Annotated in this window: 120 protein-coding genes and 1 pseudogene (1 of these 121 only partly in view); 20 read left to right on the forward strand and 101 right to left on the reverse strand. The window is 44.3% G+C overall.

Going from position 1 to position 115,343, the window contains the following annotated elements:
- Positions 1–212: 212 nt before the first annotated feature.
- The 9 genes from AC58QD_RS00855 to AC58QD_RS00895 form a co-directional block, all read right to left on the reverse strand.
- Positions 213–1,760: an FAD-dependent oxidoreductase gene (locus AC58QD_RS00855; RefSeq protein ID WP_497329025.1), complete on the reverse strand. Its 1,548-nt coding sequence runs from the start codon at positions 1,758–1,760 to the stop codon at positions 213–215.
- A gap of 3 nt (positions 1,761–1,763) precedes the next feature.
- Positions 1,764–2,861 (reverse strand): alpha/beta hydrolase family protein, encoded by a 1,098-nt coding sequence (locus AC58QD_RS00860; protein ID WP_497329027.1) that lies wholly within the window; start codon positions 2,859–2,861, stop codon positions 1,764–1,766.
- A 35-nt stretch (positions 2,862–2,896) separates the two neighbouring features.
- The gene (locus AC58QD_RS00865) at positions 2,897–4,867 is read right to left on the reverse strand and encodes a putative phage tail protein (protein WP_497329029.1); all 1,971 of its coding nucleotides are present in this window, start codon (positions 4,865–4,867) and stop codon (positions 2,897–2,899) included.
- 28 nt (positions 4,868–4,895) lie between these two features.
- Entirely contained in the window at positions 4,896–6,770 is a 1,875-nt protein-coding gene (locus AC58QD_RS00870) for a right-handed parallel beta-helix repeat-containing protein (protein ID WP_497329031.1), read from the reverse strand.
- Between the two features lie 182 nt (positions 6,771–6,952).
- Positions 6,953–7,783, reverse strand: a complete 831-nt coding sequence (locus tag AC58QD_RS00875; protein ID WP_497329033.1) for a carbohydrate ABC transporter permease — start codon at positions 7,781–7,783, stop codon at positions 6,953–6,955.
- On the reverse strand, positions 7,776–8,663 hold the full coding sequence (locus AC58QD_RS00880) for a carbohydrate ABC transporter permease (protein WP_497329035.1): 888 nt from the start codon (positions 8,661–8,663) through the stop codon (positions 7,776–7,778). Before AC58QD_RS00880 ends, AC58QD_RS00875 begins: the two co-directional genes overlap by 8 nt.
- A 36-nt stretch (positions 8,664–8,699) precedes the next feature.
- The gene (locus AC58QD_RS00885; RefSeq protein WP_497329037.1) at positions 8,700–10,013 is read right to left on the reverse strand and encodes an ABC transporter substrate-binding protein; all 1,314 of its coding nucleotides are present in this window, start codon (positions 10,011–10,013) and stop codon (positions 8,700–8,702) included.
- A gap of 110 nt (positions 10,014–10,123) precedes the next feature.
- Positions 10,124–11,116: a LacI family DNA-binding transcriptional regulator gene (locus AC58QD_RS00890; RefSeq protein WP_497329039.1), complete on the reverse strand. Its 993-nt coding sequence runs from the start codon at positions 11,114–11,116 to the stop codon at positions 10,124–10,126.
- Between the two features lie 132 nt (positions 11,117–11,248).
- Positions 11,249–12,535 (reverse strand): Gfo/Idh/MocA family oxidoreductase, encoded by a 1,287-nt coding sequence (locus AC58QD_RS00895; protein WP_497329041.1) that lies wholly within the window; start codon positions 12,533–12,535, stop codon positions 11,249–11,251.
- Between the two features lie 165 nt (positions 12,536–12,700).
- Between AC58QD_RS00895 and AC58QD_RS00900 the strand changes: the two genes are divergently transcribed.
- Both AC58QD_RS00900 and AC58QD_RS00905 read left to right on the forward strand, forming a co-directional pair.
- Positions 12,701–13,525, forward strand: a complete 825-nt coding sequence (locus AC58QD_RS00900) for a helix-turn-helix domain-containing protein (protein ID WP_497329043.1) — start codon at positions 12,701–12,703, stop codon at positions 13,523–13,525.
- A gap of 29 nt (positions 13,526–13,554) precedes the next feature.
- Positions 13,555–14,316, forward strand: coding sequence for a spermidine synthase (locus tag AC58QD_RS00905; RefSeq protein ID WP_497330032.1), 762 nt, complete (start codon positions 13,555–13,557; stop codon positions 14,314–14,316).
- 23 nt (positions 14,317–14,339) lie between these two features.
- Here the strand turns inward: AC58QD_RS00905 and AC58QD_RS00910 are convergent, their stop codons facing one another.
- From AC58QD_RS00910 to pdxR, 3 genes are all read right to left on the reverse strand, one after another.
- Complete coding sequence (locus AC58QD_RS00910; protein WP_497329045.1) at positions 14,340–14,741, reverse strand: hypothetical protein; 402 nt, start codon at positions 14,739–14,741, stop codon at positions 14,340–14,342.
- Between the two features lie 72 nt (positions 14,742–14,813).
- Complete coding sequence (locus tag AC58QD_RS00915; protein ID WP_497329047.1) at positions 14,814–15,554, reverse strand: WecB/TagA/CpsF family glycosyltransferase; 741 nt, start codon at positions 15,552–15,554, stop codon at positions 14,814–14,816.
- Positions 15,555–15,636: 82 nt separating this feature from the next.
- Positions 15,637–17,046 (reverse strand): MocR-like pyridoxine biosynthesis transcription factor PdxR, encoded by a 1,410-nt coding sequence (gene pdxR / locus AC58QD_RS00920; RefSeq protein WP_497329049.1) that lies wholly within the window; start codon positions 17,044–17,046, stop codon positions 15,637–15,639.
- A 128-nt stretch (positions 17,047–17,174) separates the two neighbouring features.
- On the opposite strand from pdxR, the gene AC58QD_RS00925 reads away from it, so the two are divergent.
- Positions 17,175–17,705, forward strand: coding sequence for a pyridoxamine 5'-phosphate oxidase family protein (locus tag AC58QD_RS00925; protein ID WP_497330034.1), 531 nt, complete (start codon positions 17,175–17,177; stop codon positions 17,703–17,705).
- Positions 17,706–17,709: 4 nt separating this feature from the next.
- Here the strand turns inward: AC58QD_RS00925 and AC58QD_RS00930 are convergent, their stop codons facing one another.
- The 5 genes from AC58QD_RS00930 to AC58QD_RS00950 are packed head-to-tail and all read right to left on the reverse strand — an operon-like array spanning position 17,710 to position 20,737.
- Entirely contained in the window at positions 17,710–18,537 is an 828-nt protein-coding gene (locus tag AC58QD_RS00930; RefSeq protein ID WP_497329051.1) for a hypothetical protein, read from the reverse strand.
- 17 nt (positions 18,538–18,554) lie between these two features.
- A complete protein-coding gene (locus AC58QD_RS00935; protein WP_497329053.1) occupies positions 18,555–18,932 on the reverse strand; it encodes an MmcQ/YjbR family DNA-binding protein in 378 nt (125 codons plus the stop codon).
- A 24-nt stretch (positions 18,933–18,956) separates the two neighbouring features.
- Positions 18,957–19,466: a DUF1572 family protein gene (locus AC58QD_RS00940; RefSeq protein WP_497329055.1), complete on the reverse strand. Its 510-nt coding sequence runs from the start codon at positions 19,464–19,466 to the stop codon at positions 18,957–18,959.
- A gap of 24 nt (positions 19,467–19,490) precedes the next feature.
- Complete coding sequence (locus AC58QD_RS00945) at positions 19,491–19,940, reverse strand: YdeI/OmpD-associated family protein (protein WP_497329057.1); 450 nt, start codon at positions 19,938–19,940, stop codon at positions 19,491–19,493.
- A 20-nt stretch (positions 19,941–19,960) separates the two neighbouring features.
- Positions 19,961–20,737, reverse strand: coding sequence for an alpha/beta fold hydrolase (locus AC58QD_RS00950; RefSeq protein WP_497329059.1), 777 nt, complete (start codon positions 20,735–20,737; stop codon positions 19,961–19,963).
- Between the two features lie 241 nt (positions 20,738–20,978).
- Between AC58QD_RS00950 and pepT the strand changes: the two genes are divergently transcribed.
- Positions 20,979–22,217: a peptidase T gene (pepT, locus tag AC58QD_RS00955; protein WP_497329061.1), complete on the forward strand. Its 1,239-nt coding sequence runs from the start codon at positions 20,979–20,981 to the stop codon at positions 22,215–22,217.
- 76 nt (positions 22,218–22,293) lie between these two features.
- Here the strand turns inward: pepT and AC58QD_RS00960 are convergent, their stop codons facing one another.
- Positions 22,294–22,749 carry an SgcJ/EcaC family oxidoreductase gene (locus tag AC58QD_RS00960; protein ID WP_497329063.1) on the reverse strand — a complete coding sequence of 152 codons (456 nt, stop codon included), beginning with the start codon at positions 22,747–22,749 and terminating at the stop codon, positions 22,294–22,296.
- 221 nt (positions 22,750–22,970) lie between these two features.
- On the opposite strand from AC58QD_RS00960, the gene AC58QD_RS00965 reads away from it, so the two are divergent.
- Both AC58QD_RS00965 and AC58QD_RS00970 read left to right on the forward strand, forming a co-directional pair.
- A complete protein-coding gene (locus tag AC58QD_RS00965) occupies positions 22,971–23,492 on the forward strand; it encodes a TraR/DksA C4-type zinc finger protein (protein ID WP_497329065.1) in 522 nt (173 codons plus the stop codon).
- A 71-nt stretch (positions 23,493–23,563) separates the two neighbouring features.
- A complete protein-coding gene (locus AC58QD_RS00970) occupies positions 23,564–24,223 on the forward strand; it encodes a type 1 glutamine amidotransferase domain-containing protein (RefSeq protein ID WP_497329067.1) in 660 nt (219 codons plus the stop codon).
- Between the two features lie 86 nt (positions 24,224–24,309).
- Here AC58QD_RS00970 and AC58QD_RS00975 read toward each other — a convergent pair whose 3' ends face one another.
- The 16 genes from AC58QD_RS00975 to AC58QD_RS01050 form a co-directional block, all read right to left on the reverse strand.
- The gene (locus AC58QD_RS00975; protein ID WP_497329069.1) at positions 24,310–25,209 is read right to left on the reverse strand and encodes a foldase protein PrsA; all 900 of its coding nucleotides are present in this window, start codon (positions 25,207–25,209) and stop codon (positions 24,310–24,312) included.
- 132 nt (positions 25,210–25,341) lie between these two features.
- A complete protein-coding gene (locus AC58QD_RS00980; RefSeq protein ID WP_497329071.1) occupies positions 25,342–26,109 on the reverse strand; it encodes a hypothetical protein in 768 nt (255 codons plus the stop codon).
- Between the two features lie 54 nt (positions 26,110–26,163).
- Entirely contained in the window at positions 26,164–27,327 is a 1,164-nt protein-coding gene (gene dgoD / locus AC58QD_RS00985; protein WP_497329073.1) for a galactonate dehydratase, read from the reverse strand.
- A 46-nt stretch (positions 27,328–27,373) separates the two neighbouring features.
- Entirely contained in the window at positions 27,374–28,768 is a 1,395-nt protein-coding gene (locus AC58QD_RS00990) for a hypothetical protein (RefSeq protein ID WP_497329075.1), read from the reverse strand.
- A gap of 42 nt (positions 28,769–28,810) precedes the next feature.
- Positions 28,811–29,782, reverse strand: coding sequence for an ABC transporter ATP-binding protein (locus tag AC58QD_RS00995; protein ID WP_497329077.1), 972 nt, complete (start codon positions 29,780–29,782; stop codon positions 28,811–28,813).
- On the reverse strand, positions 29,745–30,767 hold the full coding sequence (locus AC58QD_RS01000; protein WP_497329079.1) for an ABC transporter ATP-binding protein: 1,023 nt from the start codon (positions 30,765–30,767) through the stop codon (positions 29,745–29,747). Before AC58QD_RS01000 ends, AC58QD_RS00995 begins: the two co-directional genes overlap by 38 nt.
- 12 nt (positions 30,768–30,779) lie before the next feature.
- Positions 30,780–31,601, reverse strand: coding sequence for an ABC transporter permease (locus tag AC58QD_RS01005; protein WP_497329081.1), 822 nt, complete (start codon positions 31,599–31,601; stop codon positions 30,780–30,782).
- A gap of 17 nt (positions 31,602–31,618) precedes the next feature.
- On the reverse strand, positions 31,619–32,566 hold the full coding sequence (locus AC58QD_RS01010; protein WP_497329083.1) for an ABC transporter permease: 948 nt from the start codon (positions 32,564–32,566) through the stop codon (positions 31,619–31,621).
- Between the two features lie 89 nt (positions 32,567–32,655).
- Positions 32,656–34,176 (reverse strand): ABC transporter substrate-binding protein, encoded by a 1,521-nt coding sequence (locus AC58QD_RS01015; protein ID WP_497329085.1) that lies wholly within the window; start codon positions 34,174–34,176, stop codon positions 32,656–32,658.
- Between the two features lie 114 nt (positions 34,177–34,290).
- Positions 34,291–35,256, reverse strand: a complete 966-nt coding sequence (locus tag AC58QD_RS01020) for a C-terminal binding protein (protein ID WP_497329087.1) — start codon at positions 35,254–35,256, stop codon at positions 34,291–34,293.
- Positions 35,246–35,650: a RidA family protein gene (locus AC58QD_RS01025; RefSeq protein WP_497329089.1), complete on the reverse strand. Its 405-nt coding sequence runs from the start codon at positions 35,648–35,650 to the stop codon at positions 35,246–35,248. The genes AC58QD_RS01020 and AC58QD_RS01025 overlap by 11 nt, the downstream gene beginning before the upstream one ends.
- A 14-nt stretch (positions 35,651–35,664) precedes the next feature.
- Positions 35,665–36,438: an SDR family NAD(P)-dependent oxidoreductase gene (locus tag AC58QD_RS01030; protein WP_497329091.1), complete on the reverse strand. Its 774-nt coding sequence runs from the start codon at positions 36,436–36,438 to the stop codon at positions 35,665–35,667.
- Positions 36,439–36,451: 13 nt separating this feature from the next.
- Positions 36,452–37,549: a mandelate racemase/muconate lactonizing enzyme family protein gene (locus tag AC58QD_RS01035; protein WP_497329093.1), complete on the reverse strand. Its 1,098-nt coding sequence runs from the start codon at positions 37,547–37,549 to the stop codon at positions 36,452–36,454.
- A gap of 6 nt (positions 37,550–37,555) precedes the next feature.
- Entirely contained in the window at positions 37,556–38,308 is a 753-nt protein-coding gene (locus AC58QD_RS01040) for an acetoacetate decarboxylase family protein (protein WP_497329095.1), read from the reverse strand.
- The gene (locus tag AC58QD_RS01045) at positions 38,305–39,078 is read right to left on the reverse strand and encodes an SDR family oxidoreductase (RefSeq protein WP_497329097.1); all 774 of its coding nucleotides are present in this window, start codon (positions 39,076–39,078) and stop codon (positions 38,305–38,307) included. The genes AC58QD_RS01040 and AC58QD_RS01045 overlap by 4 nt, the downstream gene beginning before the upstream one ends.
- 72 nt (positions 39,079–39,150) lie before the next feature.
- On the reverse strand, positions 39,151–40,539 hold the full coding sequence (locus tag AC58QD_RS01050) for a hypothetical protein (RefSeq protein WP_497329099.1): 1,389 nt from the start codon (positions 40,537–40,539) through the stop codon (positions 39,151–39,153).
- 326 nt (positions 40,540–40,865) lie between these two features.
- On the opposite strand from AC58QD_RS01050, the gene AC58QD_RS01055 reads away from it, so the two are divergent.
- On the forward strand, positions 40,866–41,663 hold the full coding sequence (locus AC58QD_RS01055; protein WP_497329101.1) for an IclR family transcriptional regulator: 798 nt from the start codon (positions 40,866–40,868) through the stop codon (positions 41,661–41,663).
- A gap of 34 nt (positions 41,664–41,697) precedes the next feature.
- Here AC58QD_RS01055 and AC58QD_RS01060 read toward each other — a convergent pair whose 3' ends face one another.
- From AC58QD_RS01060 to AC58QD_RS01075, 4 genes are all read right to left on the reverse strand, one after another.
- The gene (locus AC58QD_RS01060) at positions 41,698–42,678 is read right to left on the reverse strand and encodes a YpdA family putative bacillithiol disulfide reductase (protein WP_497329103.1); all 981 of its coding nucleotides are present in this window, start codon (positions 42,676–42,678) and stop codon (positions 41,698–41,700) included.
- A gap of 34 nt (positions 42,679–42,712) precedes the next feature.
- Positions 42,713–43,219: a GNAT family N-acetyltransferase gene (locus AC58QD_RS01065; protein ID WP_497330036.1), complete on the reverse strand. Its 507-nt coding sequence runs from the start codon at positions 43,217–43,219 to the stop codon at positions 42,713–42,715.
- Between the two features lie 162 nt (positions 43,220–43,381).
- Positions 43,382–43,615, reverse strand: a complete 234-nt coding sequence (locus tag AC58QD_RS01070) for a hypothetical protein (protein WP_497329105.1) — start codon at positions 43,613–43,615, stop codon at positions 43,382–43,384.
- A gap of 78 nt (positions 43,616–43,693) precedes the next feature.
- Entirely contained in the window at positions 43,694–44,806 is a 1,113-nt protein-coding gene (locus tag AC58QD_RS01075) for a GIY-YIG nuclease family protein (RefSeq protein WP_497329106.1), read from the reverse strand.
- Between the two features lie 221 nt (positions 44,807–45,027).
- On the opposite strand from AC58QD_RS01075, the gene AC58QD_RS01080 reads away from it, so the two are divergent.
- Entirely contained in the window at positions 45,028–45,435 is a 408-nt protein-coding gene (locus AC58QD_RS01080; RefSeq protein WP_497329108.1) for a peptidase inhibitor family I36 protein, read from the forward strand.
- A 94-nt stretch (positions 45,436–45,529) separates the two neighbouring features.
- On the opposite strand, the gene AC58QD_RS01085 is transcribed toward AC58QD_RS01080, so the two are convergent.
- From AC58QD_RS01085 to AC58QD_RS01120, 8 genes are all read right to left on the reverse strand, one after another.
- A complete protein-coding gene (locus AC58QD_RS01085) occupies positions 45,530–46,435 on the reverse strand; it encodes an ATP-dependent DNA ligase (protein WP_497329110.1) in 906 nt (301 codons plus the stop codon).
- Positions 46,436–46,538: 103 nt separating this feature from the next.
- Positions 46,539–47,192, reverse strand: coding sequence for a C-terminal helicase domain-containing protein (locus tag AC58QD_RS01090; RefSeq protein ID WP_497329112.1), 654 nt, complete (start codon positions 47,190–47,192; stop codon positions 46,539–46,541).
- A gap of 258 nt (positions 47,193–47,450) precedes the next feature.
- The gene (locus tag AC58QD_RS01095) at positions 47,451–48,623 is read right to left on the reverse strand and encodes an MFS transporter (RefSeq protein WP_497329114.1); all 1,173 of its coding nucleotides are present in this window, start codon (positions 48,621–48,623) and stop codon (positions 47,451–47,453) included.
- Positions 48,624–49,139: 516 nt separating this feature from the next.
- On the reverse strand, positions 49,140–49,598 hold the full coding sequence (locus AC58QD_RS01100; protein WP_497329116.1) for a DUF4362 domain-containing protein: 459 nt from the start codon (positions 49,596–49,598) through the stop codon (positions 49,140–49,142).
- A 21-nt stretch (positions 49,599–49,619) separates the two neighbouring features.
- Complete coding sequence (locus tag AC58QD_RS01105; RefSeq protein WP_497329118.1) at positions 49,620–50,114, reverse strand: hypothetical protein; 495 nt, start codon at positions 50,112–50,114, stop codon at positions 49,620–49,622.
- Between the two features lie 50 nt (positions 50,115–50,164).
- Positions 50,165–50,662 (reverse strand): hypothetical protein, encoded by a 498-nt coding sequence (locus AC58QD_RS01110; RefSeq protein WP_497329120.1) that lies wholly within the window; start codon positions 50,660–50,662, stop codon positions 50,165–50,167.
- A 197-nt stretch (positions 50,663–50,859) separates the two neighbouring features.
- Positions 50,860–51,102 carry a hypothetical protein gene (locus tag AC58QD_RS01115; protein WP_497329122.1) on the reverse strand — a complete coding sequence of 81 codons (243 nt, stop codon included), beginning with the start codon at positions 51,100–51,102 and terminating at the stop codon, positions 50,860–50,862.
- Between the two features lie 80 nt (positions 51,103–51,182).
- Entirely contained in the window at positions 51,183–51,815 is a 633-nt protein-coding gene (locus AC58QD_RS01120; RefSeq protein ID WP_497329124.1) for a TraX family protein, read from the reverse strand.
- Between the two features lie 263 nt (positions 51,816–52,078).
- Between AC58QD_RS01120 and AC58QD_RS01125 the strand changes: the two genes are divergently transcribed.
- Positions 52,079–52,897 carry a DUF2935 domain-containing protein gene (locus AC58QD_RS01125; protein WP_497329126.1) on the forward strand — a complete coding sequence of 273 codons (819 nt, stop codon included), beginning with the start codon at positions 52,079–52,081 and terminating at the stop codon, positions 52,895–52,897.
- Between the two features lie 65 nt (positions 52,898–52,962).
- Here the strand turns inward: AC58QD_RS01125 and AC58QD_RS01130 are convergent, their stop codons facing one another.
- The 10 genes from AC58QD_RS01130 to ku all read right to left on the reverse strand — a co-directional run bounded on the left by AC58QD_RS01130 (position 52,963) and on the right by ku (position 62,415).
- Complete coding sequence (locus tag AC58QD_RS01130) at positions 52,963–53,358, reverse strand: divergent PAP2 family protein (protein ID WP_497329128.1); 396 nt, start codon at positions 53,356–53,358, stop codon at positions 52,963–52,965.
- A gap of 255 nt (positions 53,359–53,613) precedes the next feature.
- Complete coding sequence (locus tag AC58QD_RS01135) at positions 53,614–54,129, reverse strand: hypothetical protein (protein WP_497329130.1); 516 nt, start codon at positions 54,127–54,129, stop codon at positions 53,614–53,616.
- Complete coding sequence (locus tag AC58QD_RS01140) at positions 54,126–54,602, reverse strand: hypothetical protein (RefSeq protein ID WP_497329132.1); 477 nt, start codon at positions 54,600–54,602, stop codon at positions 54,126–54,128. The genes AC58QD_RS01135 and AC58QD_RS01140 overlap by 4 nt, the downstream gene beginning before the upstream one ends.
- 30 nt (positions 54,603–54,632) lie before the next feature.
- Positions 54,633–55,733 (reverse strand): GerAB/ArcD/ProY family transporter, encoded by a 1,101-nt coding sequence (locus tag AC58QD_RS01145; RefSeq protein WP_497329134.1) that lies wholly within the window; start codon positions 55,731–55,733, stop codon positions 54,633–54,635.
- 253 nt (positions 55,734–55,986) lie between these two features.
- Complete coding sequence (locus tag AC58QD_RS01150; protein ID WP_497329136.1) at positions 55,987–57,189, reverse strand: Ger(x)C family spore germination protein; 1,203 nt, start codon at positions 57,187–57,189, stop codon at positions 55,987–55,989.
- A 5-nt stretch (positions 57,190–57,194) separates the two neighbouring features.
- Positions 57,195–58,805, reverse strand: coding sequence for a spore germination protein (locus AC58QD_RS01155; RefSeq protein WP_497329138.1), 1,611 nt, complete (start codon positions 58,803–58,805; stop codon positions 57,195–57,197).
- A 4-nt stretch (positions 58,806–58,809) separates the two neighbouring features.
- Entirely contained in the window at positions 58,810–59,814 is a 1,005-nt protein-coding gene (locus AC58QD_RS01160; protein WP_497329140.1) for a DUF3231 family protein, read from the reverse strand.
- Between the two features lie 38 nt (positions 59,815–59,852).
- Positions 59,853–60,371, reverse strand: coding sequence for a CBO0543 family protein (locus AC58QD_RS01165; protein ID WP_497329142.1), 519 nt, complete (start codon positions 60,369–60,371; stop codon positions 59,853–59,855).
- Positions 60,372–60,574: 203 nt separating this feature from the next.
- Complete coding sequence (locus AC58QD_RS01170; protein ID WP_497329144.1) at positions 60,575–61,480, reverse strand: ATP-dependent DNA ligase; 906 nt, start codon at positions 61,478–61,480, stop codon at positions 60,575–60,577.
- 2 nt (positions 61,481–61,482) lie between these two features.
- Positions 61,483–62,415: a non-homologous end joining protein Ku gene (gene ku / locus AC58QD_RS01175; protein WP_497329146.1), complete on the reverse strand. Its 933-nt coding sequence runs from the start codon at positions 62,413–62,415 to the stop codon at positions 61,483–61,485.
- Between the two features lie 214 nt (positions 62,416–62,629).
- On the opposite strand from ku, the gene AC58QD_RS01180 reads away from it, so the two are divergent.
- Together AC58QD_RS01180 and AC58QD_RS01185 are read left to right on the forward strand one after the other, a co-directional pair.
- On the forward strand, positions 62,630–63,439 hold the full coding sequence (locus tag AC58QD_RS01180) for a hypothetical protein (RefSeq protein WP_497329148.1): 810 nt from the start codon (positions 62,630–62,632) through the stop codon (positions 63,437–63,439).
- Positions 63,440–63,441: 2 nt separating this feature from the next.
- Complete coding sequence (locus AC58QD_RS01185; protein WP_497329150.1) at positions 63,442–63,993, forward strand: hypothetical protein; 552 nt, start codon at positions 63,442–63,444, stop codon at positions 63,991–63,993.
- Positions 63,994–64,109: 116 nt separating this feature from the next.
- Here AC58QD_RS01185 and AC58QD_RS01190 read toward each other — a convergent pair whose 3' ends face one another.
- Positions 64,110–65,186, reverse strand: coding sequence for a YheC/YheD family protein (locus AC58QD_RS01190; protein WP_497329152.1), 1,077 nt, complete (start codon positions 65,184–65,186; stop codon positions 64,110–64,112).
- 184 nt (positions 65,187–65,370) lie between these two features.
- Between AC58QD_RS01190 and AC58QD_RS01195 the strand changes: the two genes are divergently transcribed.
- Complete coding sequence (locus AC58QD_RS01195; protein WP_497329154.1) at positions 65,371–66,471, forward strand: glycosyltransferase family 4 protein; 1,101 nt, start codon at positions 65,371–65,373, stop codon at positions 66,469–66,471.
- A gap of 233 nt (positions 66,472–66,704) precedes the next feature.
- Here AC58QD_RS01195 and murA read toward each other — a convergent pair whose 3' ends face one another.
- The 4 genes from murA to AC58QD_RS01215 all read right to left on the reverse strand — a co-directional run bounded on the left by murA (position 66,705) and on the right by AC58QD_RS01215 (position 70,713).
- Complete coding sequence (gene murA / locus AC58QD_RS01200) at positions 66,705–67,997, reverse strand: UDP-N-acetylglucosamine 1-carboxyvinyltransferase (protein WP_497329156.1); 1,293 nt, start codon at positions 67,995–67,997, stop codon at positions 66,705–66,707.
- A gap of 11 nt (positions 67,998–68,008) precedes the next feature.
- Positions 68,009–68,644, reverse strand: coding sequence for an FHA domain-containing protein (locus AC58QD_RS01205; protein WP_497329158.1), 636 nt, complete (start codon positions 68,642–68,644; stop codon positions 68,009–68,011).
- 216 nt (positions 68,645–68,860) lie between these two features.
- Positions 68,861–69,841, reverse strand: coding sequence for a DUF3895 domain-containing protein (locus tag AC58QD_RS01210; RefSeq protein WP_497329160.1), 981 nt, complete (start codon positions 69,839–69,841; stop codon positions 68,861–68,863).
- Positions 69,842–69,891: 50 nt separating this feature from the next.
- Positions 69,892–70,713: a TIM barrel protein gene (locus tag AC58QD_RS01215; RefSeq protein ID WP_497329162.1), complete on the reverse strand. Its 822-nt coding sequence runs from the start codon at positions 70,711–70,713 to the stop codon at positions 69,892–69,894.
- 148 nt (positions 70,714–70,861) lie between these two features.
- Here AC58QD_RS01215 and AC58QD_RS01220 point away from each other — a divergent pair, with 148 nt between their 5' ends.
- The gene (locus tag AC58QD_RS01220) at positions 70,862–71,143 is read left to right on the forward strand and encodes an ArsR/SmtB family transcription factor (RefSeq protein WP_497329164.1); all 282 of its coding nucleotides are present in this window, start codon (positions 70,862–70,864) and stop codon (positions 71,141–71,143) included.
- 69 nt (positions 71,144–71,212) lie between these two features.
- Complete coding sequence (locus AC58QD_RS01225) at positions 71,213–72,409, forward strand: MFS transporter (RefSeq protein WP_497329166.1); 1,197 nt, start codon at positions 71,213–71,215, stop codon at positions 72,407–72,409.
- Between the two features lie 69 nt (positions 72,410–72,478).
- On the opposite strand, the gene AC58QD_RS01230 is transcribed toward AC58QD_RS01225, so the two are convergent.
- The 33 genes and pseudogenes from AC58QD_RS01230 to AC58QD_RS01390 form a co-directional block, all read right to left on the reverse strand.
- On the reverse strand, positions 72,479–73,402 hold the full coding sequence (locus tag AC58QD_RS01230) for a methylenetetrahydrofolate reductase (RefSeq protein ID WP_497329168.1): 924 nt from the start codon (positions 73,400–73,402) through the stop codon (positions 72,479–72,481).
- A gap of 11 nt (positions 73,403–73,413) precedes the next feature.
- On the reverse strand, positions 73,414–73,932 hold the full coding sequence (locus AC58QD_RS01235; protein ID WP_497329170.1) for a DinB family protein: 519 nt from the start codon (positions 73,930–73,932) through the stop codon (positions 73,414–73,416).
- Between the two features lie 143 nt (positions 73,933–74,075).
- On the reverse strand, positions 74,076–75,245 hold the full coding sequence (locus AC58QD_RS01240; RefSeq protein ID WP_497329172.1) for a metallophosphoesterase: 1,170 nt from the start codon (positions 75,243–75,245) through the stop codon (positions 74,076–74,078).
- 42 nt (positions 75,246–75,287) lie between these two features.
- Positions 75,288–76,049: an endonuclease/exonuclease/phosphatase family protein gene (locus AC58QD_RS01245; RefSeq protein ID WP_497329174.1), complete on the reverse strand. Its 762-nt coding sequence runs from the start codon at positions 76,047–76,049 to the stop codon at positions 75,288–75,290.
- A gap of 19 nt (positions 76,050–76,068) precedes the next feature.
- On the reverse strand, positions 76,069–76,419 hold the full coding sequence (locus AC58QD_RS01250) for a VOC family protein (protein ID WP_497329176.1): 351 nt from the start codon (positions 76,417–76,419) through the stop codon (positions 76,069–76,071).
- A 40-nt stretch (positions 76,420–76,459) separates the two neighbouring features.
- Positions 76,460–76,912, reverse strand: a complete 453-nt coding sequence (locus tag AC58QD_RS01255; protein WP_497329178.1) for an NUDIX domain-containing protein — start codon at positions 76,910–76,912, stop codon at positions 76,460–76,462.
- Between the two features lie 298 nt (positions 76,913–77,210).
- Positions 77,211–78,014: an NAD-dependent epimerase/dehydratase family protein gene (locus AC58QD_RS01260; protein WP_497329180.1), complete on the reverse strand. Its 804-nt coding sequence runs from the start codon at positions 78,012–78,014 to the stop codon at positions 77,211–77,213.
- Between the two features lie 195 nt (positions 78,015–78,209).
- On the reverse strand, positions 78,210–78,347 hold the full coding sequence (locus AC58QD_RS01265) for a hypothetical protein (protein WP_497329182.1): 138 nt from the start codon (positions 78,345–78,347) through the stop codon (positions 78,210–78,212).
- A 196-nt stretch (positions 78,348–78,543) separates the two neighbouring features.
- A pseudogene (locus tag AC58QD_RS01270) lies at positions 78,544–78,780 on the reverse strand (aspartate-semialdehyde dehydrogenase); the annotation flags it as partial.
- 117 nt (positions 78,781–78,897) lie between these two features.
- Entirely contained in the window at positions 78,898–79,755 is an 858-nt protein-coding gene (locus AC58QD_RS01275; protein ID WP_497329184.1) for a phytanoyl-CoA dioxygenase family protein, read from the reverse strand.
- A 210-nt stretch (positions 79,756–79,965) separates the two neighbouring features.
- Positions 79,966–80,856: a helix-turn-helix transcriptional regulator gene (locus AC58QD_RS01280; protein ID WP_497329186.1), complete on the reverse strand. Its 891-nt coding sequence runs from the start codon at positions 80,854–80,856 to the stop codon at positions 79,966–79,968.
- A 346-nt stretch (positions 80,857–81,202) separates the two neighbouring features.
- On the reverse strand, positions 81,203–81,394 hold the full coding sequence (locus AC58QD_RS01285; protein WP_497329188.1) for a hypothetical protein: 192 nt from the start codon (positions 81,392–81,394) through the stop codon (positions 81,203–81,205).
- Positions 81,395–81,409: 15 nt separating this feature from the next.
- A complete protein-coding gene (locus AC58QD_RS01290; protein WP_497329190.1) occupies positions 81,410–82,399 on the reverse strand; it encodes a zinc-dependent alcohol dehydrogenase family protein in 990 nt (329 codons plus the stop codon).
- Between the two features lie 38 nt (positions 82,400–82,437).
- Complete coding sequence (locus AC58QD_RS01295) at positions 82,438–82,821, reverse strand: VOC family protein (RefSeq protein ID WP_497329192.1); 384 nt, start codon at positions 82,819–82,821, stop codon at positions 82,438–82,440.
- 91 nt (positions 82,822–82,912) lie between these two features.
- Positions 82,913–83,410, reverse strand: coding sequence for a nucleotidyltransferase family protein (locus AC58QD_RS01300; protein ID WP_497330038.1), 498 nt, complete (start codon positions 83,408–83,410; stop codon positions 82,913–82,915).
- Positions 83,411–83,511: 101 nt separating this feature from the next.
- The gene (locus AC58QD_RS01305) at positions 83,512–83,769 is read right to left on the reverse strand and encodes a PASTA domain-containing protein (protein ID WP_497329194.1); all 258 of its coding nucleotides are present in this window, start codon (positions 83,767–83,769) and stop codon (positions 83,512–83,514) included.
- 7 nt (positions 83,770–83,776) lie between these two features.
- The gene (locus AC58QD_RS01310) at positions 83,777–84,586 is read right to left on the reverse strand and encodes a sugar phosphate isomerase/epimerase family protein (RefSeq protein ID WP_497329196.1); all 810 of its coding nucleotides are present in this window, start codon (positions 84,584–84,586) and stop codon (positions 83,777–83,779) included.
- Between the two features lie 99 nt (positions 84,587–84,685).
- Complete coding sequence (locus AC58QD_RS01315) at positions 84,686–85,084, reverse strand: GNAT family N-acetyltransferase (RefSeq protein WP_497329198.1); 399 nt, start codon at positions 85,082–85,084, stop codon at positions 84,686–84,688.
- 3 nt (positions 85,085–85,087) lie between these two features.
- Complete coding sequence (locus AC58QD_RS01320; protein ID WP_497329200.1) at positions 85,088–85,549, reverse strand: NUDIX hydrolase; 462 nt, start codon at positions 85,547–85,549, stop codon at positions 85,088–85,090.
- 20 nt (positions 85,550–85,569) lie between these two features.
- Positions 85,570–86,046 carry an NUDIX domain-containing protein gene (locus AC58QD_RS01325; protein WP_497329202.1) on the reverse strand — a complete coding sequence of 159 codons (477 nt, stop codon included), beginning with the start codon at positions 86,044–86,046 and terminating at the stop codon, positions 85,570–85,572.
- A 32-nt stretch (positions 86,047–86,078) separates the two neighbouring features.
- Entirely contained in the window at positions 86,079–86,561 is a 483-nt protein-coding gene (locus tag AC58QD_RS01330; RefSeq protein WP_497329204.1) for a GyrI-like domain-containing protein, read from the reverse strand.
- Positions 86,562–86,843: 282 nt separating this feature from the next.
- Entirely contained in the window at positions 86,844–87,458 is a 615-nt protein-coding gene (locus AC58QD_RS01335; RefSeq protein ID WP_497329206.1) for an alpha/beta hydrolase, read from the reverse strand.
- Between the two features lie 33 nt (positions 87,459–87,491).
- On the reverse strand, positions 87,492–88,475 hold the full coding sequence (locus AC58QD_RS01340; RefSeq protein ID WP_497329208.1) for a ring-cleaving dioxygenase: 984 nt from the start codon (positions 88,473–88,475) through the stop codon (positions 87,492–87,494).
- A gap of 63 nt (positions 88,476–88,538) precedes the next feature.
- Positions 88,539–88,832 (reverse strand): Dabb family protein, encoded by a 294-nt coding sequence (locus tag AC58QD_RS01345; protein ID WP_497329210.1) that lies wholly within the window; start codon positions 88,830–88,832, stop codon positions 88,539–88,541.
- A 204-nt stretch (positions 88,833–89,036) separates the two neighbouring features.
- A complete protein-coding gene (locus AC58QD_RS01350) occupies positions 89,037–94,181 on the reverse strand; it encodes a polysaccharide lyase family 8 super-sandwich domain-containing protein (protein WP_497329212.1) in 5,145 nt (1,714 codons plus the stop codon).
- Between the two features lie 260 nt (positions 94,182–94,441).
- Positions 94,442–94,669 (reverse strand): hypothetical protein, encoded by a 228-nt coding sequence (locus AC58QD_RS01355; RefSeq protein WP_497329214.1) that lies wholly within the window; start codon positions 94,667–94,669, stop codon positions 94,442–94,444.
- Between the two features lie 59 nt (positions 94,670–94,728).
- Complete coding sequence (locus tag AC58QD_RS01360) at positions 94,729–95,346, reverse strand: TVP38/TMEM64 family protein (RefSeq protein ID WP_497329216.1); 618 nt, start codon at positions 95,344–95,346, stop codon at positions 94,729–94,731.
- Positions 95,347–95,467: 121 nt separating this feature from the next.
- Complete coding sequence (locus AC58QD_RS01365) at positions 95,468–97,018, reverse strand: extracellular solute-binding protein (RefSeq protein ID WP_497329218.1); 1,551 nt, start codon at positions 97,016–97,018, stop codon at positions 95,468–95,470.
- An 82-nt stretch (positions 97,019–97,100) separates the two neighbouring features.
- Positions 97,101–97,976 carry a carbohydrate ABC transporter permease gene (locus AC58QD_RS01370; protein ID WP_497329220.1) on the reverse strand — a complete coding sequence of 292 codons (876 nt, stop codon included), beginning with the start codon at positions 97,974–97,976 and terminating at the stop codon, positions 97,101–97,103.
- Positions 97,977–97,988: 12 nt separating this feature from the next.
- Positions 97,989–98,954: an ABC transporter permease gene (locus AC58QD_RS01375; protein WP_497329222.1), complete on the reverse strand. Its 966-nt coding sequence runs from the start codon at positions 98,952–98,954 to the stop codon at positions 97,989–97,991.
- Between the two features lie 151 nt (positions 98,955–99,105).
- A complete protein-coding gene (locus AC58QD_RS01380) occupies positions 99,106–100,899 on the reverse strand; it encodes a sensor histidine kinase (RefSeq protein ID WP_497329224.1) in 1,794 nt (597 codons plus the stop codon).
- Between the two features lie 54 nt (positions 100,900–100,953).
- A complete protein-coding gene (locus AC58QD_RS01385; protein ID WP_497329226.1) occupies positions 100,954–102,570 on the reverse strand; it encodes a response regulator in 1,617 nt (538 codons plus the stop codon).
- A gap of 120 nt (positions 102,571–102,690) precedes the next feature.
- Positions 102,691–104,094, reverse strand: coding sequence for an FAD-dependent oxidoreductase (locus AC58QD_RS01390; protein ID WP_497329228.1), 1,404 nt, complete (start codon positions 104,092–104,094; stop codon positions 102,691–102,693).
- A 428-nt stretch (positions 104,095–104,522) separates the two neighbouring features.
- Between AC58QD_RS01390 and AC58QD_RS01395 the strand changes: the two genes are divergently transcribed.
- Complete coding sequence (locus AC58QD_RS01395) at positions 104,523–104,684, forward strand: hypothetical protein (protein ID WP_497329230.1); 162 nt, start codon at positions 104,523–104,525, stop codon at positions 104,682–104,684.
- Positions 104,685–104,844: 160 nt separating this feature from the next.
- Here the strand turns inward: AC58QD_RS01395 and AC58QD_RS01400 are convergent, their stop codons facing one another.
- Entirely contained in the window at positions 104,845–105,519 is a 675-nt protein-coding gene (locus AC58QD_RS01400) for an MBL fold metallo-hydrolase (protein ID WP_497329232.1), read from the reverse strand.
- 231 nt (positions 105,520–105,750) lie between these two features.
- On the opposite strand from AC58QD_RS01400, the gene AC58QD_RS01405 reads away from it, so the two are divergent.
- Genes AC58QD_RS01405 through AC58QD_RS01415 form a run of 3 tightly spaced genes read left to right on the forward strand, consistent with a single transcriptional unit; the run spans position 105,751 to position 108,912 of the window.
- Complete coding sequence (locus AC58QD_RS01405; RefSeq protein WP_497330040.1) at positions 105,751–106,443, forward strand: ABC transporter ATP-binding protein; 693 nt, start codon at positions 105,751–105,753, stop codon at positions 106,441–106,443.
- Entirely contained in the window at positions 106,440–107,813 is a 1,374-nt protein-coding gene (locus tag AC58QD_RS01410) for an ABC transporter permease (RefSeq protein WP_497329234.1), read from the forward strand. Before AC58QD_RS01405 ends, AC58QD_RS01410 begins: the two co-directional genes overlap by 4 nt.
- 16 nt (positions 107,814–107,829) lie before the next feature.
- Positions 107,830–108,912, forward strand: coding sequence for an efflux RND transporter periplasmic adaptor subunit (locus tag AC58QD_RS01415; RefSeq protein WP_497329236.1), 1,083 nt, complete (start codon positions 107,830–107,832; stop codon positions 108,910–108,912).
- Between the two features lie 80 nt (positions 108,913–108,992).
- Here the strand turns inward: AC58QD_RS01415 and AC58QD_RS01420 are convergent, their stop codons facing one another.
- Together AC58QD_RS01420 and AC58QD_RS01425 are read right to left on the reverse strand one after the other, a co-directional pair.
- Complete coding sequence (locus AC58QD_RS01420) at positions 108,993–109,343, reverse strand: VOC family protein (RefSeq protein ID WP_497329238.1); 351 nt, start codon at positions 109,341–109,343, stop codon at positions 108,993–108,995.
- Between the two features lie 91 nt (positions 109,344–109,434).
- Positions 109,435–110,172: an RNA polymerase sigma factor gene (locus tag AC58QD_RS01425; RefSeq protein WP_497329240.1), complete on the reverse strand. Its 738-nt coding sequence runs from the start codon at positions 110,170–110,172 to the stop codon at positions 109,435–109,437.
- A 208-nt stretch (positions 110,173–110,380) separates the two neighbouring features.
- Here AC58QD_RS01425 and clpP point away from each other — a divergent pair, with 208 nt between their 5' ends.
- Positions 110,381–110,965: an ATP-dependent Clp endopeptidase proteolytic subunit ClpP gene (gene clpP / locus AC58QD_RS01430; RefSeq protein WP_497329242.1), complete on the forward strand. Its 585-nt coding sequence runs from the start codon at positions 110,381–110,383 to the stop codon at positions 110,963–110,965.
- A gap of 85 nt (positions 110,966–111,050) precedes the next feature.
- Here clpP and AC58QD_RS01435 read toward each other — a convergent pair whose 3' ends face one another.
- Complete coding sequence (locus AC58QD_RS01435) at positions 111,051–111,479, reverse strand: PH domain-containing protein (RefSeq protein WP_497329244.1); 429 nt, start codon at positions 111,477–111,479, stop codon at positions 111,051–111,053.
- 183 nt (positions 111,480–111,662) lie between these two features.
- Between AC58QD_RS01435 and AC58QD_RS01440 the strand changes: the two genes are divergently transcribed.
- On the forward strand, positions 111,663–112,409 hold the full coding sequence (locus AC58QD_RS01440) for a 3'-5' exonuclease (RefSeq protein WP_497329246.1): 747 nt from the start codon (positions 111,663–111,665) through the stop codon (positions 112,407–112,409).
- Positions 112,410–112,489: 80 nt separating this feature from the next.
- Here the strand turns inward: AC58QD_RS01440 and AC58QD_RS01445 are convergent, their stop codons facing one another.
- From AC58QD_RS01445 to AC58QD_RS01455, 3 genes are all read right to left on the reverse strand, one after another.
- Positions 112,490–113,062, reverse strand: coding sequence for a histidine phosphatase family protein (locus AC58QD_RS01445; RefSeq protein ID WP_497329248.1), 573 nt, complete (start codon positions 113,060–113,062; stop codon positions 112,490–112,492).
- A 41-nt stretch (positions 113,063–113,103) separates the two neighbouring features.
- Positions 113,104–114,654: a hypothetical protein gene (locus AC58QD_RS01450; protein WP_497329250.1), complete on the reverse strand. Its 1,551-nt coding sequence runs from the start codon at positions 114,652–114,654 to the stop codon at positions 113,104–113,106.
- 76 nt (positions 114,655–114,730) lie between these two features.
- Positions 114,731–115,343, reverse strand: the final stretch of a protein-coding gene (locus tag AC58QD_RS01455; protein ID WP_497329252.1) for a peptidoglycan DD-metalloendopeptidase family protein. It continues 782 nt past the right edge of the window; 613 of the gene's 1,395 nt are visible here — the last part of the coding sequence; the start codon falls outside the window, past its right edge — the gene reads right to left on this strand; its stop codon occupies positions 114,731–114,733.

Consider the following 115,343-nt stretch of genomic DNA (forward strand, 5'->3'; position numbering starts at 1 on the left):
CATATGTTCGGTTGTAAACAGAATCCGACAACTTTCTTATATTCTAGGAAGTTACTTGAACAAGCCCTTTTAAGAAAGAAACCCACAGCAGCAAGCTGTGGGTTCCAAGTATATTTAAAAAGGGGGTCGGGTTTCATTATAACCTTGTTTCATTAATGAAGGATGAAAATAACATTTCATTTCGATTACAAAATGAAGTCCAACCTAATATATTATGCGTTGAGAATCTGTCCGTCTAACAGAAGTCTCTTGCGAAGCTTCGAATAATCGATCTCCTGTACCGTAGATCCCGATTCAAGTGCGAGTGCTGCAGCAGTTGCCGCAGACTGGCCAAGAATCATAAATACCGGTTCCATACGAATGGAGCCGTAAGCGATATGAGAGGCAGACAAGCATACGGGCACTAGCAGATTCGTGCAATCCTCTTCCTTTGGAACAATTGAACGGTATGAAATCGGGTATGGACCCGTCGGTCTGATCTCAACGTTGCCTTCGTTGATACAGCGTCCGTCGAGTATGATCCGGCGACAATTATGCGAGTCCATCGTATAGGCGGCTAGACCGATCGAGTCTTCTTCTTTGACGTATTTCCGGCAATGATGTTCTGTCATGACTATATCTGCAATCATTCGTCTGCCTTCGCGGATATACAGCTGGTGTGGCCAACCATTCGTTCTCATGAACTCATCCGCGGGAAGCCCCCACTGTCGCGCCTCCGCTCTGATATGAATCGGCACGCGTTCGTCATTGGCAAGAAAGTACAAAAGGCCCAAGTCGTATTGAACATGATCTTGAAAAATCCGTTCACGAGTAGCGTAATCGCCCTCTGGCCATTCATAGTTCGCGCCGATATGATCTGTGCTGACCGCTCCCCGGTTATTAAGATCAGTTTTTCCCCGAGGCATTTTCACATTAAGCTGCATCGCATCCCAAACGCCAGCCCGCAAGTATCGAGCTAGAAGCTCGAATCGGTTGGGATCATAATTCGGTGGCTGCGGGAATGAGATCCGGTTATCCGACACATTCGTCAGGCAAATACGGAAATTGTACGCCTGTACACTTTTGTCCCCTTGTCCCTGATAACCGGGCTCTGCATCCATAACTCCCGGCAAAAGGCCGCTATCCGGATTGCCTTCAACAACATAAGGATCTATCCATGCATAAAAGTTGTGGCTCGGGTGCCCGAAGTGAATGCCGTTTAACGTCTCCTTATATGTTAGATTAGATTCGCGTCCAACATGATAAGACACACCGGCTTTGGCCAATAAATCCCCTTCGTACGTCGCGTCGATGAACATAGGAGCAGAGAACACATTCCCGTTTTCCATCTTAATCTTAATAATTTTTCCATTCTTCTTCTCTACATTTGCTAAATGTTGTTCAAAATAAACCGGTACACCCGCACTTTCCACCCAATCCTTAAATATTTGCTCTGCCACATGGGGCTCGAATCCCCAAGCAGCCCCATCTGGCTCGTCGCTTCCGTATATTTGGCCGATTTTCCGGTAAAATTCTCTTGAAATACCGCCGATTGCGTCTTTATTCCCGACATCTGTCCGACCGAGACCGCTTGTCGTCATTCCTCCAAGATGGCATCCGAATTCCACTATAACGGCTCGAAGTCCTGTTCGACTCGCTTGCAGAGCTGCTGAAATTCCGGCCGGTGTTCCTCCGTATATGCATAAATCGGCTTTTATGTACTCTGGCGTGTCACTTAAGGCTTGCGGTCTATAGTAGGTTAAATGACTGAAGTCGGCCATCTTCTACAGCTCCTTTTCACATAATATAAGCTCTGGTCCGTAATTCTCACATGCTTCATAAGAGGCTGTACCTTCAATGATCCGTCCGCTCTTCATCTTGATCTGGTATCGATAAGGCTCTTTGGCAACAACAGTAAAAGATGTTTCGTCCAGATCGTAATCCATGCGTGCAGTGTGATCGACACTATCCAGACTAACGACGAAATGCTTAGTGTACAAATAACCCCCTATGAGGAATGTACCTCTTCGCGGGATTTCAATTGATACATTATTCGACCTTTTATGAATCTTTTTAACCTCATTAAAATGCTGCAACATGTCATTCGACAATCGTTCCGTATGTCCTTCCCCACCAACTCCCGGCCATTCAACATAATGGAGAAGACTCGTTTTACAGGCCTGATCTGCTGCATTAAGGTACAGGCGGCTATGACAAACAGGGACACGCGCGTCGAATGTTCCATGAGCTAATAACAGAGGTGTTAACTGATTAGGAGCCAAAAACGCGCCGCTTCTAGCCTCGTAAGGCTCTATGGATTCCCAAGGAGGAACACCGATCCAAACGTCCATGTCATCTCTGAATTCTCCGATCCGATCACAGGCGTACCATTCTGCATAATCGGCGATTCCGTACATGGCCGTTGCCGCTGCGAATAGATCGGGAAACTTATTGATTGCCGCAAGCACATTCCCGCCTCCGCCGCTTCCTCCTTCAAGATACACAATATCACGATCCAGCAACAGCGAACTGTATTGCTCCCTAACGAACAGAATGGCATCATAAATGTCGATTAACTCAAGCCCGTTGCAATCGGGAGAGCCTTCCGAGAAAGCCCTCCCCCTCATATCGACTTGAATTACGACGTATGCATTGTCAGCAAAGGGTGTTTCCCGTTTCTGGGGTTCCGGTATACTCATGTGCCAACCATGCAATTGCACTAGCATATAAGAAGGCCGGTCAGGCTTGATTATGTTAGCTGCAAGCCGCAAGCCAGGCGTTATTGATGATTCATAGTATCGAAAATCCTGATAAGGCGATTGGAATTCCTGCTTCAATTTATTAGTGCCGAGACGAATCTGGTCTTCGTATTGCTCGAACATGTGTAATGTTCCTTTCCCTTTAAACTGTTGAATTACTATGATGTCTGCGGTGCGTTACCAAACCAGGAGCCGACGAAACAGGATATATCCCAATTGCCGTCCAAACGGCCTGTCAGTGTTATCGAGTCGCCAGGATTAGCTGATTCGATAACAGTCTTCGCTCCGAAAGGTGTCCGAACTGAAGCCCCCGATTGGGCAGCGATTGTGACTGATTTCGGAGATTCTACTGAGAACTTAAAAACGTTTCCTTCCTTCGCTTGCGGAAGTGATAGTGTAATAGCACCCTGGGCTTCAGCATTATTAATATGGTGTCCGGTCAAGCCCGAATCGATTGGACTTGAAGATGTTACAGGAAGCCCAGGCTGCGGTCGCAGCTCTGCAAAAACCTTTTCCGCCGAAGAATCGACGTAAAGCAGTCGTTGTCCGCCGCCTTTAACAAAACAATTGACGAAACGAACATTGCGGATCGCTTCGGTCTTATTCTTTTTCAAAGAAAATCCGCGAACGATCAAAGGGGTGCCCCTCTCCTCTATCGATTCGCACTCGAGAAATTCCACGTTACCGATCGCTGCTCTTGGAAACTGCGGTACAGTTGTTACGATAAATGAGGATCCATATCCGTATGGATCTTCCGGCGCGTTTACAGTATTGCAATTGACCGCTCTGCAGCGAACAAAGGACGACTTTACACTTTCCGGAGAGCTGGACAGAACCGAATATCCTGCATACTGCTCCTCTTCAGCCGAACAATCGATAAAGGTAACTTCACCCTTGACTGCTTTTGTACCTTCTGCACCATAATTGACCGAGCTGCCAAATGAATTTCTCTTTGTACGGCAACCTTGGAATGTAATGTCAACCCTTTCGTTAGCTGATGTCATCCGGTGAAGGCTGACAAGAAATCCGCGCCCGACATTTCCTTCCGCAATGCAATCAACAAATCGAATCCTCTTCAATACGTCTTTGCCGGAGTTGTTGTTCGGTTCAATATCGACACCGCTCTTAGGAGCGGTACCAGTCGTGTTGGTGAATCGGCAGCCTTCAACTAGCAACCCGTCCACACTGATTACGGACATCCCTTGCCTGCGGTTATTGTTCGCGACACACTGGCGCAATACAATGTCTTTACTATACACCTGTGATGATTCATAGTTGCCAATATAAAATCCGTCGCCGCCGCTGTCGTTGGCGTTAACCCGTTCAATAATGACGTTCTCCGAACCGCCGATGTCAAAGATATGCGCCTGTTCGCCCGAAGTATAAGCGGCCTTATTCATTTGCAAGGTTGCGCCGTTGCCGATGATATGCACATTTTTAACGTTTTTGATGCGGATCAATCGTTCGTAAGGTGCTTTCCGACTTAGAGTATCAACCGCCTGAATGACCGTTCCCGGCTCGAACTCGATGACAATATCGCTAGGCACGAAAAGTTGGCCTGTAAGATAGTGCCCACTTTTCTGCTTCGGGATAAACAGCTTTTGACCTGAAGCTGCATTCAATGCATTTTGCAACGAAACAGTGTCAATTGTTACCCCGTCTGCTTGCGGTTCGAACCAGGATGCAAGCACGGTCTCATTGAATACCCGTTTAAACCGTTTGCCCCCGGAGGTCACGATTACAGTACCCGTATTATCCGGTGATGAGAGATCCGACGGATCGAACAGGAAAAAACCTTCCTTACCTGAATCGGTTACATAATAAGCGTCTTCGGGTCGTGAATCCGACATGGTTCTGAGCTCAGCCAACGTCACTGCCACACACAAATCAAGGTCAATTAAATCCTTCCAATGGAATTGATCATCCGATTTGCCATATACACTTTCGGTAACAGTTGTTTTACCGTAAGCGATGATAGAACCACCGTTCAGGAGCCCGCCCGCCGCAAGGGCCGCACCAGCAGCACCAAGTGAAGCGAGCAGCTTTCTGCGACTAATGAATGATTCCCCTACTTGCTTTACAACTTCATCTTCTGAATTTCTCACTGATTGATTTGATTTATTCTCCATTACATAATCCCTCCCTATTTGTGTTTACTCAAGCGAGTGTTACAGTGAGTTCACCTGCATCGGTTACGCTAACGTTATAGATGGTTCCATTCGCTGATTTCAGCTTCAAGTTGGATGCCGTTACAGCCCCTGCATAACCGATCGAGTCCCATACACCTGGCGTGCCGTCAGACAAGCACACCCAACCAACAGGAGCTAAAGAGGACGGTTGAACATTCCACAGGATCGATCCACGTTTCCATATTCCCGAAGCAGGTGCAGAAGAGGCCCAACCAGCCGCAATACCTTTCGTCTGGATTTCAGGAGTTGTCCACGTTCTAATATTCGTCCCTCCGACTACCGGAGTTCCCGTACCGGCAAATACATTATCGGTAGTTATTCGCAAGTCGCTGCCATTCGCAGCAGCATCGATTTGGACGCATTTCCCAGCGCATTCGGAAACATTTCCATCGAAGAGCGAATCCGTCACAACTCCACCGAACCAATAACCGAGGTTCCCAATATTAACTAACTGGTTACCCGTGATCAGATGTCGGCCCGTCGGTTGTGGGCCCGCAAACCGGACGGCTCCATAAGAAGAGTTGATATCCTTGATCAGATTGCCGGAAAATTGTACGGAGGAGCAATTCGTAAACGATACAGCAATGGCTCGCACGGATTCGATCCGGTTATCCTTCACTACAGGTGCAGCTGAATTAGCGATATTCCAGCCGGACGCTCCAGTCGAGTAATCCCGATTGTTGCTGATTTCCAACCCTCTTACGACATTCGAACATTGGATCATCCGGGCATCAGAGATCGATCCATAGAATTCATTCCCACGGATCGTAACATCCTGCGTTATCGAGGGAGCCGCGTTGCAACGGAAAAAGAAACGAGATTTCCCTTTGTTACCCGCTATCGTAATCCGTCGGTTTGAATGTTGCACATTGGGATTGTAGGAGTTGATGAAATAGATTTCACTATAAAATTCGTTATCCTCGATCCATACGTCTTCAACCAAGTCAGAGTTTGTCGCTGTCGAATTCGGTTCCAGGTCGATCGTGGCCACATAGGGGTACGGATCACTGATCACGTTGCGGACGACCCACACTTTACGCCCTGACACGATAGCTACGGCACATCGTCGGGGGTTGCTCAGTATGTTTTCACGAATATGAACGTTCTCGCTTGGAGCAATGTAATCCGAGCCGACATAGACGCAATCTCCGTATGGGGCATGAAGCCAGTTATTGTGCACATAGACGTTTTTCGAATTCACGATGCGGACAAGGTGAGCTTGCTCCTCTAGTGTGCCGGAGCTGTACCCGCCGTTCAAATACAAGCCGTTAACCGTAAGCCCATTGCCATTGTAATTGATAATCAGAAACATCCGTTTACTTGCGGAGCCATCGGATTGATCCATTCGAATCTCTGGCATACCGACGCCGACAATCGAATTCGTCAGAGTCACTGATCCAGTAAGCTTGTAATAGGACACGGGGGCAGGTACAACTATAGGCTTACCGGAGGCGGCCGCCGATTGAAACGCGATCGTATCGTCCGTCAAACCATCTCCAACGGCTCCATAATCAACAACGTTGACCCACCCAGGATCTGTGAGGTATGTGGTGCTTTTCTTTTTAGATTGCTGCGTTCCGTAAACACTCTCTACTACGTTTTGGTCCTTCCCTTCAGCATGCGCGTCCGAGTTAAGCAAGTTCATGAATGCACCGCCAGCCGCGATTGCAATTCCTGTAGTACCAAGGGCCGTCAACAGTTTACGTCTTGTCCACTGCAAACCTTCCGCTGTGTTTTGCTCCAGAGCCGAGTACACTTCCAACTCTGCATCCTTTAGCTGCTCGAGCTTACCGCCTTCCTTCTGATTCATCCCGATGCTGAGCTTACGTTGCGAATCCGTCATTTTCATCCCTCCAGAGAGTTTGTGCGCAAGCATTGCTTCCGCCGTCAACATGAAAATATGCGGGTTGTCCTAAGCTGTTATGGCAATCACGAAAGCGGTTAGCCCCCGTGCGTTGCTGCGAATGGGTTACTGCCATACAAGAAGAGGGTCAAGCAACTCGCTAATGTATTTCAATCGGCTGTTCACCCTTTTAATCCTGATGTTGCTATGCCTTGTACGAAATACCTCTGTGCAAACAGAAACACAATAATGACCGGTAGTACCGTTATGACCGAACCCGCCATGATAAGTGTCATCTTGTTGTCTACTTCATTGCGCAAAAACAGAAGTCCGAGAGGAAGAGTGTACAACTTCTTATCTTGTAAATAGATGAGCGGCTCCAACGTATTGTTCCAGGAACTCATGAATGTGAACACAGCCAAAGCGGACAAAGCCGGAATTGTCAGCGGCAAATAAATTTGGTAAAAAATTTTCCAAGGATTCGCACCATCCACCCAAGCTGCGTCATAAAGTTCCTTAGGCAGCGTTTTGTAAAATTGATGGAGCAGGAAAATTCCAAACGCTCCTCCCAGGAAACTCCGCAAATAAAGAGGATGATACGTATTCAGCATGCCAAATTCCTTCCATATGAAATAGGTCGGAATCATCGTCACTTGTGACGGCAGCATCATGGTTCCAAGCATAGCCAAGAAGATCAGATTGCGTCCCCTGAACTGGAAAAAAGCTAGTCCGTAAGCGACAATCGCGCACGATGCAACCATCCCAATCACATCAAGTACAGTGATCAACAAGCTGTTCAGCGAATAGCGCAAAAAATTGACTTCGACCCAAACCTTATAATAGTTGCTCCATTCGATCGGATACGGAATTAACTTTGGCGGCAATGTCAATTCATCGCCAGGTTTCATGAGTGAGGTCGTAATCATCTGAAAAAATGGGACTAGCATCATCAGAGCACCGACTGTCAAGATGATGTAAGCAGCCCACTTCATTCCGCGCGACACATTATTCATAGTGAACCCACCTCTTCTCCATTTTTTTCTGGATTAGCGTGACTAACAATATGATAATGAACAGACCCCAAGCCCAAGCGGAAGCAGCACCCATCTTTGCATTCAAAAACGCATCACGGTAAATCACAATATTCGGTACCATATTGCGATCATGGACCGCGGTGATGCTCCCCTTCTCACTTAACATGACGAGAAATACATCGAATGCGTGAAACGCCGAAATAGTCGACAGGATCATAACCATATACACCATGGGTGAAACAATGGGAACGGTAATTTTCGTAAAGTAGGTCCAGCCATTGGCACCATCGATTTTCGCAGCTTCTAAGATGTCTTTGGAAATGTTCTGCATACCAGCAAGAATCAGCACCATCGAGTAACCGGCACCCTTCCATATGTTAACGACGGCTATTGCTCCGATTACGAGCCACCATTGATCGCTGCGCACCCAATTGACCCTGTCCAGTCCAATACTCTCCAGTACCCAGTTCAACAGGCCGAATTCGTTATTGTAAATCCACAACCAGATTAGACCGCCGGCCACCCAAGGAGTGATTACGGGCAAGAAGTAGATCACACGGAACAACGATTTCCCGCGGATTTGCTGGTTCAGCAAATAGGCAAGCACGAGGGAGACGAGCGTCTGACCTGGTACGAAAAGCAAAGCGAAATAAAACACATTGCGGATTGAAAGCCAAAACAGGTTGCTCTCAATCATTTGAAACCAATTTTTAAGCCCGATCCAATGCGGAGGGTTGAACAGATCCCATTTTGTAAAAGTTAAATAAAAAGAGAAAAGGAATGGAAAAACGAAGAAAACCGCTAGCTGCAAAAGAAAAGGGAGGGTGAAGCAAAAGCCCCACCAGCCTTGTTTACGCATCGAAACACCTCATCCGGCCCGACAAGCGGTCCGCTGTTATTTGTTCTCATCCAGAACAGCTTGCACTTTTTGTTGGATTTCTTTCGATCCGTCAGCGGGAGCCTTTTTGCCATCTAAGATATCATTCAAAATCGGAGTTGCCGCAGCGCGCCATTGGTTCCATGACGGATTTTCGTCTAGTGTGCCGCCTGCTTCCTCAATTCCCTTCGTGAACGCTTTCTTATTGACAGGCTTCGTTGTCAGCTTCTCGAGCTCTTCAAGCGATGATTTTTTTACAGGTAAGCTCGCTCCGCTTTCAGAAAGGAATTTTTGCGCTTCGTCGCTCAAATAATATTTGAGGAACGTCCAGGCCGCTTCCTTCGCCTCTGGCTTCGCCTTAGAGTATATAAGCCACTGATTCACGACCATTGGTACGAACCGTTTACCATTGAAGCCAATCGGCATTTTTACGACATCCCAATCCAGATCCGGCTTGTTCTTATTCAGACTGACTTGACCTGAATATTGGAGAAATGTCATCGCGGATTTTTCGTTTTGGAAATAGTTTTGATTAGACTGCATCTCTCTAGTTGGGCTGATTTTATCCTTATGGATCGTATCCGCCCAGCGGGTCAAGCCTTCAATGGTCTTCGGGTCATTGAACGCTGCCTTCGTCAAACTCGTATCAAGCGCTGAACCGCCGGACGACTTGATCCACGGGATCCAGCCTTGTGCGATAGAGCTTGCGGTTTGGAAGCCGTAAATGTCGGTTTTGCCGTCACCGTCTGTATCTTTTGTCAATTTCTTAGCGGTGTCTATCATATCTTGATAAGTCCAATTATCGGTCGGGAACGGGATATTATTGTCCTTGAAAATTTTCTTATTATAAGCGAGCGCATTCGGATTAATGCCGTGCGGAATGCCGAATACTTTGCCATCAGGGGTTTTTGCTGCTTGTAAGGCGTCAATATAATCCCCAGTTTTCAAATCACGTTTGATATAAGGTTCGAGATTTTCTGCGACCCCGCGTTCGCCATAGCCGAGAATGACCGCATTTTCCTGGAACCAAATATCAGGCGGGTTATTTCCAGCTATATTGGTGACGATTTTAGTCGTGAAATCAGCCCATGGCGCTTCTTCGATTTCCAGCTTGATATTGGGGTATTTTGCAATAAAACCGTCGATAATCTTTTTGTTCGTAATGTCGTAGCTGCCAGGCAGGCCAAGCTTCAACTTCACTTCCTTCGGCTGCTGAGAAGGAGATGGGCTACTGCTCGAAACGTTGGTAGTTGGACTTGTTTCTCCCGATGAACAAGCAGATAACGTAAGCGCTGTCATAACGGACACTATTAATATTTTTTTCGATTTCATGAATAGAAACCTCCCTTTCAATATTCAAGATTGTATTAACAATATGATGTCGCTCTTGAGTTGTAGGGTACTGGATTAAATTTGGTTACACGTGTTCGTAGTAGGCAAAATTATTCCGAATCGTTTGTGTTAATCGTTCTGACGGATTTCCGAATATGCATTTCACAGCCGATTTCGATGTTGGCCCATTTCTCGCCCCCTCGAGCATACGGCTCCGTAATAATATTCAGCGCTGACACTGCGAGAGCAGGAATCGACGGTCCTATAGTTGTCAAGGGAACTTCCATGTGTTCGATTTCTGGTATTTCATCGTATACGATAAGTGAAAAATGTTCCGGTATGGAAATATCCCTCTTGCGGAACAGCCTGAGCAGCTCGAAGGCGTACGTCTGGCTGTCCACAACAAATGCTGTAGGGCGATCTGGGTTTGCAAGCACTTCTGCAACCATTCGTTCAGGAAATGGCTCACCCTCCTTGGTTAAGATCACATAATCCTCATGGTATTCGAGTCGCTGCTCCAACACTCCTTTGGTAAATCCGTGCAACTTATCAGAGGAGTCTCCAACGAAAGTTATTTTGCGATGGCCGCAAGCTGCAAGATAGCATACTGCATCGAAAAGACCGCCCTTGCGATCCACGCTAATTCGATGTGTTCCCTCTAGACTGCCACCGCCCATTAGAAGCATCCGTCCGCGAAAGAGATCCTTTTGTATAACAAATTCAGTTCCAGGCGACCAATTCGGAGGACACCAAAAGATGATCTGATCAACAAAATGCTCATTAAACGTACGCAAGCCTCTGGGCGGGTCTGCAAGTGAAATCATGACATCAAGTCCGCGTTTGGCCGCTTCCTTCTGGATCTGCAAGCTTAGATGGTGAAAGAACAGTCCATCAGATTTCGGCCATATGAGTCCAATTGAATTCGTCTGCTTGTCGACAAGCCTCTTGGCGGCCAAGTTCGGGATATAGTTCATTTGAGCAGCAATGGATATTATTTTTTTTCTAATTTCCTCGCTGACACCAGGGGCGCCGTTCAACGCTTTTGATACTGTCGGATGACTGACCCCAACCGCACGCGCAATATCCTTAATGGTTACTTTCATTCTAACTACTTCCTTTCAAGCTGCACAATCGCACTATGAACACTAGTATATTACACGTGTTCGTGTTCAGCAATACAATTCGCAAAATACTTAAAAGGATTTCGAGCTCGTGTGCCTTGATTTCTTGTTGCCTTAAAACTTAATCAAATTGTTAATCTCCACTGGCTGCCCGGTTTGCATAGACTTGTTGCCCGCAATGCCTGTCAGAATGGAGACCGCTCCGTCAACATGAGTAGCCGCCCGATGGAAGCGATCGTCTTTGTGCTCACCGAACAAATCATTTAACAGTAGCGGATCACCTCCGCCATGCCCACCAGCCAAATCTTCGATCACTACTTCATAGGGCTTCTCGAACATTGGTTGAACAGTGAGCACCTTGTAAGAAAGCGCACCTTCGTCCTCTTTTTTTCCACCTGAGTTGACGTAGGCTCGCTCAACTACCTTCATTTCGATTCGGCCTTTGCTTCCGTTAAAGACGACATTAAACCCTTCCCACGGTAAGTATGCATTGAGTGAATACGTCAAAATCGCTTTGTTCTTATAGCGCACCATCACACCGAGAGTATCCTCGATGCTGATTCCATCGCCAAACACACTCTGGTCCCGTTGGTAGCCATCGTCTTTCTCTGCATCCAAATAGAGCGATTTCATATGTTCGTTCTTTTCCATATGAATGGCGAAAGGATCATTCTGGGCGTGTTCGTTCCCATGCGCACGTTGGTAAAACTTTGTGACTCCGCGCCGTTCGGCGTTTTCCCGGCCATAGAACATGAGACCGCCCATGGCAAATACCGTTTCTGGCGCAGACCCGAGCCAGAAGTTAACTAGGTCGAAGTGATGCGTCGATTTGTGCACGAGCAGTCCACCGCTGTTCCTTTTGTCTCGATGCCACCTTCGGAAATAATCGGCACCATGCAGCGTGTTGAGCAGCCATTCGAAATGTACGGAGTGTACGTCTCCAATAACGCCGTCCATAATGAGCTCTCTCACTTTCGTATTATGAGGTGCATAACGATAGTTGAAGCTGACACGTACGTTCCGTCCAGTTCGCTTGACAGCATCAAGAATCAACTGGCATTTCTCCTCATCAACTGTCATTGGTTTCTCGGTCACCACATCGCATCCAAGTTCCAACGCACGGATGATGTAAGAATGGTGTGTGCGGTCAACTGACGTTACGATGACTGTATCTGGCTGTTCAATTCGAATCATCTCGTCAAACTCATGTGCTTCGTATATTCGAACTTCCGGGTGGTCGTATTTCTCGCGGAGCACCTTATTGGCATAATTCAACCGAGTGCGATTGATGTCACAGAAAGCGACTAATTCGCACCTTTCTCTGAAATCTTTGGCCAGAGCTCCGTAAAAAAACTCTGCTCTGCCTCCCGTTCCGATTAATGCATATTTATTGCGCGACATGCGTCTCTCCCCTTATTAATTAATTAATTCGCTTTCATTTTAACGCAACATATCGAATAATTCTGCCGAAAAATTGCGAACTTTCATGTATTCTGCACATATATTGCTCACTTCTTCAAAATCGAATGGTATAATGAGTTCAAAAACGGGACGTGATATTGCCCAATGAAAGAACCTTTTTACATACATTTGAACAAAGTATCCGGGCACCATTCAATGCCCTTGAACCACTATCACGAACCTTACGAAATATACTACCTGTTATCTGGAGAGCGGTACTATTTCATCAAAGACAACACGTATCGAATTCGCAAAGGCGATATGGTGTTTATCGACAAGAATGAGTTGCACAAAACAAGCGACGCTGGAATTCCGAATCATGAACGTGTGTTGATAAATTTCAGCGATCGATTTCTGGAGAATTTCGATGAGCCGTTGCTTTATGAGTCATTTCACCGTAAAATACGGCGCTTATCTCTCAACTTGCCTGAGCGTGAATGGCTCGAGCGAATATTATTTGAAATGCTTCAAGAAGATTCGGAAGAGAGACCCGGGTTCCAAACCGTGCTGCAGGCAAAGCTGGCTACTCTTTTGTTATGGTGCGTCCGTAGGTTGGATGGAGAAGAAAAGGAACAACACGATTACATACATGAAAGTCCTGCTCACAAAAAAATCGCAGAGGTAGTCGAATATATTAATGCCAACTATGACCAGAGACTCTCTCTGGAATCGGTGGCCCAAGCGAAATATATAAGCCCGTACCATTTAAGCCGATTGTTTAAACGAGTAACTGGATTTTCTTTCGTAGAATACGTGAATATAATAAGAATCAAGGAAGCGCAGCGGCTATTACGAGAGACGAATTGGAAGGTTACGCGTATTGCAGAGAGTGTCGGATATGAGAATATTGGCCACTTCGGACGGGTGTTCAAGCTGCAAACGAAAACAAACCCGCTGGAATATAGAAAATCGATCAGGATACAGTTGTGATCCTATTCGAAGAAATTTAATATAAGGAGATCGATAACTTGTATTTACATAAAAAGGAGATTAGCAATAATCAAGAGATATCGGTGTATGATACTGCGGAGCTATATGGCGAAAAAGGAAACTTCCGAGTCATGCAATTCTCAAATGAGGCTATTCAAGGCGCAATGGATTTGAATAATCCTGAACGCATCGTGTTTGAATATCCGAGGGCGATGATCCATTTAATGGACTTTAACGAACCTACATTCGAAGACGTATTTGTTATAGGGCATGGGATTGGAACTATCGCCGGTCATTATTCGGAGAAACGATTCAAGGTAGCGGAGCTCGATGAGAAAGTAGTTGAGTTAAGCAGGAGCTGTTTTGGATACTGCAAGGATAATGTGATCATTGGTGATGGACGCCATATTCTCGATCGTGAACAACCTCATACATATGATTATATTATTTTGGACGCCTTCACCGAGAAGGGAACTCCTCGACATTTAATGTCCAAGGAATTTTTCAGAATGACCAGAGAAAAACTGGATTCAAGGGGATCTATCATTATGAATCTGATGGGGAAAGGTGAAAACGACAAGTTAATTAACGCCATTCATACGACTCTGAGCGAAGAATATTCCTATATCAAATCGTTCTTCCTACCGTCAGAAAGTGTCAGTTACTTACAACAAAATATAATCATTATGGGCAGCAACAAGCCAATCGGGTTTCAAGCACGTCATATGGCAGGCTTTATCGAAATCGAACTCGGACAAGGACATATTATTATGGACAACCCTGCACATTAATAAAGAATCCTGCAAACCATGCATTAATATATAATAGTTATCTCAAAAGCACCGATTAGATGATCGCTTAAAAAATGAGTCCATACTTCTACTTCTTGTCCATCCATTAAATCGTTAATGCTGGCGATTACCCGCTTGCCCTCACTAATCGACTTGTAAACGAGAGTATCGTTTGTGACCACAAAACCTTTGGGTGCTTCCAGATTTTTATCAATAGCACTACCCTCAAAACGTATTGACCCTTCAAACTTAATATGATCTACTTCGTTATTAGACATTTGCAATTCCGTTATCTTCCCAACTGACAACCAATGGTCATTATCAGGGGTTGGAGTTATTATTGGTTTGTAAAAGACGGACATACCCACTACAAGGGCGACTACGACTACAAACAATACCAGCCATATATTGAATCTTAGCCTCATTTCGTTTATACCTCCTGTTCGCACAAAAGGCTGCACACGGCAGCCTTGAAGTTCGGTATTTAGCAAACATTGCTATGGATTGCTTTCCTTAAAAAATAACGCTCTTACAGCGAAACGAGGAAGAAGCAATTGTCTTCGCCATCTTGATGGTTGATTAATTAATCGGAATAGCCACTCTACATTTAATTTCCGCCATAAGTATGGTGCCCGCTTAACTGTCCCTGCAATGACATCCAGACTCCCCCCGACACCAATACCAATTCTTGAATTAAGACTTTTCTTATACTTATGAATCCAACGTTCAGCGTATGGAGCCCCGAGTGCTACAACTAGAACGTCTGGTCCTAGGGAGTGAATTTCTTCAACTATCTCTACTTCTTCTTCCTGATTAAAGAAACCATGATGCCTACCCAGAATAGATAAATTCGGGTATGTTTGAGTAATGACCTCTGAAGCCTTTTTACTCGTCATCTCGTCTGCACCTAGAAAATAAAAGGACCAGTTCTTTTGATTCCCTGTTTCAAGCAACTTGATCAGGAGATCGCATCCCGTTACCCTCTCAGGAAGGTGGCCACCTTTGATTCGAGATACCATGACGATTCCAATACCATCAGCAGTGACAAGTCCGGCCTCATCAATAATGGAACGTATTTCTTGATCATGCTGACAGGACATTACGATTTCTGGATTCCCGGTTACAACATGGAAAAGTTCGGAATTTTGCTGTTCTATTACCTCACTGAGCACTTGTACGCTTTGGTCTAGAGTTATTTTAGGAAACGGAATCCCCATAATCTTCGCTACATTATCCATAACTGAAACTCCACCTTTGCTAAGATACCCATATGTTACCATGATACTAATTAAACGAGCAATCCATACCTTTCTGCATCACTCATGATCCGAACCAAGCAATACTTAACAGTCGGATCCCTTCCTCGATTGCATCTTCACTCATGCCTCCAAATCCAATTAATACAAAAGATGGCGGGCAAGTTGCAGGGTCAAACCAGTGACTTTTAGGGGAATATACTTTTACTCCACTATTAGCTCCCAGTTCAATTAACTGACTGCTGTCCCTTTGCTTGATATCTAACAATATATGCAGCCCTGATTTGTATCCAATTATAGTAACATGATCACCCATGTAGCGATGTATCGCGCTTATAAGTGCTTTATGCTTAGCTTGGTAGATTCTCCTCATTTTGCGTATATGTCCTGAAAAATGCCCTCGATTCATGAAAAGAAACACAGCCTGTTGAATAATCGGAGATACCACTTGATTATAAACCGAGAGCATTTCTTCCAACTGTGTCATCATCCTTGTGGGTAGAACCATGTAGCTTAATCGAGCAGCCGGTAAAAACGATTTTGAAAATGTCCCCAAATAAACGACACGTTCATCTGAATCTAACGCTTTTAGTGAAGGGATCGGTTGTCCTAAATAACGAAACTCACTATCGTAATCATCCTCTATTATAATGGCATCGTTCAAGTTGGCCCATTGCAGCAGCTTCATTCTTTTCTGTATAGACAACACCATGCCTAGCGGGAATTGATGAGACGGAGTCACATAAATCGCATTAACTTTAACGGTTGTAGCTTGCAGTTCTTCTATATTCAATCCGTCCTGTTCGATGGAAATGGGCATTATCTTACAGCCATGGTTTCTAAATACGGTTCTAACCCCATTATAACCCGGGTCTTCCATAGCTATGTTTTGTCCTCCTAGAGACAACAGCTGTATTAACATACTGATGGAATGCTGTGTTCCGGAACAAATGAGAATTTGATTAGGATTGCAGGAAACCCCGCGAGATTGAAACAAATATTTGGCAATTTCTACTCTAAGCTCCGGATCCCCTTGCGGATGGCCATATCCTAATAATTGATGCGGGTCCTTGTATAAGGAATCCGACAAACATCTTTTCCAAATGCTCATTGGAAAACGCACCAACTCAATATCACCATACTGAAAATTGTAGCGATATGTCTCCTCATGATGATTTTCAAGTGAAATTAATGCATTCGAAGCATTTGTTAAACTTCCTTCCTCTAATGAGAGTACTCTTAAGCCGTTCCGTTTTTTACTTTCAATGTACCCTTCTGCCAGTAACTGCTGATAAGCCGCCTCCACCGTGTTTTTACTAATATTCAGATAGTGTGATAATTGACGAATCGACGGCAGTTTGGAGCCATGAGCAATAGATCCGGATTCTATCTGCTCCTTGATGTAGATGTACAATTGAGTATATAAAGGCTTCCTACTACCTTGCTTATCCAGTAAAGGTGTTATCTCAAACACTTCCAGCACCTGACCCCATAAAAAAATTGAAATCTGTCCCTTTTCTTAGGGACATTTCTTCATTATTATGACTATATCACAAAAAACAGAGGTACTGAAAGGTGTGCATGAGCATGTTTCCCGTCAGAATGCAAAAGAGAGAATGTACGGACCAATTGAAAATAGAATCCTTTTTGTTAAACGCAAAAACGGGGTTCTTAGGTCTTTCCGTGAATGATCTCCCTTATGTGGTTCCGCTGAACTTCACATGGTTGAGAGAGTCTGTTTACTTTCATGGCGCCTCGGAGGGACGAAAAGTGTCTTATATTCAGCAAAATCAGGAAGCTTGTTTCACCGTGAGCGAAGAATTCGGTACATTAACCAGCCCCATTCCTGCTCATACCGATACGTCATATATGAGCGTTATGATTTTCGGACTAGTTGAGTTCGTTACAGATTCGGATGAGGCTGCGGAAGCCATGCAAAGTATGTTGGATAAATATGTACCTGGATACTATGAGCAGCCATTGCCCAAAACCCATCTGGAAAAATACAAATCGTCATTGGGGAGTAAGACACTCGTATTTAAACTAATAATGAAATCCATTTCAGCTAAAGAAAATGAAAGAATCGAGAGTGGAATCTTCTATGCAGGTAAAACCGTACAAAACGACCTGTAGTCTTCTAGCAATGACTCACGTTAAAACGGTTACCGTCTGAATCATAGAAATGAAACAAAACTCTTCCCTTTTCCAAGAAACCGCCAATGTCTCCGCAGTCTACTCCACTGTCACTCAAGAATTGATGATAAGAAAAAAAAGCAGCTCTACTCTTAACCAGGGTGAGCGGACGAATCATACCGTCAATCTTGCCTTTATACGAATCCATCGGGAGCTGTTCCAGTATCCAGATGGATTTGTTCGTCTCTGAGTAGTTCTCTCGTAGATGTAAGACTAGGTAGCCGTCTTCCATATGATCTTCCAGAACATTCATTCCAACGAACTCACCGTACCACTGCCTCGCTTGACGTAAATCGCTGACACCAATCCGTGTTACGGAGGGCTTAAAGCCTTTAGTCGTAAGTGTGTCGTCCTCTTCTGCCGTGAGCCGTGCTCCTTCCGCTGTTGCCCAAAAATCAAAGTATTGTTTTCCGTCGGGACCGCGGTAAATGTCAGTCACCCGTATCCTGTTTTCATTGAACAAGGTATGCGCTGTTTGTAAGTTTTTCGTTCTCCAACACCAACGTATGTGGGGATCGACGCTGCCACGATCAGCATAATGAAATGGAAGCTTTTGCGATGTTAGCACGGAGTTCAGCCAAGTACCATAGCCAAGATGCGTCATTCTGCCTCTTATTACGCGCTGATCAGGCGACCATAGTTCTTTTCGCTTCACTTCCCACCCCATAAAAGTCTCATACCATGCGATAGCCTGATCATGGTTATCCCAAAGCACGTCAATCTCTCCACCATCATAATACAATTTCGGAACTGGATTCGTTGTCATTGTCATGGACATACACTCCTTTATTACTGAAGTAGTTTCAGAACACTTTTGGGTGCAGCGAGGACATAGGCTTCCTTGAGAAGCGGCTTGAGCTCTTCCCAGCTTTCTGGTTGATTCGCCCAAGTCGATACCCATCCATACTGTCCAAAATAGGGCGTCTTCCAATACTGCTCCTGCTGCACAAGAAATTGTTGAGCTTCGGGGCTTGCCTTAAAGCATAAAAAATAGCCGTGCTGTTCATCTCCAGCAATTCTTACAAACGACTTATTTTTAACACGAAACAATGTTGAATTGAACCCATCAATTATTATAGATACTTCGGGATACCCGCCAACAATCTGATTGACAGCATCTTTTAACTCATGCTCGCGTATGGACATTTGTACGTTCTCTTCACTCATTCTTGGTTCCTCCCAACTAGTAACTTACCATTTTAATTGCCCTATTCTCATTTTGGCTATATAAGAAATCTGACCTGTATGAAAGGGTAAATGATTCATCATCTGCATCATAATGTCGAGAACGGTGGATTGATTGTTCAAAGAACTATATGTAAGCGGTGCCATATTTATATAAGGTTGTGAAAGTAACACCTCGGGTTTCGACTTCATATCTTCCAGAACTTGTATGATTACATCGAAAGATTTAGTAATTAGCTGTATTGCTTCGTCTTTCGACATTAAGAGCTCTTTATCAAATTCTTTATCCCTGTCTCGTGTATCGGGTACGTCAAAAAACAGGATCTCAACACGTTGATGCACCGTTCCCCAAATATGAGCAACAAGATTGGCTATACTGTTGCTTTCAGCAGTAGGTCTCCACACAATATCAGCTTCCGAACATTGTTTGATTGTTAGAGGCATCCATTTTCTCTCTCCCCTGAATTTCCACAAGAAGCTATCTATCAATTTAATAGACGGATCCAACCTGTACACACACCTTTCTATTGCAAGATGAGTTCAGGAATCGCTCATTTTGATGACGATACCTGAGATGCGTCGATCGCGGGTTTCTTGCGTTTTGGCCTCCTCCACCTGCCGGACGAATTCTTTGCGCTTAGAGTAGGACAAAGCATCGAACGCCTCATTGGCGCCTGTCTGGGCTGATAGCGCGATCCGGAGGTCATCCGGAACCTCAACGGTTCGAGGCTCCAAATCCAGCTCGAGCGTGACCTCCACTTGTTCCCCAGCCCCCACACCCGACGCTTCTCTATGGGCTGCACTCAAGGGAAGGAGGAATTCTCCACTGTAAAAACTAACCGTACTGCGATAAGTGAACCCGTTCAAGCTAACTACGACACTATACTTCTTTTGATTACCAAGCGCGGCCATTGCCTCGGGTGGTACCGGAATGCCGGTAGCGTTTTTGGATTGTGATTTCATAATGGTGGTCATAAATGTAACTCTCATGTATAACTCCTCCTTACATGTTAACCGCTAGTGAAGCCACCCAGTTGGTGGGCATGTTTACTCAAAAATTGAAGGATGGCATCATTTACAAAGATCGGACTTTCTCTAAGCATGTGTGGTCTGTGACTTCCCCCCGGTACAACCAAATATTCTGATCCTGCAACAAGGGAAGTTAATAATTTCAGTCGTTCTTCATTAACGAATGGATCATGTTCTCCCGCGATAAACAATGCAGGACAACTGATGCTGCTAATCTGATGTTGGGTGAGCTGAGGGAAAAGCCGCCAATCAATGGCACTCTGACGCATAAATTGTTGCCAATTACCTCGATGTGCATCCTCATGTCTTTCTATCATTTGATTGATGATCTCCTGTTTCCCATGCTCAATAAGCCATTCCGGTTCAAACTCCTCAACACCGGTAGGATCATTGAAACCACTATGACCGATCGTAGTTATCGTAGCAACCTTGGTTGGATTATTAACAGCTACATATTTGGCTACACTCGCTCCTAGGCTATAACCAATAAAGTGAGCTCTGGATATTTCCATTCGATCCATAAACACCACAATGTCATCTGCCAGCTGCAAGGTATTCCATGTCAGACTCTCACATCTGGTTCTACCGTGGCCTCGAAAATCGGGATAATAACAGGTGTAGCTTCTCTGAAAATCAAGCAATTGACTTGCAAAAGCCAATATCCCTCTAGAATAACCACTATGCAAAAAGAGCACGGGATCACCCACACCCATCTTCTCATAAAACATTTCCAAATCCTTAATCTCTATGTATGGCATCTTAGCCTCCTTTCTACCAGAACAACTGTTCTTCTTTATTTTACTCCCAACATCTGGAGATGTCACTATCAAAATATGTAGTTAAGACCAGAAACTATGCGGCATTGCTCATATATTGAATTATTTGTATATTCGAAAGAAATCTGCCAATTCCTCTTTTGGGTATAAATCCTTTTCATGTCTTGAATTTGTCTCCGCTTGGATTTGTTTTATAATATAGCTAAAGGAGATGAATGCCAAGATGAAAAATGACCTTATCCAACGGTTAACTACATATGTCCAAGTTGATACACAGTCCGACGACAGCAGCAACACCTGTCCTACCACAATAGGACAGCTGACTCTCGCTCGAATGCTCGTGGACGAACTGCAGCGTATCGGCATGCAAGAAGTAACCATAGATGCTAATGGCTATGTAATGGCTACCCTGCCTGCCAATACGGACAAGCAAGTACCGACAATCGGATTCATGTCGCATCTGGATACTGCAACAGATTTCACGGGTGCTGGAGTGAAACCGCGAATCATTGAGAACTATGACAGTACGGACATTGTCTTGAACGAAAGCTTGCAGGTCGTGCTGTCTCCTCGGGACTTTCCTGAGCTTGCGCAGTATGCAGGCCACACCATAATGACAACAGACGGTACGACGTTACTTGGCGCCGACAACAAGGCAGGGATCGCCGAGATTATGACCGCAATGGATACGCTAATCCGTCACCCAGAGATCAAACACGGCAAGGTGCGGGTTGCCTTCACTCCAGATGAAGAGATAGGCCGCGGCCCTCATCGTTTCGATGTTGCTGCCTTTGACGCTTCTTACGCCTATACAATGGACGGAGGACCTCTCGGCGAGCTGCAATACGAAAGCTTCAATGCGGCCCGAGTGCTGATTACATGTCATGGCAAAATCGTTCATCCAGGTACCGCGAAGGGAAAAATGATTAACTCTGCTAAAATAGCGATGGAGATCAATCAGAGGTTGCCCGTTAAGGAGGCCCCAGAGCATACTGAAGGCTACGAGGGCTTTTATCACCTGATCTCCATGCAGGGAGATGTGGAAGAAACGAAGCTGCATTACCTCATTCGTGATTTCGATAAAGACAACTTCAACGCAAGAAAGGCTACACTAACGAGGATTGTAGAAGAGTTGAAGGCGATTTACGGTGAATCAAGGATCACGCTCGAGATCAAAGATCAGTATTACAATATGAGGGAGAAAATCGAACCCGTTCGTCATATTGTAGACATCGCTCACAAGGCGATGACAAACCTGGGTATTGAACCGATCGTTCGCCCAATAAGAGGCGGAACGGACGGCTCTCAACTATCGTATATGGGCTTGCCTACCCCGAACATATTCACCGGAGGCGAGAACTATCACGGCCGCTTCGAATACATCTCCATAGATAACATGGAGAAAGCCACGAACACAATACTGGAGATCATCCAACTGTTCGAACAAACAGCTGAACGTTGACCAATATGACGACGAGCATTCAAAAGTGCTCGCTTGTGAAGCCCCTTAGAATAGTCATTCTAGGGGGCAGTTTGTTCTAGGATTCATTCATCCACTCACGGAGCTCATCTGTCATTTCCTGGACCAAATGCGGACGACCGTGAAACTGAGCGGGTGTGTTCTGAAAGAGAATAATGCGCCATTTATCATCACGCTTCGCAGCCACAAGTGTATGGTGTGTATTAACCTCTGGACGGAGGTCAGATTGACCGGACGGCACCATGCCTGCAATTGCTCTTAATACCGCAACATCTGGAGCCAAAAAGCGTATTTCTTTTGGTTTTGCTACAAACGCTCCAGTTGGGTGATGTGCAAAGATGGGTTGAAGATGTAAGACGATCTCCATTTTCCCGCTAACCTGACTCCCATCAAAGCCTATGAGTTCACCATCTTCAGCAAAAGGTTCGCACATGGCTTCTGCATCACGGTTGTTCCAACCCTCTAATAGCTGTTTATAAATATCACGAACCTTGTTTTCTTCATTTGTATTCATTATTAAAATCTCCTTTTCAGCCGAGTTTGTATCCCTTCATTTAATTATTAACTATATTAACTAATTAAGCAACTCCACCCTTCCTGGTGAGCAATTTGAAGGAGAGCACGGAATAGTGCAGTACCCCATTGCTTCGATTGCCGACAAAAAGGGTAAGTATAAATTATACCTCTTTACTCAACTAATCTATTTTCTTCTATACAAGAAAGGACGTGTGATCCATGAGCCATGTAACTAAGAAACAAATTCGAATTTTGAAGGATATGCTCCTAGAGGAGAAAGGCGTATTGGACAACCACTTTAATAGAGATGCTGATGAAGATGATTCGCTGCTTGTCTCTACTGGCGAATTGTCCGCTGTAGATAATCATCCGGCCGATGTGGCTACAGAAGTATTCGAAAGGAGTCGGGATCAAGCAATCGATGAGAATTTGAAGCATCAGTTATATGAGGTCAATGATGCCTTGTCGCGGATCGATAGCGGTGATTACGGGGTGTGCCAAGAGTGCGGCAAGTCGATTCCGTATGAACGGCTGCAGGCCATTCCGTACACGGCCTATTGTATCGAGCATGTGCCGCATCAAACCGTCTCGGACTATCGTCCTGTCGAGGAAGAGATTATGGAGCCTGGCCGGGGAGCAACGAGCCCTAACAGCCTAACCGAGCAGAATCGTTTGGATGACAACGACGCTTGGAAATCAGTGGAGGACTATGGAAATTCAGATTCTCCCGTTCATAAGTGAAATATAGGAAGATTGTCTTCTCTCCTTGAAGGGTATATATGAAGTAGGAACCATTATAAGGAGTGATTGAGATGAAGGATCCGAAACTATTAATCGTCGTAACGAACGGTCATGTGATGGATAATGGAAAGCTTGCGGGGATATGGCTGTCTGAATTCGTTGAGCCTTATGAGGTTTTTATCGAAGCGGGATACGAAATTACGATCGCAAGTCCGGAGGGCGGAGTCTCTCAGGTTGATCCTAACAGCGTAGCCAATGGAATTCCCGAGAGTTGGAATGAATATAAGCACCTGTTGAATGATACCAAACCTTTATCCGATATAACAGCCGCAGACTATGCGGGGATATTCCTTCCTGGTGGACATGGAGCCATGTTCGATCTCCCGAATAATCTGCATCTTCAGAATCTGCTTACGGACTTCTCCAAAGCCAACAAACCGATTGGCGCGGTCTGTCACGGCCCCGCAGGATTGATTGGAGCGCGGCTTGATACAGGAAATCCATTAATTGAGGGTAAAAGAGTAACGGCATTCACGGATGCGGAAGAATCGGAGACCAAGCTTGAATCATTCATGCCTTTTCTTCTAGAGACCAAGATGAGAGAGCTGCAAGCAGAATTTATTGCAAGCCCAAATGGTCAGGATCATGTGGAAGTGGACGGCAATTTGGTCACCGGTCAAAATCCCCAATCCTCCAGGAGTGTGGCTGTAGCACTTGTATCTCTATTTTAAGTTATACAAAATGGAGTGAAATACAAAAATCAAGAGGGCTCATTGAGTCCTCTTGATTTTTTGTTTAGGGAAAGGCAGTCCCGTATCTACAGGAAGGTTTCAATCGTTGCTCCAGACATCTTCTCCTGCATCCAAGAGGAAGACAATGTCGACAACTGTTCGTTTATTAAAGTCTCGCGGATTTCTTCCTTCTTCTCATCTAAAGTAGGAGTTCTCGCCTCTTTACGTTCTGCAACTTTTACAATGTGGTACCCGTGCGTTGTTTGAACCAAGTCACTCAAGGTGTTGATTTGTAATGTAAAGGCTGCATTATCAAAGGCTTCCTCCATCACCCCTTTCGGGAAAAAACCAAGATCTCCCCCGCTCTCTTTGGACTGAGTGTCAAGCGACTTTTCCTTGGCGAGTTTTACGAAATCGCCTCCGTTTTTCAACTCCGCCAATATGGACTCCGCTTCCTCTTTTGTCTGTACTAATATATGGGAAGCTTTCACCTGTTCCGGCTCTTTCAATTTCTCAAGATTGGTGTCGTAATAAGTCTGGATGTCGGCATTTGCGATATTCACTTGGGGTTCAAGTAACTTGCGAAGCTTGATCTGAGGCTCCATATCCTTCTTCAGAGCGTCTAACGTCATCCCATACGATGCAATAGCTTGTAAGAACTCTTCCTCTGAGGGGAAGTTTGCCTTTATGGTGCTCATTTCCTTCTCTAAGTCTGCGTCGGTGATGACAATCCCCCCCTTATCAGCCTCCTGACGAATCAGTTCCATAGTAATCAAATTTTGCAGCGCTGACTGTTCGCTGTCGCTTAATAGCAATGCTTGATATAGCCGTTCCTTTTCGATCGTAACCCCGTTAACTTTCGCCACAGCCACTTCCGTATCCCCCTTTGTAAAGGGAGGATATAAGATCACATACACAATAAATCCTACCAATAATACCATGGAAACAATCATCCACTTGCGATTCGACCCGATTGCCGTTCTCATACTCGTTATGGATCCTTTCTGTTTGAGGGATGATTGTATTATCGTCTATTAATCTGAAACTAAGATGATTTTAAGCTTAAAATTAGCTGAAAATGCAGAAAAAAAGACCCCATATACCAGGCGTCCCAAGTGTCAATAATTAAGTTCATGTCTCTTATGTTTATTAAAAATATGCCTACTGGATAGTAGTTTAAAGGTACCAAAACATAGGAGGAATAACACCCAACCTAACAGAAGCGAGTAGCCAAGTCCTAAATAGGGGTAAAGCAGATGAGTCGCGGCGACCATGGGAGTCATTGTCATCATAACAATAGTATTTTGTCTGCCCATCGTCCACAAGCTTTTGCGTGCTTCGTACGCGACGAACACTCCAACCATCGGGAAAAATGTAATGGCTCCGCCAAGCTGCTGCTTGAATAGGACGAGAAAGAAAACCAGCCCCACTGTCAAAAGAAATTTGGCCCAGATCGCCAGTGGGGTTCGATCGCCAGGTTCTAACTTTGAGGGTAACAATCGAAACAGCACAACAGCTAATATAAAAACGATGATCACACAAGACCAGAACAAACCTTCGCGGACCGGGACGATTAGAGCGGTCAACCACCCAAGCAGACAGTATCCTGTAGCGGCACAGATTATGGATATGAGAATGGGAACACGCATTTGATTATAAAGAATTCTTACAGCTTGCATAAATAAGAACATGAAGACCATTGAAATTACATTGACTACATGAACCTGCTCTCCTAAGGATAATGTTGCAAATGTAAATGGGAATGGCAGACTTAGCATCAGGGCTTTCCATTTCGGATCATATAGATAGGCGACCGCCAATACTTGCAATGAAACGGCCGCCACCAGGATAAGGTCCCATTTATGTAATCCATCGATTAGCTCCAAGTTTATTGATCCCATCCTCAATGTGATCTGTAGATCTATCTAATCAACTTCAGTCTACCAGTCAGCAACAGAGCCATCCTCGTGCCAATATCGGACAAGCAGTTCCTGTTGGAACGGGTATTTGGCTGCCTCGCGTTCATTGACCTCTACTCCAAGCCCTGGGCGTTCGCTTGGAACAACGTACCCGTTCTGAACGAGGACAGGATCGTTCACCACATCATTGCGCCACGGCACATCATTGCGGATCGACTCTTGGATCAGCCAGTTGGGTGTGCATGTTGCGAACTGGATCGATGCGGCTGTTGCAATAGGGCCTAAGGGATTATGGGGAGCCACGCCAACGTAATAGGTTTCGGCCATCGCTGCTATTTTACGAGCCTCCCAAAGTCCGCCACAGTGACACAGATCCGGCTGAATTACAGCGCATGCGCCTTTTTCCAAAAGCTCCCGAAACTGATAGCGGGACACTAATCTTTCTCCAGTTGCAATCGGCGTATCTACGGCATTTGCTACTTTTACCATTCCTAGAACATTCTCAGGTAAACAAGGCTCTTCAATAAAAAATGGTCGGTATGGGGCTAATGCCTTTGCATACTGGATGGCCATGTCTGGTGTAGTGCGCCCATGAAAATCGACCATAATATCTATATCATCCCCCACCGCCTGTCGGATCGCTTCCATCAGAGAAGCAGCGTGCTTTAATACTCGCAGACCCTCCAGTGGTTCCGTTCGCGGAACGACTAATACTTTCAATGCGGTGTATCCCTCATCTACAGACTGTCTGGCTTTTTCGGCCATGACCCGAGCATCATCAAGTGATTGGTACAGGCTATCCATATCTCCGCCGCCCAAATGGTCGTACATTCGAATTTTATTTCTTACCTTTCCGCCTAACAGTTTATACACCGGGAGTCCAAGCGATTTCCCGTATATATCCCAGCAAGCCATCTCTATCCCGCTCAAAGCACTCATCCCTTCGACACCGGATCGAAAAAATGGCTGACGTGTCATGACTTGATAAAGATGTTCAATATTGGTAGGGTCTAACCCTATGATAAAAGGTTTGAAATCTTCGATACAGCCTGCCACCGCACGCGTCTTCCATTCTAAGGAGGCTTCTCCCCATCCGATAATCCCTTCATTCGTCTCCACTTTGATAAAAACCCAATTGCGCATTTTAGCGTTTACTATAACCGCCTTGATATCCGTAATAATCATGATCGGCCTCCCTTCTACCTCCGCCAGAAATTGACGGGTAGCCCATTTATAAAGCTTTCAGTTCATTTAGAAGCCTTAAGGCTGATTGGACCGTAACTTGGGCCGCTTCGGGAGCAAATGGGCTATTCTCAATTTCAAATGGCGGTTGAGGCAAGTACATTTGAGGGGAACCGATATAGATTGGATCTCCCCCTAGATAAGCAGCGAATAACGTTTGGGGAAAGGGTGAAGATTGTTTTACTTCGATACCGATCTCACAATAAGGCTCACCCCACATGGCTAATACTGCAATATCTCCTATTGCAATCGCGTGCATCTCGACTTCTCTGTGGGTCAATTCCTTATACTGATTTTTGCGATCGATTCGCAATTTTTCACGCTCAATCTTTTGATGAAGCAGCGCTAATATATCGTCCGGTTGTCCATTATCCAGTTGCTTCTGATATTCAGCTTGCCAGTTAGCAAGACGTTCGTCTGCTTTTTCATATAGATCTGGAAGAGGATTACGGATAGGTAAGGAAACAGGACGGCTAACCACTCGGATCGCAACTGGAGCCTGATCAATCGGCTCATCGACATATTGAGTTAATGGAGCGCCTGATTCGATAATAGAATCCAATTTTTTACGCGTCGGGCTAGTGCTTATGGATAGAAATACCTTGGCTGCCTCAAGGCCGAGTATGGTGCCCAGTTTCTCTGCTACAGAAGCTTCGCCAACGAACCCTTCGATCGGACCCATGTCACCGGAAGCTCCTTGCAAAAAGAAGCAAATGGCACCTGTAACTTGCTCCACGATTCGCTTCGCGCTTCCAGGATAATCGGGACTGATTAATTTATTAGCTGGTCCCAGTACCGTCGGATGGCAGGCATAATTGAGGATGCATACGAATGGACTGCCATCGGTGCGATCAAGACGGATCACGCCTACTTCTTGGTCACTGGAGCCTAACGGGTTGGGACCTGCAACAATTCTTCCGCTCTCCAATGGAAGATCGCGATTAATCCCAATTTCCGAATGCCCCTTCCCGGCCGCTATCCGTATTGGGGTCCTATTCAGCATGGCATGTCTTGCTGCGCCTGCAGCCAGACCGGGCAGGGACTGAATATAGCTCTGAACGCGTTCTACCCCTTCTCCATTGTAGAATTCTTGCGTAATCGGCCCCGCATGATTATGCGTGCAGAAAGGGAACACTTGGCGGCGGCTAATCCCTGCAGCTTGTGCAACAGCATTCCGAACTGCGTCTGTTTGCGCATCCGAAAGCATTACAAGATCGAAATCGAGCATCAAGATTTGTTCATTACCATCTGTTAAAGCAAGTGCCGTTACCCATAAATCCTGGTGTAACCCATCCGGCAATATATGCTTTTGAGCTACCCATAATCCATTTGGAATATCTAATGGCGGAGTAATACAAGCTCTTCCAATCCCTGCTTGCAACATGGACTTCATCTCCTCAACGTTTAAAGTAAGTTAACTAGATTATTAATCCACCAAGTGACAGGCAACAGCACGCCCATCCGAGCTTGGTTTAAGCTCAGGCTCTTCAGAGAGACAGCGTGCTTCTGCAAACGGACATCGTGTATGGAATCTGCAGCCGGTCGGAGGTGATAAGGGTGAAGGAATTTCTCCTACCAGATGAATGCTCTCCTGGCGATATGATGGATCTGGAACCGGTATCGCTGATATTAGAGCCTGGGTATAAGGATGTAGGGGACGTTCGAACACAGCCTCGCAATCACCAATTTCGACTACTTTCCCTAAATACATCACAGCAATCCGATCACTAATATGTCTTATGACATCAAGTCCATGCGCAATGAATATATAAGTCAGACCGAATTGGTCCTGCAAATCCTTCAGCAAGTTGAGAATCTGTGCTTGAACAGACACATCCAGAGCAGATACAGGTTCATCGCATATTATTAATTTCGGATTTAGAACGAGTGCTCTTGCGATACCGATCCGCTGCCGCTGCCCTCCGCTGAACTGGTGTGGATAACGTTCCGCATACTCCTTACTCAGACCGACCACTTCCAGCACTTCCGTTACACGATTCAATCGTTCTTGCTTGGTGCCGATTCGATGAATATCCAATGGCTCAGAAATAATCTGCCGCACTTTTTTACGCGGATTTAGGGAAGAGAACGGATCCTGAAAAATGATTTGCATATGTTGTCGCAGCTCACGGAGCTTCTTGGCTTTTATATTATTCATACGCTCGCCTTCGAATTCGATTATTCCGTCAGTAGGTTCTAACAGTCGAAGCAGGACTCGGGCCAATGTTGATTTCCCACACCCGCTCTCTCCAACAACGCCAAGAACTTCCTTGCGATAGACCGTGAGATTGATTCCATCAAGTGCGTGGACTTTTTGTTTGCTTTTTTGCAGAAAGCTGCTGCCCCTAACCGGAAAATGCTTAGTCAAGTTTTCCGTCTTCAATAGAATGTCTTTCATCAGCCTCACCTCCCGGCGATAAATCATATAAGAAGCAGGCAACCTGATGAGCGGGATTGACTTTTACTAATGCCGGCTCGCTGAGCCTGCATCGCTCATGGACATGCATGCATCGTGAGGCGAAACGGCAACCCTGCATCTTATCACGCGGATTAGGAACGGTGCCTGGAATATTGTAAAGTCTTTGCTTCAAGTTAGACTTGCTCGGAATCGCTTTCCATAATCCTTGCGTATAGGGATGAAGCGGCTTTTGATACAAATCATGGATATTGGCCGACTCCACAATCCGACCTCCGTACATGACAATAATCCGATCAGCCACCTTGGATAATACCCCAAGGTCATGAGTAATGAATATCATCGACATCTCGTTTTTTTGTCGGATCTCAATCAATAAGTCCAGGATCTGTGATTGAATCGTTACATCCAGAGCAGTAGTAGGCTCATCAGCGATTAGAAGTCTTGGATTACAGGCTAGTGCTATGGCAATCATCGCCCTTTGTCGCATCCCGCCCGACAATTGATGAGGGTACTCCTTCATTCTCGTTTCTGGAGATGGGATTTTAACTAACTTCAATAGTCGGATGATATGTTGATCAAGCTCATTTTTGGGAATATCCATATGAGCTCTCAGGGACTCCCCTATCTGATTACCGATCGTAAAAACGGGGTTTAGCGAAGTCATCGGTTCCTGGAATATCATGGCTATTTTCTTGCCCCGGTAATGATTCACTTCTTTTTTACTTAATGGGATTAAATTTGTTCCTTCGAAATGAATGGCACCTCCGAAAACCTTGAGAGGCTCGGAAAGCAGGCCTAAAATAGATAGGGAGGTCAGACTTTTGCCGCAACCGCTTTCCCCTACGATACCGAGTGTCTCTCCCTGCTTGACATGGAAACCTATATTTTTCAAAATTTCAATCCGCTCACGGTTGTCCATATAACCAACACATAAATCGTTGACTTCAATTAGAGTATCGCTCATTATTTCTACCACCTAACGTTTCTTTACTGTTCTAGGATCGAATAAATCGCGTAAACTGTCTCCTAGCAGATTCAAGCATAGAACGGTCAAGAAAACTGCGAAGCCAGCTAATATTGAATACTGAGGGGCTTGCGTAAGATAACCACGCCCTGAATTGAGCATAGATCCCCAAGACGGGGTAGGAGGCTGAACTCCAAGACCTATAAAGCTAAGGGCCGCTTCTATTAGCACGGCTCCTGCGAAAGTCAAACTGAATTGCACGAGTATTGGAGACAAGGAGTTCGGCAATATTTCGCGAAGCATGATACGAAGATCACCGGCCCCCATCGAACGCGAAGCCTCAACAAATTCTTTGGTCTTGATGCTCATCACATTCACTCTCGTGATTCTGGCGAAGATCGGTGCGGATACGATCCCTATTGCCAGCATGGCATTGTATATATCTGGACCAAGAACAACCATTACGGCCAATGCCAGAATGATGGAAGGAAACGCTAATAAGCCATCCAGGAAACGACTAATGAGTGTATCGATTCTCCCGCCGTAATACCCGCTAATTAATCCAAGACTAATCCCAACTGCCATTGCAATTGTAGTAGAGATTACCCCTACTATCAGGGATACTCTCCCTGCGTAGATCAAGCGAGTAAAGATGTCTCTGCCAATTTCATCCGTACCCAAGAGATAAGTCGCCGAAGGCTTCAACAGAGGAGCGTCCACAATTTTCTCATAGCTGTAAGGAGTCAGGAAAGGAGCCATTAATGCGAGAACGAGTATGATCAGGAAAGTAGCTATACTAAGGACAGCAGCGGGATCCTTTAATATTCTCTTCATAGCGAGTCCTCTCTTAACTAAACTTGACGTTTAATTCTAGGATCTAATACAGCATTAATCAGATCACCGATCAGGTTGATAATGACGATAATCAACGCTGAGACTAACACGGCTGCTTGAACGACATCATAATCCCGGAACAGGATGGATTGGATCATTAGCCAACCGATACCCGGCCAAGCAAATATTTGTTCGGTAACGACCATCCCGCTTAACAGCAGGCTGAAATTTAGAGCGATTACGGTAATCAAACTGGGTACAGCATTCCGGCCAACATGCTTAGCAATGACCAGTCGCTCGGAAATGCCTTTAGATCGGGCTGTACGAATATAGTCTTGCTCGATCACTTCGAGCATTCCCGAACGCAGATAGCGGAATATAACGGCAGCATTAATGACGCCAACCGTGCATACAGGCAGAACCAGACATTTGATATGTAACCAAGGATCTTCTGACCATGAAACGTATCCGCCAGCCGGTAGCCAATTAAACCAATAGGCAAATAGAAGCATGAATAGTATCGCTAGCCAGTAGGCCGGTATGCTGAATCCGAATAGTGAAACGGCCCTTAATATTCGGTCGAGAGCAGAATATTTGTAAATGGAAGCAATAATCCCAGCGGGTATGGCTAACACAATGGACAACAGCATCCCCAAGAATGCGAGCTCAAACGTATTTGGAAGCTTTTGCATGAGCAGGGAAACTGCACTCTTCCCATCCAAAGATGATTTGCCGAGATCTCCGATGCTCACTTGCCCGATCCATATGAAATATTGGACAATAATGGGTTTATCCAGCCCCATTTCCATCTTCAATGCGGCAATGGACTCATCGGTCGCTTCTAAGCCTAATCTCATCTGCGCAGCGTCACCAGGCAGCAATCGGAATGTGAAAAAAACGATTAAAGATACAAAGAACAACACGGACAAGATCTCTATGAGCTTCCTAGTAATCAGTTGGAGCATAAAAACCTTCCTTTCTGCAAAAGAGGTGTAATGAATAGTTGCATCCCCTACACCTCTGTTTCAACCTATACGGACATCATCCAATCCCTTTACTTTTTGGAAACAGGCTCGAAGTTCAGCTTTCCTTGCGGATTGGCTATGAAGCCCTCTACTTTCTTCGATAATCCCGGTGTGCTTACTAGTCCGCCGATGATGATCGCAGGGGTTGCTTCTTGCACTTCCTTCTGTAGCTCCATTAATGCTTTCTTATAATCGGCAGGAGGCAGAGATTGTGCTGCTAGCAGCTTATCCAACCATTGTTTGTTCTCCCATTGAATCGCTGAGCCATTTTGCTTCCCATAAGCATGGTTCAACATGTCGACAGGATTCGGTTTGGGCACGATACCTGTGGAGGCAATATCAAACTCTTTCTTAGTCGTAACCTTATCGACCCATTGAGCAACTTCCATTTCCTTGGAGGTAACATTTATCCCAATTTCCTTCATCGATTGCTCCACAATTTGGGCAATGATCGAATACATCGAATCGGCTTTGATATATACAAATTCCAACGCCTTCCCGTCATATCCGCTTTGTTTCAATAAATCTTTGGCTTTATTAATATCTTTTGTGTATTTCACATTATCTTTGTTATAGAACTCATGTCCTTCCGGTATCGCAGTGGTACGACTTGTAAAGTTTCCGAATAACGCTTTCTCAATCTTTTCCCGATCAATCGCGTAGTTGATGGCTTGACGGAATTTGACGTTATTCATGGGTGCCTTTGAATTATTTAACAGCATAAAATGATCGCCGATCGCTGCGGCTAAAGGCAGTGGTGCCACAGTAAGATTAGCGTTTGCCTTGATTTGTTCCAGCTTGTTCGTAGGTACGGAATCCACAAAGTCTACCTGTCCGTTCATGAACTGGAGCATCTTCACTTCACCGTCTGGAACAGTGACGAAATCGATGCCGTCCAGCTTAGGCAGTCCTTTTTTCCAGTATGCGTCATTTTTCTTCAAGACGACTTTAACATTACGCTCCCAGCTTACGAATTTATAAGGACCTGTTCCGATCGGGTTTGTCTTGAGGTCAACACTCGGATCGTTAGGCGTAACATAGACTTCGATAAAGGAGTCGAGCAGCAAGCTATTCGCTTCGCTTAAGGTAACCGTCACTTGAGTCTCATTATTTACTTTGATTTCCTTGATCGATTTAAGCAGGCTATTCGTTCTGGGAGCATCCGCTGCCATAGCTTTTTCAATGGAAGCTTTAACATCGTCACCTGTCAACTTCTTGCCATTATGGAAGACGACCCCTTCTTGGAGATTCAACGTATAAGTCAACCCGTTGGCGCTAACATCCGCTTTCTTAATAATCCCTGGCAATACTTCAAAGGTTTTGGGATCGTACTCCATCAAGCTGTTGAAGATTTGCAAAAAGACATGCCGATCTGAGGCTTGAGCCCATGTGTACGGATTGAAAGCTGTAGGTTCCGCTGCTAGAGCCACCTTCAAAGTCCCTCCGGAATTGCCGGACGTTGAACTGGAGCCGTTACTCGAACAACCCGCAATGACCCCGATAATCAGAACCAAGCCCAATAAAATTCCAATCATTCTTCGATATACCATCGGAATACCTCCCTTGATTAATGCGTTCATTGTCCCCTTGGAAAACGCTTGTGATGAACCTGCAATAAGACCCTCTCACCTCCTTTAATTCGAATGATCCGTATGCCCTCTGCTTTACAAAAACTCACGATTTGCTATATGTTTAGGGGGCTCACCGTGTAACACGCGAGCGATTTCTTGGGCAGCAAATTCCTTTAGCCGGAGTAAGCTATCTTCGGTATACCAGGCGCAATGACTGGTTAACACAACAGATGGAAGATTCAAGATCTTGGATCCCGCAGCAATCGGCTCTTCCTCTAATACATCCAATGCCGCGCCCGATAAATAACCATTCTCCAAATACGGAATCAGTTGTTCGGTATGGATCAATCCTCCTCTCGCTGTATTGATCAAGTAGGCACCTTGTTTCATCTGCTGAAACGTCTCTGCATGGAATAAATGATAGGTTTCTGTGGTAAGCGGTAAATGCAAGGAAATCAGATCGCTCTGATTTAACAACGAGTTCCAATCCGTTCGGTGCACATGACAAGCCGTAAAATGTTCCTCAGGCACATAAGGATCATAGGCGATTACCTTTAATCCAAAAGCTTGTGCGCGCATGGCTACTTTTCTTGCGATGTTGCCGAATCCTGCTAAGCCAAGAACCCTGCCTCTCAGGCTATACATGGGTCGGCAAGGGTTAGTTTCCCATATGCCGCTTCGAATCCGGTTCATAATTTGGGGAATCTTTCTTACACTCGACAGGAGCAGAGACAGGGTATGATCAGCTACTTCATCCAGGGCATAATCTGGAACATTAATGACGGGAATCCCTCTTGCTCCAGCAGCTTTGAGATCTACATTATCGACACCAATGCCGTATCGTACAATCGCTTTGCATTGTTCAAGAGTTCGGATCACGTCTGCATTAATAGGCGCCCACTGCGTTAATATCACATCTGCCTCTCGGGCTGCACGAATAACCTCTTCCGGCGTTTTACATTGGTATTCCAGGATTTCCACAGGCAAGTCAGCGAGAACTTCCCTCTCCATTCTAAGATCCGGAAATCCGTGGTCGGTTACGACAATCTTATAACTCACCCTGCTCCCTCCTTAATCGCGCTATGCAGTCCATTTCCACCTGGAATCCTATCAATTGAATCCCAACTGTCACTCTTGCAGGATATGGAGGGTCGAAAAATTCAATAAATACATCATTCATTTCATGAAATTTCGTTAGATCGGTTAGATAACAATTCATCTTGACTATATCGTTCATCGTGCAACCAACCTCGGCCAGTATCGCTTGGATATAACCTAGGACGGCTCGGGATTGCTCGGCTACCGACTCACCTTCAACTGCTTTGGTTTGCGGATGAATCGGTACTTGCCCGGCGACAAACACCAGATTATCTGTCACAATGGCCTGTGAATAATAAGCCCCTGAATGCAGTGCGCTTGCTGTTCTAACTTCCTGCTTACAATTGGGATCCAATTCTTAAGCCCCCTTTATTTGCTTATCGAGTATCCGCCATCCACAAACATGACTTGACCCGTAATATAAGCTGAGCTGTCCGAGGCCAGGAATAACGCCATTTCCGCGATTTGAGAAGGCTCGGTCAGATTTTTCATCGGTATTTTGGACACAATTTCGGGAAGATTGATATGACCCTGCTCCAATGCGTGAGAGACAAGCTCAGTGCGTACATAACCGGGGGCTATTGCATTCACTCGTACCCCGTGTTCTGCCCACTCTGATGCCAACACTCGGGTCATGGAGGAGACACCGGCTTTGGCCACCCCATATGCGAGCCTTCGCGGCAGCCCGAATTTCTCCGCCACCGATGACAGATTAATGATACATCCGTTCCCTTGCTGAACCATAACCTTGCCTGCTTCTCTTGCACAATAAAAGACTCCGTCCAAATTAATGCCCATGACTTGACGCCACTCTTCATCTGTAAGCTCCACAGAGGCACGATTTAACTGAATGCCGGCATTATTGATCAGAATATCGACGCGCGACCATTTCTCCACGGCCTTACGGATCCAGCCGCTAATTTGATCAGACCGGCTTACATCCACTTGAGAATAGTGAATTTCATCACCTATCGCTTTTCCCGTAATGTCGCTAATCCTTGTTGCAGCTTGCTCCAGTGCATCGAGCCGTATATCAGAAAGCGATACATTCGCGCCTGCCTGAGCCAACCTCAAGGCTATCGAATATCCAATTCCCTGAGCCGCCCCGGTAACAAGAGCTGTTTTACCTTGCAGAGTATACATGTGAGCCCCCCCTTTACTGTATGGCTTGAGTTAAGCGTTCCCAATTCCAATCCAATCCGAGACCCGGTTCCTCAGGTGCATAGGCACGACCATTTTGTTGTTGAATCGGATTATGGATCAGTTGGTGAAAGTTCATAACACCGCTCTCTGGTGTAATTAATTCCACCCCCATGCAATTCGGGAACGCAGCTGCAAGATGGATGTGAATCTCGGGAAACCAGTGAGGGAAAATTGGAATCTGAAATGCTTGGGCCAAATGTGCTACTTTAATCCACTCGGAAATCCCCCCGACCAATGTGGCGTCGTGTCTGATTATATCCAAGCAACCTTGGGTGATCAGTTCTTTGAACGACCATCGGCCGCTTTCGTCTTCACCAACTGCAATTGGAATGTGTGTCCTTGTGCGAAGCTCACGCATAGCGGGAATATTGTCAATAAGAAACGGCTCTTCGATAAAATGAAGCCGGAAAGGTTCTGCCTGCTGGGCGAATAATGCGGCGTATTTAGCTGAAGCTAACGATCCGTTAAAATCAATCATCAGGTCCATTTCATCGCCAATCACAGATCGAACAGCCTCGATCCGTTCCAGATCCGCCTTCATCGGAAGACCCCCGACGTTCATCTTGGCTCCTAGAAATTGTTGCTTCTGGTAGTTTAGAAACTCACTCTTTAGCTCATCCATCGTCTGATCTTTTCTATAGTAGCCTCCGGCTGCGTAAGCTTTTACCTCATTCCCATAACCGCCTATCATCTTCCATACTGGAAGTTTCGCTGCTTTTCCTTTCAGATCCCACAATGCGATATCAACGGCGCTTATGGCTCGCATCATCATTCCTTTTCGCCCCAGGTAACGTGTCTTCATATACATCTCATCCCACAGCTTCTCTGTGAGATAAGCATCCTGCCCAAGCAGGATAGGTCTCAAATTGTGGATGATGCAATCCCGGATTAGACCGTCTCTAGCGAATCCGTAGCCATGACCCTTCAACCCGCTATTCGTTTCAATTTCTACAAAAACATAGTCTCTCTGGTTAATCATCAGATTGCTCGTATAGATAGGTTTCTCTAATGGGAGATTGAGTGTATAGGATCGGACCTCCTTGATCTTCACGATACATCAACTCTCCTTCTCTAAAAGGTAGTCATGAATGATTGCGCCGAATGGAAGTGTCAGATCCACAGTCCAATAGAAGCCTTCCAACATCTCACAAACAGGTAACTGATAGAGCGGGAATTGTGCATTGGGATGAATTTCTATCGTGCCTGCTCCCTTCCAACACTCATAGACATGCACGTCTTGGAATTTCCGAGCCGTTAATTGTCGAATAGCAGGTATACCTGTTATATGCGGGATGCATTTATAATTAATGTTGGTAGTAAACGGAAAATAATCTGTAATCTCCTTAACCTCTGCCTTGGTTTGTTTATAGGGCAAAGTACCGATTGCAATGTCAATCCCATTTCGATTTGCCCGACCGACAATTAGATCGCCATTCATTTCAACCGATGGGATTCCCATCTTTTTCGGCTGCCCGTAGATTTCTCTTCCAGTCGCAAGGCCGCCCTCCGTAGTTACCATAAGAAACGGAGAGTAAGCTCCGCGAATATCGCTATTCGGCAAGACCGCATCGACTTGAACAGCGAATTCATAATGAGGACCAAAAAAGTCCGGATCTTTCATATGGTAAAAATGCGCCATGACTATATCACTGCCTGGAATAAGGGGCTTAGGTATTAGGCGTTCTACAGCAGGAAGTCGAGTTCTATAAACGATAGTTAAAATAGCAGTATTCCGAAACTGGATGGGGAATTGAGGAACTAACGGCGCTCCGTAAGGCGTCGAGAACAAATGAGGATCATTTGGATTCATCGGCTCATCCAGCCTCCATCCACAATAAGAGCTTGACCGTGCACATAGTTGGAGGCGGATGAGGCAAGAAATAGACATGCACCATCGATTTCATTTCTAAGGCCCCATCTTTGTGCAGGAATTCGTGCAAATAGTTGTTTGGAACGTATTGGATCATGGAACAAGTCTATATTCTGATCGGTATCCATATATCCTGGTGCAATTGCGTTCACGTTGATGCCTTGACTAGCCCATTCGTTAGCCAAAGCCTTTGTTAATCCAAGCACTCCATGACGGCTAGCGGCATAGGCCGGAACGGTATACCCTCCTTGAAAAGAAAGGACCGAAGCAATATTGATGATTTTGCCTGAATTACGCTGCAGCATAAGCTTGCCAGCTGCTTGCGAGAGCTCGAATACCGATCTTAAGTTAAGGTCGACAACTGAATCCCACTCTTCCATAGTCCAATCCGTAGAAGGTTTACGGAGGAAGGTGCCGGCGTTGTTAATCAGAATATCAAGCTTTCCCCACCGATTCATTGTCGAGTCCATAATCGTATGGATCCCTTGGGAGGAAGTCAGCTCACAGATCACCTCTAAATGATCGATTTCGTATTGCTGCAGCAGTTGTCTGGTCTGATCCATATTAGGCTGGCGTCCTACTATGCAGACACTGGCCCCTGCCCTTCCAAGTGCTATAGCCATTGATTGTCCAAGCCCTCTGCTTGCTCCTGTAACAATAGCAACCTGTCCTTGCAGGCTGAATATCTCGCTCAAATAATCTCGCTCCAAGTTCATTTCCTCCTATAGAGTGATGCCCCAAAAGCCAAAGGCACTGTTCCTCTATGAACAAGTGCCAATTAATCAAATCCCTTTCTTGAGGGTATTCAAGATGTTCACTACTTCCTGGATCAAATATTCGGCAGATTCCGGCGCGAAAGGATAGTTCTCTACCTCATACCCACCAAATGGATAATCAGCTTCGTTCGGCAAATATCCGTCCCAACCGTTCGTGTAGCCTGTAAAAAAAGTAAAGGAAAATGGAGAAAGCTCGCGAATCTTCATGCCGATTTCAACAAAGGGCTCCAAGGGCACGCCGATCAGTACGACATCACCCAGGCGAATAAACTGAGCCTCTATTGCTCTTTCCGTCTTCCCGAAGTTCTTCTTCGTCACATCTAGTGCGATATTCGCCCGTTTGGCTTTATAGGTTAATTCGTGGATCTGTTCATTTGGAGCTTTTCCCTGTATCAATCGGGAGAGCTCCCTTTCATACTGCTCATACGTTGTCTGCGCTTCCTCCAATGTCATCTTCAATTGGATGGGAAGTCGAATAGCAGCAGTATGGATTTCTATGTCTAAATTCTGGTCCTTCTTCCTGGAATCCCATAGTGCCAGTGAAGCACCGGATTCCACAACCTCCTCGAACTTATGCTCGAACAAGGCCGCTTCAATCGAAGTTGACACCTTTACAGCCTCTGCTCCTAGTGTTGTCCCCATTCGCCTCATCGCTGCAACATTATTCTTGAATCCTTCGGGTCCCGGTCCAATGTTCCCGGAGCATGCCAGCATGAAGAGGCACGTTCCCCCAATATTGCGCTCCACGAATTGTTTCATCACACCTGGATATTCAGGACTGTGCAATTGATTCGAGAACCCTAATGTGGTCGGATGGCAGGAATACATAACAATATTGGCCACTAACACACCTGTCTCATCTTCAAAACGAATGACACCGACCGTAGGATCCGTAATACCATCGGGGTTATACCCAACCACCATTCTGCCGCTTTCTAACCATTGTCTTCGATTCTTGCCAATATCACAGACCCCTGTACCCGCTCCAATTCTAACCTGCTTCATCTCTTGTCGAGCTTCAATTGCGGCAGCAACGGTCTGTTTCTCTATGTACTTGACATAATGGGAGACGGCTTCTTTCCCTTCTTCATAATAATTGCTCCAAATAACTGGACCGGCATGAGTGTGAGTAATGGAGAGACGAATCGAGGATACGGGAATTCCTGTGGCATCTGAAACAGCTCTACGAATGACCCCCGTTTGCTCCATAGAAGTCAAGGGAGTGTCGATATCGATAATCAGACAATCCTTTTGTCCATCGGATATGCTCAGCACGGTCGTGAAGAAATCAGCCTCAACACCTTTGGCAAAAACATGAATCTGGGCTCCCCAGCCTGCATGAGGAACTGACAAATAAGGATTAATATTTCTCTTGGAAGCACCCGCTTGTAACATCTGGCTTCTCCTCCTTGATTAGGGTTAACGGTTCTCATCGCGCATACTTATTCCAACCGTCCGAGCTTATACGTCTTCCCTTTTGTTAAACTCTGTTTAAACTCTTAATAATTTATAATAAGGCCCTGTCCAAATATGCTTTATTTTTAAAAAACATACCGATTTTTGTTTTGTAGTATAAATGGGAGACCTGGCTTAATATAATAACTCCAAACTGATTTAAAACAGTGTTTATGAACACAACGACTCGATTATGGCTACCCTACACAAGAGATGCGGCTTCGAAGGAATGGTTAGGAGAATTCTAATAAAGAGGAAGTGGAATAGTGACTCAAACCAAGGACAAATCGAATAAATATAATGTGCCCGCTCTCGAAAAGGCCCTCTCCATCATTGAAACTTTATCTATTGAGAATGAACCGATTGGAGTGAGTGAGCTTTGTAAACGGGTGGATATTCCTAAAACTAGTGTGTTCTTTATTCTGAATACCTTAGATCAGCACGAATACATCACCAAAACAAGTGATGGAAAATATAGATTAGGCAATAAGTTCATCAATATCGGTCTAAATGTCTTGAATAAATTGGATCTTCGGAAAGTGGCAAAGCCGTATATGGAGGACCTTCTCAAGGAAACAGGCTTTACTGTTCATCTCGCCGTATTGGACAAGTACGAGGCTATGTATGTAGAGAAAGTAGAAAATCAGTCTTTCGTGAAATTTTCCACTTATATCGGTCAGCGGCTGCCGCTTCATGCTTCTGGAGTCGGGAAAGCATTAGCCAGTCAATTTTCCGAAGCCCAGCTTGATGAATGGATAAAAATTGTCGGACTGCCTGTTAAAACCGAAAACACGATAACGTCGCCACAGGAGTTTAAACTAGGGATGGAGGCATCGAGGAGTTTAGGTTACGCTGTTGAGGATGAAGAAGGAGAGTATGGGATTCGCTGCATCGGTTCTCCTATATTTAGCCATGATGGAAAGTTAGTCGCCGCAATTAGTATCACTTCCTTGAGAGCGGATCTGTCTATACAATCCATTCCAATGGTAGCGGAGAAAGTAAAAATGGCCGCATTAAAAATATCTCAGCAGCTGGGTTATACAGAAAAAAGCTGCCAGATATGAATCGGCAGCCCTCAATAAACAATTACTAGATTCCTTAGTACTCTCGCTTCTTCTCTGCGATATGCTCAGCAATCCACTTTCCGTGCTTCCGTCCTGTCTCGATGAATATCTCGTTGGCGTTCGCCCCAGAAGCGATAACACCAGCAATGTACAGCCCCTCTACATCCGTCTCCATAGTTGCTGGATCATGGACAGGAATCCCGTAGTCTCCCTGAAGCTGCACGCCGATCGCTTGCAAGAACGACCGATCTGGCCGGAACCCAGTCAACGCCAACACAAAGTCATTATCAAGCACCTGTTCCTCACCCTCAGCCCTTATGGTGATCGAATGCGTATCGATTCGGATGACGCTTGATCGGAATAACATTCGGATGCGGCCCTTGTTCACCATACTTTCAAATATCGGCTGTACCCAAGGTTTGACGTTGGATGAGTACGTATCCTGACGGTAGATGACGGTGACCTCTGCACCGACGCGTTGCAGCTCCATAGCAGCGTCTACTGCAGAATTATTGCCTCCAATAATCGCCACCTTCATACCTGAGTATGGGTGAGCTTCACGGTAATAATGACTCACCTTGGACAGGTCCTCTCCTGGGATTCCAATCATATTCGGATGATCGAAGTAACCTGTGGCCATTATGACATAGCGCGCCTCGTATTCATAAGTCCGGCCGAACCTATCGGACGTGTGCAGCAGGAATGTCCCATTCGCCTTAGAGATCGTTGTCACGGCCTCGTAGGATTGGATCCGAAGATCGAAATGCTGCGCCACTTTGCGGTAATAAGTAAGCGCCTCCTGGCGCATTGGTTTCTCATTCGGTGTCGCAAACGGAATGCCGCCTATTTCTAGCAGCTCGGGTGTACTGAAAAATTGCAGGTTCACCGGGTACTGATAGATCGAATGTACAACACAATTTTTCTCAAGCAGCAGCGGTCGTATCCCGATTTTCTCCAGTTCGACCGCCGCTGATAATCCACAGGGACCGGCGCCCACTATGATGACTTCTTCCACTGGATTGACCTCCCTTTACGTTTGCTTTTTTACTTTATTGATCACAACCATCGATTTTATAATAAAAAATTGTTGCATGCAGCTCGCCATCTGCTGATTTCGCATAAGCAGGTATACGTCCAGCTAGAACAAAACCTCTTGAGATATAGAGTGAATTAGAAGGATCCCCTTCTCTGGTATCTAGAACTAACAGGGACCTTCCCTCCTGCTGTGCTCTTTGCTCCGCCTCATTCATGAGCGAAGTGGCGATCCCTTTTCGCCGGAAATCAGGATGTGTCATTAATTTGGCAATTTCCGCTCTATGTGCACCGTTCTGCTTCCCGCACAGATGTAACTGGATACTTCCGACAATCTGGTTGTTGACTTTTGCAATATATAGAACCACTTCAGGATTAATTACATTGTCCCAATAGACTCCTGCTTCTGTAAGGTCCAATGGAGGTAAGAACCCAATCGATGCACCATCCTCTACTACATTTATCAAAAGTTCAGAGAGCTGATCCCTATGTTCATCGACCGATACTAATTGTTCGATTTTCACTACACTGCTCACATAATCGCCTCCCCTAAGAATGCTATTCTACATTTATATCATGAACAAACGATAAGACACAACAAACTGCGGATCGAGAGAAAATCAAATAAAGGGCGCGGGTTACGCGACCTTTTGTGTTGAGCTTGCTTAATAGCAGCTCCTGTATTTTTACTCCGATGATGTTGAAATCTTGATTAGTTCTTTTTTCCAAAAATCTATTACGGTATAATCTCTTAACTCCATAGATGGCCATGAATTCTTGAACTTGAACCCATATTCCTCCATGCTATTGATGATAGCATCGACTTCAGAAGATTTCACTCTCAGTTCCATCGATAAGGCATTTTGCATAATATTCGTTAAAACATCGAGTTGTTTGTCTGCATTCTCAGGAAGAGACATTGCCCCATCCTCCCTTCATTTGGATCATTTTCCTTCTCATATGCCATAATTATTTACCATCCGCCTATAAAGTAAACCTTATCCTTCCAGGTCAGAATGGATAACACTCCGTATTGTACGATATTCATAGTTGTTTTTGCAAAGCTGCAACAAATCATACTTTAACCCTCTCTTGGGTTGTGTAATCAGAAGCGGTTTAGCCCCTTTTACTCTTAGGAGAGCTGTCACCTTCTTCAAGTTGGCAATCTTGTTCACAATTAGCTCATCCGGTCTTTCTCCAACATAGTGCTTCACTATGAAATGATCACATGCCATCTCCGCATATGCACGCTCCAGCTCGAACATCTGAAAATCCCTCAGCATCCCCTCCTGTACCTTAGCGAGCATCACCCGTCCATCCTCGCCAAAATACAACACATCCTGATTAAGATTTCCTTCCCTGTCAACAATCTGCTTATCAGGAACCTTTTCCAAATTACGGATATGTTGAAGCATATTCGCCGCTCTCTCGAATTCAAGCTGCTCCGAGTAGACCTGCATCTTGGTATACATAGCTTCAATAAGCTTCTCACCGCGATTCGTAAGCAGCGCTGCTGCTTGCTTCACACGTTCTATGTACTCCTCCTCCGAAATCATCCCTTCACAAATACCGCAGCACTTCTTAATGTGATACAACAGACACACCCGCTTGGGCATAGTGCTGCACGTACGTAATCCGAAATGATCAGTCACGAATTCCAGTAAAGCGTCGCGGAAATACCTGCTACTGAAAGGCCCTAAACGATGTCCGTTCGATAAATCCTCTTGCTGCTGGGTCATGGATGAGGTCTCTGTACGATTACGGTAGTAAACGTAGAGACGCGGAAACCGCTCCTCCGTCAGCTGTAAGTAAGCATACCCGCTATTTTCTTTCTTTAATGCCCGGTTATAGGCCGGTTTGTGGATTTTAATCAGATTGTTCTCTAGCAGTAAGCTCTCCGCTTCATTATTGACTAGAATCACTTCAATCGTAGCAATCTGACTAACCAGGAGCCTGATCTTTTTGCGAGAGTGTTCTTGTTGGAAATAGGATCGCAGACGACTGCGCAAATTTTTGGATTTCCCGATATACAGAATCTCTCCAACGGTATCCTTCATCAGATAACAGCCGGGACTCTCCGGATACTCATTGGCCTGGAACAAGAAAGACATGGAAGACGCTCCTCCTGTCTGATGGATTAAGGGAACAATCGAATATACGTTCCAATTATTGATATTACAATCGGGTTCAGAAATAATCAACCCTATCGCAACTATGAATATAGCAGTCTATTAACATACGCCTTTTTCTATTAATAATTAGTAATGTAGGGAATGTGTACAACCAAGCAGAGCACCAGTCTCATATATTACTCTCACAAGGAGGTGATCATATGAGACGTCGTGTAATGAGCTCTGCCAAACGAAAAGTGATTACTAAGCAGCTCCTCCCTCGATTGACGATCTGGAGTGATGCTAATTTCTCGGGAAGACGTTTGGTTTTTCGCGGAAATTTGGGTGTGCGCAATCTAGTGGAATTTAACTTTAATGATGTTCTGTCCAGCTTCTCCTTTGTTGGAAATGCTAACATTACTTTGGTGTTATTCTCAGATGCTAACTACCAAGGTAATCGGCGTGTGTTCCGGGGACCTTTTGACGTTTCCTTCTTAAGCGGTTTTAATGATGTGACCTCATCCTTTGTCATGTCCCGCCGTAGGTTGACTACCCAGCAAATCAATCGAATCCAGAATCGAGGCTCTGCTCCGAACAACTTCGCTGAAATATTCAGAAGACGCAGATAACAGATTACTATTCTCGTGAGAAATAAAAAACGCAAACCAGTCCGTACAGGCTGGTTTGCGTTTTTATGTCTGGATAAAAGGGTCGATATTCACCCTAACTTCTCCATATACACTCTTCCGGTTTCTTATCGAATAAGAATCCTCTGAACAAGGTCGTTCTTAGATGATGGGTATCCGTTCGTTCCAAATATTCAATCCGGCAGCATAGGCGAGGTTCAATCCACTGTGTTTTCTCATCCTTATGCGTACACAGTTGATCTGCCATCTCCAGAAACAAATGTTTATCTGCAAGCTTGAATCCAAACTCCACAACACCTACAGGCTTATTCTTCACCGTTCTGAAATTCAATCCGATCACTAATCCGAATGGACTCGTTCTATAACCCAAGATCATCACATCTATTGTTTTGAAATGTTTGATCTTCAGCCAATCGGGGCTTTTGGTGTCGATATAGTATCTCGAAAGTTTGCGCTTGGCTACAATGCCTTCCATATCTCGTTCTTTGGTAAGCTCGAATAATGCCTTCCCTTGTCCATCGAGATACAGAGTAGGCGTAATACAGGACGTTCCTTCAATACAATCACTGATTCGTTGTTTCCTTTGTACCAAAGGTTCATTGAGATGCTCCCGATCTGTATATAGAACATCGAACACAACAAAAGTTGCTGGATGGGTTAGTCTGGCAGATTGGATCTTCGCAAAGGTGCTTATACGGCCGCGATATGAGAAATCATCAAAAACTGGCCTGCCTCCTCGTAATACAATCCCTTCACAATCAAAAATACCAGTATGAACTTTAATAGCCGATTTCGCTTCTTGCAACTCTGGAAACTTGGCCGTTACGTTATTTCCATTTCGCGTATAGGCTTCAATTCGATCGCCTTGTTTGTGCAGAAGTATACGCCATCCATCCCATTTCGGTTCAAATAAATACTCATCATGATCGAATGGCTCTTGTCCGATACTTACAATCATTGGCTTAATGGGTGTAAAAAGCATCTCCGATCCCCCTTCTCACCATTGTGGCATTATCTCCTTAATAGTAAACAGGGGATTTCAGAAAAGTTGTTCAGCTGCAAGTCGGTCATAAACTCATTGAATCTTAATTAACGTTCAAGCTCGTTCTTTCTATCGCTTCTCTTTCATTTAGGCATTCGCGATAGTCGAACTCGTCGATTCTATCCTTCGTTACCAGATAATACACGGTTGCGTTGCTATGGTATGAAGTTTGTTTCATAATTCGGTGGTGGCGCTGAAGAATCTCAGAGTATCTGCCTGGATAATCATAATGGACCATATGGTTAGCTGCTGTGAGATCCAGTCCCGTATTGATCGCGTCAGTAACAATCAGAACGGTGGAACCCGAGCTTTTGTTGAACCGATCGAGCTTTTGATTAATCTGATGGATAGAAAGCTCAGTTGTAAGCAGCAGGACCCCTCTTATTTCCTCGTCAACAGCAAGTTCTTTATATATTTCAGCCGCGACGGCGTTTGATTTGGAAAGAACAAGCAGTTTCTCCCTTGCATCATCAACCTCCTTGATGATCGTCTTCAAGACTTGCAGCTTTAGCGGGTTCTTGTTGCACAAGATCGCCATGTTATCTTTTATGGCCATAATTTGTTTTTTCTCTTGAATGGAGGAAGCTCTGCTGTTTCGCTCGGAGGCAGCAAAATAATCGTTCAAGAGCTCAATATATTTCGATTCCGTTGGAGGCTCTAAGGATACGGTGATTCGCTTTTCGGTGACCTTCATCATTTGCATTCTTCCTTCCTAGTGCTGTGATGTACTCGAATGATTGACTACAGTTCTTTAAAGGATTCGCAACTATTGCCGCGGTAGGGACCGTCGACAACAAGATACCACTATTTTGTAGATTGCAGTTTGGATAAAAAGAGACCCACAGCAACGGGCCGCGGGTCTAAAGGTTTATATTATAAAAAGGGGGTCGAGTTCTATTATAATCTTGTTTCATTAAGGACAGATGAATATAACATTTCAATACTATTACAAATTCTAATCCACTTTTGTTCTCGAAACGATTGCAAAATATACAAAGAACATGCTGCAAATGATGGAAAGGAACCCATATCCTCCGAATATATCCCATCTGGATGAGAAATAGCCAAAGCCTAACCCTGATATCATAAGTACCGCATTTAGCCCTAGAGATTGAAACGAATCAATGGTAGCTCTCATGGATGAATCCATTCTGTGATGCAAATATCCAGTTGTAATCGGTTCTATAACACCTGAAAACAAACAAATCAGGGACATCGCAATCAAGCCCGTATAGTCTTGTACCACCGATATATATAGAAATCCAGCAGCAAGTACAGCGGTCACCCCAGACAACAAAGTCCTATAACTAAACCAGCTCTTCAAAATATGCGCAAAAATATTTCCAGGAAGTTTTAAGAGCATGAAGCCTGCTGAGAATAACCCAAAGTACACGACAGAAATCCCAAGTCTATCCAGATAAAGCTGCCAAAATTCGTCGATGAAATTCAGAGCTGCGCCAGTAACCATTCCCGACAGCACTACAAGGCATACTCCAAGATTTGTCCTGAAAAAGAGCACTGAGGCTTTTATATAATGTTTGATTCCAATTGATGCATCGGAGTGCCTGATTACTGCAGGGTCCACCAGCATTAGGGTTACACCCAAAGATACTAGCGTTCCTGCCAAGGATATCCAATAATTCAACTCAAACCCAAACTGGTTAGCCAGAAAACTCCCGCTCAAGGCTGCAATTATGATGGATGTGTAATCACATACATTCATACGCCCGAGAACTTTCTCGAATGACTGTTCTTTCCCAGCCATCTGTAACGAATCATAAAGCAAGGCATTTTCAGAGCCACTCGATGCGGTTCGGGAGATCCCCGCAAGAATAACAACTAAAGCAAAATGCCAGAATTCCGTAGCAAACAACAAGATTAGAAATTCCGAACACCCCAGAATTGCGCTTATCACGATCATGTTCTTCCGGCTCCACTTATCGGCGAGTATGCCAGTGGGAACTTCAAGTAAAATAATAGTGATGGCATATATTATCTCCGTGTATACTACCATCTGTATGGTCATGCCTCTTTGTTCCCAGAACAGTCTCTCGATTACATAGGCAGGTATCAGGCTGCTAAAGAAACGATTTACATACAATATCCATATGTTCGTCTTATAGTTCATCGATATGCTCCTCTCCATCTAAGATTGCAAGGAATAACAATCCAATCATGGAGGAGCACGTGAACCATATGATTCTAAGTCTTAGCAGGGAGGTCTTGCGTGCGTCATCTCAACATCTCCTTCGGAGTCTAATACCTAAACCTCAATTCATGTTGTTGTATACAATCATAATTTCCAAGATAATATTGGTCAACAGTCTTCTTTGTTGAACCATAAGCAAAGACCCCACGATAATTTTCGTGGAGTCTTTTTTATGTGGGAAGTGTTATTAACTTAATGGTTAAGCTATTTTCCAACCGCTAGGGTGCCTTACCTGAAAAGTATCGACGAAGCTTCGATCTTATTTTCCTTTTTAGAGAGTTCATGGTGAATCAACAACCTTTCGGGATCACAACAAATCTGTAATCCTTGCGCTGTTTGATCAAATACCACTTCCCACTTACTCTATATTACCCTTCTCCGAACATTTGAAACATATTTGGCGATGCACGGATGGACCACCTACTGCGATACTACTCATTGCTGTTCAATGAACAACAAATGGATTTCTTCATTGTCCGAGTCATGTATCCCGATTATTTGATCACAACCTGTTAGAATATATTGCTTTCCCTTAGAATGGTCCGAACGAATCTCATCTCTGCTCTCGATCTTATCACACGTAGTTTTTGACTTACCCTTTCTTTTCCCCCCATGTTTATCTCGTGAGTTATCATAAGTGTATTGAATCCTTTTGTCCTCATATTGCAAGTCACTAATTATCGGATCTCCTTCTTCTGTATAACCCGTTATCCTCAGCTTACTGACCTCATTCGTTTCTACTGCAGTCATAAATGTCATTATTTTCTCAGTATTCAGGAGTGCGTCTGAACCTATAATAATATCTCCATTCGTTTGTGCATCCTGCAAAGTATAGGCCCTGCATGAAGACAGGAACAGTATAATAATAATTCCTATTACTAATGTTCTTATCATTACGCTTACCCCCGGAGTGATCTACTTGATCTTACCCTTAAGTTTGACCTTCCACATCATGACCACAAGAAAACCCAATGCAGCTAGGATACCAATTGATAAATATAGATTCCCTCTGGGATTAACAATACCATCTAGAATCTTAATATCCTTTTGAGCTTCGGATGCCAACAAGTTTCCGCTGCATATACTCGTTGTTTCTTTACCCTTTAGGTTTTCTGAATAGATTAAGTACTTAACTCCAAGCTCAAATTCAATTCCACACATTCCAAAAAAACCGCCGAAAACATAGTTATTCGGTAACTCCCCTTTCCATGTCCGCTCTATTTCAAATACATTTCCACCTTCTTTGTCCTTCTCAACCACTGTACCTAGAAAGATCACACTTGCCATCTCGTACTTCTTCTCAACGGGTGAATCCATGCAGCTGCATGCAAAAACCTGTTCAGGCTTAATTATGCTAACGCTCGATAAGAATAATATTAAAATGAATGCCAACTTCAACTTAATTTTCATTTCTTCTCCTTTCCATGTTAACTCGTTTTTCATATATGTATGAAACAAATTTACTCTGTAATTTCAATTATTAGTTGTGTTGGAATCTTTACTTCCCTGTTTAAACCTTCAACTTTGGTAGAAAAGTCAGCTACAGATTCAATTCGATATTTGCCAGGTGGGAGCTTTAATTTATTAATGACATTAAATTCATTTCTGCGTGAAACATTTCTATACAACACTGTCGTAATGCGCGGCATCTTCATATGAATGTCACTGTAATAATCATGGTCTACGCCATACACGTTCATATGAAAAATGGAAGCGGCATGATAGATTAGTTTAAATGGCTTATACCCGTTATAGGTTATCGTGGACCAGACTTTAATGGGTTCATCCGTTCTATAAGATTGTTTGCTTGCTTCAAGTTTCGCCACGTATTTGCCTTTCTTTACTTCTGACCAGTGTGTACTTTCAGGTTTTACTCTAACAACCTCATACACTCCCCCGCTAAATGCCCAGGTGAATAGTAGGATAAGCGAGAATAGGAATAACCCATTTCTTATCATTAAGCACCTCCACTCTATGACCCTCACTCATAAAATTGGATACAGCTATTAGGTTCTATTTGAAATTCCTAGTGTTACTGAATTCTGTAATGACGACTAATAATCCTTTATTTACCATGAAAACGCACAAATACGGCTATCCGCAAAGCGAATAACCGTATTTGTGAGAGGACATGTCCTCGTAGTCGTAGCCTACATTATTTAGGAGTATCTCGGCTCGCTCGTGTCTGCCTCTCCACCCAATTATCACGATTCATCCTCTTGACGAGATCTACCCGATGACTAGTTCCTCCGTCGTTGCCTCCAGGTGCGCCAACTCCTGCATCAGATTCATTATTTGTTCTTAAACCGTCAATCGCCTTTGCTGGAGCTATGCTCTTGCTGCCTTTTGGAGGCCCGCCATTGTGTTTTCCTTTGTTCCATACTCTTCCTTTGCTCACTTCACTAGCCCCCTAGACTGGTTATTTGTATGTATCCTCTTATCCTCTTGCGCTAATGTCATGCAGCCAGCCAAAACGGTTCACCATCCTTCTACTAATATGACTATAATACCAAGTACAGCCAAATGTACAGGATAAAAGCTTCTCCAAATCCAACGCTTCACCTTGAACCTGTCCAACTGATCGAATACTGTAGGCCAATATACTAAGAGCATCGTCGGGAGGATACTATATAATTGCAGCAGCCATCCTTTGTGGATAAGATAGGCCAGATTAAGAATTAAGTGGGTGACGACTAGTGTATGAGAGTTCAAATAGTAATAAGCCAGAACAAGTAGTAGCGCATATGCCCCGTAATCAAAAGGCACCGCTTCGAGCAGCAGAATGCTCAACCCCAGAATAACAGATACAGCGAATTTGTTCTTAATGCGTTCTATCGCCAATAGTGCGATGAAGCATACAAGGAAAGTGCCAACTATATTGACTTTAATACTCTGCATTGCGAGTAGGAAAGGGATTTCTGAAACTACCGCGATCAGTACCAGTCGTTTGAAATATCTCGATATGCTACGTGTATGCCGATACCCTGCAACGAGGCAATAAGCATAGATAGGCATAGCCATTCTACCTATTATTCTCCACGTCTGCTGCTCCGGAGCAAAGACTACTCCAATATGATCGATCAGCATTGTAATCATCGCAATTATGTACATAGCGTTCAGCTCCTCTCGCGCCTTTCCTTAGCATAACATTTCCACGTTGCCCATTCCTACTTTTGCATTGCAGCTGATCTATAATATACACCTCCAGTTTCTTCAACAGGGCTAGGCTATCCTAACAAATTGGTTCTTAGTGACTGTGACGACAATGACAGAGTCAAAAAAGATTAGGTGTTAACGGATAGGACAAAAAATATTAAAAAAATTACTGCATATGCTTATAAATAATGAAATCTAACACAGGAGGTAAACTAGTTATGCCTGATGCTTTTGTAGTAAGGTCTTTGGATGAAGTGCGGTTCTGGTCTCGGATTATGAAGGAACACTCTTTATTTCTGAAGTTAGGGTTTAGATGTGAAGATACGCAATTAATTAATGAGGCTAATCATTTTTACACTGTTTTTGAAGCCATTGAGAATAAATCCCATACCCTTCCTTTAGACACAGATCCCCAAGTCATCAAACGATTTAATATGGAGGTTCATACAGCTGCCTCCCACATTTGGGCATTCAAACGAAAGGTACTGGGATTAATCCTGAGATGTCAGCTGCCAGGGGCCAATAACTTTCCATTATTAGTGGATCATACAAGCAGAGAAGCCAATTACTTCAGGAATCGTTTGGAGGAATTGAATGAAGGAAAGCTTGAACCATTACCCGACGCTATTATCGATGAGAATGTCTTTTTCCTGCGTATCATGGCGGACCACGCCAAATTTATAGGTCATTTACTAGACCCTTCCGAGAGGCTATTGGTTGATCAGGCGCGCGGCTTTAGTCAGGATTTTGATCAACTGTTATTTCAGGCTAAGGATCTGGATTCCATGCGTCCGCAATCGCAAACCGTTCCGTTGCTGGACCAGTTCTTGGATCAAAATCGCGTATCGGTAAAATCATTGCGTGACTTCAAACAGACCGCGAGAGACTTAATTAATGCATGTAAGATAAAGAGTATTATTCACCCGCTATTGGCAGATCATGTATTCCGTGAGGCTGAACGATTTCTTTTTATCATCGACATGTTCGAACAACATTTAACTGGGGGAAGTATTCAGGCACCCAAGCACGCTCATTGATTGGCTAAAAAAAAGCCGTCCGGTCATCTCCGGACGGTCCTTCGCGTTGGATCACAGTGGGAATCCTAAAAGAACACATATAGCAATATACTAATCCCTATTCCGAATAAGGCTCCAACCACGACCTCGATCGGCCTGTGTCCTAACAATTCCTTTAATGTTTTGTTCGTATTCCCTTCCTTAACTATTATAGGAGTAGCTTCGACCAGTCGATTAATAAAAGTTGCATGGACGCCAGCATGTCGCCGAATACCCTGGGCGTCAAACATAGTTATAAGACTTACAACTACAGCAATTGCAAATACAGGTGATGAGACTCCCTCCTGGATTCCAATAGCCGTTGTTAGGGAGCTTACAGCTGCGGAATGAGAACTAGGCATCCCTCCAGTACTAAAAGCAAGCATAGAGTTCCATGACCGATTCGATATGAGATTAAGGGGGACCTTAATTAGTTGAGCCAAAATAATAGATAAAAGCTGCCGTTAACGGAAAATTTAACATCATGGAATAATTCCTCCTTCTTTCTTGCATGCCTACAAAAATCAAAACCCAATGTTAATTCCCCCTCATACGCTAGTTTGAACCCAAGATGGATATTATAACCAAAAACATCAAGATTTCGTGATCTAGTATACATCACATTATGTAAAAGAAGACCTGATGCAAGCATCAAGTCTTAAATTCAATCAATCCAATGCATCAAGCTTGTTTATTCTCTAGCCTTTTTGTTGTGTTTCCGTGTGCGGAAGTGGATCCTTCAGATGGTTGTGAATGAAATGATATACACCGATTAAGAGGAAAGAGGATATCGGATAGGTAGGAATCGAGTAGATCAACTTCCAACCTGTATAGGTAAGGACCTTGTTGATTAGACATAACCATTCATAGACGACAGCGACCCCAGTCCATACCGCAATATACCCAATGAGTTTGTACCCTCTCAACTTCCATCGATCATAAAAGTAAAGAAATATTAAAGAAGAGCATGGGTATTGGGTTAAATGGATTAATACCGCCGAAGGTTCATAGGTCTCATTATCTGAGAAATAGTACAGTTTGAATGGCGTGCCTACAAGGAAGTAATCAATCGATTCCACATACACGACACTATAGATCCAGATCATAATCGTAGTAATCCAAGTAAAGTGTCTAAGGATAAAGAAAAGCGGGATCAGAAATACAACAGTGGAAAGGATCATAAACCATTCATTCCAGTCAAACGTCCAATTCATGTTGGCGGTACCTCTCTAATGAGTTTCTTTCGGAAGATCTTCATAAATCCGATGGTTACCAAGCTGAATGTTGACCATGCCGCAAAAGACCACCACAATCTCCAGTTGTTATGAATGAGCACACCTAACCCATCTTCAAGCCACTCCAGACCGACTAACACACAAACCGTACCCGACACCGAGCCCAACTTTTTAATAAAGGATGATCCGGTCACATAGGAATTCAAGAACCAGACGAAGACGACGGGAACCAACACGATTCGATTGAGAAAATGGGTCATCTCCAAACTTAAGATATCCGGTATCTCAAATAGCTTGAAGTTCAGGTTCGTAAAAGCCGAGTAGTTTTGTGCTAGAAGAGAACCAATCAGCCAGTAAGTAAAAACCTCTAGCGTATGAAGATTTTGTCGCCCGTATTTGAAGAAAAGCAAGACAGCGGCGAGATTGAATATGACATAAATGGTTGGGATCATGGACCATACTCCTCGAGAACAGCTTGGCATTCACTGGGATTCTTTCTTCTTTCTAATTACGGCCACTACGAGAATTAATAAGGGAACAAGGATTGCATAGGGCAACGAATAAGGAAAATCAATTTTCGATCCAAAGTAGATGTAAAAAGCTGCATCCGGATAAGCGATTATAGATAAGACAATTAATATTATTCCGAAAGGTAAATATAAGGATCTGGACTCCTTTAGCTTAAACAATTCTGCAAAGGTCATCGTGGAAGCGTAAAAGCATATGGCAAGCTTGAAGTAAATTGTAATAAACCAAATACCTGCCATAATGACTTCCAATCTCTCCAGAAATGACCCGATACTGATTTTTTTGGCTAAGCTATAACTGGGATACATATGCCTGGCTGTTATATCAGCACCTAATACTAAAATAGATAAAAGGGATATCGTGATTAACATAACTCCACCTATAAAAGTACCTACTAAAAAGGCCTTCCGAGCTTTTGGTGAATTATTAACGTAGGGGAAAAATACCAGAAAAACTACAAGTTCCATGTAAGGGGTGCTGAAAACTGGGATCGATGCACGAACAATCGGTTTGATACCAGAACCAAATATCGGTAATAGATGGCCAACCTGGAACTTGGGAGGAAGAAGTACGACCATGATCAGGAAAAAGAATATAACCCAAGGTAAAAATATTTCTGCGGTGCGGGTGAACGTCTCAAGTCCATTGCGAAGCCCCATTATTATTACGCCCAGAAAAACGATATGGATATACTGGATCGGGGTGTTCGGCAACACTTGAGTCGTCATGAAGTCGCCAATATTACGGAGAACAAGAGCAGATAAGACGAAGAAGTAGCCGAAGTAAAGGAAAGCGACCACGCTTCCCAGCCATTTGCCAAGGACATCCTGACTATATTTCACAAGAGTCGTCCTAGGAAATCGGAAGGTGATACAGTTGTAAAGGATAACCATAACAATTCCGCCTAATAATCCGACTGCTGAAGCAATCCAGGCATCTTGTCTGGCTTCTAGCGCAAGCCCGGATGGAGCAATAAGAATTGAACTGCCGATGGTAAAAAGAATCGTTAATATCGTAAATTGATGAACACCAATTCTTCCTTTCTCAATCGACACTCGTCTCACCCCTATTTCAGCATTCCGAATATGTAATCACTTATTGGCTTGATAATATAAGTAATCCAGTCTAGCGGGTTCGGTAAAGGAATTCTTACAACATGTAAGACACTGATAGTAACCCCTGTCACCAATAAGACGAAGAAGAAGTAAAATTCCTTGATCATTTTTTTCCTTAATAGATAAGGAGCTTCCAAGAAAGCTATAATACCTCCTGCGGCTAATATGCCTGAAATGGCCCACATGATAGTAGTCAGTCCTTTCTATCAAGAAAAGAATTACTTATCGTACCTAGGCGTCTAATCTGTACATCCACATCAACGGTTACATTCAATTTCGCGAAATATTGATCCCAATCTTTCTTCATCTCCATCCAAGCTTTAGGGTCGTTGTCTTCAATTGATTCTCCGAATCCGAATATGTCTGTCTTGTTCTTTTGAGCTTTTGATATGGAGGATTTCATGATTTCCGTTAATTTTTCTCTCGATATTTTCTCCAATTGTGCTATGGTCTCGGATTGAGTAATGTCAATTTTGCATTGGACTTCTCCAATATTTTGTTCAACAAACAGTTTGATGGAGATATGAGGTTCTCCGTTAACAACCTTACCTTTGATCTTTGATTTGGTACGCGAAACTTCTACTGCCAAAGTTCCTCCTTGAGGACAAGTTATATGACCAATTGTTTTTTTCACATTGCCCATAATGTAGTTGTACCCTTTGCTCTCCTCTTCATTGAGCCAATCTACCAGTTTATCCTGTTTGAATAGTGCTAACCCCATATATTGCAGATTTGCATACGGTTCTGATTTGGTCACATTGCTTCTGTTCTGCCCTTCTTCTTGATCCCCGAAAATCTTAACGCCGGTAAGTACAGTATCTTTCGTAGGGTTAGATAAATCCGATATAAACTTGTCTAATTGCATTTTTACAGTGGGCGCCCATGATTTTTCAGACATTTCTAACATACTGAACAATTTATTAGATGGGATTTTTTCAATAGGTGTTAATATTTCGAGTACTTTCTTGGCACTTGTCTTCCTAGCGATGATCAAATAAAAATCGGACCGGAACTCATGATTCCTGGATACCCCATCCAATATTTTCTCAATTCCTTGTCGAGCCAATTCTTCTCCGATCACCAATACGCGGAGATGGGAGGAATATATTTTTCTAGGTGAGACAGTTGAAAGCTTAGCGAGGGCTTCTATGGTGGTTGGCTGAGCCGCACTTAGAATAGTAACAGGAGAGGTGTATCCTCCGCCCCCTCTTCTGGTTGTGACTTCACTTGGATTCACGATTTGGGAGGTCACTTGTATAAGGTTTCCATCCTTATCCAATCCCATTCCGACTGCTATAGCAAGATCATTCATTTCTCGCCGATCCCAGCAGCCAGTAAGACCAATGGTAACAATGATCAGAAGATAGATAACATTTACACGGCTTCTTCGTCCCATAATGCTTAGCTCCTTTTGGATCTTCGCTGATTCGGTTTGGCAGTGGGAGCATTGTTCTCCCGGATGTTATTGTTCTTACTGATGAATCGAGGCCGTGAGAACAATCCCCATTGTGGTAAACGGAAAATGGTATCCTTTTGATCCGCAAGATTGAAAGGAGCCATGGGTGACATATACGGGACACCGAATGAACGCAAGCTGCATAGATGCTGTACCATACCGATCAACCCTACCGTAATACCGAATAATCCGAAGGTTGCCGCAAAGATCATCAGAATAAATCGGAGAATACGGACTGAAATGCCCATGTTAAAGGATGGAATGATGAAGTTAGCAATGGCCGTAATCGCTACGATAATAACCATAGCGGGCGACACTAATCCAGCCTCTACTGCAGCTTGTCCTATAACCAATGCACCTACTATAGATACAGCTTGTCCTACCGTCTTGGGCAGTCTCACTCCAGCTTCACGCAAGATCTCAAAGGTCACTTCCATTAAAAGCGCCTCGATAAATGCCGGAAAAGGAATTCCTTCCCTTTGAGCAGCCAAACTAATCAATAACGAACTAGGCAGCAGCTCCTGATGGAATGTAGTAATCGCAATATACATAGAGGGTGCTAGCAAGGATATAAAGAACCCGGCATATCTTAATATCCGGATCAAGGTTGCGAATTCTGCTCGTTGGTAATAATCTTCTGCTGATTGGTAGAATTGTACAAACAAGACGGGGGCTAAAAGGACAAACGGAGTACCATCCACAAGTACCGCAAACCTCCCTTCCAGTAATCCGGAAGCCACCACATCGGGACGCTCAGTATTATACAAAGTGGGAAATGGGGTAAAGGTCTCGTCCTGGATCAGCTCTTCAATGTTGCCGCTTTCCAGAATTCCATCAATCTCTATTCTTGCAAGCCGCAACCTTGCTTCATCAACAATCTTGTCATTAACAATGCCTTTGATGTACATGATCCCTACGGTGGTGTTAGTTACTTCACCAATCGTCATCGTTTCCAGCCATAGATTAGGGGTCTTGATCCTTCTTCGTATTAAGGAAATATTCGTGCTTATGGATTCCGTAAATCCCTCCCGCGGTCCTCTAACTACGGATTGAGACGTCGGTTCCTCTACTGCGCGTTTATTCCCCCCCGTGGTATTAGCAGCCAAACCATAGGGATGACCTTCAAGCAGAATTACAGTTTCACCAGACAAAATGGAGTTATATAGCGCAAAATAATGGTGAATCAGCTTTGTCTCGCCGATTGCTGGGATACTATTCTTTATCAAAACAAAAGGATCCCTTGCGCCATCGTCCAATTGATGTTGAATCCCTCTACTATTATTGAGAAGGGCTCCCTTGATCTGTTCTTGAACAATGGCAGTGTCAGCCAAGCCCTCCAGATATACAAAACCGACTTTCAATCTACAGGTCGAATCCATATCTATTTCACTTGTGACAACATCAACACTATTGCCGAAAGCATCGTTAATATTCTTAAAGACGGTCTCCAGATCCAAGTGAAGCTGCTCCTGTGCTTTATCTGTTTCTTGGTTGTCATCCCCTGACCTTGATCGCTCACGGTTGAATATGTTAAGTAAGGTTTGGGTGATTCCCATACGATTAAGCCTTGGCTAGAGCTTCACGATCAACGGCTTGAGGAGGTTGTTCCATCCACCCATTATTGATCATGATCTTGGCTCCATCATCCGCGTATTTCATAATCTCCGCCGTTAAGCGAACATATAAGGAAGCAATATCTAATCTAGGGCTTACTGAAATAGCTGCTCCATATTCTCCAATTCCAGAAGCAATAAGAGTAGTAATATGGAACATGATCAGTCTATCGGAGAATGGCGAAACCTTGGAGGCTGATACCTCCGCGTCCCAGGTCATCGGGACAGGTAAATGTTCTTTGGTTAACAATGCACCAAATGCTTCGATGTGATCTACTGCAATGTCCCTCCCCTTCTCCATATATTTTCGCACCTCTTTATCCGCCGCAACTTGGCTAAATCCAATGATCAATGCTTTTCCTATTGTGTTGCGTTTGATATTGAAATCAAGATTTCCTATTTCAATAGCTAATAATGGACGTTGGTCGCCAAACCAGTTTCCCAAAAAGCTTTGTTTGTGCACAAAATCTACCTTGTCAGGATAAGGGATTGAAGGAGGTCTAACATAGAGACCTTTTTCTAATGCTACGTTCCTGGATCTGCTGAGCAGCTCCATAGCGTTAATCAGACAATTCGAGTAAAATCCAGTCACATCCGATCTCACCGAACTTGACAAAGTGATGCTGTATCCGCTAATTACGAATTTTGCCATGTGTACTACGTATTGCAGCGCAAATGAATCAGAGAACAGCCGGGGAGCTGTTGGATCGACATCCGCATCCGTAAAGCCATGTGGAATAGGAATGTTCTCATTAATAAAAATTTGTTTTACTTTCTTCATTTGGGTCTCTGCTAACTGTAAACCGAACTCAAGAATAGGTCGAGTCTGCGGATCCTCCGCCTTTTCTTTAAAATACTTAAGCCCGCATACCGTCATAGAGTCCATAACATAAGATGTCCAAAGACTAGCGATTTCGGCTGAGGTCAGACGTGCGTTGTGTAATTCATTCATGATGTTAGCCTCCTGCATTGATTTAGATTACGTTAGTTTTATTTCCTCAATTCAATAGGAACATGAACAGGGACATCAAACAACCAGACCCAGAATACGCACATGATCGCAGATATTCCGTACGCGATCAAAGGTTTTCTATAGAAAAGCCATAACATTGGAAACATGGTAAAGTCGAATATAACCGACCACCCAAAACTCCACCCATATTGATACAGGATACGTCCTGATCTGGAGAACACCCATTCCACCGCAACAAAGATGAAAATCCATTTCAAGTAATGCAGGAATATTTTGCGCGGTTCTTTTGGATAGTTGGACAAAAAAAGTAATGCCGTTGCTGGGAATGTAATGAAGGAATATACCATCTCGGTCATGCTATGATTGGGTAAAAAATCAGGTTCCAGCTTCCAGAGAAAATGATTGGCCGTAAGGAAGTTATATAGGAGATTCCCCATAGCAAAATACATGAGAGTCGGATGATATTTCTCCCAGTTTCTCCAATCGCCCCATTTCCAAGCTGAAATCAATGCCCATAAGGCTACAAATAGATGCATCTTCTAGTCCGCTCCAACGAGTCGAGTTCATTTCTATACAGATGTAAGGATGTACCTATCATTCCATAAAATTATAAAGATTATGTAACATCTACACATTAAGAAACCCTTTTCCTCTAATTTCCACAACAAAAAAAGACTGTTCGCGGACAGTCCTTTGCTGAGACATATAAACTAACTCTAACTATTGGGTGACTTTGCGCTCATAGCGGTATTCCTCCCAATTCGATCACCTTCGGATGCCGCAATATCCCAACGTCGGTCGTTTCCAGGCCTGTTACACGAGCTGGGAGCGGGATGTTCAACCAGCGAATGTCCGAACCTCTCAAGCCGTCAGGAAGTTTTGAGAAATAGTTCTCCTGCTTGGCTTCTGCTTGATGCAGCTGCAGCTGACCTTTGGCGTGCCCGTTCAAGCCTGAGGATACACGTCCGAAGTAACGACCGTTTCTACTCATCACCAGGCTGGACACACGCCCTTCCTTCCAGATAATACCGACGATCTCTACATCGAAATAGAGCACGGTCTTTCGTTTGTACCAGTCATTGTGGTTTTTGCCTTCCCTATATAAGCTCGAAAGCCGCTTACTGACAATGCCCTCCCAACCGTTCGTAACTACCCAGCTCCACAATGCCTCTCCATCTTCGAACACATCCGCCGGAAAAAAGGGAGCCCCCCATTCCGACGTCAGGTCATTCAACTTCTTGCATCGTTCTGCGTATTCAGTTCCTCGAAGATCCTCATCTCCAATCTGCAGCAGATCAAATATAATGTATTGAACTGGCTGTTGAATTGAAGCGCGACGGATCATTCCAGGGTCAGCCAGTTTATCTCGCCGCTGCATGAGCTGGAAGCTAGGGCGACCGGTGTTCGCATCAAGAATTACCGCTTCTCCATCAAGGAGGAACTTCCCCTTCTTCTGAGAAAGAGCTTCCACCAGATCTGGAAAGTTCCTATTCTTGAGTAACCCATTTTTGGAGTAGAGCTCGACATGCCCGTTATCTACCCACGCAGCGATCCGATATCCGTCCCACTTAAGCTGGTGGATCCACTTATCTCCAGTTGGTATTTTGTTTTGAAGGATGGGCGACATCAAGGTTATATCCATCATACTTAAGCACCTGTTTTCTTTCGACGTGTTTTGGTTGTCCCCTTCGAAGGTTTGGCTGTTGTCTGTGCAGAAGACTTCGCTTTCGAAGTAGAAGTCCGTTTTGCAGTTGTCTTCGATTGGACTTTGTTTTTATCCGGTTCTTTGCTCGCTTTTTTTGTAGTTGATTCGCCCTTGGATTGCTGCAGGCTCGCTTTCAGCGCGTCCATAAGATCGATGACATTCGTTTTCTTAGCCTCTGGTGCCAGCTTGACTTCTTTCCCCTCCACTTTATCCTCAATCGCATTCATCAGTCGCTCGCGATAATCATCCTCGTATTTATCTGGATCAAAAGTCGAGGATAACTGATTAATCAGCATTCTTGCCATCTCCAGCTCCCGATCATCCACCTTTACTTCCTTCGGCAAATTCGGAATTTTTTCTTTGGAGCGGATTTCCTCTGCATAATACATCGTCGACATGGATAATACGCCGTCCACGATGCGGATTGCCGCCAAGCTGCTCTTAGATCGAATGCTTACTTTGGCCACTCCGATTTTATTCGTATCCAATAGAGCTCTCACAAGCAGATTATAAGCATGAACACCCGTATTATCAGGAGCCAAGTAGTATGTTTTCTGGAAAAAGATGGGATCAATTCCTTCGAGATCTACAAAATCAAGAATACGAATTTCTCTTGAAGTCTCGGAGGCTAGTTGCTCCAGTTCCTTTTTATCGAAGACCACAAAGTGGCCGGGCTCATATTCATATCCTTTTACTATATCACTCCAGCTTACTTCATCGCTACATTTCGGACAGGTCCTGTGATATTGGATGGGAACATTGAATTCTTTATGCAGCATTTTCATAGGAATATCAATATCCTGAGTGGCTGTGTACATTTTGACCGGTACATTCACGAGTCCGAAGCTTACGGCGCCTTTCCAAATCGTCTGCATAAGTGTTGCCTCCTATTCGCTTGATTTCCCTGATAGGGTACCCACACATGTAATTAACCGAAGCTTAAACCAATCAATCAGGGAAGATCAACTTTTAGACTACTCCGCTCAACTCAAAGCTAAGTTTTTGGCACCGCAACTAATATGAAACGGCCAGCGTCTACTATATATTGGATATCCTTAATAATGATGGATACCATTGATCGGAGGATCTGTGAAGAAATATACTTTGTGGTTATTTCTCTTGGCTGTTGCGGGTGCGTGGAGCGGAAACTTGTGGTATTACAACTCCCAGAAGCTAGAGAAACCGATTTTCCTCCAGCACTATTATGAGATTCCAGCTTCCTTAGCTACACACATGACACTGTACTATATTTCGAACAGCGACTCAACTCGAGCCCCATTTAGATTCTTACTTCCGGATGGGACTGACTTGAATGTCGAACACAGCAATATAAGAGACAAGCGAGGCCGATTACAGCTGTTTGAAGTTGTGGTGTCTCCCCAGAAGAATGCATTTGATTCGTTAACGGGACCAGTAAAGTTCGAGCAGGTAGCCGTGTATTACCGGGATGGATTCGTAGATACAGTGCCGATCGGAGAAATCATTATTCACCCCAACCTTAAGGCGCATGAGACATCTCTCAAAATGAATTTTGCAGGAGGCTCATCGGACGGAACCGGAAAAGCTGGCTATAACGTCGAGTCCGATGTCTCGATCAAATCGATTTCGCACAGTTTCCCCTCACTTCTCTCCGATTCTCTTGAAATCGAGTTTCAGGGAAAGAAAGCAACTGACGTTGATGCATTTCCACTACTCCTTCGAGCTAGAGATTATGCATCCTTGAGCTATCAACTGAAATTCCCTAAGGGCGATGAACGTCGGTTCCATGCCTACCAAATCAGGATCAGTTATGATGACGCAAGCGGAAATAATGTCCCCCTGCAACACGTTAATGAACAGCCCCACTTGTACGAGAATGACCTTAACCGCTACTTGCGATTGAGAAAAGGAGGTAAGTAACGATGAGAGAAGCTTTCCTCCGGTACTTCTGGGGTATATTTTTTATCCTGATCGATTTCCGTATCGGATTTCTGGACGTACTCCCTGATTTCATCGGCTTTATTCTCATGTGGACGGCTATCGATACATTAGGGCGTGAGCGGAGCGGGTACATGAGAGCTAAGCCTTATGTAATCCTTCTTACCTTGCTGTCTCTTGTAGAAATTGTTCCCCTATTAGGGCAACCTGGCTTGAAGATCGGTGAATCTATACCCATGCTCGCTTATGGCAGTTTCACTATGCTGTTAACCTTGGTCATGATGAATTTCTTTTTTATCGAGATTTCCAGACATGCATCCGATGCTTCTGCCTATTACCTTGCCGCAAATGCAAATAGCCGCCGTTCGTTTTTCAACCTCACATCTGGTGCTCTCTTAGTATATATGCCCTTCTCCATCAACCTTTCACCAGAAATAGTTATTACTTTGACCGTCTTGATCAGTTTATTCAGTATTTTGTCGATGATCCTATTGGGGTTCACTTGTAGACAAGCAGCCAAAGGTCTTCATCTATAAGGATCCGTCCAATAGAGCCCAAAAAGACCACTGAGAAGATCACTCAATGGTCTAAATTGTGTACTATTCTCCTTGATAAGCTGAGATTGCTTTTAGTTGGCAACCTATGGTCGAAGTTATCGTGATACAGTAGCCCGATTCTGTCTGTTAACCAGCAAATACTTTGCATACTGAAGGGGCGTTAAATATGTTCGATAGAACGTTTTGGAAAGCTTTGCCTTTTTAAACGTGATTCGTTGGTCTCTTCCATTCATCTCGATTAATTTGAGGTATCCGTCCTTGTCGATTCCCATATCAAACCCAATATCCGCAAGATGTGGGAGCTTATTACCCAAATATCGGGCAAGCTGTAAGGCCACCTTCCGAATCGTTTGTTTGGTCTCCGTTACGGGAAACCCACTCGCCTGGAATAAATCCTCGCATCTTCTCACGGTGCCACCCTTCGCTACATTCGTCACCTGACGTCCTTTGGCTGCAATCTTCCCCACAATCCCAGTGACCTGCCACTCCCCTCTCTCTCCCCTTTGAACAGATACTCGCAAGTCATAAGGTTTCCCGTTATAAGTAGCAAGCGGAATCGCTTCCTGAATAATGTAGCCTTTCCCGTTGATAAAATGATGTATAAAGGTTTGCGCGCTCTTGAGCCCCTTCTGAAGGGGTTTCCCTTTCCGGACAAATAAATTCCAGCTGCTGTCATTGCCTCTGCTAAGCTTAATAATCCCAGTACCTACACTTCCGCTAGTCGGTTTAATAAACATAGAAGAGTAGACCTTCATAGCTTGTATCAAGTTGGCTTTTGAGTATTTGACCGTTCTTGGGAGGTAGGATCGGAAGCTGGAGTTAGCTGCAAGGATATTATGAATTCGATGTTTGCTGAATCGGTTCAAGCGATTAAAAACATGACTGGAGGCAGAAAGCCCTTTTAGCTTAGAAATTAGGGATGGTTTCAAAGTTATGGCGCGATTATGAGTTACTTTCGGAAATTTTAACCTTGCTAGCCGATAACGTTTTCCGTCGTACGTCATTCCAAGGGCAGACTTATTACTCATTTGAAGCAAGGACATATAAAAAGGTTGTAACTGAAGCTCTTTGGCTGCTTTGTTGTACAGCTTAATATGCTCATAACCTGTTTTGTTTCTTTGAATTCCTTTGTATATATCGTGATCTAATAATATTCCAACCCTTTGTTCCATCCATTCAACCTTCTTTATATAATTATCAATAACACAATTTATTCTCCACAGTCATTTAGATACACAACAAAAGCCCAGTATCGGATTATATATTTAGGCTGTGTGCAAGAGGCAAGTTCAGAGACCTAATGGCTACTCAGGAATATACTGTACGGAAAACATAGGCTTCCACGAGGTGAGAACATTGCGAATTCTAATCATTGCCCCTGAACAAATACCTGTTCCCCCTCCTACTGGGGGTTCTGTGGAACATTGCATTTTTCAGATTGCTCTAAAAATACCCGCTCAACATTCCGTTACGATTGTAAGCCGATGGCGTCCGAAATACCCCAAAAGAAGCGAAATGGGTCATGTAAAGATTATTCGGGTAGCGGGTAGGAGTAAAAAAGACTATCTCTCGAACGTGCTAAAAGCAGTTAAAGGACTTCATTTTGATGTGATCCAGATCGATAATCGTCCTAGTTTTGTTCACACAGTCAGAGCATCGTTTCCTAATACTCCACTTTCTGTTTTTTTACATTCGACAACGTTTATTTCACCGCCGATAACATCGATAAGAAAGGTTGATAAAGACTTTACCGGCGCAGATCTAATTGTTGGGAATAGCCGAAAGTTGCAAGCCCATTTAATCCAAACATTCCCCCGTCATAGCCATAAGGTGCGTTTTGTCCATCTTGGGGTAGATTTACAAAAATTCCGCCCCCTTAACACATTCCGTAAAAAGCGCGGGAAGCATGACCCCTTTGTTATCCTTTTTGCAGGACGCCTCATTCCAACCAAGGGCATCCCTGTGCTCATCAAAGCTGCTTCAATTGTAAGAAGAACGATTCCATCTGCCAGATTATCGATCGCGGGCGGGGTCGGCAAACGCAGCTATAAAAGGCACCTGAAACATCTAGCGGCATCCTCTTACGTTCCTGTCACATTCAAGGGAAATGTATCCAGAGCCAAAATGCCTTCCTTCTACCGATCAGGCGATTGTTTCGTGTGCCCTTCCCAAGGTCTTGAAGCGTTCGGTCTTGTCAACGTGGAGGCTATGGCATCCGGGATACCTGCTATCGCTTCAAGAGTTGGCGGGATACCAGAGATCATCCGGCATCAACACAACGGGCTGCTAGTAGCCAATTATAGAAGTCCGGCTGCATTTGCCAGTCCAATCATTCGCCTTGCAAGGAATCCAAGTCTGGCTAACAAACTAGCTATTCGAGCTCGACAAGATGTACTAAAGAAATTCAGTTGGAATGCTACGGCCCAAAAATTAATGAACATTTATAGTTCTCTTTAATCAGAAAAAACCGCAGGAGATCACTCCAGCAGTTCTTTGCGGTTGAGTTCAGTTAGCACGTGAGAGGGCATGCGGATGGATTACGATTGCTGTTGTGTTCGGGTTCCTTTGATAATATTTTTATTGGTAGGAACCCAACCACAAAGGCAACCACTTCGTTTCTCCACTCCATCCCCAAGCCCTTTTTGTGCTACTTTCCATCATTGTGTTACGTATTTGGTAAGCAGTATTCCCTAGATCAAACTCTCCCTGATCCCTTGGGGTTCCATGTCTGATTCAATTAGTCGGATGGCTGCTCCTAACGAGCGTAAGTTACCAATAATATTGTCATACCCGCGTTCCAGATGCTCCACACCGGTAATGAATGTGGCCCCTTCCGCTACCAACCCGGCAAGGACGAGACAAGTTCCTGCGCGCACATCAGTAGTATGCACCCAGTTCCCTGTTAGCGGGCGACCGCCTCTAATAAAAGCACTACCCTTCCTCAGCTCGATTTCTGCACCCATGCGACGCAGCTGCGGGATATGGCTGAAGCGGTCAGGATATACCTTTTCCGTAACTATACTTTTCCCTTTGGCCATAAGTAATAACGCAGTCATCGGTTGCTGCAGATCGGTCGCAAAACCAGGATACATCGATGTACGAATTCTGGTCGCTTTGACAGTATCCGCTCCGTAAGCGGTTATGCTGTTCTCCCCTGTTTCAATCCCTAATCCAACTTCTTTGAGCTTTGCAATGCAAGATCTCAAGTGCTCCGGAATCACATTCTCAACGGTTACCTGACCTCCAGTTATTCCAGCTGCCATTAGAAAGGATCCAGCAACCAGACGGTCAGGGATCACCATGTGAGTCCCCCCGTTCAAATACGGTACGCCCTCAATTCGGATACAGCTAGTGCCAGCACCATATATTCTTGCCCCAAGTTGATTAAGCAGCGAGGCCGTATCCACTACTTCCGGGTCCAATGCTGCCTGGTGCAGATTCGTTCGCCCTTTGGCTCGGACGGCTGCCAGCATGGCGTTGATCGTTGCTCCGCAAGTAATCGTATCAAAAAAGATGTCTGTCCCTTTAAGCTCATTCGCCTCCACCGTGTAATAGTCATCTTGGATGTACACTTTGGCACCCAGCGCCTGAAAAGCTTTTATATGTTGATCAATTGGACGGGATTTGAAATCATCCCCTCCCGGGAATCCAATAGACACTCTTCCGAATTTAGCCAACAATGCTCCCGCAAAATAATAGGAAGCTCTATAGGATGAAGCTTTCCCAGGATCAATTACTGCGCTATGTATGAATCGCGGGTCTAATTCAATAGCACCATCACTATTCCTTCGAATCTCAAGCCCGATATCTCGGCCTATTTGACTAATTACTTTTACATCTTCAATATCCGGAATACCCTCAAGTCTAACGATATCATCAGCGAGACATGAAGCGGCCAGAAGAGCAAGAGAGCTGTTTTTCGAACCGGAAATTTGTACAGAACCACGAAGAGCGCTAGTTTGCTCCACTTTTATATAACGCATATAAGGTTAGCCTACTTTCCTTGTTCATTGTATAAATCCGTCTCAAGGACATATCCAATACCGCGTATTGCACTGATCAGGAAAGTGTCCTTCCCGTACTTCTTGCGGATCCGATAAATGAGCGCATTCAGTTCATCCTTGTGAACATCGGGCTGCCCGTTCGCTCCGAAGATCCGATCTGCCCAAACCGTTTGTTTGATCTCCTGAATGGATACCATGCGGTTGGAGTGATCGTGGAGCAGCTTGATAAGCAAATATTCTTTTTCCGACATGACTATTCGATTCCCGTTCACCAAGCACTCACGTTTATCCCAATCTATCGTAATGTAACCTGGCGTCTCTTTTGAATGCTGGGAGATGCTTGCGGGATCGAATTCCAAGGTTTGATCGACGAATAAATGAGAGAAATGAATCACTGTCATCCCTTTGGCGAGCTTGATAATATCAAAGGATTGCAAGGGATAAGGCTGATGCGGTACCGCCAACATCCCATTGATCTCTGTGCCGTGTCGACTTCCCAAATCATATAAGACGGCTTGATTATTCTCTTGGCGAATCTCAAAATGTTTACGTGATATAAATGCGTTCGTAAAAGCAATATCTGGTGAATAATCGGCCGATGTTCTTCCTATCCGTGTTTCTTTCAATGATAGATTCAGGCAAGTTCCTGGTCGAAATGGCTCCCCCCGAACAACATACAGACATGCAAATGGCTCCAGTTTGGTTCCCTCCGTGTAATTGGCATCGGGTCTACTTTCATCATAACCTAATAGCTTTCATTATAATAATAATAAGTCACTGATGGGAGGATCATATTATGGAAATCAGTGAGATTACATTAGAAGCCTCCTGTTAAATTCATCTTACAACAACCGATATGTACGGTCATAAGGATCTTTGTCTACCAATTGACAGGTTCCGTCCGCTACAAGCTCATCCAAGTAGATACAGACAGGTGCATATATATCCGGTTTTCCCGTGCTAAAGCGCTTGTCTGATGTCCCCTGCTCTTTGATAAGCATCTCGCAAATGACCAGTGAACTGCTGACACCAGTCTTCAAATAATGCAATACATGGTTCTTGAATGCCTGAGAAAGCTCCAGCGAATCTACTCTATAGACAACTGAAGAGTGGTTAGTCGGACTAATAGAAGGTGTAACCTCTTCGAACAAATTCAAGACAGCCTGATTCCCTTCAAAGACTACATCACTAGAGTTAGAATCTTTATTCTTGCCGAGTTTAGCCGATGCAGGAGATACTCCATATTGATGTATGCGGATCAACCTTCTCACTCGGTTAATTTGTCGATCCAGTAATGGCAGCTTTAAGTCCAGATGACATTGAGCATCATCCGGAAACTTGAATAGTTCCGGCATATATCCGATTGCATTTTCCACATTCCAGTTATGATTCATTTTGTGAAGAATCTCATTAAGCTCAAAATCAATTGATTGAAACCCATTCAAGATTTGACTCACAACTTTGGCGTCTATACCGGTGTGCAGCTCAAGATGTGTAATTCCGAACTTATGAGTTACTCCTGTAGTTTTGTTCTGAACCGCATGCTGATAACGTAAAGAGCGGCCGCATTCGCATTTCAACTCGTCCGAGACAGCTCCTGCGTCTATATAATTTACATAAATCCAGTCATCTACAAGCCGCTCAATTTCTTCAAAAGTAGCATCATCCGGAATGTTGGATCCTTTCTGACTTGCCATGACACGCGCAAATACAGTTCTTCTTCCCCGTTTCATCGACTCATTCAGGAATAGTTGTTGGTCGGGGTTTAAATTATTCATCCATTGATCGCGTTCCTCAATAGACAGATCGTATATCGAAAGCAATTTCGATCACCTCGATTTGTATATAGTGTCACAACATGGTTCTGCTCCGTCTAATCGATTTTTAACAAACTCCTTATCCAACGGTACCCTTCATCAACAAATTGCTTGCTAGGCCTGCAGTGCGGGGTATGCTCGAACACATAAATAATGTCCTTCATATGGGAAAAGAACTCAATAATAGGTTGGATCTTATATTGAATGCCGTTCTCTTCGTGAGAAGGGTGAACAGGAATCCAAAAATAGTCATTTCCCTCTATGTGCACATTGTGCAGGTGGACCGTTTTAATGTAACGCTCCCATTTCTTCAGATTAGCAAGTGTTTGATCCTGAACAGCCAATAAGTAATCTCCAATATCGATACATAGTTTCAGCTCATATTTCTCCCATACTTCCAGCGGGAACTCATGCAGATATTGAATCCCGAGAGGACTGCGTCCTATTCCTAGCTTAGGCTCACAGATAAACGGGATTCCATATTGCTGTTGAAGATGGCTTAATTTCTGAAGACCCTCTTCTATCAACTCATTGGCATTCTCAACCTTTTCTTTAAAAAACGGAAAGTGAACCAGTATATAGTCGGCCCCTACAGCCGAACATTGCGCTGCTTCTTTTTCCAACTGCGCCCATGCCGTGTCTGGATCATATTTGACTGGGTGGATCAGATCATTTTTACTTCCCCCTCGGAACAAAGGCGCATGCACTCCGAAAGGAATTTGCTGCTGCTTACTTAGCTCCAGAAAAGTATGTAATGCCTCCTCATCCGAGAACTCACCGATTTCAATATAGTCAATGTCTTCCCAGAATAACTCCATCAAATGATCCGAATTGGATAAAATGGTGCTTCCCGAGACACCTAGTTTATGGTCTTTCATACCTAATATGCTCCTTTTCGAAAAACGGCATCTCTTATGTATTCGTGAGAAATTGGCGGTTTCCTACCTATTTACTTTTCAGTAGCGGTATGTTATCTTAATTTCCATACCTATAGAAATAACGAAATAAACAGAGGGAGTGGTAACGATGGTCGAAGATAACATGGAAGTTCGTCAAGCTGTCAAAGTATATAAAGCACTTGGTGAACCGACACGTCTCAAAATCGCCATGCTGCTTACCGAAGAGAGGAATCTATGCTGCTCCGACATCGGAAGCAAGCTGGAATCCGTGGCCGGCTCAACCCTTTCTCATCATCTGAAGCAATTAACGGACTGTGGACTGTTAGACCTCCGAAAGGATGGAACCTATATATACTACAGCGTGAATCGCCAAATAGCGCAGAAATATGCGCCTTATTTGTTGATGTAATTTTTTTTCGGCACTGTTTCTATATTTTTAGAAATATAAATTTATCGTAAATACGAAAGGAGCAACATCATGTCAAACACTTGGAAAATTTATATGCTTGCAGCCGTAAGCTTCCTGGTTGGTACATCGGAGTTTATTATTGCGGGCATATTGGATAAGGTTGCTATAGACATTGGGGTCTCAGTAGCTGCAGCAGGGCAATTAATTACGGTCTTCTCGCTTACTTATGCTTTTGGAACACCGATACTTATGGCCCTAACAGCGCGTGCGGAGCGTCGTAAGCTGCTTCTCTACTCCCTTATTGTATTTGTAATTGGGAATGGAATCGCAGTTTCATTACCAGGTTTTAATTTTCTTGTTGTTTCCAGGATCATCTTAGCTCTGAGCACCGGAGTTTTCGTAGTAACCGCATTGACAGTTGCATCCAAGCTGGCTCCTCCTGACAGACAGGGAAGCGCAATCGCTACGCTAGTAATGGGCTTCAGTACCTCCCTCATTGTAGGAGTGCCTTTAGGCAGAGTTGTCGCTGCGGCTTATGACTGGAAAATGATTTTTGGAGGAATCGGAATTCTGGGACTGTTCGCTATACTGATTATTGCCCTCTCGATTCCAAAAACTGACGGCGAGGAACCCGTGCCTCTCGTCAAGCAATTGGCTCTGCTCAAACAACCGAAGATAGCATTGGCGCTGTCCGTTACCTTCTTCTGGATCGGCGGATATTCCATCGCTTACACATATATTTCCCCATTCCTTCTAGACGTTACAGGTATGAGTGAGAAGGCAGTGAGTGCAGGCTTGTTCGCTTTTGGGATTGCGAGTCTGATCGGTTCGAAGGTCGGCGGATATAGTACGGACCGCTGGGGAGCTCCCAGAACATTAATTAGCGGAATGCTGCTTCACGCAGCTGCGCTGATTGTGTTATCACTAACGGCACAGTCCTCAATTGTTGTGTTCGGATTGTTAATGATATGGGCGTTTGCTGCCTGGTCATCAGGTCCAACCCAACAGTACCACTTAATAACCCTTACACCAGGTGCCTCAGGGATTATGTTAAGCCTGAATAGTTCCGTAATTCAGCTGGCAATGGCAGCAGGTGCCGGGATTGGCGGCGTTGTGGTGGAACAAACCTCACTCTCCTCCATCAGTTGGATCGGTGCGGCAGGAGTTATGATTGCAGCCCTAACCGCCACCTTCTCCTTCCGATTCTCTACCTCACGCGCTCACCGGAAGTTAGAGGAGCTTCATTTAAGAGAATCCAAAGCCTGATCGCTCTGCTAATGCTCCCGTCATGCCAGGCGGAGCAGCAGGTTCAAGCCTGCTGCTCCGCCATAATCGTTATAGTTTCTTATCGATCATTACTTTTATGTTATGGACAAGTTGGATAGACGCTTCAATCTCTACTTTTCGCGTTGATACACTCTCCACGCTGCAACCAACCGGTATCCCTTTTTCTATTCCATAATCTAATAATTCCTCGAATATTTGTTGGCACAGGTTTACAGACTTATCCAGGATATCAACGGAATACTTAAGATCATTTTCAAGCCATCTTGGGATACTTATACCGAGCCATTTCATGAATTCTAAGGTTTTCGGTGAACCGCAAGGCGCCAGATTTATTAGGATAGGCACCATTTCCATTTGTTGATCCAGACAGTAGTAATAATAGTCGGATAAGAAGTTTTTGGCTGCCTCAACATTGAAAGTAGCTTGGGAAATAAAAAATTTACAACCATTGCTTACTTTATTCGCAACACGGATATGCTCATCGTTATTTTTCATGTGTCTTTCAGGTATAACGACGCCGCCTAGTAGCAGGTTCCCATTCAACCTATTACTTAATTGGTAAGCGTCTGATAGTCGCAACTTGACCTCTTGTTTACTAGAGGAGGCTCCAACAAACACCGAGAATCTGTCTTCTTCTGTATCGGACAACATCCAATCACACATTTGATCTTCCGTATGCTTGCCGACACAACGATAAATAATCTTCGGCACTTGAAGTTGACTAAGGTACTTCTTGCTGTATAGGGTTGGATCAATCGTTGAGATGTATGGAAACGGTCTTTCCTCATCAATGCGATCTGCTTCCTCCTGAACATCATAGAGTATTAAGCCATCGATGGGGAGGTCCTTCATTCTGTCAACCTGTTTCTGAGCAATCTCTGCAATCTTGTCTGCGGTATGATTCGTTTTTGGAGGAGTAATGCCATACGTCAAAATACCGGCCTGCTTGTTAACTATTTTCTCCTTTAACATGCTTCACCACCTTATGATGTAAAATATTTAGATTTGATGACGTTAATATGGTGTGTTTCATGACCCGCAATAATAAAAGCTGCTGCCCTCGCTGACAAAGGGTGCCCATTGAACTGTCCACGACGGGTGAAAGCTGGACCCTTGAGATTAGCTAATAATGACAAGGTTGCTTGGCGGACAGCAGAATAATCGTTTAGTACCTCCGCCATAGTAAGTTCATCACAGCAAGCATTCATAACAAAGAGGTCACGGTCGTACCCTGCGAACTCTCTTGCGTCCCCGCGTGCAATTCTCAGTAACCGATAATTCCATAACCGCTCTACATCTGCTACATGCCCTATTATAGATTTAACACTCCACTTCCCTTCCGCATATCGATAGCCAGCTTTTTCTTCCGTTAGTTTCTGCAGGAATTCAAGCGTCTTGCGGTGTTGGTCTTGCAGAATATTGAACAGATTCCCTTCTGGCACTAAGCTGATATATTGTTCTGCTGCTGGTAAATACTCATCTACTCCTGGCCTTGTGTTCATTTATGACCTCCTGATGGTTAAGTTTATCGCACCTCACTGCTATCCTCATTCTTCCTGGCTTTCCTGCTGTTGTTATCACCAATCTCAGCACCAGCTGTCGTTACGTCCGATAATTCAGATAACTCCTATCATAGAGGACTTGTTTACAGAAAAGCTTTTGTCCCGTCACAACTTTTTCTAATCTTGAACACATCGAATAAATGACCTTCGTGATCTATAGCACGGAATTCTAAGTTGTCCGAAGTTACTACGGCTTGCACAAAATGGGGAACTGCCAAAGATTGTGAGGTATGCCATTCTCTTTTGGGCAGCAGCCATTCGGGCATTGCACCAGCCCCGCCTGCTACAATATATACAATTCCGTTATTGAAATCGATCTTCCCAGCAGTAAGCGGGTGACTGCGCTCATACACAATGGTGTGTGAGTTGAATACCACATCCACTCCGTATTGCTCCAGTATTGGACAGAGTTGACGCATAGCTTCGACCTGATAACCCCCTGAGATATAGGGCGGGTAGTGAAAGAATACGATCTTCCATTTGGCTGATGTCGATTGTAGATCCTGAATCAAGAAATCGAATTGAGCATTACCGGGACTCATCTCTCCAGCGCTGTTCGGATAATCGCTTTTTTTCACAAAATCTGTAGCATCCAAGGAAATGAAATGAACATCGCCATAATCGAATGAGTAGTAAGTGTTCGGAATAGGAAAAGCGAACCATTCCTTGTACCAATCGGCGTTATTTTCATGATTTCCTGGACAAACATAAGCGGGAGTAGTAGTTAGAAATTGTTTTCCGGGTCCGAAAAAATATTGTTCCCAGTCTTCATAACGTGTACCGTCATTCACAATATCGCCGACAAATAACGAAATATCCGGTCTGAATCTCTGCATCTGTTTGAATATATTATCATTGATAAGACCATTGGACTGATCAAAACCACTATATCCTCCAGTCTCGCTAGTCACCGTGAAGGAGAACGTCTCTCCCTCTCCGATTGCTGTCTTAAATGGATGCAGGCCAGATTCAACTTCTTCCCTGCGTTCATTCATCGAGAAGATCTTATAGAAATACACCGTACCGGCTTCCAGATTGTTAACTGTAAGTTGATGAATAGTGGATGTTGCTTGACCCGACACGGACTTCAATAAATGAATCGGTGGTAAATAATTACCTTTCATTCCACTGTGAATTCTTTCCGCCTTATATACTTCAACCCTAGAGTTCGCTTCTTCTGAAGTCTCCCACATGAATGTCATGGAATTCACCGTCGGCCATTGCAAATAAGGTCCTTTGATAATGAAGAGCATTGAATTTTCCTCCATCGTTAATCTATTCGCTTTCTATAACAATTAACCTATCTCCAACTCAGCAATAAGCGGCAGATGGTCCGATACAAAGGTTCGGTGCACTTCAGCAGCTGCCACATCAATCTCTGGAGAGCAGAAAATATAATCAATACATTTGACTGGTATTCCTGTCTTATCACTGTCTGCAACCATAAATGTACCGGTATGCACCCCTTTGTTAGCAACCGCATATGTATCCTGCAGACTCCCAAACAGAATATCTAATTCTGCATGTTCAGGCTCCGTATTGAAATCCCCTGTAAGGATACAATCGGCTTCATTTGTCTGTAGGATATCCAGCACTGTGTTCAACTGTACAGAGCGTTCCTCTTTCGAGAGTCCCAAATGCGTATTGAAAAATCTAAGTGTTTTGCCTGCAATTTGCACATGAGCCTCTAACAAACCTCTCCGTTCATTCCAGGCACCTGGTACATTCACTTGCGGCAAGGGATGATTATGATAATAGTCGATTGGATAGCGACTTAAAATTGCGTTACCGTATTGTCTTCTAATATCACTGTTACTATTGACAGGGTCTAATTCCAAATTAGGTCCATAGACCACATACATTCCAAGCTGTTCTGCCAGTACAGCCGGCTGATCCAGCCATCCGCTCCGTTCGCCGAAGTGACGATCAACTTCCTGCAAACCAACCAGATCGGCTTTACTTTCGCGGATCACACTGATCGTCCTGTTCAAATCCTGAATACCGTCAATCCCTAGCCCATGACAAATGTTAAATGAAACAACTTTAAGACGCACCATAATCTCTCCTATCTTCTATTTATTCCTGTTCGGTCACAAGAAGTCTATTCCCGCTGCAATCCAGGAACCAGAATTCCCGCCCAATTCCTCCAATAGTTCGTATGGATTGTTCAGTTATTACCTCAGCTTCTCGAAGCTGCTTGAATAAGGCCTCGGCGTCTTTAACAATCAGTGAAAGTACAGCACAATCATCACCGTCAGTAGAAGTGAAATTCCATGTGTCATTAGACTCAACGAAGAAGATTGGCGCCCCATTCGGTACTTTCATAATCCACTGGTCCCATTCCAGGCCGAGATGCTTTTCATACCATTGCTTTGATTCTTCAATATTTCTTGATGGAACGAACACTACTGAATATCCTTTTATCAACGAACCTCACTCTTCCCTTATAATTAATGTCATTAACTACCTACAATCCGATATTGCTTTTATCTCCTTTGTAACTACCTGAGTCCGGGAACCCTGCACGAGCTAATTCCATGAATTTGTCAGAGAAATCGTATTTCGTTAAGTCTTCTAAGGGGACAAATCTAACATCACTGATTGGTAACGAATCATATTCATTAGTGGGCAGTCGGATCTCACCAGAGACACGTTCCAGCAGAAAAGCAATATGGATTAACCCTGGATTCAATTCCGCCTTCTCAGTGATATACAACAATTTAACAACTTGTGTGGTCAAGCCTGTTTCTTCGAATACTTCTCTTAACACAGTCTCCTCTAAGGATTCGCCCGGCTCCATCTTTCCTCCTGGTAGTGACCATTTCCTAGTGGGGGATACGTCTTGTTTCACGATTAGAAGCTGACCATTTTCAATTAATACCCCTGTTGGTCTAACTCTTGTTAGGTTCTTACTGGTCATTAACTAGGCGCTCCTTTTTGACAAATCATAATTTTTGACCTGTAACAACAATTCGACATTTCCCATACATGCCCTTCTGAGCATCACATAATAAACCACGGTTTGATATTTCTTTTTCAATCTAGACTATTTCGTATATAATTTATGTAAATCGAAACGATCAAACTTATAGGACAGTTACTCTTCTAGGCGGTGATACATATCCTATTCTTGGCGTTCCAAGCAAGAAGATGGAGCAATCAACCGCAAATATGGGGGAACACTCCAACACCCGGTTGGAGCCTCTTCCATTAGCTTGTCACTTCTCCCCTACCCCTTCTAGTTCAACGTAACCGCCGCCTTGAAAAGTCGTTTCATCCTGAGGGATCTTCTCATGGCGCTTCTTCGATTGCTCCAGCAGCTCAGCCGCATCGTCTTGTGGAACGTAGCCAATCAGCTCTTCCAAGTAAGCTATATCATAGTAATTGTCCGTATTGGCAGAAGTTCCGTACAGACAGAGAAATTTCATCGAATCGTCTGCTTCAATACATCGCTCGGCAAGTTGAACCATGTCTCTCTCTGAGATCCAGATGTGAGCAGAACGTTCAGAGCCTGGACGGTCATCGCCAGGGAAATTCCCGATTCGAATGTTAAAGGATGAGATCCCGTGCTTGTCTGCATATAGACGTCCAAGCAGCTCAATATAACATTTGCTCAAGCCATAGAAGCTATCCGGTCTGTAAGGATCCGTCACCTCTACCTCTTCACCTACCCTATAGAAGCCTGTAGCATGATTAGAGCTGGCGAAAATGACCCTCCTGACATCATTTTTTCGAGCCGCTTCATACAGATGATAGGCAGCCGTTACGTTCAAGGGAAGTACTTTTCCCAGAAAATCTTCTTCATCCGGAGCCCAGGCACAATGAATAATAGTATCCGCACCTTTTGAGATTTGTTCAAGCTGTTCAGGGTCTGTAACGTCAAGGGCAACAACACCAGAGCTTTCATCGGGGTGCAAACCGCCTGCAATAATATCATACCGGCCTGACTCCCTCAGTCCCTCTGTAATGCAGTTCCCAACCTTACCCGCCGCACCGGTAATAACAATTGTCTTCTTGTCCATCTAGCATCACCCTTCTAATATTTTTTTAACGAGAAGATACTTTTCTCCATTAGTATTAACCGCCTCAGCTCTTATTCACACATTCTTCTCCCTATACTTTGATAAAGACAAATAAAAATACCGCCCTAAGTGGATTAACTAGGGGCGGTATTTGAACTACAAACTCGTTAAGGTACTATCCAGCTTGAAGCAAAACTAGCATTTCCCATTGGATTTGTTCTGCTTCATATCCTTCGAATCTGAATCCTCGGCCATCTTCTCTCCGAATTGATCAAGTCTGGAAGGGGAAGAGGCGGGTCCGTTATTCTTCGGTTTGTTGTTTCTTCCTGTCATGATTGTCACCTCCCAGTCTTAACATGATCAACCATTCCGGTTTTCATGCGTCCTGGGTATGAATTCTGCATCTTATCTAAACTTGTACATGATGGAATCTTGGACTGGACGGTATCCAATGTCGGAATAAATGTGATTTGAGGTAGGATTGGATAAATCCGTGTATAAGCTGCAAAATTTATAACCATCATCAATTAATAGCTTGCGTTAGTTTGAAACCTAACAATGCATGTAGCGCTGGCACATAGCTCTGGATGGAACAATTGGGCTTAACGGCAATAAATCCAGTCGAGGTTCCGAGCCGTTTTCTTTGTGCAGCAATTACATCAATATGCCCTGGATTGATTTCTGGAATGACCATTGGGATGTCAGGCGTCCAGCGGTGAGCTGAATTATTGGAAATAACAGGCGTCCCCGTCTTGGTATGCCTCTCTGTGAAACCATTCCTTTATTTACTCTTCTCTTCGTCGCATTTGCATATCTTTCAATTATTTTATCAAATAACTACACTTATCAACCTCCACCGCTAGTGGATACGAGTGTTTACTTATCAGTGAGTGCTTCTCCAGTCTCCGCCCATCCCCCAATATCCTTCGACTAGTGGTTTCATTGATGTAGGACAAAAGTCGATGAACTGCTTAGCCGATTCGGATAATGGCCACACTTCCTCCGGCTTGTAGCTTTGCTTGCGAAAGCTCATTCCGCAACTCAATCTCGTTTCCGACCCGTTATGCGGATATACCCCATGGTAGGTTCGTTCCGAAAATACGATCAAATCGCCCTGCTCAGCAATGACCGGCATAGCCCCAGGCACATCATGCATCAAAGTATGGCCACCAGACTTACCGCCCTTTTTGTAAAATGATTTTTTATGTGCAATAAATTCGAAACCATCGGGAGCAGGCCAATCCTCAGTATGGGAATCGGGTATTATGGCCAATCCTCCTCGGACATCATCGATCCCGTTCAAATAAAACCACATAGAGGAGGCACCCGAATTGTTCAATACGGCGTTCGTATCATACGGATGTGCAAGTGCGCCCCAGTCCGTATGCCATCCCATCGGGCCGCATCCCGGTTTTTTATAGATAGCTGCTGAGCGGTTTAATGTAATCAGTTCGTCATCACACAATGCACGGGCAATGCGCATATAAGGCTCATATGTCATTAGAGAAGCATAAACGGGTGAACATTCGATAAAATGATTATGCGTGAACGTTACGACACCCGATGACTGCACAATAGGTTCTAGAACACGGCGGACTTCCGCTTTCAGCATCTCAACCATACCCATAGGTAGCATCCCTTTTACAATCGCAAATCCGTGCTGCTTGTTGCATCTTACAATGGCTTCCACTTCGTCCGGGCTGAATTCAAAACGGTATTTTGGTATCGAACTGGTTGTCAAGGACAGACCCTCATTTCTTTTTGAGATAACCTAATCATAAATTTTAACCTTAGCCCAAACAATAACAATACCGACCGATTTATTCCTAAAAACGGCTAATTATTAAGGCTGGAATCCGCAATTTGTAATTAGGGCTGCTCCAGTAAAATGGAACACAAAAGCCACCAGTCGAATAACAAGCAACGAACTGGTGGCTTTACGCTTGAGGTCTTAAGGCTGGTTTGTTCCAAAAGAGCTTAACCGATTTTTGTACGACAGGGGTGTCTCATTAACTAATTTATTAAACTCAAAGTAAAAAGCAGAAGGGCTTTGAAACCCGCAATGCTCATATATTTCCTTGATTGACAGCTCCGTTTGGACGAGTAGTCGCTTCGCTGCTTGAACTCGGTGATGAATCAAGTACTTTTTGAACCCTTCTCCCATTACTTCAACAAACAGATGGCGTGCGCGTGATGAGCTAAGTGACATCGCTTTGGCGACATCATCAAGCTTTATATTTTCGTGATAGTGGGATTGAATATAGGAAAGACCTGTACGGAGAGTTGTGTATTTGTTATAACAATCGTGCCAAACACTTCCCGTTTCGGCATGGTAATGGCGCAGTAATAACGAACAAATGTAAGTCAGCAAGCTTTTAATTAGAGGGGCGTAAGCCGGGCGTTTTTCTAGAAGTTCCTCCCGAATTTGCAAAATGTACTTCCCAATTTCCTGTGCGACCGGAAGATGAGCCGGTATTTTATGTGTAAACCGGTCGCGATCGAAAATAAACGGGCGGAGTAAATTGAAATCCAACTGCTCTATTGTCGAAGCATTGAAAAATAAAAACAAATTCGAGCAAGTATGACCTCTATACGATTTTGAAGTGTGACGCTCGACATGGTTTACGATAATCAGATCGCCGGCGCTTATGTCGTATTGTCGGTCTTTGAAATAAAAAACTCCCTTTCCCGAAAGACAGCAGCATATTTCCAATTCATCATGCCAATGTGGTGTTTCTGGTATAGTCGACAATGTCCATGGAACAAGAGTAATTCCCGTCTCCATGCATGGTGAATGCACATTTTTATTTTGTATAGCTTCGACAGACTGAATAATATCCACTGTCACGGCCTCCCTCATAAAGACAATTTTCAATCATTTTTTCGAGCATGCCTTTTGGAAAACCCGCTTAAGACTTTGCTTTGATATATAATAACTTGTTTCATTATCAGCTTCCCTTTCCCCTTTCAATTGGTAATTGATTAATAGATTTGAATCTCTTCTCATTCTCAAACCAGGATACAATTCCAATTATCAAACTACACGTCAAAAGAGAGGTTATTACTACCAATAATTCAAAACTGGATAGCTCAAATATAATCTTTAAAAGATTTATATCATTTACAACAAATTGGCTGGATCCAGTTATTAAGACCACTAGTATTGATATGAAGGGACCTCACTTCATTCACTTAACAAGAAATTCCCTTGCTCGAGTCAGTGCTGAAATGATTTCATCCAGCTCACTTAAGTTCTCAACAAACAAAGATACGTACTTCGGCCGATATCCAGTGCTCGAAACTTCAATCTGTACGTGATGTCTAACATCATCTGCACTAACGTGCAGTTGCTCACTGTTAAGAATATCAATTATGGCCATATGATTCTCTCTCCTCTACCCCGTTAAAAAGATTTTCCCCGTATTCCTTCTAGATGTTTCAGCAATACGAACAGCCTCCAGCACATCTGTAAGAGCATACTGAGAATCTGGCTTCAGGATACCCAATCTCTTGCCCATGACTAAAACCTTCAAGGTATCAAAGGTTTCTTGCCACGTTTGTACGGATACATGTTGATTCCAATGCCGCAAATGAAACTGCTTAACAATCACTTTCGAATTCGATGCTAGCTCAGCCCAATGTAAGGGTAGTCCCGATAAAAGACCTATTGATAATAAGACAGCATCAGGTCTCATACAAAAGGCTAATTCTGAACCTGAAGTCCCACCTACTGAATCAATAGCAGCGCTTGCTCCGAGTCCGTTTGTAAATTCCATAACCATTTCACGTAAAGGGGTGTCTGTTGAATCGATAACCTTTGAAGCACCAAGTTGAAGCAACTCTTCCGTATATGTGTTATTTCTTATAACGGCAATTAGCTTAAACCCAATTATTCGAGCCAGTTGACAGTAAATGCGCCCGATCGAGGAGCCGCAAGCATTAACCAATAGCACATCTTCAGAGCTCAGATTTAGCACTTGAGTGCATGTAAGCCAGGCCGTGATCGGATTAATATATAATTGAGCCGCTATATAATCATCCATACCTTCTGGGATTGGAACTGCCCAATCAGCCGATGTTCGCACATATTGTTGCCAAGTCCCCTCACCTCGTAAGGGCAGAACACGTCTCCCCAGAAGCTCATAAGACACAGAGGGACCAATCTCTTCAACAATACCGATCCCCTCATAACCAGGAACAGAAGGTAACGAAATTCGATGTGAATATCCCCCTCTTATTGGTATTAGATCAGATGGGTTTATAGGACGACTGATCATTCGAACAAGAACTTCCCCAGTCTTAGGGCGTTGAATTGTTATGTTGTCTACTTTTAATACGGTTTGCGGACTGCCGAATTCATCGAATCTCACATACTTGGCTTCCAAGTCAGCGTATCTCCTTTGAAGTTAATGCCTTTTTCACTTTATATGTGATCATGACACATCATTAATGTGTTGCCGTCCGGATCTTTAAAAAGAAACCACGAAACTTGCGGACCTCTATTAATCTCTTGCGATATTTCAAACCCGAGCTCCTGGACATAATCTCTGGTTTGATCAATATTGGTTGTCGCAAGTTTCAGAGAAACGGGCAGCCATTCGGGTATGGGTCTGCCTTCCATCTCATGTGAATCTAATATGACCCCGTTCGGCATAAAGTACAAATGGCCAAACAGGATCTCCTCTTCCTTAATAGGCAAGCCAAAAAGTTGACTGTACATTGTGATAGCTTGTTTGAGATCCCTTACATAAATAAAATAGCTGATTGAGTTGGTATTCACTAATGATTTGGGTGCGTGTCCCTGCATGCTTTCAGCCCCTTAATTGGAATATAATGGTCTGATAATACCAAACTTATGTTCTAAAGTCATTTTGGATTACTCCATTGAGCATGTTGTCCTAGACTTTGATTGTAATAAGAGGCCATTGTTCCTTCCACTTCTTCTTAACCACTCTCTCCAAGTAACGCTCCCTATCTGTAAACAAAGGACTCTGTCTAACGATCATATCGAACAAATCCTTTAGTCCATAAGGCGAACATAGCTCCATTCGATCTTCTTCATCCAAGCTGACACCTAATGCAGTTACCGTCTCAGGCCATCTGCGCAAAGCATCTTCTGTTGACAAATAAGGGGCTTCACCATTTCTAATATGCATCCTAGCTTGGTTTTTTACCGACCACTTGTCATTGCCCGTCTGCTCGATTAGAGCTTTTTCCAATATGCGGTCCCGGGCTTCCGATAGATCCAGTGGATCATAAAAAACAACATCAATATCGTTATGCTTAGCGCGGTCTTGGAATCCATGCAATCGATCCCATACATAATTCCGAATGTACCCCGCTGAAATGTAACATTGCGGCAAGCCTAGCTCTCTTACCATCCTCAAATCGTTCATCAACTGACCATGCTCATACAAGTATTGTCTCAGTCGCTCCTCCAAATGGAATGTCCTCCCTTTCTAAACTTTTTATAGCTCATCTGTCAGAAACAAATCAGTCACTTCATACCCAGAGGCTGTTGTGCAAAAATAACATTGTTATCATATTGATTATTACATGTGTATTGAGGCTGTCTATAACTAAGTTGCAATTCCCTAATCGTCGATTTGGCTTTCTCCAAGTCCATTCCAACCAGGCTCGGTACTTCCACTTCTGCAAGAGGCAACGATTGTTTTATATTCGGCATGAAGTACACGACTGCTGTGCTAAAGGTAACAATTGTGAGGAAAAACAGACAAAGTTTCAGTCTATTCATTTTGTCGTTATTCACCTGTCTGTTCATGCAGAGCATGCAAATGGGCACGAAGCTTTAAGACAGATTCTTTCAGCGCTTCACTCGTTTTGACTTCGATCACAACGGACAGGTCTTTCTGATAGGCGAAATGTATCCTCTCATTGATCGGCACATCACCCGTAAATAGAGTCTTATGATCGGATTTACCCATGCAATCATGAAGATGCATATGCTTGATACGATCCTTGTAATGCATCAATATAGGTTGTTCGCGATAATCCGATTTTGCATCATGACCAACATCCCAAGTCAAGCTGAATTGCTCAAAAGCCTGTAATCTATTTAGTGCTGATGTTATGAATGGAACATGGAAATTGCATGTGTTCTCAATGCACAAGTTAACACCAAATGATTCAGCAGCAGCATACAGTCTAGTATAAGATTGATGTAAGAGATTCAGAAAATCTGCTTCATATCGTTCGTTAATCCATACTTTTTGATCAGGTAACGTGAAGTAGATCCCCGGATTCAGATGCATATTCATCGTTCTTATTCCCGCTAAACCAGCCCATTCTATCGCTTCCACACATCGATGTATATGCCCATGTCTAATAGATGGTTGAAAAGAGGTAAGATCCAATTCCTCGGGTAGATGAATGGTGAATTGTATCCCGTATTCTCGTTGAATCTTTGTTAATTCGTTGTAGTCCAATCTCTCCGGTGTAAAAATGGGCAGGTTCATATTCAACTCAATAAAATCTAACTGAAGCTCACAGCACAATCGAACATTTTGTTCTATTGTTGGGAACTCAATAAGGGAAGGCATTCCTAAGCGCATCTTCTACCACACCCTTCTGGCGCTTTCGATGAAAGACCGTGGTGTTCAGGTAAATCGTCTCTCAATTGCAGGCTCAATATCATGTCCTCCTGTTGTACACTACTCTGGTCTCCATATCCCGCCTGGGCAAGGAGTGAAGCCGGAATCCTGATAAAAAAGACTGTGTTTTTCCTGATAAGTGACAGTAACCATCGCGATCTTCCGATTCTTTGCTTCTTGAAGCAATGCCTGAACCAAAGCTTTACCGATTCCTTGCTTCTGATAGGCTGGATGAACCATGATGTCTTCCATATAGCCATGCTCAATTCCTGGACCCGCAATATAACCAAAGGCGATCAGAGTATTATGATCATTTCTCAAGCCTGCCCAGAACAAGCAAAGGTTGAATAAAGCTGGATAGTCTTCCTCTCTCCGATCCCAACCGACTGCCTGCCGGAGTTCTGGAACTTCATGATTCTCCAGCTTAAGATTGATTTCCATTTGTTGTACAAGCTCCATCGATTACTCCCTATCCTCTTTGCCAGTTTGAAAATGTTTTCTATAGGCTTTTTCAGCTAAATCCAATACCTCTGTTCGCAGGCCTGCTCCTTCTAATCTCGTGATCATCTGCTTGGCTGTTTCAAAGTTCATTACTACGGTACCAGTAGTTTCGAAGCCATCAGGCTGATCTACATACTTATGAACCTTTGCCATAACAAAAACCGTGTACGTATCCGTATTCGTCCAGTGCCAGGAAGCGATTGGAATTCTATTCGGTTCTAGTATCAGCCCCGCCTCTTCGACGGTTTCCCGATTAAGCGCAGTATCAAGATCCTCGCCATCCTCCAGCCTGCCTCCGACAGTAGTTAATCCCTGCTCATTCCGATCCCAGACCATAATGATCGAACCGTCATCCGTTATTGGAATACTGTGAACCCCTGCTATTCTTTTGTCTTCAGGGAATCTTTCAATTGGTTTTAACATGGGCTCACCTCTCAGATTCATTAATCGTAAACGATCCCGCTATTGATTCTCTTATATTGATCGATAATTTGGGTATGCGTTTCTGCAATCGTGATCTTCTCAAGCTCTGCTGTATCGAAGAACTTCAGTTCGAGTGACTCGTCGCTGCACACCAAATCTATAAAAGGCTCCACTTCAACTCGATAGGCGATCGTAATGGTTCGGTTCACATTCCCATCTGGATATTCAATGATTCTGGATGGGTCAGAGAAAGTTCCGAATAGTTCATAAGTTGAAATCTTAAGTCCTGTTTCTTCAGCTACTTCTCGGTAAAGTCCATCAAGGAATGATTCATCATCATGGATAGATCCACCTATTATTGCCCATCTTTTGCTGTCCGTTCTTTTTTCAAGCAGGATCTTATCAGCCATCGCTATAATGGCCACAACACCAATATTAGCAGGTCGATTCGGTGTTGGAGCATGGCTATTCTTATAGTGAAATTTGGTTTCTGCCACGAATAATCTCCTTCTAATGGAAATAACCAATTCTAACCTCCAAGTGGAACCGATGACTTTACGGGGGTATAAATCTCCATTTCACTATCACTTGCTACTGGATTAAATCGCTCATCATATAACTCAACTACCCAATCCGATACCTGTTTGTAGCCTTGACTGGATATCCAGGATTCAAGAACCATATAGGAATTGCCAATGTTCGAAACAGGACCTACATGGGTTATCTTCGCAAACTCCCTGTCAGGAATCATTACCAATTCCATGCCTTCGGGAATGAAAGTGGCATGATCCACAATTACCCCAACGTAGAATGTTTGCAGAGATTCCCTCTGAGGAGCAGTATCTCCGGTTGCATATAGGGCAGCGGTTACACTTGTGGCTTTATGAATTTCACTCATTCTACTTCTGAAAGATTCAAAAGCTTGAGGGATTACAATCGGATAATCTTTGAATAAGCAGGTATGCTTGACAGCAACCGCTTTAAATCCTTTTTTAATGATTTGGCTGCTCATACTACATCTCCTTTTTTATTATATTGGTTCCTTTATAACCATTATCTTCCTCAAATACTAATTCGATTTCATATTCAATTTCCCTTTATAAATTTCAGGATCTTCTTGCCTTATCATCTGGGGAAACACACGAAAACAGACTGTCTGTGTATAAATCATCGACTTCTACTTTACTTCGATAAAGGAATTCTCTAGAAAGGACCGGGATGAAAAAGAAGACAGCCCCCATAACGAGTAGCTGTCTAGTGTCTAATCCCTAATTTCGGTGAGTCAATCCCCGGTCTACACTCGCCCAAAGTAATTCATAAACCACTCTTTGGCTGCTTCGAGCTCTTCCTGAGTCAATTGATGACCGCCGTCTGTCCATACATCCGCCACAGTGGCACCCGCATTACGCAAATGGTTCACCAGCTCCATGGTCTGGGTCGGGCTGATCAAGGCATCACGCTTTCCGGCTCCAATAAAGACGGGGACATGGTCAAGAACCGGTAATTGGACTCCGTGTCTAGGTACCATGGCGTGGAACAATATAGCACCCTTGAGCGATTTCTCGTGATGATACAACAGACTGGCCGCTATATTGGCACCGTTCGAATAACCAATTGCTACAACATGATCTCGATCAAATCCATATTGGACGGAGCACTCGGTAATGAAATTGTTCAATTCCTCTGTGCGTTCGATCAGATCTTCCTCATCGAATACTCCTTCTGCAAGTCGGCGGAAGAAACGGGGCATTCCGTTCTCCAAGACATTCCCTTTTACACCAAGAATAGAGGCATCCGGTGCGATAACTTCAGCTAACGGCACCAGATCCTGCTCATCCCCTCCGGTTCCATGAAGAAGCAGGAGTGTTGGTAGTTCTTTTCTTAATCCCTCCAAGTAAATGTGCTTCAAAGCTAACACCTCCTTATTATTGATGATATAAGCTTATATCGATGTTTTGAGCGGTTTTAATTTCGCCTCAATGTTAGCTCTTTGATTCTCGAAGTACGGCGGTAATGCCAATCGTTCACCCAGATGCTCAAAATCTTCATCCCCTTCGAAGCCAGGGCCGTCTGTTGCTAACTCGAACAGGATCCCGTTCGGCTCACGGAAGTATAGGGAACGGAAGTAATAACGCTCAACGAAGCCTGAATTGGGCAGCCCCGAACGCGAAATCCACTCCACCCATTTATTCAGTTCCTCTTCATTCTCGACTCGATAAGCGACATGATGGACACTTCCTCTACCCGGTCTCTCTCTTGGTAGATCGGCACGTTCTTCCAGATGCACTTCTGCACCTGTCCCGCCTTCCCCTGTCTCAAAGACGCGAATTGCATTCGTTTCCTTGCCGTTAGCTCGAGAATAACCGCTTTTCTCCCGATAACCCATCACTTCCGTTAACACACGAGCAGTAAGATCAGGACTAGTAACCGTGAGTGTAACAGGTCCAAGTCCGACAATAGCATGCTCTTGGAGGACGGGACTTTTGTCCCAAGGCTTCCCACCAGCAACACCAACATTATGCTCATCAGAAACGAGAAGCAGACGCTGACCTTCAAAATCACGGAAGGCTAGTACTGCTCGTCCTGCAGCTTCCGATATTTCATCATGATCAATTCCATGCTCCTGCAGCCGCTTTTGCCAGTATTGGAGGGCAGCATCATTCGGAACACGCAATGAGGTTGTGGAAATACTGTTCGTCCCGTATTGGGTAGCACCCGCATGTGGAATTTCGAAGAAAGTTAAATCCGTGCCCGGATTCCCTCGCTCATCAGCGTAAAACAAGTGATAAACAGAAGTATCATCCTGATTAACGGATTTCTTTACGAGGCGAAGGCCAAGTGTCTGGGTGTAAAATTCGTAATTTTTCTTAGCATTTGCGGTAATGGCAGATACATGATGTTGGCCTTTGAGCGGTTTCAGTTCCATACCAGATATCACTCCTTAATTACTCATTAGTATTGTAAACGTATTATTTACCCGAGAATCACTTTATATCTCAATATCAACTACTATGCTATCCACTCTGCCGACCTCACGAATGAAGGCAGCGACCGCTTGGTGTTTCGGATTAGGACCATAGGCTTCCAGAGAAGCTCGATCTTCGAACCGAACAGACAGGACAATCTGATACCCTTGGTTTTTCGTGGAAAAGTTAATGCCTGCTTGTAAATCAACGATACCAGTCAGATGCTCACGTAATGCCTTGAACATGGTCACTACTTCTGCAAGCTGTTCTTGCGTGGTCGAATCTGCGAATTTAACGAGAACAATATGATCAATCATGATAGGGTCCCTCACTTCAGCTATGTATTTAGCTCCAATATACCATCTAATAAGCAGGAATCCAATTTCGTGCGATTATCCGAGGCGGAGCTTGATGCATTACCCTTCCACACGCCACCTCACCAACATCGTTATTAGCCCCGATGCAAAAATAAAGACTGCTCAGCTTATGCTGGCAGTCCATTTCTAAACAAGGAATTCCATTTAATCTACGTAAACTCGAACGTCGTCAATATGCATCATACCGGTAGCCGTTGTGCCGAAGAAGTATTTTAGCTTGGATACCGAGCTTACCGCTTTTCTGAAATTATATTGATTCCCCTTCATAATCCCATTTATATATACGTCATATTTATCGGTCGTCGTATTAAGAACAAGCTTGATATCATACCATACGCCCGCACTATAAGGTTGCAGGCTCGCAGCAGTAGCACCATTGTAGGCCTTTATATTCCCGTCTGAGGAGAAGACGACAACTCCAGCATCATTCGTACCTGTATCGAAGACATAGGGTCCGCCTAGGCTCACATTATTCTGACCCGGCATTAGCTTGTATTCGACTACCACAGTACCGGACAGGGCAGCAAAGGTTTGAGTTGCTTCAGCTGTAAGCGTACTGCTCGTATCCTCGATCCGTAGACTGCGGTCTGCACTAGTAGGCGTATTCACCTTGTCCACCGACCCTCCTGCCGTTACAGTGCTCCATCCTGAAGACAATGTTGATCCGGGCTCATTAAAAGTATCATAAACCATATAATCTGGAGAAACGGTTATGGTCTTGTCATGTTGAACGGTTTGCAGCGATTCCGCTTCCGTACTCAGGTATATGTCTCCCGACACCAAGCTTATCGTACCCTCATCAACCCGATCAACATTTTTCACTGTGAAGAAGAGATTTAATAAACTCACATCTGATGTGAGAGCCCCCGTATCCGCAAATGTAAGTTTCAAATAATCCTGTCCCACGGCCGTTACCGTATAAGTGAGTCCGGTCACACTCCCTAGCTCCGCTCGGTCAAAATCAAATTTTGAAGAGTCGAAACGGATCAACGCTCTCTCAGGATATACCGACCTACCAGCGGGCTTCAGCATCAAAGAGGTCTGAAAGGTCTCCTCGGAGAAGGCGTAAACTGGTGCATCTAACGTTAAGTTAGCCTCCTGGGCGATGTTCGGATGAACAAAAGCGTGTTTGGCATGCACGACTCTTACATTATCGACTCTCATAGTCCCTGTCGCTGCGCCAGAGAAGAAATATTTCAGCTTATTGATGCGGACTACTTTTTTGCGGAAATCGTACTGATTCGCCTTCAGCTCCCCATCGATATATACATCATATTTGTCCGTATCCGTGTTCAATACAAGCTCCATATGATACCACGTATTCACTTGATACGCGCCTAAACTCAGTGCTGTATTACCGTTGTACGCCTTCATATTACCATCAGAGGAAAAGACGATTACACCTGTGTCATTCGTCCCCCCGTCATAGATGTATGGCGCTCCAAAGCTCACATTATTTTGCCCGGCCATAACCCAGTAATCAACAATTATCGTACCGGACAATGACGCAAAATCTCTTACCGCCTCTGTTACAAGAGTTGAGCTTGTATCTTGCAGCTTAAGACTATGATTCGTACTATTCGGTGTGTTATCAGGCGCAACCGTTCCACCGGAAGTTTGGGCTGTCCAGCCAACTGGGAGACTCGAGCCCGAAGCATTAAAATGATCATTCACCGAGTATTGCGGCATTTGTATGTCACTGGCAGTATCCATATTGCTGATATCTGTGCTGGATGGTACTGCTTCCATCTGGTCGACTAACCCGATCGAGATATCATCGAGGTAAGCTTCACTTACCCCTGATGAGCTAAGTGAAGCTGTAATGGCTCCAATCCCATCGACTGCTTGCACTAAAGAAAGTCGGCGAGCCTTTCTAACTTCATCGATATACAAATCATACTTATCTACACTTGTGTCGATAATCATCTTCACTTTGTACCATTGTTTTGGAACAAAGGGCTGCAAATAAGCAGATCCTTCTCCGTCCGAGACTGATATTCTGGATGCGGTATCGAATCTTAGCGAAACAGCAGCAGGAGAAGCCGCATCCTCTGCAAGCAAGATGGTATAAGGTGCAGTAGATTGATCTGCTCTTATCCGGAATTCCGCTGCAACAATTCCGGACCGCGATGGATGATCCTTGATCACCTTCACAGAGCCGCCACCACTGGACACAGACAGCTTCAAGTCACGATCATTCAAAGCACCTGGAAGCTCAGCCGCGACTGCTTGACCGCCGGAAGCGAATAATGTCCAGCCGCTAGGGGTAATACCTAATCCAGTGCTATCAAAGGATTCCTCTACAGCCAAGTTGTCTATCCCTTCATACTCAGGAGCATCCGGTGTAATTGGGGTTAGTCCGCTGAAAGTTCCCGTCAATACAAGCTGCGGGTTAAGCAATGAGTGCTCGCGGCTATTGATTGCGATATTCACATTCTCATAGTTAGCCCCATTCAGAATGAATGTAGCTGCATCATCCCCCGAAGCTTGCGCAGCAACGAATTCCGTTACATCGAATTCATAATACTTTTCCATTCCATTGATCTGCACAGTATCCAGTGTCTCTGTAGCATTGGATGGCTCATTGCTCCGGTTAATGCCCGATTCCGTCCATCCATCAGTGCCGCCTATAACTGCAAGTGTAGCCTCAGCCCCTGATAAAGTGAATGCAGCCAATCTCAAGATGGCTTTATTAACAGTAGTGACTCCGTTTAAACCGAACTTCAGGAATCCAGTCCGGCGATCAGTAGCGTCCACTGCATCAATAACGGAAACAGAAGTGGAACTGCCGTAATTCGTTGTAGCCTGAGCCCCCCCATGCGTTGATGCATCCGCTGCAGGGTTAAGCACTACAACGGATTGGAGAGTCGAATTTGTCTTGTGGAGCACGATTTTCTTAGTCATCCCTCCGCTTCCTGCAGTTTGGACGGCGAGCTTAACGGTCGGAGATATACTTAATACCTTGATAGCAGGATCCGCCGATAATACGCTCGCTGCACTCTTATCCACTTCTACTTCAATAATCCCTTGGTTCTCCTGAGTCGGATCTGCAACCGCGATCTCCAACTCATCGGCCGTTTCCTGCACGGCAATAGAAGCCTTTTTATTAGAGGTTATAATATCGACTTTTCGTGTAACATCTTCCCAAAAATTAGCTGCAACTATATTTAACGTATTTTCTTTAACGGCATGAACTTGCTCAGATTGTTCAAGAATTGTAATTTGTGGACTTGATTCGTAACTCGCCACTTGTGTCGAAGTTTTTCCAGGAAGCATTACATAAGAATATTGACCATTCACGGGATTCGTACCATGATCAAACCATAGATTCATATAACGATTCGTGTATGAGGTAGAATCAATTTCAATATCCGAGATATCGGTCCAAGATCCGGATCGTGATTCCCGAATACCCTTAACGGTTGCGCCTGCTGGGAATACATAACCGACATCTGCGCCAGATTCATTGCCTTCCAGATGAATCCATTCAACTGCATTCATTGTTTCACTCCAGCCTAGTGTTGAGGACTTGCTGCTTCCATTTACCTTAAGTTCATTATCACCAGCAGCATTCAACTTCCGATTGTCAATAATAGTCTCAATCGTCCTGTTGTCGGTACTGTCGATATCAGATCCTATAGCAACAATCTCATCGTCAAAGGCGAACCAGGATTTCTTAGCAGTTAATGTATTCGCATAGGCAGTCAGCTCCATTCCGGATGCTCCATATTGCCCGTCAATCTCTACACCGCCGGTCCAACTGCTCCTTCCGAGCTTACTGTCGTCTCCATCCGGACGTGTATGACCTGCATCTACCGTTGTGCCGGAAAGTCTTTTCATATTAACCGTAGCCCAGTAATTATCGTTGTATTGACCTAGGTCATTATCATACAGATAGGTCATGCCGGATGAAGTATACCAAGCCTTCTTGTTCTCTACATTATTATTAGCGACACTTCCGATTGCTTCAAAATCATAGATTCTCTTAGAGAACATACTGATTCCGAATGCATAATCCGGTCTTTGCTGTACAGCCCTATCCATTCCGGAATACTGTCGATAGACAGACTGTTCGAGAGGGTTAACATTCGTATCTTGTAAGATTGCTTTAGATTTGATGATGTACCACAATGATGATTTTTCCAAGTAGTTCTCATAGGTATCTCCTTGTACGGATGCTTTGATCGCACTTTTGAGATAGTCCGCCTGCTCCATTCCCGAAGTCTCCGTTAATAAAAGTAAGGACGAAATAGCAACTCTACCTTGAGCATGATCGCTTGAGCTATTTCTCGCAATCGTCCTGCCTTTGACCATGTCCATCATTCGACCTTTATGAATAAGTGGAGTATAACCGTCTCTTGCCCAGCTATATACGTTCACCGCTCTTGGATCGGTAATCTCCCAGGCGGAGCCGTCAAGCAAATATTGCAACACAATAAAAGTCTGGAAATGCCCTAATCCGTAAGCGCCATTGTAGGGATGTCGATCATGCGAGATGAAGGATCCGTCCTGATACCAACCGTTCAATGTATCTACGTAGGGATAGATAGCGGCTTCAAAGTCCCCTAATCGATCCCTTACCAGGGTCAGACGGCTTCCATCTTTCACAATAATCCCACGCAGAGCAATGGGAAGGGACTCCCACAATCGATTAGCGCCATAAGAGATCGTTGAACTGTCCGCATAGTTAGTCGGATCATTGGCAAACTCATGAACAGCATTCATATAGTTGGTTATTTGTGTAGAAGTCAGCTCGTTGTACAGGAGCACGACAATATTGGTCAACGTAGTCGGTACGGATATTTCCCACAGATGATAGCTGGTCTGCCGAGTCATGGACTCATTATATTGATTGTCATACATCCAATCCAAGGCCTCCACCAGGACTAGCAGCAAGTCACTGTCGCCTTCCAGTGTCGACCCTTTAGTATGATAAGCCAGAGCCATACTGTATAACCGATTATAATTCTCATAAATATAACGGGACTCAATGTGAGTTGTATTGTTGACATCTGACCACAGATAAGTCCTTCCAGGGGCTGTATTCAGATTATCCCAATTGGTTTGCGCTACACTGGTAATACTATCGATTCTAAATTGAATATCAGTGTCTGTTACTGGGGTCGAATACAGATTAGCGGCTGTCAAATAGTTATACCACTTGATACGCAATTCATCATATTGATCTAACGTGGCATGCGTTTTGTCAACCGGTGATATGATGCCGCTTACCATGAGCAAACATACAATTAACAGACAACTTAAGATTTTATGTAATAAAGTTCGCATAATTTTACTAACCTCCTCCATGTTTTTCAATATTGATGCAGACAAACTCCCTAGAAACTTAATTACTCTCCTTTCATTATCTTAATTGTATATATATTGTTCATATAAATTATATTTGAGTTCTGGAAGCGTTGTCAATAACAAAACAAAAAGGAACCTCGAATTATATTCAAGGCTCCCTGTAACGATTCAATATGTATTACTTTTGCCAACATACAACCAACACTTCAATATGTATTCAAACTCTAACCTGATTCTAATTATCTCATAAGTTGCTCTTTAGTCAGCTCATTCTGCTCGATCATAAGCTTCTTAAGCTCCTCTAATTGTCTGTTCAATATATCAATTTCTTGATTTTTCTGATTTCGCAAGGCAGTGATCTCAGATGTAAACCGGTTCATGATGGAATGATCAATGGCCGCCTTAACCACCACATATAAGAAAAGATAACCGATTATTACGAAAAACAGATAAAGCAACACTCCCATAAAGCCACGTCCCCTTCTCATATTTGAACAATGTGATAGTTACAGCCTATTAAATTATATCACTTTATCTGCTTTTTTTTCCATATCCGATATAGTATTAAGGTCACCACAAGGAATCCGCCGTAGACTCCTACGGAAATCACAATATTTCTAGGCTCGGTAAGGAGATTATCCCCGATCATAGCCACTAGCAGCATCGCAGGTATTTTGCCCGCTGCAGAAGCGATTGCATAAGACAGAAAGGAAACTCGACTTAGCGCCGCATAAATATTGATAACAATCGAAGGGATGATTAGAGCTAATCTAGCGAACAGGATGGTCAGGAAAGCATTACGCTCGAACATCACATTGATTCGCCCGATCCGATCATATTTCTGTAATATCTTGATACCCCATTCTTGATACCCGTAACGAACAATAAGGAACATGAGGATAGATGCTGCAAACGAACCGAACCAGGTTAGAAATCCTCCCCATACTGGGCCAAATGCTGCTCCAAGCACACCGCCAACAACGGGATAAGGTATGATGGGGAATAAAGCCAGAATCGTTGCCAGAAGTGCTACAATAACCCCATTTGTTGTTTGATGAAACCAGGCTAATATTAACTCCCCATATAAGTAGATGACAACAGCTATTCCTATGTATGAAAAGGCAATTGCAAGTTTCCTGAACATTCATTCTCTCCAATCTAGCTTTATATACCTTGCCCTGCTAATCTCATTGTACATGATCTCATTCGTTGTCGTAAAACAAAAAAAGCCACGGAAAACGGCTCCATGGCTTGAGTTTTGAACATTATTTCTTTACAGTTGAGTACCAGTCGTTTACTTCTTTGAAGCTGGCATCCCCGCCGGATGTTTTGAATTTCTGTTGGAAGGCTTCTAGTCCTGCTATCTGTTCAGCCCCAAACACTAGCTTAATCGTATAATCCCCCACCATCGTATTTAACTGTTGGAAGTTCTTCGAGAATTCAGGTAAATAAGGTGCGAAGCCTAACGGGTCCGCAATTCTAGTGTTCTCCGGCTCCGTCCTGTTCATGAAGTTCCATGCATCAAACAAACGCATATCTTTACGGACCCTTGCCTGCCAGTAAGTCGGATAGTTCTTGTCGTCGGAGCCCATCAAGTAGTTGTTCGCAGCATTCCGCTCATCTGTGAAAACAGGTTGAATTGGAGTATAAGTGCCGTCCTTGAACGTATAATGCTTGTTCTCTTCCCCGATCGCCATCGTTTTGAAGGTCTCTTTCTCAAGCTTCGCATTGATCCACTTGATTGCATCCTCCGGATGCTTCGATGCCTTAGGGATATAAGTAAGCCGATCGAACCCTCGTGTAGCTGAGAGACCTGCTTTTCCATCCTTACCTTTGAGCGCCGGGATATAGACCGCCTTGGCAGTAGGAAAGTTTTTGTTTAATGCATCAGCAATTGTGGGTACATCCGCCCAGTTAAGTGCGATCATACCGGCTTTCCCGCTTGTAAATTTCTCTTTGGAGGTTGCATCCTTATTAGCCGCATACTCTTTATCGAGCAAGCCTTGCTTAAATAGTTCAGTAACAAAATTCACATAATCCTTGTAAGCCGGATCCAATATCCGAGGTGTCATCTTCCCATTCACGTCATTCCAAAAATTCGCTAATCCGAAAGCGCCAGCAATATTACTAATGAAATGTGCATCTCCCTTAACGGTTAAGGGAATATTCTTGTCGCCATTGCCGCCGGGGTCTTTGTCTTTGAATGCTTTGAGCACGGCTACCAGTTCATCCAGTGTTGTCGGGGCTTTCAGATTAACCTTTTCCAGCCAATCCTGGCGAATGTACAAGCTCTCAAAAACATTGGATATACTCTTCGTTGGAATCGCATACAATTTGCCATCTACTTTGGCGGCCTCGAGGGCTTCGGGATCAATGCTTGCTTTGATATTAGGGCCATATTTGTCAATGAGCGGACCTAAGTCGACTAATGCGCCTTTTTTGGCATAATCCGAGTACAGCGCTTTGAAGTCCGTGCTTCCCAGTGTAGTTATGGCATCATAGGGTTCACCCGAAGCAATCAGAATGTTTAACTTATCTTGCGGTTTATCTTGCGGGAGCATGTCATATTGAACCTTGTAACCTGTACGGGTCTCCAAAAACTTAGCAACCGGATAAGTGTTGTAATCGTCTTTTTGCCAAATTTGAAGCGATTTCAATTCTGGCTTCGGTCCGGCCGAGGGTGCTGCTGATGCTTGGGTTGATGGAGTGCTGGCGCCTCCTTGGTCTGCTTCTTTGGAGGAGCAAGCAACAATCGACGTGACGGACAAGCTTCCTGCTAGTGTAAGCAGTATGACTTTTTTGTATTTCTTCAACATGTGAAACCTCCCTATTCTATTTGTAATATATCATTAAACCCTGGATGAAAGCATCCTGGGTAATAATGTAAGCCAGCACCCTTTACCCTTTTACGGATCCGATCAACACGCCTTTGACAAAATGCTTCTGTAAGTATGGGTACACAAGCAGCATTGGAATGATCGAAGCAATTACGGTTGCTGAACGGACCCCCTCCGGAGAGATATTCATCATATCGTCCACACTTTTATTCATAGCCGAAGAGCTGTCTGCATCCATTACAATATCCCGAAGATAAAGCTGTAGAGGCTTCAAGCCTGGATCGTTAATGTACAGCATCGGGTGAAAGTAATCGTTCCAGAAGTACACCGCATAGAACAAAGCAATCGTAGCTAGAACTGGACCGCTTAATGGCAAGACAATTCGGAACAGAATTGTTATGTTGCGAGCACCATCCATTTTGGCTGACTCTTCTAATGCTTCCGGCAGCGATTCGAAATAGCTTTTGATCACTAACATATTGAACACACTGATGAGCGCGGGCAGAATTAACGACCATAAGCTATTGATTAGATGAAGCTCCTTCATCAGCAGATAATTGGGAATGATCCCCCCGTTGAACAGCATAGTGAACACGAAGAGCAGCATGATGAACGAGATTCCCGGCAAATGACGTTTGGACAAAGGATAGGCAGTTATTGCCGTGAGCGCGATTGCAAGAAAAGTGCCAATCACGACAACGAGAGTGGATATTCCAATAGATTGGATGAATTGACCTGAAGAAATGACATATCTCATCGTCTCTAGCTGGAAGCCTACAGGGAACACACCTACTTTTCCGGATACTACAGCCGTCTCTTCACTCAAGGCCTTGGATAGCACATTGGCCAGAGGAAGCAAGGTTGCCAATCCGATCACTATGAGAAAGCTGTAGATGAGTAGATCTAAGACTCTGTCACCGATTGTTTTTCTATGCACGATACACCCCTCCTACCAGATACTGCGTTTCATTAATTTTTTGCTTAGTTCATTGCCGAATACGATCAGAATCAAACCAACCAAGGAATTGAATAATCCGACAGCGGTACTGAAGCTGTAATCTTGCTGGCCAAGCCCTTTTCGATATACGTAAGTGCCTATGACATCACCGGATTCATATACAACGGAGTTATACATGGTGAGGATTTGCTCTGTACCCGCCTCCAGCAAGTAACCGAGCCGCAGGATGAAGATCAGAATAATCGTTGGCAGAATGCCAGGCAATGTAATGTGAATCATCTGTCTAATTCTGCCCGCTCCATCAATAGAGGCTGCTTCATATTGCTCTTGCTCGATGGCTGCTATAGCGGCGATGAATATAATGGCGTTCCAACCCGCTTCCTTCCACCCTGCAGTGAAGACCAGCACACTTCGAAAGTAGTCGTTATCCAGAAAGAAGGAGATGGGCTCCCCGCCGAAAAACTGGATCACGTTGTTCACCAAACCGCCTGATGGAGAAAGGATGTTAATGAAGAGGCCGGAGATAATAACCCAGGACAAAAAATGCGGGAGAAAGATAATCGTCTGAATAGTCTTCTTGAACATAATCTTCCGTACTTCATTCAAGAATAAAGCGATCACGATCGGAATCGGAAACAGAATGACGATCTTGTAAAAGCTGATTAACAAGGTGTTATAGAACACTTGGTAGAACTCGTCCGAATGAATAAGCTTCTCGAATTGATCCAGTCCAACCCATTTGCTTCCCATAAATCCATCGAAAATATTGAAATCCTGAAAAGCAATAATGATGCCGTACATGGGAGCGTATTTGAACAAAAGCAAGAAAGCCAGTCCAGGTACAAGCAGTAAATACATATCATAATTGCTTCGGAAAAGTTTCCAACGGGTATTGGGGTTACGTTTCTTCTTAGGCTGAGCTGATCGATATTCAGGCTCCGATTGTGTGACATTCATGTGTAAGCTCACCTCCGAGTTGTTATATTCGTATTATAGGTGGATGCCAACACTCGTTGTAGATGGTAGGATTTGTGTTTCTGGTGCTTTCTTATGGTGTTTGAATATAAGAAAAAAGCCTCCTCTTCACCATGGGAAGAGGAGGCAATGCTTAAGCTATTGCTATAGGTTGATATCTTACTGTAACTGTAGTTCCCTCACCAGGATGAGATTGAATTTCCAATCCGTATTTATTATCGGTAAAAAGCTTGATTCGCTCATTGACGTTGTACAACCCATAAGAACTTCCAACACCATCAGAATGTCCTGCAGCAGGTCTTGGTTCCGTTAGCAAGCTTTGAGCAGTCTCTTGCTCCATTCCTATACCATCATCTGTAACAGATAGCACAATATCCGCGTCCACCATCTTGGCTTGAATGCGGATCGTGCCTGTCTTCCACTTGGATTTGCGGATCCCATGGAGCAAGGCATTCTCCACAATTGGCTGCAGTGTCAGCTTGGGAATTTCGAATTGCTCGAGTCCATCCTCTACATCAAATTCGAAGGAGAAGCTCTTCGGGAATCGTGTCTGCTGAATCTCCAAATATACTTTTGCCAGCATAAGCTCATCGCTCACACTTACCAGATCTCTCCCTTTATTCAGGCTTAATCGGAAATATTGAGCTAATCCTCCTATCATCTGGCTAATGTCTGGAACATTATGTCCGATAGCAATCCAGTTTATCGTGTCCAAAGTATTGTATAAGAAATGAGGATTGATCTGCGCTTGCAGGGCGCGGAGCTGAGCTTCTCGCTCTTGGACCTTGGACTGATACGTTTCCTGCATCAGTTCGTTAACCCGATGAATCAGATGATCGACACTTTGTTCCAGCAGATTCGGATCTCCCTCTGCATGGCTCACTCGTTCCTCCAGGCTTTGTATGCCTCCTCGTCGGATCATCCGGATTACGGTCTGCATTCTGCGATTCATCCCCCGTACGATTACAGCAAGTAAGATGAACACCAGTAAAAGAAAAAGAATCGTAACACCGGACACAGTAGCCACGCTGGAGAACTGGTTCAAGGCAACCGCGCGCGAGGTTATCTCCACTTTAGGCACTTCTGCTATTAGCTTCCAACCTGTGGAGTGTACCGTTGTAAATATAGCATAATGCGGAGCCTTGTTAATCGTAAGAGGGATAATATTCTCCTCTTCTTGATTGAACGCTTTTAACACCTCATCGGCTTGCATGCGTGTGCCTAGTAAGGACGGTTCACTGTGGGAAACCAACGTACCGTCGGGAGCGGCAAGGTAGATGTTCGCATCTTGGGTCAATTCGATTCGGTTCAGAATATCGTTGACCGTCTTCTGCGCCACATCAATCAATAACACACCCGATATTTGATCGTATACATTCGGATCCCGAAGAATCCTGGCACCTGAGAAAACATAAAGAGGATTATCCCGATCAATATACGATTCCAGATAAGCGCCTGTCCATATAATGGACCCTCTTGCCTCCATAACCCGACCGTACCAAGGGCGGTTTGTTATCGAGTCAACTGTGAAGAAATTCACTCGTTCCCCCGAGAACATTTTACTGCTATCGACAAACAAACGAACCCGCTCCACGTTGGAGTTCGTCTGTGCATTATCCACCAAATATCTAAGCTCTTTGAGTGAATCTAATTGCTGGGCTATCGTTGCAGTAGTACTCAGGTATTCTTGCAGCTTCGGGTTCATAAATATAATATTCGACGTGTCTCTCACCGAGTTGAATTGATAGTCTAAGTTAATACTTGCTTGCTTCAACGTCTGCAGCATCGTATGCGTCACTTCTTCTTCCAGAATCTTTGAAGATTTCTGATTGTACGTATACAGGAGGATCGACACGGGGACTAGCACGAATACAACGTAGGCGAGCAGCCACAGTCTGGCCGTCATCACTCCTTTTAAGAGCAGCAAGCAATAGTTCCAACCTCTCCTCAGGAGCCGCCTCATCAGTCTTCACCGTCCTTCTTATGTCAATTGATCGCGATAGGAGCTAGGAGTGAATCCAGTTTGTTTCTTGAACAGCTTGCTGAAGTAACTCGGATCCGAGTAGCCTACGGAATAACAAACTTCATAGAACTTGTTGCGGGGGTCCTTGAGCAGTTCTTTGGCCTTCTCGATCCTGACCTGTGTCAAATATTCATTGATCGTCTCGCCAGTCTCCTGCTTGAACAATAAGCACAGATAGGTTGGGGATAAAAACACTTCCTGTGCGATCTCGCTAACCTGTAGATTTTCTGCAAAGCGTTCATTGATGAGCACGTGAATTCTTTCGATGACATTCCGCGGTTTACCGCTTCGTTTCTCGCGGATTCTACTGCATACATCGCTCAAATGAAGCTCTACGAGCTTCCTAAGATCATGAATGGTATCTTGTTTGAACACCAAGGTCCATAATTCGGATTCCCTGTCTCCCATATCTTGACTGAACATATTGAACTCTAACATAAGGCGGCTCGCTAACAAAATCAATTGCAGACTTACATTGCGGCCTTGTGTGAGCCCATCCCTGCGTCTCCTGGCAAGGTGCTCGTACACTTCGGCCAATTCAGACAGCAGCTTCTCTTGATCGCCCGCCTTCAAGACAGACATTAGGCGCTCTCCCTGTGCGATGTCGAAGCGGTAATGGTTATCCCGATGCTGCTCCAGATTATCGATGGAAAGGATATGATTCTTACCTAGATACCATCTCTGATCTGCAGCTTCCCTAGCTTGATTGTAGGATTGCGGCAAGGAGATCAAGTTATAAATTCGCTCCCCAACGCCTATGGTAACACTAATTTTGAGGTAGCGTTGAAGATTATCCCGAATATCCTCGGCAAGAGCGAATAGCTGCTCTTCTTGACTCTCATCGTCCCCCATCCTCAGAATCCCTACGAATTCTCCGTTCCGATTCTCGAATACATAACCTCGCATAACCTTCTCAATCAATTCCTGAACAATATTAACAACGGAATAGAACAGGAGCTGCTGATCTCTCTCAGAACGTGTTGCTACCGTATCCGCACTATCATCAATGTTCACCACGATCGTCCAATACTCTGCTGTATCTGGCAGATCCAGTCCCAAGAATTCGATTCGATCCTGGATTCGGGACGATGGAGATACGCCATCACGAATTAGCGACATCAAGAACTTCTCACGCAATAGGGGCATACTCTGCATGAGCTTTCCTTGCATGTCCTCAATATGTTTTCGTTCTCGGGTCTCCTCTTCCAGCTCTTCGACAATGCGCTCAACAACAGCACCTAGCTCATGCATGTTCACCGGTTTGAAAATGTAATCCACTGCATTAACCTTCAAAGCTGATTTGAGATAATCCGCGTCATCAAGACCGCTCACGAACACGATCTTTGTTGCAGGGAATCGTGCTTTAATTTCATTAGCCAGACGGATTCCATCCATATTCGGCATTCTAACGTCCGTAAGCACAATATCAGGTGTTAAGCGTTCAATCAATTCCAGGGCGATATCCCCGTCATCTGCTTCATCGATCACTTCAATGCCGTATTGGCTCCAGTTGAAATAATTGCTTAACCCAAAACGGACTGTAGGCTCATCATCCACAATAATTAATCGATACATTGGTTGCCCGACCTCCTATCATTAAAACCCATAAAGATCGCCTGCTTGCTGTCGAGCAAAAGGGCGATGATTATGGGCGGGTGTAAGCTATTATGTCAAGGGTATCCTGCTATCCTGCTATTAACATTCATCATCAAATTTGATCTGTGCAGGAACAGTTACTTGACCGTCATTCGCATATCCTGGCCGCTCACCTAACCATGCACCTTGTTCAATAAGCTTTGCTTGCAAGTTTGGAATCGAAACCTCACGGAAGCCGACTCCCGTTACACTTGCCATAGCCGCTGCTGTGCCTGCAGCCTGACCCATAGCAAAGCAGTTCGGCATGACACGAAGTGAGCCTTGAACAGGACGATCGGATGAGACGGAGCGTCCGGCTACGATAAGATTGGATTTTCCTTGCGGCAGCATGCAGCGATATGGGACGCCATGTGATTCGCCTTTCGGCAAATGTTTGATAGTCATGGTACTGGTTGCATTGGCCAAATGAATGTCGATAAAATACGCATTCCTCGCAATATCATCCTCAAAAGTCCGCATCGACAAGAAATCTTCAACCACCAACGTATAATCACCAGCAATTCGACGGGTTTCCCGTATGCCAATCTGGTCTCCCGAATGGACGAGGTGAATGTTCTCGAAGCCCGGCACGTATTTACGCAGAAACTTGATTTGCCGATCAATCAGCTGCCTGCCATCAATTGCAGCTCTGGTCAAATCTTCCGCTTTGGTTCCATTAACGCCGAATATATGACCGAAATTAAAGCCAGCCACTGAATCGGTGATCCAGGCAATACCGGACACTCTTTTGCGTCCATCCGGCAAATCGCCATTCTGCTGTGCCTCTACTACACTTTTCTCAAGCTGTCCGGATTGCCCAGACTCAATAAGAAAAGCATTGAAGCGATCTTTGTCCGCTCCAGATACGATATAACACATTGTACCGGGCTGAAGTTCTCCGTGCTCTCCACCTGTCTGGAAAGGAACGCCCGCTAAGGCTGCTAAGTCTGCATCTCCCGTTGCGTCTATATATAGCTGCGCTTGGATAACGGAACGACCTGATTTATTGCTAATGACAAGACCTTCAATGCGGTCACCATCCAGCACAATTTGATCTGCAAAAGTATGAAACAGAATCTTGGCCCCGCTATCTAGCACTTCCGTATCATAAACTCGTTTCAGGGTTTCTACATCAATCGGTACCCAATCCAATTTTTCCTTGTTCCGGCTGTAAAATGCTTCTCCAGCGGCATATTTCATCTTGTCCAACAATTCCAACCCTATTCCTCGGATGATTGGCTTTTCCCCGTCGGTATAGGGGCAAAATGCAGGTACTAGCGCAGCCGTACCCATCCCTCCCAAATAACCTCGCTGTTCAATCAGCAGTGTATCGGCTCCATTGCGGGCTGCGGCGATAGCAGCGGCTACACCTGATGCACCGCCGCCAACGACGACCACGTCAGGAGTATACGATATAGGAAGCTCCGTAGTGAGCTTGATCGTGGATTGTCCTAGCTGTCTCAAATGAAAAACCTCCTCATAATGAATCACTTCATATAGTTGCTTCATAGTATTTATTATAATGGCGGATAGGAATCCAATGTAGATGGTTATATTTCTGTTTCTGGTAGTTTTGTTTGATGTTTGTTTCAAATCCAATTCTGAGGTTTATACATCTTTCAGTGGTTTTAAGCGATAGCACCAGGCATCTTTGCAAGTTTGCTAAGCTACTAGTTCTATTTTTTTACATTAATCATACAATAGTTTTATATGGACTTAATGAACATGCTCTACAATAAAGTCAACCCATCATGTGAAGGAGGTGGAAATATGAATATTTATTATGAAGAAGATCGCGAATTGGCCGACGAAGTAGTAATTAATCCTTCAAACTCCAATAGAAACTAGTAGATAAGCAAACTTGCCTAATGCGATAATTCGGAGGCGTAAAAATGGTCGTATTTGATGTCATTGTAGATGGTGAAATTAAACTAACCTTACAACCGCTAAATCAAAGGCGCCAAGAAATGTATTGGTTCATGGTCGATCAAGTGCAAATGCTAAGGGAGAAATATGGAGATAATTACCGGATATGCAGAAGAACCATCCACTGATCGCCCCCTCCTGCAACGTTCACCTAGTAATTCGAACACGTCCTCAGCTATTTCTCTGACCCTTCTAGGCTTATAGTTGTAACGAATTTGGACACAAGAAGAACCGTCAGCTCATCTGGCGGTTCTTATGTATTCTTATCCCTCTATTTCACCACCAGTCTTACTCTCTTCCCTCTGAAATGTCCTTTAGCCGCTCCTTGATCTGTTTGCTGCACAATCCTCCATGATACGTAATGACAGTCTCAATGTCATAATCGAGAAGTTTACCAACGGATTCTAATGCTGTCTTGTAATCAGGTGTAAATGCAGGATTCGGGGGAAGCAGCTTGCCATCAAGTGAAATTAGTGCATCACCTGATATCAGCGTTTTACTTGGAATATGGTAATAACTAGTATGATCTGGTGTATGACCTGGAGTGAAAATGACTTGAATTCCCCCGCAATATGGGAGTATGTCGCCATCTTGAACGGTAACATCCACTTTGGCAGGGGTAGCGTAGGTTCCCCTCTTCGTTAAAGGCACTTCCCCTGTTAAATAAGGTTTCCCTAACTCGTGAGCGATAACCTCTACTCTGCCTTCTGTTACCTCGATGAGCTCAGGCAAGCTGCCAATGTGGTCCATATCTTGATGGGTGATTATTATTCTGCTTAGCTTCTCAAAAGATACGGATTCCAAAGCCAGTGCTAGATGAATGACTTCTACTTGGCCAGGGATCCCTGTATCGAACAGAATTACATCCTGCTCGTCGCATATTAGTGTAGCATGAACAACGAATGGCTTACCGCCCGCATTCATCTCCAGCTTTAACGGTTTGATTCTGACGCTTCCAGTCATTTATGAAACCTCCATTTCCGCTAGTCTTCTATGCCTACTCCATTATAGTAGCACACCCTTTAGTCCTTGCAACTAATTCCCGTCCTCTACCCGGAATCGTTACTTAAGAAATTCTTTATATTTTCCCATCTTATATTTTAAGCTTGTCCCTATATAATGATGGAATGGCTTCCATAAGATGAAATTTTCATGTTAGTATATTACATTAATAACAATTTACGGAGGGATTATGTGCTAGTCGTCCAACAGCTTTCCCATTCGTTCCTGAACGGAACAGAACCGACGATGGTGCTGGATCAAATCGATTTCCAAGTCTCGCGGGGGGAGATGGTTGCTTTACTCGGCAGTTCCGGCTCCGGCAAATCCACCCTGCTCAATTTAATGGCTGGATTAATGAAACCGACTAAAGGCAGCATCCTCATTGCAGGACAACCAATCGAAGCTATGAATGAGAACCAGCTTGCCGTATTCCGCAGGAATCACATTGGGTTCATCTTTCAATCCTATGAGCTAATTCCCCACTTAACAGTAAGAGAGAACATCGAATTGCCGCTTATATTTCAGGGAGTAAAGGCTAAAGCAAGACAAGAACGAGCACAGCTGCTTCTATCCCGGGTGGGTATAGCGGATAAGGGGGAGTTATTCCCCTCACAACTGTCTGGCGGCCAACAGCAGCGCGTTAGTATAGCCCGATCCCTGATTACGGAGCCGGCTGTTGTGTTCGCTGATGAACCTACTGGTAATTTGGATACCACCACGGAAGCAGAGATTATTGATCTTCTGATCGAGTTGAATCGGAATCAAGGGATTACTTTCATCATCGTAACCCACGAACATGAAGTTGCTCGACGAACCAAACGAATCATACAATTGAGGGATGGCCGGCTTGTTCAATCGGAGGATCAGGTAGGGACCCACTCATGAGAATACGTGATTATCTAGTATTAGGTTGGGATCAGCTTAGACGGCGTAAAGTTGTCACTCTGCTATGTGTCATGGGGATCGGAATCGGCTCCGCTTCCATCGTTGTTTCTCTTGCGTTCGGAGAATCAATCGCTCACTACAGTAAGCAGCAGATGAGTCATTACTTCAAGACAGATGAAATAAGCATCATGAACCAGTCTCCTAGGATGGATAATGGTCTCGAACCATCCTTGAATGAATACGGCATTACTCAGCAGAAGCTGAATCTGATTCGGACGCTCCCCCATGTTCAATCTGTCGCCAGTTTTGACAATCTGAACAGTATGGAATTTATTGTGGATAACAGTAAAACGGGGAGACTTAATATTATCGCCACTGAGTTAGCTACTCTTGAGGAGTTCGGAATGGAATTTCAGCAAGGAGCTTTACTGGACCTGGATAATACCATCGTGCTTAACTATCCTGCTACAGTGGGTCTGCGTGATGCGCGATTAAGCCAGATGGAAGCTTCGCAGCGTCAGCAGTTGGATGAGTCTGCGATTGCTCGCAACAAAGAAATGATCTCGCCTCCTATTTCCTACCCTTTATACAGGAAGCAGATTATTCTGAAGCAATCGGTTCCAATGGTGGACGGTAATGTTAGAACGATCGAGTTCCCTGTCCGGGTAGTTGCTATCGAGAAACGAGCGGAGAATATGTCTGATGATTCGTTGCGTTACTCTCAGAAGACAGGCTACATAAGCCCTGGACTCGGTAAGCAGATCAAAGGAGCTGTTGCTGCTCTATCTGCACAATCTGCCCATACATATGCAATGGAAAGTTACCAAGAGGTTAAAGTAAAGGTGGATTCCGTCGACGCTGTGGCTGAAACGGATAAACAGATCCAATCCCTGAAGCTCCGAACCATGACGAATCTGAACCAACAGGCAAGTATGAATAAAGAATTTGTTATAGTACGAATTATATTCGGCGGCGCAGGGATGTTCATCCTCTTCGTTGCCTCGATCTCGATCGTAGTAGCTATGACTATGTCTACACACCAGCGTAAACGTCAGATAGGGATTATGAAAGTGTTAGGCGCCAATCTGAAACAAATCCGCAATATGTTTGTAGTGGAATCGACTTTATTAGGGCTTGTTGGGGGAGTGGCTGGAATATGCCTTTCCTACTGGGTGATCTGGGGGATTAATATCATTGTCATTAACTTCTCGGGAACACGCCCCGGTCAGAACCCCGAAATCTTATTTATCAGCTTCTGGATTTTACCTGTCGGTTTATTATTCGCTTTATTAACTGGTGTGTTGTCAGGCATCATTCCTGCAATAAAAGCTTCCAGAACCGATGCGTTAACCGCGATCAAACGAGAATAGCAAAGGAGTAACAGGGATGCGTAAAAAGAAAATGTGGTTATATCTCTCACTAGGCATAGTATTCGTTGCCGTAAGCAGTGTATTATACATAAAAAGCCATCCAGGAGCCCCTTCTCCCGGGACGAATGCGGCTCTTGGTAACACGATCCAATTCAAAGCGGCGAATGCTGATTTGTCCAGTCATGTGGAGGTCAAAGGCAAATCCTCCTATGTGCAGGAATCGATCATATACGCCCCTTTTTCTGCAGATGTTGCCTTATGGAGCGCGAATGATGGCGCTTCGATCGATAAGAATGATCCTTTGTTCAAGCTCGATGACAAACAAATTCGGAATGATATCGATCTGCAGACAGCAACCATTCGCCGGCAAGAATTAGAGAATAAGCTTAAGTCAGCGGAGCAAGTTTCGGCTGCCAAAGTTACTAATACACTTGCTTCTAACGAGTCGGAAGCCCTTCAGCATCACGCCCAGCAAGCTTCCAAGGAAGTGCAAGCTGAACTGGAACGGCTGAATCGTTCTCTAGCAGCAACTGAGCTTGAGAAAAAACGGGCGTTACTGGATAAAGCCGATCAGAGAGCGCCAACTGCTGGTATATTCCTGCTGAAGGATGGTTTACAGCCTCAAACTGTAAGAGAAGGTGAAGCTCTTGGCAGAATCGTTGATGTCTCCAAGCTGCAGATGACGACATCCGTCGGAGAGTATGATGTATTCCGTATCCAACCCGGGATGGCTGCAATGGTAACGATCGATGCCCTCAAGCAAACGAAGCTTACTGGCAAGGTTGAGAAAGTGTCGAAGTTCCCTAAGGCCGCAGGAAACGCGACTGGAACTACCCAATTCGAGATCGTCATCTCACTAGATACGCATGATCAGTTGATTGCGGGATTGAGCTTGACTGCATCGATCCAGATCGAGACGAAGAAGAATGTATTGACCGTACCGACACTTGCCGTGCAACGAGATAAGGACAGCTATTATGTCATGCTCGAGACGGAGCAAGGGATTCAAAAGCGCAATATCAAGGTAGGATTGGAAACTGCTGATCAAACAGAGGTATTGGAAGGTTTGCAAAGCGGGGATACAGTCGTGCTTCAATAACGTAAATAGGCCCTCTGGAGCGATCGCTCCAGAGGGCTTCTTTCATGCGAATGGCAGTTAAATTGCTACCTTCTCTTGACTTACTTGTTCTGTATTAATCCGAACGCAATTCCTACTGGATCAATAAGATAGGCTAGATAAAATCCGTCGAATTCCATCTTGCCCCTAACGACTTGGCCGCCGCTCTCGACCGATCTCTGAATAGCATCATCAATGTTATCCACTTCAATCTGCAGCCTTACCCCATGAGGGAAGTCAGTCGGCCCTAGCGAGATCCCTCCATTGATTCCTTCCTTGTCCTTCTCTCCGGTTGTAACAGGATGATAGCCCCAGTTAGGCTCCGCAACCTTCCACCCGAATACCGATGAATAGAAGTTAGCTGTGCGTTCCGGGTCTTGACTGCTAATGTCAAATAAAACGACTCTGCCCATATTCCGCCTCCATAATTGGTATTATTAACCACACTATTAATAATAGCGAATATTTGTTCGCATGTAAATCATTTCGTAATGGCAATACCAATTAGGCAGACATCATAACCGCCCAGTAAGATCTAGATTGGAAATCAGATTGCATCATAGAGGTGCGAGCTCTAATCTCGCGTTGAACGATGCCGATTGCTGCCACTGGTTCAATCTCATCCCTCTGCGCAAGCTCGATAAGTGTTGTTAAGTCCCCGATTCGATAAGCGTTAGCAAGTGCGCGCAGAAAAGACTTCAGTCCATCCTCCTTCGGAGCTGGCAGTGTCCCCTTCTCCAAATCATCCTTCACTGCTTTTAACGATTGACGCGCCCGATGAAGGGCAGCTTTGATAGCCCCTTCTGATGTTTCAAGCAGCTCCGCTGTTTCTGTAATCGAATAGCTCAACACGTCTCTAAGCAGGAACACCGTTCTTTGCAAGGGGGACAAATGCTTCACTAAGGCTTGAAAGGCTAGCTCGATTCCGAAGCTTCCTTCATCAAGCAATCCAACCCTAGACTCTTCTTGTTTGAGCATGCGAGCAATATAGGCTTTTCTTCTTAGATGATCGATCCATGTATTCTTAGCAATTCTCAGGAGCAAGGCTTCTGGATTGGAATGTCCGACGTCAATGCATTTGCTTATTGCTTTGAGCCATGTCTCCTGTGCCAGATCCTCTGCATCCCATGTCGATCCCGTAATGGACAAGCAATATCGGTTCAATACTTCCTGCAGCTGCTGCGGATTATGTCCGTTATGCAATATTCTGATGGTTTCTGGGGATTTGTTGACTAAGATCATACAGCACTCTCCTTTGACGATGCAGTTCGTCCCGTGTAACGGCATAGCCGTGTCATTTAATTAGTAAACGAATAAGACCGTAAGAAAGATACGCAAATTGGGATAAAAATGATTAGAAATAATAAAAGCACTTTCCCGTATCTTATCACAGCTTCCGTTCGTTTACAGGTAGAAAGCGAACGAATTCTAAGATCAGGGAGGAAACAAAATGAGTCATTACGTTCCATATGTAGTCGAACAAACCGGGAGAGGTGAAAGGTCTTACGATATATACTCTCGCTTGTTAAAAGACCGGATCGTATTCCTGGGTTCTGCAATTGATGATAACCTGGCCAACAGTGTAATTGCCCAATTATTGCTCCTCGCTGCGGAAGACCCGGAGAAGGAGATTAACATGTATATCAATAGTCCTGGGGGTTCGACTTCGGCAGGCTTTGCGATCTTCGATACGATGCAGTTCATTAAACCTCCCGTACACACGATCTGCACGGGTTTGGCTGCATCCTTTGCTGCCATCCTGCTCTTGTCAGGAGCCAAAGGCAAAAGGTTCGCTCTCCCGAACAGCGAGATCATGATCCACCAACCGCACGGAGGCGTTCAAGGGCAAGCCAGTGATATCGCGATTAGCGCCCAGCGGATTTTACGTATCAGGGAACAGCTGAACCAGATCACTTCAGATCGTACAGGTCAAGCGATCGAGAAAGTCGCCAAAGACATGGATCGAGACTATTTCATGTCCTCTGAAGAAGCCAAAACGTATGGGATTATTGACCAAGTCTTAACTTCTCTATAAGTTTGCATACAAATCAACGATAGAAGGCCAAGAAGGCTCTTCTATCGTTGATTTGTATTTTTCGCATAATGAACCTCCGGCGTACTTAACTGTTCAATCTTTTGTTATTATTATGCGCCAACGTAATTAATACCGTGTAAAACGGTTGAAGATTGAATTTTTTGCCAAACTCAAACTTATAAGAGGATACTTGCAGGTTATTGGTCTTATAATAAGGAGACTTGATGTAATGGATCGTCAATTCACTATCATCGAACCCTGTTCCCCCGGTCTCCATTACGACTTCATAGATGGAGTCCAAGTGAATATAAGCTACTCTCGTCTTTTTCCCTGTTACTCCTTGGTGGTCAATGAATAGGAGCCGATCCTCGGTAACGATAAATGTATCTCTCACCAGCTTGAAGCCCATCTGGATTATCTCGCCAGGCATGAGGTAACCACCATACAGATTAGTCAGTTCTTGTACAGAAACTTCCGAATAGTTACCCAGTATTCCGCTGAATAAGTTTGCCATGTGAATCCCTCCCATAATAACTTACATCAGTAGTTCATATTCGCGAGAACCTTTTCATATCCTTTATTTTCCTTAATCCACAACTCCAGCCATCTCATGTACGATTTGAAATAATTTCATTTTCCCCATCTTAAACATTCTGTTAGAATGAAAAGCACATGTGAAATAACGGAGGCTTGTATTGTGGATTACATTATTCTGGATATAGAATTTAATGGCCGTAAGTTCGCCAGTGAACATCCGATGGAGGTAATTGAGATTGGAGCGGTTAGGTTGAATTCCGCCTTACAATCGGTTGACGAATTCTCCTCATTGATCAAACCTGTCTACTTCTCGAAGTTAAACAGCTTTATTAAGGGAAAGACCGGTATCCCCCAAGAGGAGATCGATATCGCCTACGGTTTCAGCAAAGTGATTAAAGACTTTATGAATTGGTTGAATCGAAGCGAAGCCTTCCTGCTCGTTACTTGGGGTGGAGAAGATTTGAAGCGCATCGTGTTCGATACACGCATGCACTACATGGATGACGCTTATTGGATGGCTGCAAATTACCTAGATTTATTGAAAGGCTATTTACGTGTAGTAAATGTATCGAATGACGTAAGCGTCGAGGCAGCTCTGCTCTCACTTGGACTTACACCTGAAGGCTCAGCGCACCGAGCACTGGATGACGCACGAATGACGGGTGAAGTATTCAAGGCTGTATTCGACAAACTCGATTTCAATCGTATTCAGCAGTTTAAAGATGTGTACTCTAATGCCAAGGAACGAAGATTGGTCAAGAACGCCATTAAGGCTATGACTTCCCAAAAAATCATTCCTCAATGGGAGTTAATCGTAGAACATTATTTCAAAGATAAGAATACGATCACGGATCCCAGGAAACTGACAGAGCTGCAACAGTATTATACGGAGCAAATGTCTAAATGAATAACGACTACATCGAAATGAGAAGCCCACCTCCGGTTCCCTGAAACCATCAGGTGGGCTTCTCATTTCAACAAACAGAATTATGCTTCCCAAACTCTTTCTACTTTTACTAACTGATTCTTTTCGAAAGTCAACTTGTAAATATCAGGCTTCGAAGTGCTGTTCCAAAAATCGTAGCCATAGCTTGTATCGTAATAATTCATAATGATCGTCATAATATTGCCATGTGTTCCAATAACTATGGTTTCTCCGCAATGTTCTGCAAGCAGCTTCTCTATGACTGGTACGGCCCTTTGCTGCGCTGTTCTTGTCGATTCCCCACCCTCAAGTGCATACTCCGGGTCTGCAAATGATTGTTCAATAGCTGTCAGTAACACATCCCAAGATGCTTTGTATTCTAACCCTTTAATGGGTCTCTCTTTTAGTTCCTCGAGTTCTTCTATCGGCAGCCCCTTACGTTCAGCCAAAACTTGAATAGTCTGTACTGCTCTTGTGTAGGAACTGGACACCATGTAATGCACTTCCACATCAGCTAGTACATCAGCTACTCTTTGGGCATCGGCAAAGCCCTCTTCGGAGAGCCCTCTCGATTGTTCTTGACCAAATACAAAAGGCGACTCGGCATGTCTCACCATATAAATCGTTGTATGCATTAGTAGACCTCCCTTTTGGAGCTATATGTATGGTCATTCATTCACAATTCCTTAATGACATTAACTAACTTGAATATCATATCCTTGTCCCATCTTTGATTGGCATAGCCAAAAGGAGCATTGAGCAGCTCCAACCAATTCGGATGGGTATGACTCCACTCCTGAACTGCCTTGACCGCTTCTTCTCGGTTCTTTACATGGCTCATGACTTCCGATAATCCGGCAAAGCTACCTTTGTCAGGACCCAGAAGCGAAGAGTATTTCCCAGCTATGTTGTGATCAAATTCAAGAAGCTGTAATCTAAGTCTCGCAAAAGTATTTACCGCATCACGGAATTGGCTTTCCAGTTCCAGGTTGGTATTTCCTTCGACAAGTTTGTCATGGTATTGCAGACGAAGACCTTGATATAACTCCTCCTTCTTATTGACGGCTGCACCGAATTGCTGTGCAGCACGCTCCCAATAACCTAAAGATTCACTAGTAAGTGCATCTTCCAGACTGTGGTAAGCTGTTGTCCCATTGACCTTAATGGATTCCACTAGCTTCATCGAACCATCCTTGTACTTATAAGTTTCCGTAGATTCCCTCTGCCATGGTCCGGCACCTGCTGAACCAATCAACCCACCTTTTATAACTAAAGACCCATTGATAAGTTGTAGGGAGTTAACGGATTTCACGACGATCTCACCTGGTATCATGGACCATTTATTCGTTTCCCACTGGGATACTACATACCCTGTAGTACTTGTATGTGCCCCATTTACTACCCAACTCCAGACAATTTCCTTGTTTCCGTCTCCAGTCAAATCACCAGGAATCTCCACTTTGGAAGTTCCCGTAACATCCATAGGAAAATCTACTGTTCCTAGTACATATCCTCCCAATGTTTGGGTAACGATTACTCCAATAGATTGTCTAGATGGCTGCGCGCCCTTGTTTCCCTCAGAAGCTGCCGCTTCCACATAAAGAACGGTCGCCCAGGTTGGAAGTCCGCCATTTTTGTCCACTTGTATGGTGTGCACATTGAATATTCCATATTTACTATCGTACTTGATCGCTAGCTTGTTTAACCAATCACTAATGTTACTAGGAGGAGTAAATGGAGCACCATTGGTCTTCTTAATGATCCCGAGCCCTTCTCGCATTTCCTGCAGTAACGCTTTAACCGAAATGTCTGCATTAGGAATTTGATTCACTGCTCCCGTTGGGGAGGGGGAAGTTACATTGGGTATATTCGGACTCAACGAACCATCGGATGACGAAGTACTCGCAGGACTTGGTGTTGGAGTAGAACTATTCATCGGATTGGGAACTGGTGTAGGACTCGGAAATGGATATGGAGTTAGCCTAACAAATGGAGTTGGAACTGGTGTAACGCTCGGTGTCTCGGAAGGCATAGCTGATGCTGATGGTGAACTGGGAGCTGTGCTTACTGACGGTGTCATCGACACTTGCACAGCTGGAGTAGGAATAACGGATCCTCCAACTGACAGATCAGTCCCCTCACTGCACCCAGCTGTAATCGTTGCTGCAACTAACATCCCTCCAAGAACGGAGGCAACATGTAACTTATAAGCATTCGTATTCATCATGAAAAAATTACTCCTTATTTCTTTGACTTCTAGCTGAATGCTTTGGTAGATGATGCCAACCGGTCAACCGATTCAATTATTGGGGCTGAACCCATTGGAATGGCGATGTATTAAAGAATAAATTAGGATTAGCTTGCACATTGTGCGCCCAGAAGGTGAAGTGCAAATGAGGTCCTGTCGAGAAACCGGTAGTTCCTACAAGTCCAATAATATCACCTTTTTTCACGCGGTCACCCTTTTTTACTTTGAGCTCTGACATATGTGCGTATTGGGAGAATAAGCCCATCCCATGATCCAGATAGATGGCGTTGCCAGTTAGATACAAGGTCTCTGCAAGCACTACGATACCATCATTGGTCGCCATGATAGGGGTTCCCTCCTTAGCAGCCAGATCTATGGCCAGGTGGGAGCTGTCATACTTATTATTCACATATCGAGTATACCCATAGGGTGTAGTCAATCTTCCCTCAACAGGCTGGACAAAAGGGGAAGAGAACAAAAACTCAGGCTCTGACTTACTTCGTGCCAAATCAATTTTTTTCTGGTCTGCTGCAATCCGCTGCGTATCCTGACGCATGCTTTCCATCTGTTCGGTGACCTGTAGATACTGAGTATCAAACTTTTTTCCTTTGATCGTTAAGATCTGATCCCCAATTGGATAAGTTCCTGCTTTGACTGACGTGGAGACG

It is taken from the genome of Paenibacillus sp. J2R1T-4 (assembly GCF_059692235.1).

Bases quoted from the DNA above. Each gene is read 5' to 3' on its own strand.
- AC58QD_RS01220 (WP_497329164.1), top strand. From the start codon at position 70,862: ATGGTCGAAGATAACATGGAAGTTCGTCAAGCTGTCAAAGTATATAAA.
- AC58QD_RS01185 (WP_497329150.1), top strand. From the start codon at position 63,442: ATGAGAGAAGCTTTCCTCCGGTACTTCTGGGGTATATTTTTTATCCTG.
- pepT (WP_497329061.1), top strand. From the start codon at position 20,979: ATGAAAAATGACCTTATCCAACGGTTAACTACATATGTCCAAGTTGAT.
- AC58QD_RS01420 (WP_497329238.1), bottom strand. From the start codon at position 109,343: ATGGGCAGAGTCGTTTTATTTGACATTAGCAGTCAAGACCCGGAACGC.
- AC58QD_RS01260 (WP_497329180.1), bottom strand. From the start codon at position 78,014: ATGGACAAGAAGACAATTGTTATTACCGGTGCGGCGGGTAAGGTTGGG.
- AC58QD_RS01230 (WP_497329168.1), bottom strand. From the start codon at position 73,402: ATGTTAAAGGAGAAAATAGTTAACAAGCAGGCCGGTATTTTGACGTAT.
- AC58QD_RS00885 (WP_497329037.1), bottom strand. From the start codon at position 10,013: ATGAAATCGAAAAAAATATTAATAGTGTCCGTTATGACAGCGCTTACG.
- AC58QD_RS01360 (WP_497329216.1), bottom strand. From the start codon at position 95,346: ATGTTCAGGAAACTTGCAATTGCCTTTTCATACATAGGAATAGCTGTT.
- AC58QD_RS01340 (WP_497329208.1), bottom strand. From the start codon at position 88,475: ATGGAACTGAAACCGCTCAAAGGCCAACATCATGTATCTGCCATTACC.
- AC58QD_RS01375 (WP_497329222.1), bottom strand. From the start codon at position 98,954: ATGAATGTCACACAATCGGAGCCTGAATATCGATCAGCTCAGCCTAAG.
- AC58QD_RS00890 (WP_497329039.1), bottom strand. From the start codon at position 11,116: ATGAAAGTAACCATTAAGGATATTGCGCGTGCGGTTGGGGTCAGTCAT.
- AC58QD_RS01425 (WP_497329240.1), bottom strand. From the start codon at position 110,172: ATGATCTTAGTCAACAAATCCCCAGAAACCATCAGAATATTGCATAAC.
- AC58QD_RS01295 (WP_497329192.1), bottom strand. From the start codon at position 82,821: ATGCAGGGACACGCACCCAAATCATTAGTGAATACCAACTCAATCAGC.
- AC58QD_RS01155 (WP_497329138.1), bottom strand. From the start codon at position 58,805: ATGGGAATCACCCAAACCTTACTTAACATATTCAACCGTGAGCGATCA.
- AC58QD_RS00960 (WP_497329063.1), bottom strand. From the start codon at position 22,749: ATGAATACAAATGAAGAAAACAAGGTTCGTGATATTTATAAACAGCTA.
- clpP (WP_497329242.1), top strand. From the start codon at position 110,381: ATGAGTCATTACGTTCCATATGTAGTCGAACAAACCGGGAGAGGTGAA.
- AC58QD_RS01410 (WP_497329234.1), top strand. From the start codon at position 106,440: ATGAGAATACGTGATTATCTAGTATTAGGTTGGGATCAGCTTAGACGG.
- AC58QD_RS01345 (WP_497329210.1), bottom strand. From the start codon at position 88,832: ATGATTGATCATATTGTTCTCGTTAAATTCGCAGATTCGACCACGCAA.
- AC58QD_RS00915 (WP_497329047.1), bottom strand. From the start codon at position 15,554: ATGGATAATGTAGCGAAGATTATGGGGATTCCGTTTCCTAAAATAACT.
- AC58QD_RS00995 (WP_497329077.1), bottom strand. From the start codon at position 29,782: ATGAAAGACATTCTATTGAAGACGGAAAACTTGACTAAGCATTTTCCG.
- AC58QD_RS01300 (WP_497330038.1), bottom strand. From the start codon at position 83,410: ATGAACGATTTGAGGATGGTAAGAGAGCTAGGCTTGCCGCAATGTTAC.
- AC58QD_RS01445 (WP_497329248.1), bottom strand. From the start codon at position 113,062: ATGCATACAACGATTTATATGGTGAGACATGCCGAGTCGCCTTTTGTA.
- AC58QD_RS00930 (WP_497329051.1), bottom strand. From the start codon at position 18,537: ATGACAATGACAACGAATCCAGTTCCGAAATTGTATTATGATGGTGGA.
- AC58QD_RS01435 (WP_497329244.1), bottom strand. From the start codon at position 111,479: ATGGCAAACTTATTCAGCGGAATACTGGGTAACTATTCGGAAGTTTCT.
- AC58QD_RS00965 (WP_497329065.1), top strand. From the start codon at position 22,971: ATGAGCCATGTAACTAAGAAACAAATTCGAATTTTGAAGGATATGCTC.
- AC58QD_RS01160 (WP_497329140.1), bottom strand. From the start codon at position 59,814: ATGAATGAATTACACAACGCACGTCTGACCTCAGCCGAAATCGCTAGT.
- AC58QD_RS01400 (WP_497329232.1), bottom strand. From the start codon at position 105,519: ATGACTGGAAGCGTCAGAATCAAACCGTTAAAGCTGGAGATGAATGCG.
- AC58QD_RS00950 (WP_497329059.1), bottom strand. From the start codon at position 20,737: ATGCCATACATAGAGATTAAGGATTTGGAAATGTTTTATGAGAAGATG.
- AC58QD_RS00860 (WP_497329027.1), bottom strand. From the start codon at position 2,861: ATGTTCGAGCAATACGAAGACCAGATTCGTCTCGGCACTAATAAATTG.
- AC58QD_RS01165 (WP_497329142.1), bottom strand. From the start codon at position 60,371: ATGCATCTATTTGTAGCCTTATGGGCATTGATTTCAGCTTGGAAATGG.
- AC58QD_RS01395 (WP_497329230.1), top strand. From the start codon at position 104,523: ATGGTCGTATTTGATGTCATTGTAGATGGTGAAATTAAACTAACCTTA.
- AC58QD_RS00970 (WP_497329067.1), top strand. From the start codon at position 23,564: ATGAAGGATCCGAAACTATTAATCGTCGTAACGAACGGTCATGTGATG.
- AC58QD_RS01385 (WP_497329226.1), bottom strand. From the start codon at position 102,570: ATGTATCGATTAATTATTGTGGATGATGAGCCTACAGTCCGTTTTGGG.
- AC58QD_RS01355 (WP_497329214.1), bottom strand. From the start codon at position 94,669: ATGGGAGTGTTGCTTTATCTGTTTTTCGTAATAATCGGTTATCTTTTC.
- AC58QD_RS01140 (WP_497329132.1), bottom strand. From the start codon at position 54,602: ATGATCCCAACCATTTATGTCATATTCAATCTCGCCGCTGTCTTGCTT.
- AC58QD_RS01070 (WP_497329105.1), bottom strand. From the start codon at position 43,615: ATGTCTCTTCCTGAGAATGCAGACAAACAACTCGATGTTTTAACGAAT.
- AC58QD_RS01050 (WP_497329099.1), bottom strand. From the start codon at position 40,539: ATGTTACAAGCGGGTGCTTCCAAGAGAAATATTAATCCTTATTTGTCA.
- AC58QD_RS01365 (WP_497329218.1), bottom strand. From the start codon at position 97,018: ATGTTGAAGAAATACAAAAAAGTCATACTGCTTACACTAGCAGGAAGC.
- AC58QD_RS01190 (WP_497329152.1), bottom strand. From the start codon at position 65,186: ATGGAACAAAGGGTTGGAATATTATTAGATCACGATATATACAAAGGA.
- AC58QD_RS01085 (WP_497329110.1), bottom strand. From the start codon at position 46,435: ATGCTTTTTACACCCATTAAGCCAATGATTGTAAGTATCGGACAAGAG.
- AC58QD_RS00935 (WP_497329053.1), bottom strand. From the start codon at position 18,932: ATGAGTGAAGAGAACGTACAAATGTCCATACGCGAGCATGAGTTAAAA.
- AC58QD_RS01330 (WP_497329204.1), bottom strand. From the start codon at position 86,561: ATGAGCAGCCAAATCATTAAAAAAGGATTTAAAGCGGTTGCTGTCAAG.
- AC58QD_RS01265 (WP_497329182.1), bottom strand. From the start codon at position 78,347: ATGACAGGAAGAAACAACAAACCGAAGAATAACGGACCCGCCTCTTCC.
- AC58QD_RS00945 (WP_497329057.1), bottom strand. From the start codon at position 19,940: ATGAGAGTTACATTTATGACCACCATTATGAAATCACAATCCAAAAAC.
- AC58QD_RS00900 (WP_497329043.1), top strand. From the start codon at position 12,701: ATGAAAGAACCTTTTTACATACATTTGAACAAAGTATCCGGGCACCAT.
- AC58QD_RS01305 (WP_497329194.1), bottom strand. From the start codon at position 83,769: ATGAATAGACTGAAACTTTGTCTGTTTTTCCTCACAATTGTTACCTTT.
- AC58QD_RS01315 (WP_497329198.1), bottom strand. From the start codon at position 85,084: ATGGAGCTTGTACAACAAATGGAAATCAATCTTAAGCTGGAGAATCAT.
- AC58QD_RS01225 (WP_497329166.1), top strand. From the start codon at position 71,213: ATGTCAAACACTTGGAAAATTTATATGCTTGCAGCCGTAAGCTTCCTG.
- AC58QD_RS00975 (WP_497329069.1), bottom strand. From the start codon at position 25,209: ATGAGAACGGCAATCGGGTCGAATCGCAAGTGGATGATTGTTTCCATG.
- AC58QD_RS00875 (WP_497329033.1), bottom strand. From the start codon at position 7,783: ATGAATAATGTGTCGCGCGGAATGAAGTGGGCTGCTTACATCATCTTG.
- AC58QD_RS01150 (WP_497329136.1), bottom strand. From the start codon at position 57,189: ATGGGACGAAGAAGCCGTGTAAATGTTATCTATCTTCTGATCATTGTT.
- AC58QD_RS01110 (WP_497329120.1), bottom strand. From the start codon at position 50,662: ATGATAAGAAATGGGTTATTCCTATTCTCGCTTATCCTACTATTCACC.
- AC58QD_RS01080 (WP_497329108.1), top strand. From the start codon at position 45,028: ATGAGACGTCGTGTAATGAGCTCTGCCAAACGAAAAGTGATTACTAAG.
- AC58QD_RS01040 (WP_497329095.1), bottom strand. From the start codon at position 38,308: ATGAATCCAAATGATCCTCATTTGTTCTCGACGCCTTACGGAGCGCCG.
- AC58QD_RS01285 (WP_497329188.1), bottom strand. From the start codon at position 81,394: ATGGCCATAATTGATATTCTTAACAGTGAGCAACTGCACGTTAGTGCA.
- AC58QD_RS01125 (WP_497329126.1), top strand. From the start codon at position 52,079: ATGCCTGATGCTTTTGTAGTAAGGTCTTTGGATGAAGTGCGGTTCTGG.
- dgoD (WP_497329073.1), bottom strand. From the start codon at position 27,327: ATGATTATTACGGATATCAAGGCGGTTATAGTAAACGCTAAAATGCGC.
- AC58QD_RS01105 (WP_497329118.1), bottom strand. From the start codon at position 50,114: ATGAAAATTAAGTTGAAGTTGGCATTCATTTTAATATTATTCTTATCG.
- AC58QD_RS01415 (WP_497329236.1), top strand. From the start codon at position 107,830: ATGCGTAAAAAGAAAATGTGGTTATATCTCTCACTAGGCATAGTATTC.
- AC58QD_RS01320 (WP_497329200.1), bottom strand. From the start codon at position 85,549: ATGTTAAAACCAATTGAAAGATTCCCTGAAGACAAAAGAATAGCAGGG.
- AC58QD_RS00895 (WP_497329041.1), bottom strand. From the start codon at position 12,535: ATGTCGCGCAATAAATATGCATTAATCGGAACGGGAGGCAGAGCAGAG.
- AC58QD_RS01170 (WP_497329144.1), bottom strand. From the start codon at position 61,480: ATGATGGATATAACCTTGATGTCGCCCATCCTTCAAAACAAAATACCA.
- AC58QD_RS01450 (WP_497329250.1), bottom strand. From the start codon at position 114,654: ATGATGAATACGAATGCTTATAAGTTACATGTTGCCTCCGTTCTTGGA.
- AC58QD_RS01255 (WP_497329178.1), bottom strand. From the start codon at position 76,912: ATGACCAGTAAGAACCTAACAAGAGTTAGACCAACAGGGGTATTAATT.
- AC58QD_RS01005 (WP_497329081.1), bottom strand. From the start codon at position 31,601: ATGAAGAGAATATTAAAGGATCCCGCTGCTGTCCTTAGTATAGCTACT.
- AC58QD_RS01350 (WP_497329212.1), bottom strand. From the start codon at position 94,181: ATGCGAACTTTATTACATAAAATCTTAAGTTGTCTGTTAATTGTATGT.
- AC58QD_RS01310 (WP_497329196.1), bottom strand. From the start codon at position 84,586: ATGCGCTTAGGAATGCCTTCCCTTATTGAGTTCCCAACAATAGAACAA.
- AC58QD_RS00910 (WP_497329045.1), bottom strand. From the start codon at position 14,741: ATGAGGCTAAGATTCAATATATGGCTGGTATTGTTTGTAGTCGTAGTC.
- AC58QD_RS01000 (WP_497329079.1), bottom strand. From the start codon at position 30,767: ATGAGCGATACTCTAATTGAAGTCAACGATTTATGTGTTGGTTATATG.
- AC58QD_RS00990 (WP_497329075.1), bottom strand. From the start codon at position 28,768: ATGTTGCAAGCAGGGATTGGAAGAGCTTGTATTACTCCGCCATTAGAT.
- AC58QD_RS00855 (WP_497329025.1), bottom strand. From the start codon at position 1,760: ATGGCCGACTTCAGTCATTTAACCTACTATAGACCGCAAGCCTTAAGT.
- ku (WP_497329146.1), bottom strand. From the start codon at position 62,415: ATGCAGACGATTTGGAAAGGCGCCGTAAGCTTCGGACTCGTGAATGTA.
- AC58QD_RS01240 (WP_497329172.1), bottom strand. From the start codon at position 75,245: ATGCTCTTCATTATCAAAGGACCTTATTTGCAATGGCCGACGGTGAAT.
- AC58QD_RS01100 (WP_497329116.1), bottom strand. From the start codon at position 49,598: ATGATAAGAACATTAGTAATAGGAATTATTATTATACTGTTCCTGTCT.
- AC58QD_RS01120 (WP_497329124.1), bottom strand. From the start codon at position 51,815: ATGTACATAATTGCGATGATTACAATGCTGATCGATCATATTGGAGTA.
- AC58QD_RS01030 (WP_497329091.1), bottom strand. From the start codon at position 36,438: ATGTATACTCTGCAAGGTAAAACAGCTCTTGTTACCGGGGCGGCTCAG.
- AC58QD_RS00865 (WP_497329029.1), bottom strand. From the start codon at position 4,867: ATGGAGAATAAATCAAATCAATCAGTGAGAAATTCAGAAGATGAAGTT.
- AC58QD_RS00880 (WP_497329035.1), bottom strand. From the start codon at position 8,663: ATGCGTAAACAAGGCTGGTGGGGCTTTTGCTTCACCCTCCCTTTTCTT.
- AC58QD_RS01095 (WP_497329114.1), bottom strand. From the start codon at position 48,623: ATGAACTATAAGACGAACATATGGATATTGTATGTAAATCGTTTCTTT.
- AC58QD_RS00925 (WP_497330034.1), top strand. From the start codon at position 17,175: ATGCAAAAGAGAGAATGTACGGACCAATTGAAAATAGAATCCTTTTTG.
- AC58QD_RS00870 (WP_497329031.1), bottom strand. From the start codon at position 6,770: ATGACGGATTCGCAACGTAAGCTCAGCATCGGGATGAATCAGAAGGAA.
- AC58QD_RS01090 (WP_497329112.1), bottom strand. From the start codon at position 47,192: ATGATGAAGGTCACCGAAAAGCGAATCACCGTATCCTTAGAGCCTCCA.
- AC58QD_RS01015 (WP_497329085.1), bottom strand. From the start codon at position 34,176: ATGGTATATCGAAGAATGATTGGAATTTTATTGGGCTTGGTTCTGATT.
- AC58QD_RS01245 (WP_497329174.1), bottom strand. From the start codon at position 76,049: ATGGTGCGTCTTAAAGTTGTTTCATTTAACATTTGTCATGGGCTAGGG.
- AC58QD_RS01010 (WP_497329083.1), bottom strand. From the start codon at position 32,566: ATGCTCCAACTGATTACTAGGAAGCTCATAGAGATCTTGTCCGTGTTG.
- AC58QD_RS01135 (WP_497329130.1), bottom strand. From the start codon at position 54,129: ATGAATTGGACGTTTGACTGGAATGAATGGTTTATGATCCTTTCCACT.
- AC58QD_RS01215 (WP_497329162.1), bottom strand. From the start codon at position 70,713: ATGAAAGACCATAAACTAGGTGTCTCGGGAAGCACCATTTTATCCAAT.
- murA (WP_497329156.1), bottom strand. From the start codon at position 67,997: ATGCGTTATATAAAAGTGGAGCAAACTAGCGCTCTTCGTGGTTCTGTA.
- AC58QD_RS01235 (WP_497329170.1), bottom strand. From the start codon at position 73,932: ATGAACACAAGGCCAGGAGTAGATGAGTATTTACCAGCAGCAGAACAA.
- AC58QD_RS01075 (WP_497329106.1), bottom strand. From the start codon at position 44,806: ATGTCTTTCTTGTTCCAGGCCAATGAGTATCCGGAGAGTCCCGGCTGT.